General features: G+C 51.5%; 119 protein-coding genes and 2 tRNA genes (2 of these 121 running past the window's edge). 42 read left to right on the top strand and 79 right to left on the bottom strand.

Features of this window, described 5'->3' with window-relative positions:
* Positions 1-621: the final stretch of an aminopeptidase P family protein gene (locus tag FHD02_RS10215; protein ID WP_220393848.1), read on the top strand. The gene continues 1,158 nt to the left of window position 1, outside the view; the window shows 621 of its 1,779 coding nt (coding positions 1,159-1,779); the start codon falls outside the window, past its left edge; it ends in the stop codon at positions 619-621.
* 55 nt (positions 622-676) lie between these two features.
* Here FHD02_RS10215 and ptsG read toward each other — a convergent pair whose 3' ends face one another.
* The 14 genes from ptsG to yceD all read right to left on the bottom strand — a co-directional run bounded on the left by ptsG (position 677) and on the right by yceD (position 13,170).
* A complete protein-coding gene (gene ptsG / locus FHD02_RS10210; RefSeq protein WP_003036277.1) occupies positions 677-2,110 on the bottom strand; it encodes a PTS glucose transporter subunit IIBC in 1,434 nt (477 codons plus the stop codon).
* Between the two features lie 293 nt (positions 2,111-2,403).
* Positions 2,404-3,201, bottom strand: a complete 798-nt coding sequence (locus FHD02_RS10205; RefSeq protein ID WP_061381762.1) for a metal-dependent hydrolase — start codon at positions 3,199-3,201, stop codon at positions 2,404-2,406.
* 10 nt (positions 3,202-3,211) lie between these two features.
* On the bottom strand, positions 3,212-4,216 hold the full coding sequence (gene holB, locus FHD02_RS10200) for a DNA polymerase III subunit delta' (RefSeq protein WP_220393847.1): 1,005 nt from the start codon (positions 4,214-4,216) through the stop codon (positions 3,212-3,214).
* Positions 4,213-4,854: a dTMP kinase gene (tmk, locus tag FHD02_RS10195; RefSeq protein ID WP_042309174.1), complete on the bottom strand. Its 642-nt coding sequence runs from the start codon at positions 4,852-4,854 to the stop codon at positions 4,213-4,215. Before tmk ends, holB begins: the two co-directional genes overlap by 4 nt.
* Positions 4,844-5,866: a cell division protein YceG gene (gene yceG / locus FHD02_RS10190; RefSeq protein ID WP_042309177.1), complete on the bottom strand. Its 1,023-nt coding sequence runs from the start codon at positions 5,864-5,866 to the stop codon at positions 4,844-4,846. Before yceG ends, tmk begins: the two co-directional genes overlap by 11 nt.
* Before the next feature lie 2 nt (positions 5,867-5,868).
* Entirely contained in the window at positions 5,869-6,678 is an 810-nt protein-coding gene (pabC, locus tag FHD02_RS10185) for an aminodeoxychorismate lyase (RefSeq protein ID WP_220393846.1), read from the bottom strand.
* Between the two features lie 136 nt (positions 6,679-6,814).
* Positions 6,815-8,056, bottom strand: a complete 1,242-nt coding sequence (fabF, locus tag FHD02_RS10180; protein WP_003036260.1) for a beta-ketoacyl-ACP synthase II — start codon at positions 8,054-8,056, stop codon at positions 6,815-6,817.
* An 85-nt stretch (positions 8,057-8,141) separates the two neighbouring features.
* Positions 8,142-8,378, bottom strand: a complete 237-nt coding sequence (acpP, locus tag FHD02_RS10175) for an acyl carrier protein (protein WP_000103754.1) — start codon at positions 8,376-8,378, stop codon at positions 8,142-8,144.
* 155 nt (positions 8,379-8,533) lie between these two features.
* Complete coding sequence (gene fabG, locus FHD02_RS10170; protein WP_042309180.1) at positions 8,534-9,268, bottom strand: 3-oxoacyl-ACP reductase FabG; 735 nt, start codon at positions 9,266-9,268, stop codon at positions 8,534-8,536.
* A 12-nt stretch (positions 9,269-9,280) separates the two neighbouring features.
* On the bottom strand, positions 9,281-10,210 hold the full coding sequence (fabD, locus tag FHD02_RS10165; RefSeq protein WP_042309182.1) for an ACP S-malonyltransferase: 930 nt from the start codon (positions 10,208-10,210) through the stop codon (positions 9,281-9,283).
* Positions 10,211-10,225: 15 nt separating this feature from the next.
* A complete protein-coding gene (locus tag FHD02_RS10160; protein WP_006685075.1) occupies positions 10,226-11,179 on the bottom strand; it encodes a beta-ketoacyl-ACP synthase III in 954 nt (317 codons plus the stop codon).
* A 77-nt stretch (positions 11,180-11,256) separates the two neighbouring features.
* Positions 11,257-12,336: a phosphate acyltransferase PlsX gene (gene plsX / locus FHD02_RS10155; protein ID WP_137361028.1), complete on the bottom strand. Its 1,080-nt coding sequence runs from the start codon at positions 12,334-12,336 to the stop codon at positions 11,257-11,259.
* Positions 12,337-12,458: 122 nt separating this feature from the next.
* Positions 12,459-12,632, bottom strand: a complete 174-nt coding sequence (gene rpmF, locus FHD02_RS10150; protein WP_003036242.1) for a 50S ribosomal protein L32 — start codon at positions 12,630-12,632, stop codon at positions 12,459-12,461.
* 16 nt (positions 12,633-12,648) lie between these two features.
* A complete protein-coding gene (yceD, locus tag FHD02_RS10145) occupies positions 12,649-13,170 on the bottom strand; it encodes a 23S rRNA accumulation protein YceD (protein ID WP_003036239.1) in 522 nt (173 codons plus the stop codon).
* A 197-nt stretch (positions 13,171-13,367) separates the two neighbouring features.
* Here yceD and FHD02_RS10140 point away from each other — a divergent pair, with 197 nt between their 5' ends.
* On the top strand, positions 13,368-13,952 hold the full coding sequence (locus FHD02_RS10140) for a nucleoside triphosphate pyrophosphatase (RefSeq protein ID WP_042309189.1): 585 nt from the start codon (positions 13,368-13,370) through the stop codon (positions 13,950-13,952).
* Positions 13,953-14,034: 82 nt separating this feature from the next.
* Here FHD02_RS10140 and rluC read toward each other — a convergent pair whose 3' ends face one another.
* The gene (rluC, locus tag FHD02_RS10135) at positions 14,035-14,988 is read right to left on the bottom strand and encodes a 23S rRNA pseudouridine(955/2504/2580) synthase RluC (protein WP_169742015.1); all 954 of its coding nucleotides are present in this window, start codon (positions 14,986-14,988) and stop codon (positions 14,035-14,037) included.
* A 574-nt stretch (positions 14,989-15,562) separates the two neighbouring features.
* On the opposite strand from rluC, the gene rne reads away from it, so the two are divergent.
* On the top strand, positions 15,563-18,787 hold the full coding sequence (gene rne / locus FHD02_RS10130) for a ribonuclease E (RefSeq protein WP_220393845.1): 3,225 nt from the start codon (positions 15,563-15,565) through the stop codon (positions 18,785-18,787).
* 40 nt (positions 18,788-18,827) lie between these two features.
* Here rne and FHD02_RS10125 read toward each other — a convergent pair whose 3' ends face one another.
* Positions 18,828-19,853, bottom strand: a complete 1,026-nt coding sequence (locus FHD02_RS10125) for a LysR family transcriptional regulator (protein WP_137361026.1) — start codon at positions 19,851-19,853, stop codon at positions 18,828-18,830.
* A gap of 21 nt (positions 19,854-19,874) precedes the next feature.
* Between FHD02_RS10125 and FHD02_RS10120 the strand changes: the two genes are divergently transcribed.
* Positions 19,875-21,074, top strand: coding sequence for an MFS transporter (locus FHD02_RS10120; protein WP_137361025.1), 1,200 nt, complete (start codon positions 19,875-19,877; stop codon positions 21,072-21,074).
* Positions 21,075-21,151: 77 nt separating this feature from the next.
* Here the strand turns inward: FHD02_RS10120 and flgL are convergent, their stop codons facing one another.
* From flgL to flgB, 11 genes are all read right to left on the bottom strand, one after another.
* Complete coding sequence (flgL, locus tag FHD02_RS10115) at positions 21,152-22,105, bottom strand: flagellar hook-associated protein FlgL (RefSeq protein WP_042309196.1); 954 nt, start codon at positions 22,103-22,105, stop codon at positions 21,152-21,154.
* A 14-nt stretch (positions 22,106-22,119) separates the two neighbouring features.
* Positions 22,120-23,772 (bottom strand): flagellar hook-associated protein FlgK, encoded by a 1,653-nt coding sequence (flgK, locus tag FHD02_RS10110; RefSeq protein WP_137361023.1) that lies wholly within the window; start codon positions 23,770-23,772, stop codon positions 22,120-22,122.
* A 64-nt stretch (positions 23,773-23,836) separates the two neighbouring features.
* Positions 23,837-24,787, bottom strand: a complete 951-nt coding sequence (gene flgJ / locus FHD02_RS10105) for a flagellar assembly peptidoglycan hydrolase FlgJ (RefSeq protein WP_137361022.1) — start codon at positions 24,785-24,787, stop codon at positions 23,837-23,839.
* Positions 24,787-25,863: a flagellar basal body P-ring protein FlgI gene (locus FHD02_RS10100; RefSeq protein ID WP_087857787.1), complete on the bottom strand. Its 1,077-nt coding sequence runs from the start codon at positions 25,861-25,863 to the stop codon at positions 24,787-24,789. The genes flgJ and FHD02_RS10100 overlap by 1 nt, the downstream gene beginning before the upstream one ends.
* Positions 25,864-25,896: 33 nt before the next feature.
* Positions 25,897-26,595, bottom strand: a complete 699-nt coding sequence (gene flgH, locus FHD02_RS10095; RefSeq protein ID WP_016152630.1) for a flagellar basal body L-ring protein FlgH — start codon at positions 26,593-26,595, stop codon at positions 25,897-25,899.
* A 57-nt stretch (positions 26,596-26,652) separates the two neighbouring features.
* Complete coding sequence (gene flgG, locus FHD02_RS10090; RefSeq protein ID WP_006685087.1) at positions 26,653-27,435, bottom strand: flagellar basal-body rod protein FlgG; 783 nt, start codon at positions 27,433-27,435, stop codon at positions 26,653-26,655.
* 13 nt (positions 27,436-27,448) lie between these two features.
* Positions 27,449-28,204 (bottom strand): flagellar basal body rod protein FlgF, encoded by a 756-nt coding sequence (locus FHD02_RS10085; protein WP_038639704.1) that lies wholly within the window; start codon positions 28,202-28,204, stop codon positions 27,449-27,451.
* 20 nt (positions 28,205-28,224) lie between these two features.
* Complete coding sequence (gene flgE / locus FHD02_RS10080) at positions 28,225-29,517, bottom strand: flagellar hook protein FlgE (RefSeq protein ID WP_137361021.1); 1,293 nt, start codon at positions 29,515-29,517, stop codon at positions 28,225-28,227.
* Between the two features lie 26 nt (positions 29,518-29,543).
* Positions 29,544-30,242: a flagellar hook assembly protein FlgD gene (gene flgD / locus FHD02_RS10075; RefSeq protein WP_137370535.1), complete on the bottom strand. Its 699-nt coding sequence runs from the start codon at positions 30,240-30,242 to the stop codon at positions 29,544-29,546.
* An 11-nt stretch (positions 30,243-30,253) separates the two neighbouring features.
* Positions 30,254-30,658 carry a flagellar basal body rod protein FlgC gene (gene flgC, locus FHD02_RS10070; protein ID WP_006685091.1) on the bottom strand — a complete coding sequence of 135 codons (405 nt, stop codon included), beginning with the start codon at positions 30,656-30,658 and terminating at the stop codon, positions 30,254-30,256.
* Positions 30,659-30,661: 3 nt separating this feature from the next.
* Entirely contained in the window at positions 30,662-31,078 is a 417-nt protein-coding gene (gene flgB, locus FHD02_RS10065) for a flagellar basal body rod protein FlgB (protein ID WP_038639692.1), read from the bottom strand.
* Between the two features lie 157 nt (positions 31,079-31,235).
* On the opposite strand from flgB, the gene flgA reads away from it, so the two are divergent.
* The 3 genes from flgA to flgN all read left to right on the top strand — a co-directional run bounded on the left by flgA (position 31,236) and on the right by flgN (position 32,708).
* Positions 31,236-31,895, top strand: a complete 660-nt coding sequence (gene flgA, locus FHD02_RS10060) for a flagellar basal body P-ring formation chaperone FlgA (RefSeq protein ID WP_137361019.1) — start codon at positions 31,236-31,238, stop codon at positions 31,893-31,895.
* A gap of 93 nt (positions 31,896-31,988) precedes the next feature.
* The gene (gene flgM / locus FHD02_RS10055; RefSeq protein WP_042309206.1) at positions 31,989-32,282 is read left to right on the top strand and encodes a flagellar biosynthesis anti-sigma factor FlgM; all 294 of its coding nucleotides are present in this window, start codon (positions 31,989-31,991) and stop codon (positions 32,280-32,282) included.
* 3 nt (positions 32,283-32,285) lie between these two features.
* Positions 32,286-32,708 carry a flagella biosynthesis chaperone FlgN gene (gene flgN / locus FHD02_RS10050; protein WP_069323314.1) on the top strand — a complete coding sequence of 141 codons (423 nt, stop codon included), beginning with the start codon at positions 32,286-32,288 and terminating at the stop codon, positions 32,706-32,708.
* 83 nt (positions 32,709-32,791) lie between these two features.
* On the opposite strand, the gene murJ is transcribed toward flgN, so the two are convergent.
* The 4 genes from murJ to rimJ form a co-directional block, all read right to left on the bottom strand.
* Entirely contained in the window at positions 32,792-34,327 is a 1,536-nt protein-coding gene (gene murJ, locus FHD02_RS10045; RefSeq protein ID WP_061381775.1) for a murein biosynthesis integral membrane protein MurJ, read from the bottom strand.
* Positions 34,328-34,533: 206 nt separating this feature from the next.
* On the bottom strand, positions 34,534-35,457 hold the full coding sequence (locus tag FHD02_RS10040) for a Gfo/Idh/MocA family protein (RefSeq protein WP_137365654.1): 924 nt from the start codon (positions 35,455-35,457) through the stop codon (positions 34,534-34,536).
* A 1-nt stretch (position 35,458) separates the two neighbouring features.
* Positions 35,459-36,106: a YceH family protein gene (locus tag FHD02_RS10035; protein WP_042309211.1), complete on the bottom strand. Its 648-nt coding sequence runs from the start codon at positions 36,104-36,106 to the stop codon at positions 35,459-35,461.
* A gap of 32 nt (positions 36,107-36,138) precedes the next feature.
* Entirely contained in the window at positions 36,139-36,723 is a 585-nt protein-coding gene (gene rimJ / locus FHD02_RS10030; RefSeq protein ID WP_006685101.1) for a ribosomal protein S5-alanine N-acetyltransferase, read from the bottom strand.
* 259 nt (positions 36,724-36,982) lie between these two features.
* Between rimJ and mdtH the strand changes: the two genes are divergently transcribed.
* The 9 genes from mdtH to FHD02_RS09985 all read left to right on the top strand — a co-directional run bounded on the left by mdtH (position 36,983) and on the right by FHD02_RS09985 (position 43,729).
* Positions 36,983-38,191: a multidrug efflux MFS transporter MdtH gene (gene mdtH / locus FHD02_RS10025; RefSeq protein ID WP_038639676.1), complete on the top strand. Its 1,209-nt coding sequence runs from the start codon at positions 36,983-36,985 to the stop codon at positions 38,189-38,191.
* A 114-nt stretch (positions 38,192-38,305) separates the two neighbouring features.
* Positions 38,306-38,866 (top strand): lipoprotein, encoded by a 561-nt coding sequence (locus FHD02_RS10020; protein WP_079224678.1) that lies wholly within the window; start codon positions 38,306-38,308, stop codon positions 38,864-38,866.
* A gap of 105 nt (positions 38,867-38,971) precedes the next feature.
* Positions 38,972-40,018: a dihydroorotase gene (pyrC, locus tag FHD02_RS10015; RefSeq protein ID WP_042309218.1), complete on the top strand. Its 1,047-nt coding sequence runs from the start codon at positions 38,972-38,974 to the stop codon at positions 40,016-40,018.
* 65 nt (positions 40,019-40,083) lie between these two features.
* Positions 40,084-40,329, top strand: a complete 246-nt coding sequence (dinI, locus tag FHD02_RS10010; protein ID WP_006685106.1) for a DNA damage-inducible protein I — start codon at positions 40,084-40,086, stop codon at positions 40,327-40,329.
* A 341-nt stretch (positions 40,330-40,670) separates the two neighbouring features.
* Positions 40,671-40,925: a biofilm formation regulator BssS gene (gene bssS, locus FHD02_RS10005; RefSeq protein WP_003036154.1), complete on the top strand. Its 255-nt coding sequence runs from the start codon at positions 40,671-40,673 to the stop codon at positions 40,923-40,925.
* A 114-nt stretch (positions 40,926-41,039) separates the two neighbouring features.
* Positions 41,040-42,155, top strand: a complete 1,116-nt coding sequence (gene solA, locus FHD02_RS10000) for an N-methyl-L-tryptophan oxidase (protein ID WP_220393844.1) — start codon at positions 41,040-41,042, stop codon at positions 42,153-42,155.
* Positions 42,156-42,209: 54 nt separating this feature from the next.
* Positions 42,210-42,323 (top strand): YceO family protein, encoded by a 114-nt coding sequence (locus FHD02_RS09995; protein WP_003036148.1) that lies wholly within the window; start codon positions 42,210-42,212, stop codon positions 42,321-42,323.
* 262 nt (positions 42,324-42,585) lie between these two features.
* A complete protein-coding gene (locus FHD02_RS09990; RefSeq protein WP_061381779.1) occupies positions 42,586-43,152 on the top strand; it encodes a cytochrome b in 567 nt (188 codons plus the stop codon).
* Between the two features lies 1 nt (position 43,153).
* A complete protein-coding gene (locus FHD02_RS09985) occupies positions 43,154-43,729 on the top strand; it encodes a YceI family protein (RefSeq protein WP_042309224.1) in 576 nt (191 codons plus the stop codon).
* Positions 43,730-43,776: 47 nt separating this feature from the next.
* Here the strand turns inward: FHD02_RS09985 and FHD02_RS09980 are convergent, their stop codons facing one another.
* Positions 43,777-44,829 carry a rhodanese-related sulfurtransferase gene (locus FHD02_RS09980; protein ID WP_137361012.1) on the bottom strand — a complete coding sequence of 351 codons (1,053 nt, stop codon included), beginning with the start codon at positions 44,827-44,829 and terminating at the stop codon, positions 43,777-43,779.
* 220 nt (positions 44,830-45,049) lie between these two features.
* Between FHD02_RS09980 and FHD02_RS09975 the strand changes: the two genes are divergently transcribed.
* Together FHD02_RS09975 and mdtG are read left to right on the top strand one after the other, a co-directional pair.
* On the top strand, positions 45,050-45,970 hold the full coding sequence (locus FHD02_RS09975) for a Kdo(2)-lipid IV(A) acyltransferase (RefSeq protein WP_220393843.1): 921 nt from the start codon (positions 45,050-45,052) through the stop codon (positions 45,968-45,970).
* 154 nt (positions 45,971-46,124) lie between these two features.
* A complete protein-coding gene (gene mdtG / locus FHD02_RS09970; protein WP_137361010.1) occupies positions 46,125-47,345 on the top strand; it encodes a multidrug efflux MFS transporter MdtG in 1,221 nt (406 codons plus the stop codon).
* 64 nt (positions 47,346-47,409) lie between these two features.
* Here the strand turns inward: mdtG and FHD02_RS09965 are convergent, their stop codons facing one another.
* Positions 47,410-48,741, bottom strand: coding sequence for a sensor domain-containing diguanylate cyclase (locus tag FHD02_RS09965; RefSeq protein ID WP_220393842.1), 1,332 nt, complete (start codon positions 48,739-48,741; stop codon positions 47,410-47,412).
* A 689-nt stretch (positions 48,742-49,430) separates the two neighbouring features.
* On the opposite strand from FHD02_RS09965, the gene FHD02_RS09960 reads away from it, so the two are divergent.
* The gene (locus tag FHD02_RS09960) at positions 49,431-49,808 is read left to right on the top strand and encodes a MysB family protein (protein WP_137361051.1); all 378 of its coding nucleotides are present in this window, start codon (positions 49,431-49,433) and stop codon (positions 49,806-49,808) included.
* On the opposite strand, the gene FHD02_RS09955 is transcribed toward FHD02_RS09960, so the two are convergent.
* From FHD02_RS09955 to mdoG, 3 genes are all read right to left on the bottom strand, one after another.
* Entirely contained in the window at positions 49,809-50,036 is a 228-nt protein-coding gene (locus FHD02_RS09955) for a YceK/YidQ family lipoprotein (RefSeq protein WP_038639644.1), read from the bottom strand.
* Between the two features lie 76 nt (positions 50,037-50,112).
* Positions 50,113-52,641, bottom strand: a complete 2,529-nt coding sequence (gene mdoH, locus FHD02_RS09950) for a glucans biosynthesis glucosyltransferase MdoH (protein ID WP_042309231.1) — start codon at positions 52,639-52,641, stop codon at positions 50,113-50,115.
* Positions 52,634-54,169 carry a glucans biosynthesis protein MdoG gene (gene mdoG, locus FHD02_RS09945; protein ID WP_087857802.1) on the bottom strand — a complete coding sequence of 512 codons (1,536 nt, stop codon included), beginning with the start codon at positions 54,167-54,169 and terminating at the stop codon, positions 52,634-52,636. The genes mdoH and mdoG overlap by 8 nt, the downstream gene beginning before the upstream one ends.
* Positions 54,170-54,439: 270 nt before the next feature.
* Here mdoG and mdoC point away from each other — a divergent pair, with 270 nt between their 5' ends.
* The gene (gene mdoC / locus FHD02_RS09940; RefSeq protein WP_137361008.1) at positions 54,440-55,600 is read left to right on the top strand and encodes a glucans biosynthesis protein MdoC; all 1,161 of its coding nucleotides are present in this window, start codon (positions 54,440-54,442) and stop codon (positions 55,598-55,600) included.
* A 20-nt stretch (positions 55,601-55,620) separates the two neighbouring features.
* Here the strand turns inward: mdoC and FHD02_RS09935 are convergent, their stop codons facing one another.
* From FHD02_RS09935 to csgB, 5 genes are all read right to left on the bottom strand, one after another.
* On the bottom strand, positions 55,621-57,108 hold the full coding sequence (locus FHD02_RS09935) for a phospholipase D family protein (protein WP_220393841.1): 1,488 nt from the start codon (positions 57,106-57,108) through the stop codon (positions 55,621-55,623).
* Positions 57,044-57,583, bottom strand: coding sequence for an O-acetyl-ADP-ribose deacetylase (gene ymdB / locus FHD02_RS09930; protein ID WP_137361007.1), 540 nt, complete (start codon positions 57,581-57,583; stop codon positions 57,044-57,046). The genes FHD02_RS09935 and ymdB overlap by 65 nt, the downstream gene beginning before the upstream one ends.
* A gap of 569 nt (positions 57,584-58,152) precedes the next feature.
* Positions 58,153-58,485 carry a curli assembly chaperone CsgC gene (csgC, locus tag FHD02_RS09925; protein WP_042309242.1) on the bottom strand — a complete coding sequence of 111 codons (333 nt, stop codon included), beginning with the start codon at positions 58,483-58,485 and terminating at the stop codon, positions 58,153-58,155.
* A gap of 60 nt (positions 58,486-58,545) precedes the next feature.
* The gene (gene csgA, locus FHD02_RS09920) at positions 58,546-58,995 is read right to left on the bottom strand and encodes a curli major subunit CsgA (RefSeq protein WP_042309244.1); all 450 of its coding nucleotides are present in this window, start codon (positions 58,993-58,995) and stop codon (positions 58,546-58,548) included.
* A 40-nt stretch (positions 58,996-59,035) separates the two neighbouring features.
* On the bottom strand, positions 59,036-59,491 hold the full coding sequence (csgB, locus tag FHD02_RS09915; RefSeq protein WP_079224689.1) for a curli minor subunit CsgB: 456 nt from the start codon (positions 59,489-59,491) through the stop codon (positions 59,036-59,038).
* A gap of 762 nt (positions 59,492-60,253) precedes the next feature.
* Between csgB and csgD the strand changes: the two genes are divergently transcribed.
* From csgD to csgG, 4 genes are read left to right on the top strand one after another with little or no spacing between them, the layout of a single operon-like run.
* Positions 60,254-60,904 (top strand): biofilm master transcriptional regulator CsgD, encoded by a 651-nt coding sequence (gene csgD / locus FHD02_RS09910; protein WP_042309248.1) that lies wholly within the window; start codon positions 60,254-60,256, stop codon positions 60,902-60,904.
* Positions 60,905-60,908: 4 nt separating this feature from the next.
* On the top strand, positions 60,909-61,301 hold the full coding sequence (gene csgE, locus FHD02_RS09905; protein ID WP_042309250.1) for a curli production assembly/transport protein CsgE: 393 nt from the start codon (positions 60,909-60,911) through the stop codon (positions 61,299-61,301).
* A 25-nt stretch (positions 61,302-61,326) separates the two neighbouring features.
* Complete coding sequence (csgF, locus tag FHD02_RS09900; RefSeq protein ID WP_042309252.1) at positions 61,327-61,740, top strand: curli production assembly/transport protein CsgF; 414 nt, start codon at positions 61,327-61,329, stop codon at positions 61,738-61,740.
* A 25-nt stretch (positions 61,741-61,765) separates the two neighbouring features.
* Positions 61,766-62,599 carry a curli production assembly/transport protein CsgG gene (gene csgG, locus FHD02_RS09895; protein WP_003036082.1) on the top strand — a complete coding sequence of 278 codons (834 nt, stop codon included), beginning with the start codon at positions 61,766-61,768 and terminating at the stop codon, positions 62,597-62,599.
* A 44-nt stretch (positions 62,600-62,643) separates the two neighbouring features.
* On the opposite strand, the gene FHD02_RS09890 is transcribed toward csgG, so the two are convergent.
* The 4 genes from FHD02_RS09890 to ghrA form a co-directional block, all read right to left on the bottom strand.
* Positions 62,644-63,126 carry a DUF1097 domain-containing protein gene (locus tag FHD02_RS09890; RefSeq protein WP_042309254.1) on the bottom strand — a complete coding sequence of 161 codons (483 nt, stop codon included), beginning with the start codon at positions 63,124-63,126 and terminating at the stop codon, positions 62,644-62,646.
* Between the two features lie 101 nt (positions 63,127-63,227).
* The gene (locus FHD02_RS09885; protein WP_137361006.1) at positions 63,228-63,782 is read right to left on the bottom strand and encodes a molecular chaperone; all 555 of its coding nucleotides are present in this window, start codon (positions 63,780-63,782) and stop codon (positions 63,228-63,230) included.
* 23 nt (positions 63,783-63,805) lie between these two features.
* On the bottom strand, positions 63,806-64,543 hold the full coding sequence (locus tag FHD02_RS09880) for a phosphatase (protein WP_042309259.1): 738 nt from the start codon (positions 64,541-64,543) through the stop codon (positions 63,806-63,808).
* An 86-nt stretch (positions 64,544-64,629) separates the two neighbouring features.
* Positions 64,630-65,568 (bottom strand): glyoxylate/hydroxypyruvate reductase GhrA, encoded by a 939-nt coding sequence (ghrA, locus tag FHD02_RS09875; RefSeq protein ID WP_137361005.1) that lies wholly within the window; start codon positions 65,566-65,568, stop codon positions 64,630-64,632.
* A 235-nt stretch (positions 65,569-65,803) separates the two neighbouring features.
* Between ghrA and FHD02_RS09870 the strand changes: the two genes are divergently transcribed.
* Positions 65,804-65,891: transfer RNA gene (locus tag FHD02_RS09870), tRNA-Ser, on the top strand.
* 184 nt (positions 65,892-66,075) lie between these two features.
* Here the strand turns inward: FHD02_RS09870 and torA are convergent.
* The 11 genes from torA to ccmA form a co-directional block, all read right to left on the bottom strand.
* Positions 66,076-68,595 (bottom strand): trimethylamine-N-oxide reductase TorA, encoded by a 2,520-nt coding sequence (gene torA / locus FHD02_RS09865; protein WP_375336882.1) that lies wholly within the window; start codon positions 68,593-68,595, stop codon positions 66,076-66,078.
* A 9-nt stretch (positions 68,596-68,604) separates the two neighbouring features.
* Positions 68,605-69,768, bottom strand: a complete 1,164-nt coding sequence (locus FHD02_RS09860) for a NapC/NirT family cytochrome c (protein WP_220393840.1) — start codon at positions 69,766-69,768, stop codon at positions 68,605-68,607.
* Between the two features lie 225 nt (positions 69,769-69,993).
* Complete coding sequence (ccmI, locus tag FHD02_RS09855) at positions 69,994-70,860, bottom strand: c-type cytochrome biogenesis protein CcmI (RefSeq protein ID WP_042309383.1); 867 nt, start codon at positions 70,858-70,860, stop codon at positions 69,994-69,996.
* Positions 70,857-71,324: a cytochrome c-type biogenesis protein gene (locus FHD02_RS09850; RefSeq protein ID WP_077949340.1), complete on the bottom strand. Its 468-nt coding sequence runs from the start codon at positions 71,322-71,324 to the stop codon at positions 70,857-70,859. The genes ccmI and FHD02_RS09850 overlap by 4 nt, the downstream gene beginning before the upstream one ends.
* Positions 71,321-71,878, bottom strand: coding sequence for a DsbE family thiol:disulfide interchange protein (locus FHD02_RS09845; protein ID WP_137361055.1), 558 nt, complete (start codon positions 71,876-71,878; stop codon positions 71,321-71,323). The genes FHD02_RS09850 and FHD02_RS09845 overlap by 4 nt, the downstream gene beginning before the upstream one ends.
* Complete coding sequence (locus FHD02_RS09840) at positions 71,878-73,830, bottom strand: heme lyase CcmF/NrfE family subunit (protein WP_220393839.1); 1,953 nt, start codon at positions 73,828-73,830, stop codon at positions 71,878-71,880. The genes FHD02_RS09845 and FHD02_RS09840 overlap by 1 nt, the downstream gene beginning before the upstream one ends.
* Entirely contained in the window at positions 73,827-74,303 is a 477-nt protein-coding gene (gene ccmE / locus FHD02_RS09835; protein WP_042309391.1) for a cytochrome c maturation protein CcmE, read from the bottom strand. Before ccmE ends, FHD02_RS09840 begins: the two co-directional genes overlap by 4 nt.
* Positions 74,300-74,512: a heme exporter protein CcmD gene (ccmD, locus tag FHD02_RS09830; protein ID WP_042309392.1), complete on the bottom strand. Its 213-nt coding sequence runs from the start codon at positions 74,510-74,512 to the stop codon at positions 74,300-74,302. The genes ccmE and ccmD overlap by 4 nt, the downstream gene beginning before the upstream one ends.
* Complete coding sequence (locus tag FHD02_RS09825) at positions 74,509-75,255, bottom strand: heme ABC transporter permease (RefSeq protein ID WP_042309394.1); 747 nt, start codon at positions 75,253-75,255, stop codon at positions 74,509-74,511. Before FHD02_RS09825 ends, ccmD begins: the two co-directional genes overlap by 4 nt.
* A 36-nt stretch (positions 75,256-75,291) precedes the next feature.
* On the bottom strand, positions 75,292-75,951 hold the full coding sequence (ccmB, locus tag FHD02_RS09820; RefSeq protein WP_079224734.1) for a heme exporter protein CcmB: 660 nt from the start codon (positions 75,949-75,951) through the stop codon (positions 75,292-75,294).
* Positions 75,948-76,571 carry a cytochrome c biogenesis heme-transporting ATPase CcmA gene (ccmA, locus tag FHD02_RS09815; RefSeq protein WP_220393838.1) on the bottom strand — a complete coding sequence of 208 codons (624 nt, stop codon included), beginning with the start codon at positions 76,569-76,571 and terminating at the stop codon, positions 75,948-75,950. Before ccmA ends, ccmB begins: the two co-directional genes overlap by 4 nt.
* 373 nt (positions 76,572-76,944) lie before the next feature.
* Here ccmA and FHD02_RS09810 point away from each other — a divergent pair, with 373 nt between their 5' ends.
* Positions 76,945-77,238, top strand: a complete 294-nt coding sequence (locus FHD02_RS09810) for a YciI family protein (protein ID WP_042309397.1) — start codon at positions 76,945-76,947, stop codon at positions 77,236-77,238.
* Between the two features lie 50 nt (positions 77,239-77,288).
* Here the strand turns inward: FHD02_RS09810 and phoH are convergent, their stop codons facing one another.
* The 6 genes from phoH to putP all read right to left on the bottom strand — a co-directional run bounded on the left by phoH (position 77,289) and on the right by putP (position 83,629).
* Entirely contained in the window at positions 77,289-78,077 is a 789-nt protein-coding gene (gene phoH, locus FHD02_RS09805) for a phosphate starvation-inducible protein PhoH (protein ID WP_006685183.1), read from the bottom strand.
* The gene (locus FHD02_RS09800; RefSeq protein WP_042309399.1) at positions 78,056-78,352 is read right to left on the bottom strand and encodes a hypothetical protein; all 297 of its coding nucleotides are present in this window, start codon (positions 78,350-78,352) and stop codon (positions 78,056-78,058) included. The genes phoH and FHD02_RS09800 overlap by 22 nt, the downstream gene beginning before the upstream one ends.
* Before the next feature lie 246 nt (positions 78,353-78,598).
* Positions 78,599-79,882: an iron uptake transporter deferrochelatase/peroxidase subunit gene (gene efeB / locus FHD02_RS09795; protein ID WP_061381821.1), complete on the bottom strand. Its 1,284-nt coding sequence runs from the start codon at positions 79,880-79,882 to the stop codon at positions 78,599-78,601.
* Positions 79,883-79,887: 5 nt separating this feature from the next.
* On the bottom strand, positions 79,888-81,015 hold the full coding sequence (efeO, locus tag FHD02_RS09790; RefSeq protein ID WP_137361058.1) for an iron uptake system protein EfeO: 1,128 nt from the start codon (positions 81,013-81,015) through the stop codon (positions 79,888-79,890).
* Between the two features lie 58 nt (positions 81,016-81,073).
* A complete protein-coding gene (gene efeU / locus FHD02_RS09785) occupies positions 81,074-81,907 on the bottom strand; it encodes an iron uptake transporter permease EfeU (RefSeq protein WP_220393837.1) in 834 nt (277 codons plus the stop codon).
* A 213-nt stretch (positions 81,908-82,120) separates the two neighbouring features.
* Positions 82,121-83,629 carry a sodium/proline symporter PutP gene (putP, locus tag FHD02_RS09780; protein WP_137361060.1) on the bottom strand — a complete coding sequence of 503 codons (1,509 nt, stop codon included), beginning with the start codon at positions 83,627-83,629 and terminating at the stop codon, positions 82,121-82,123.
* 421 nt (positions 83,630-84,050) lie between these two features.
* On the opposite strand from putP, the gene putA reads away from it, so the two are divergent.
* Together putA and FHD02_RS09770 are read left to right on the top strand one after the other, a co-directional pair.
* On the top strand, positions 84,051-88,013 hold the full coding sequence (putA, locus tag FHD02_RS09775; protein WP_220393836.1) for a trifunctional transcriptional regulator/proline dehydrogenase/L-glutamate gamma-semialdehyde dehydrogenase: 3,963 nt from the start codon (positions 84,051-84,053) through the stop codon (positions 88,011-88,013).
* A gap of 58 nt (positions 88,014-88,071) precedes the next feature.
* Positions 88,072-88,467 (top strand): lysozyme inhibitor LprI family protein, encoded by a 396-nt coding sequence (locus FHD02_RS09770; protein WP_220393835.1) that lies wholly within the window; start codon positions 88,072-88,074, stop codon positions 88,465-88,467.
* Here the strand turns inward: FHD02_RS09770 and rutR are convergent.
* The 3 genes from rutR to FHD02_RS09755 all read right to left on the bottom strand — a co-directional run bounded on the left by rutR (position 88,464) and on the right by FHD02_RS09755 (position 90,414).
* Positions 88,464-89,102, bottom strand: coding sequence for an HTH-type transcriptional regulator RutR (gene rutR, locus FHD02_RS09765; protein WP_042314113.1), 639 nt, complete (start codon positions 89,100-89,102; stop codon positions 88,464-88,466). The genes FHD02_RS09770 and rutR overlap by 4 nt on opposite strands.
* A gap of 58 nt (positions 89,103-89,160) precedes the next feature.
* A complete protein-coding gene (locus FHD02_RS09760; RefSeq protein WP_220393834.1) occupies positions 89,161-90,075 on the bottom strand; it encodes a DMT family transporter in 915 nt (304 codons plus the stop codon).
* Positions 90,076-90,240: 165 nt separating this feature from the next.
* Positions 90,241-90,414, bottom strand: a complete 174-nt coding sequence (locus tag FHD02_RS09755) for a general stress protein (protein ID WP_003036022.1) — start codon at positions 90,412-90,414, stop codon at positions 90,241-90,243.
* Positions 90,415-90,800: 386 nt separating this feature from the next.
* Here FHD02_RS09755 and wrbA point away from each other — a divergent pair, with 386 nt between their 5' ends.
* Positions 90,801-91,397, top strand: coding sequence for an NAD(P)H:quinone oxidoreductase (gene wrbA / locus FHD02_RS09750; protein ID WP_003036019.1), 597 nt, complete (start codon positions 90,801-90,803; stop codon positions 91,395-91,397).
* A 20-nt stretch (positions 91,398-91,417) separates the two neighbouring features.
* Positions 91,418-91,645: a YccJ family protein gene (locus tag FHD02_RS09745; protein ID WP_038639537.1), complete on the top strand. Its 228-nt coding sequence runs from the start codon at positions 91,418-91,420 to the stop codon at positions 91,643-91,645.
* A gap of 38 nt (positions 91,646-91,683) precedes the next feature.
* Here FHD02_RS09745 and agp read toward each other — a convergent pair whose 3' ends face one another.
* From agp to FHD02_RS09710, 7 genes are all read right to left on the bottom strand, one after another.
* The gene (gene agp, locus FHD02_RS09740) at positions 91,684-92,925 is read right to left on the bottom strand and encodes a bifunctional glucose-1-phosphatase/inositol phosphatase (RefSeq protein ID WP_042314118.1); all 1,242 of its coding nucleotides are present in this window, start codon (positions 92,923-92,925) and stop codon (positions 91,684-91,686) included.
* Between the two features lie 87 nt (positions 92,926-93,012).
* Positions 93,013-93,720, bottom strand: a complete 708-nt coding sequence (locus FHD02_RS09735) for a helix-turn-helix transcriptional regulator (RefSeq protein WP_220393833.1) — start codon at positions 93,718-93,720, stop codon at positions 93,013-93,015.
* Between the two features lie 68 nt (positions 93,721-93,788).
* Positions 93,789-94,544 carry a sulfite exporter TauE/SafE family protein gene (locus FHD02_RS09730; RefSeq protein WP_137370502.1) on the bottom strand — a complete coding sequence of 252 codons (756 nt, stop codon included), beginning with the start codon at positions 94,542-94,544 and terminating at the stop codon, positions 93,789-93,791.
* Between the two features lie 135 nt (positions 94,545-94,679).
* Positions 94,680-95,186 (bottom strand): protein disulfide oxidoreductase, encoded by a 507-nt coding sequence (locus tag FHD02_RS09725; protein WP_042314123.1) that lies wholly within the window; start codon positions 95,184-95,186, stop codon positions 94,680-94,682.
* Positions 95,176-95,799, bottom strand: coding sequence for a DsbA family protein (locus FHD02_RS09720; RefSeq protein ID WP_137361065.1), 624 nt, complete (start codon positions 95,797-95,799; stop codon positions 95,176-95,178). Before FHD02_RS09720 ends, FHD02_RS09725 begins: the two co-directional genes overlap by 11 nt.
* The gene (locus FHD02_RS09715) at positions 95,796-97,676 is read right to left on the bottom strand and encodes a protein-disulfide reductase DsbD domain-containing protein (RefSeq protein WP_220393832.1); all 1,881 of its coding nucleotides are present in this window, start codon (positions 97,674-97,676) and stop codon (positions 95,796-95,798) included. The genes FHD02_RS09720 and FHD02_RS09715 overlap by 4 nt, the downstream gene beginning before the upstream one ends.
* Positions 97,677-97,724: 48 nt before the next feature.
* A complete protein-coding gene (locus FHD02_RS09710; RefSeq protein WP_137349317.1) occupies positions 97,725-98,087 on the bottom strand; it encodes a copper resistance protein in 363 nt (120 codons plus the stop codon).
* Between the two features lie 419 nt (positions 98,088-98,506).
* On the opposite strand from FHD02_RS09710, the gene dsbA reads away from it, so the two are divergent.
* The 4 genes from dsbA to FHD02_RS09690 all read left to right on the top strand — a co-directional run bounded on the left by dsbA (position 98,507) and on the right by FHD02_RS09690 (position 101,354).
* Entirely contained in the window at positions 98,507-99,130 is a 624-nt protein-coding gene (dsbA, locus tag FHD02_RS09705; protein ID WP_137361067.1) for a thiol:disulfide interchange protein DsbA, read from the top strand.
* A gap of 203 nt (positions 99,131-99,333) precedes the next feature.
* Positions 99,334-100,254, top strand: coding sequence for a curved DNA-binding protein (cbpA, locus tag FHD02_RS09700; RefSeq protein WP_220393831.1), 921 nt, complete (start codon positions 99,334-99,336; stop codon positions 100,252-100,254).
* The gene (gene cbpM, locus FHD02_RS09695) at positions 100,254-100,547 is read left to right on the top strand and encodes a chaperone modulator CbpM (protein ID WP_042314134.1); all 294 of its coding nucleotides are present in this window, start codon (positions 100,254-100,256) and stop codon (positions 100,545-100,547) included. The genes cbpA and cbpM overlap by 1 nt, the downstream gene beginning before the upstream one ends.
* Before the next feature lie 120 nt (positions 100,548-100,667).
* Positions 100,668-101,354 (top strand): Crp/Fnr family transcriptional regulator, encoded by a 687-nt coding sequence (locus tag FHD02_RS09690; protein WP_042314136.1) that lies wholly within the window; start codon positions 100,668-100,670, stop codon positions 101,352-101,354.
* A gap of 42 nt (positions 101,355-101,396) precedes the next feature.
* On the opposite strand, the gene FHD02_RS09685 is transcribed toward FHD02_RS09690, so the two are convergent.
* From FHD02_RS09685 to deoD, 3 genes are all read right to left on the bottom strand, one after another.
* Complete coding sequence (locus FHD02_RS09685) at positions 101,397-102,233, bottom strand: outer membrane protein OmpK (RefSeq protein ID WP_042314138.1); 837 nt, start codon at positions 102,231-102,233, stop codon at positions 101,397-101,399.
* Positions 102,234-102,328: 95 nt separating this feature from the next.
* Positions 102,329-103,483 carry an MFS transporter TsgA gene (gene tsgA, locus FHD02_RS09680; RefSeq protein ID WP_042314140.1) on the bottom strand — a complete coding sequence of 385 codons (1,155 nt, stop codon included), beginning with the start codon at positions 103,481-103,483 and terminating at the stop codon, positions 102,329-102,331.
* 38 nt (positions 103,484-103,521) lie between these two features.
* Entirely contained in the window at positions 103,522-104,229 is a 708-nt protein-coding gene (gene deoD / locus FHD02_RS09675; protein WP_079224765.1) for a purine-nucleoside phosphorylase, read from the bottom strand.
* A gap of 271 nt (positions 104,230-104,500) precedes the next feature.
* On the opposite strand from deoD, the gene FHD02_RS09670 reads away from it, so the two are divergent.
* From FHD02_RS09670 to FHD02_RS09660, 3 genes are read left to right on the top strand one after another with little or no spacing between them, the layout of a single operon-like run.
* On the top strand, positions 104,501-104,863 hold the full coding sequence (locus FHD02_RS09670; RefSeq protein ID WP_137370499.1) for a GtrA family protein: 363 nt from the start codon (positions 104,501-104,503) through the stop codon (positions 104,861-104,863).
* On the top strand, positions 104,860-105,783 hold the full coding sequence (locus FHD02_RS09665) for a glycosyltransferase family 2 protein (RefSeq protein ID WP_079224767.1): 924 nt from the start codon (positions 104,860-104,862) through the stop codon (positions 105,781-105,783). The genes FHD02_RS09670 and FHD02_RS09665 overlap by 4 nt, the downstream gene beginning before the upstream one ends.
* A 1-nt stretch (position 105,784) precedes the next feature.
* Positions 105,785-107,227 (top strand): glucosyltransferase domain-containing protein, encoded by a 1,443-nt coding sequence (locus FHD02_RS09660; RefSeq protein WP_137361068.1) that lies wholly within the window; start codon positions 105,785-105,787, stop codon positions 107,225-107,227.
* Positions 107,228-107,472: 245 nt separating this feature from the next.
* On the opposite strand, the gene FHD02_RS09655 is transcribed toward FHD02_RS09660, so the two are convergent.
* Both FHD02_RS09655 and FHD02_RS09650 read right to left on the bottom strand, forming a co-directional pair.
* Positions 107,473-107,560 (bottom strand) — tRNA-Ser (locus FHD02_RS09655).
* Positions 107,561-107,702: 142 nt separating this feature from the next.
* Positions 107,703-109,331, bottom strand: a complete 1,629-nt coding sequence (locus FHD02_RS09650) for an ABC transporter substrate-binding protein (protein ID WP_137370498.1) — start codon at positions 109,329-109,331, stop codon at positions 107,703-107,705.
* Between the two features lie 269 nt (positions 109,332-109,600).
* On the opposite strand from FHD02_RS09650, the gene yccA reads away from it, so the two are divergent.
* On the top strand, positions 109,601-110,260 hold the full coding sequence (gene yccA / locus FHD02_RS09645) for an FtsH protease modulator YccA (protein ID WP_003035917.1): 660 nt from the start codon (positions 109,601-109,603) through the stop codon (positions 110,258-110,260).
* Between the two features lie 88 nt (positions 110,261-110,348).
* Positions 110,349-110,678, top strand: coding sequence for a sulfurtransferase TusE (gene tusE / locus FHD02_RS09640; protein WP_137361070.1), 330 nt, complete (start codon positions 110,349-110,351; stop codon positions 110,676-110,678).
* On the opposite strand, the gene yccX is transcribed toward tusE, so the two are convergent.
* Positions 110,675-110,956 (bottom strand): acylphosphatase, encoded by a 282-nt coding sequence (yccX, locus tag FHD02_RS09635; RefSeq protein WP_042314167.1) that lies wholly within the window; start codon positions 110,954-110,956, stop codon positions 110,675-110,677. The genes tusE and yccX overlap by 4 nt on opposite strands.
* Before the next feature lie 94 nt (positions 110,957-111,050).
* On the opposite strand from yccX, the gene rlmI reads away from it, so the two are divergent.
* Together rlmI and hspQ are read left to right on the top strand one after the other, a co-directional pair.
* Entirely contained in the window at positions 111,051-112,241 is a 1,191-nt protein-coding gene (gene rlmI, locus FHD02_RS09630) for a 23S rRNA (cytosine(1962)-C(5))-methyltransferase RlmI (RefSeq protein WP_137361071.1), read from the top strand.
* Between the two features lie 57 nt (positions 112,242-112,298).
* Entirely contained in the window at positions 112,299-112,616 is a 318-nt protein-coding gene (hspQ, locus tag FHD02_RS09625; RefSeq protein ID WP_038639447.1) for a heat shock protein HspQ, read from the top strand.
* 104 nt (positions 112,617-112,720) lie between these two features.
* Here the strand turns inward: hspQ and FHD02_RS09620 are convergent, their stop codons facing one another.
* A complete protein-coding gene (locus FHD02_RS09620; RefSeq protein ID WP_006685217.1) occupies positions 112,721-113,134 on the bottom strand; it encodes a CoA-binding protein in 414 nt (137 codons plus the stop codon).
* Positions 113,135-113,306: 172 nt separating this feature from the next.
* Here FHD02_RS09620 and FHD02_RS09615 point away from each other — a divergent pair, with 172 nt between their 5' ends.
* Positions 113,307-113,516 carry the 5' end (the start) of a DUF2057 family protein gene (locus FHD02_RS09615; protein WP_137361072.1) on the top strand. Its footprint extends 453 nt past the window's final position, so only the first 210 of its 663 coding nucleotides appear in the window; the start codon lies at positions 113,307-113,309; the stop codon falls past the right edge of the window.

Genomic DNA, 113,516 nt, shown 5'->3' with positions numbered 1-113,516 from the left:
ACCTCGCAGGCCATGTATCTGAATGATTCCGGTGGTCAGTATCATAATGGTACGACGGATACGACGCGTACCCTCGCATTTGGCCCACAGGATCCGCAGCGACGCTTGCACTACACCGCCGTGTTGAAAGGCTTCTTGTCGCTTATTTCACTGCAGTTCCCCAGCGGTACTCAGGGCCATCAACTGGATGCCTTTAGTCGGCGGGCGTTGTGGGATTTGGGACTGGATTTTGATCATGGAACCGGGCACGGCGTAGGCCATCAGTTGCTTATCCATGAACAACCTCATCGCATTGCCAAAAAAGTTAACCCCTGGCCTCTGGTGGCGGGCAATATCATCACCATCGAACCGGGTTATTATCTGGCCGGGCAATATGGGATCCGCATTGAGAATCAGGTGGAGATTATCAACAGCCGTCCGGGCTTCTGCCGCTTCTCGACGCTGACGCTGGTGCCGATTGATTTGAACCTGGTGGAACTTCATCTGCTGAGCGATGCTGAGAAACAGTGGATTGATGATTACCACCAGCAGGTCAGAGAGACGTTGTCCCCACGCGTAAACGCAGAAGCCCGTCCGTGGCTGTTCGCCGCCACTGCGCCCATTCGCGTTCAGGCCAATTAAGGCATTAAAAAAGGCAGCCCGCAGGCTGCCTTAGTTCTCCCCAACTTCTTACTGCTTAGCTGTTACGGATGTACTCATCCATTTCAGTTTTCAGGTTATCGGACTTAGTACCGAAGATCGCCTGAACACCGGAACCAGCAACCACGACGCCCGCCGCACCCAGTTTCTTCAGGCCAGCCTGATCCACTTTGGCAACGTCAGCCACGCTAACACGCAGACGAGTGATGCACGCATCGAGGTTAGTGATGTTTTCTTTACCACCGAATGCAGCAACCAGAGCCGGAGCCATTTCGCCGGACGCACCCGCTTTGCTGTCTTCGGTAGCATCTTCACGACCAGGCGTTTTCAGGTCCAGCGCTTTGATCAACACACGGAAGATGGTGTAGTAAACAATCGCATAACCGATACCGACAATCGGGAACAGCCACAGTTTGCTGCTGTTACCGGACAGAACGATAAAGTCGATCAGACCGTGAGAGAACGATGTTCCGTCACGCATACCCAGCAGGATACAGATCGGGAATGCCAGACCAGCCAGAATCGCGTGGATGATGTACAGGATCGGCGCCACGAACATGAAGGAGAACTCGATCGGCTCGGTAATACCGGTCAGGAACGAGGTCAGCGCCGCGGAGATCATGATACCGCCCACTTTCGCGCGGTTTTCTGGTTTAGCAGAATGCCAGATAGCGATAGCGGCAGCCGGCAAACCGTACATTTTGAACAGGAAGCCACCGGACAGTTTGCCCGCAGTCGGGTCACCCGCCATATAGCGAGGGATATCGCCGTGGAACACCTGGCCCGCAGCGTTGGTGTACTCACCGATCTGCATCTGGAAAGGAACGTTCCAGATATGGTGCAGACCAAACGGCACCAGGCAGCGTTCAATGAAGCCATAGATACCGAACGCCACTACCGGGTTCTGGTATGCAGCCCACTGGGAGAACGTCTGAATAGCAGTACCGATCGGCGGCCAAATGAAGGACAGAACCACGCCTGTGAAGATAGCAGCCAGACCAGAAATAATAGGAACGAAGCGCTTACCCGCAAAGAAGCCGAGATACTCAGGCAATTTGATACGGTAGAAACGGTTGAACATATACGCTGCGATCGCACCGGAGATAATCCCCCCGAGAACACCCGTATCAGCAAGGTGTTTAGCGGCGATCTCTTCAGCAGGTAAATGCAGAACCAGCGGCGCAACAACAGCCATAGTTTTAACCATGATGCCGTAGGCAACAACGGACGCCAGTGCAGATACGCCGTCATTGTTGGTGAAGCCTAACGCAACACCGATGGCAAAGATCAGCGGCATGTTCGCAAAAACAGAACCGCCTGCTTCTGCCATTACGTGCGATACAACGGCTGGCAGCCAGCTGAAGTTAGCGGAACCGACACCCAGCAGGATACCTGCAATCGGGAGTACGGATACCGGCAGCATCAGCGATTTACCGACCTTTTGCAGGTTAGCAAATGCATTCTTAAACATAATTGAGAGTGCTCCTGAGTATTTGTGCTTTTCTACGTTCTCACGCATTGGCAAGGGGGGAGAGCCTCGCCGTGGACAGAGCATCTAAGTGCTCTTTATTTATTACACAGAGTAAAATAATTCAGTCTGTTTTTGTTTGACGGCTATCACAATTCAGTTGTGAATGGCCGCAAAATTCGCACATTCCGATAAAATGAGTTTCTGAATGTGTCTAACTGGTTATTCACCGCCCATTTTGTGGCGGTGAACTTTACTCGCTTTAGTTATTAATTACGAGCTTTAAAAAAAGTCAGTTAACGGACTGATTGCAGGCGAGAAGCATCGATGTGAAACAGGCGGGCAAAGTTATCAGTAGTTGCCTGCGCCAGTTCTTCCACGGCAACACCTTTCACTACGGCCATATACTCCGCAACGTCACGCGTCATGGCAGGTTGGTTCTCTTTTCCACGATGCGGCACCGGCGCAAGGTACGGAGAATCCGTCTCAACTAACAAACGATCCAGAGGAACATAACGGGCAGCATCACGCAGTTGGTCAGCATTACGGAACGTGACGATGCCGGAAAAGGAGATATAAAAGCCGAGATCCAGCAATTTGCCCGCCGTTTCTCTGTCCTCTGTAAAACAGTGTAGTACGCCGCCACAATCCGTCACCTTTTCTTGGCGCAGAATTGATAATGTATCGGCTCGGGCATCACGGGTATGCACGATAACCGGTTTCTGTAACTCGCGGCCAATCTGAATATGGTGGATGAAAGATTCCTGCTGGCGTACCTTCGTTTCCGGCGTGTAAAAATAATCCAGCCCGGTTTCTCCCATCGCTACTACACCGTCTTCGGCGGCAAAACGACGCAGGTCTTCAACATCATAAGTTTCATCCTGATTTAACGGATGCACACCGCAGGAGAAAACCACGTTGTCACGTTGGCCAACCAGTTCACGCATACTGCGGTATCCCGGCAGGGTTGTCGCGACGGCAAGACAAAATTTCACATCGCGCGCGGCCGCTTTCGCCAACACGTCATCCACGTCCTTATGCAGAGATTGATAATCCAGGCCATCAAGATGGCAGTGTGAGTCGACTAAAAACATAATGTCTCTCTCAAAGATGAGGAACAGGCAGTACAGTGCCTGGTTGCAGGTAATGCTCAATACGAAGGATAAGATCGGTTAACACCAGTTCACGGTTTATACCCGTCACGTTCAGCAACTGCTGACGGCAATGACAAACATCACCGAGTATCGCCTGTATCTGGGCGACGGATAACCGCTCTGCGATAGAAGAGATGAGATCCTGAGCATCAGGATTGGTTAAATGGGAAATCCCATAGGGACGCTTTAAAGCATCCGTCAGCAGCGTTGCCTGCCAGTGTAAACGAGCGGCAGCCTGATCGTGGTTGAGCGCCGTTAACAGGATATACCAGTCGCCTGAATGCAGGGTGTTCGCCAGCGCAGCGAGGAAATCTGTGCGGTGCGTCCAGCTTGCGTCCTGCAGTAACGTTAATGCCGCACCCGGCGATCCCGCGCTCAGACGTAATGCGCTCAACAATGCTTCCGGTGACACCGTCACTTCACGGCTAAGCCAGGAGATAGCGTACGACTCTGCCGGTGGTGCAAGGTGATGTAACCGACAGCGGCTACGTAGCGTGGCCAATAAACGTGCAGGCTCTCGACTGGCGAGGAAGAACCAGGTATGCGCCGGAGGCTCTTCCAGCGTTTTCAGCAACGCATTAGCGGCGGCGTCGGTTAACTGGGCGGCATCCGGGATCCACAACACTTTCGCCCCGCCCAGGCGTGAATGCTCGTACAGTTTCTCACTGACTTCGCGTACCGCATCAACCCCGAGCGTGCTTTTGCCTTTTTCCGGCAGCAGCGAATAGTAGTCCGGATGCGTTCCCGCCTGCATCAGCTGACAGCCGCGGCAGTGTCCGCAGCTTTTATGTCCTTCCGGCTGCTGACACATTAAATAGCGACTGAGCGCGTAAATCAGTGCATCGTCGCCCATGCCGGGTAACGCCTGAATCAGTAACGCATGGTGACCACGACCGGCCTGGTAGCTCGCTACCAGTTTTTCAAAATCAGGTCGTAACCATGGGTACCATTTCATGCGCCCTGCTCCTTCACCCACTGGGTAACGGTATTGCGGATATCAGCCATCACAGCCTCCAGCGGCTGCGTAGCGTCGATAGTACGAATGCTGGCGTCTTTGGCAGCCAGCTCAAGATAGCGCGCTCGGGTACGATTAAAGAAATCGAAAGATTCCTGTTCAATACGGTCCAGTTCACCACGCGCACGCGCACGCTTCAATCCGACTTCTGGAGTGACATCCAGATAGAGCGTCAGGTCCGGGCGAAAATTTCCGAGTACCGCATCACGCAGCGTTGCCAGCATATTTTGATCAATGCCGCGGCCACCGCCCTGATACGCCTGGGTCGACAGGTCGTGACGATCGCCAATGACCCATGCGCCTCTCGCCAGAGCAGGTTTAATAACAGTTTCGACCAACTGTACGCGCGCGGCGTAAAACATCAGGACTTCGGCTTTGTCGGTAATGACCTCGTCACCCACCGACTTAATGTCCAGCACCAGACTTCTTAGTTTCTCAGCGAGCTGCGTTCCACCAGGCTCGCGGGTAAAAACCATGTCACGAATACCGAGTTGCTCAAGTGTCTCTACCACCACATTACGCGCAGTGGTTTTTCCGGCGCCTTCCAGGCCCTCGATGACGATATAGTTACTGCCCATTTTTTTCCTTAAGCACTTTCAGGTAATCCTGTACTGACCGGTTATGGCTGACAAGATTGGTGTTAAATGTGTGGCCGCCTTTACCATCTGCCACGAAATAGAGATACGGCGTTTTTGCCGGATGTGCGGCAGCCTGCAACGAGGCCTCTCCCGGCATGGCAATCGGGCCAGGCGGCAGCCCGGTGATGGTGTAGGTGTTATAGGCGGTTGGCGTTTCTAAATCCACACGCGATAATTTGCCATTATACCGTGTCCCCATCCCGTAAATCACCGTCGGATCGGTTTGTAAACGCATGCCAATACGTAAGCGGTTAATAAAGACCGATGCCACCTGGTCACGCTCGCTAGCAACCGCGGTTTCTTTTTCAATAATCGAGGCCATTGTCACTAGCTGATTTTTATCCTGATAAGGCAAGCCATCAGCGCGCCCTTCCCAGACGGTATCCACCGCTTTAACCATCTTTTGATGCGCACGTTTTAGCAGTGCTACGTCGGTCGTATTAGCGGTATACATCCAGGTATCGGGCCAGAACCAGCCTTCCACCCACTGCGGGTTTTCCAGCTTCAGCGCCTGAGCGACAGTCTCGTAGTTATCGTCACTCAGCGTATGTTTGATATAGGGCGCATCGCGCAGTTGTTTGAGGTAATCACTCAGGCGCATCCCTTCCACCAGACGTAACGGGAACTGCGCCTCTTTACCGCTTTCCAGCAGTAGCAGCATCTCTCGCACCGTCATGTCGGGCGTCAGGCGATAGGTACCCGCCTTAAAATGCGACAGCTCAGGCTCCACACGCAGCAGCCACTGGAACACGCGCGGACGATTGATAACCTTATCCACATACAGCTGTTCACCGAGAGCCAGACGGCCTGTACCCGCTTTCAGCGTAAAAATGGTCTCTTCTTTAATCAATAACTTACTGTCCGCCAGATGGCGAACTTTCCACATTCCCACTCCCGCGGCAATGCCCAGCACAACCAGCAATAACAGGACAACGAGTAACAGTTTTTTCATGACTAATTCGGGTGCTCACAAAGTGGGGCTAAAAAATCGAATAATAAACGTGAAGACAACAACGTGCCGCCACAGGTCCGCACGGGAATAACCGGCATTAATGCGTTACAGACGACGATTTCATCGGCTTGCATAATCTCCTCCAACCCGGCATACACTTCGACAAGACTGAACGGTGATTGTGCCAGCATACGGATACAGAATTGTCGCATAATGCCGTTCACTCCGGCCTGATCCAACCGGGGAGTGTAAACCACGTTCCTGTTACGCCAGAACAAATTAGCCGCACAGCATTCCGTAACCCATCCCTCGCTGTCAAGAACCAGCGCTTCATCGGCATCCGTCTGCTCAAGATGAGAGCGAATCAATACCTGCTCCAGGCGATTCAGATGCTTAAGTCCGGCAAGCAGCGGATTACGGCCCAGACGCACTGGACTCAACGCCAGCGTAATCCCTTCATGGCGCCAACGATCGTAATGTTCGGGCCAGGCTGAAACAGAGAGAATACGGGTGGCATTGTGACAATTTGCGCCGCTGTAGCCCCGACCGCCGCTACCGCGGCTAATAATGACTTTCAATACGCCACGCGCGTGTCCTTGCGCCAGCATTTTCATTTCATCTTGCAGCTCTGACCATTGTTCGAAAGAGATCAGCAACTTTTGGCAAGCGTCTTGTAAACGCGCAAGATGCGCTGCAAAGAGGCAAATTTCACCGTCGATAATTCGCGCGGTAGTAAAACAACCATCACCAAATTGAGTCGCTCGATCGCTTGCGGCCAGCAGATTTTGCTCGCGGCCATTAATTAAGAACATGGAGGCTCCTTATATCTGGTCCGCTAGTTTGGCAGGATGAGTAACACAGGACAAGGGCGAAAAACCGAATAAAAAAAGGCCCGACAAGCGGACCTTTTCAGTTTTATTTCGATGCTAACGCATCACCTGACGGGACTTAAATCTTTTTAAAGATCAAAGAACCGTTGGTACCACCGAAGCCGAAGGAGTTACACAGAGCATATTCCAAACCACTCACCTGACGCGCTTCGTGAGGAACGAAGTCCAGGTCACAACCTTCATCCGGGTTATCCAGGTTGATGGTTGGCGGAATAGCCTGATCGCGCAGCGCCAGGATAGAGAAAATAGACTCTACCGCGCCCGCAGCGCCTAACAGGTGCCCGGTCATGGATTTGGTTGAGCTTACCATCACACGGCTCGCTGCATCGCCAAAGACAGATTTCACTGCCTGGGTTTCAGCTTTATCGCCTGCAGGAGTAGACGTACCATGCGCGTTGACATAGCCGATCTGACCCGCTTCGATAGCCGCATCACGCAGTGCGTTGACCATTGCCAGCGCAGCGCCTGCACCGTTTTCCGGTGGTGACGTCATGTGGTAAGCATCGCTGCTCATACCAAAGCCAACGACTTCAGCATAGATTTTTGCGCCGCGCGCTTTCGCATGCTCGTACTCTTCCAGTACCACCATGCCTGCGCCGTCGCCCAGCACAAAGCCATCACGCTCTTTATCCCATGGGCGGCTTGCCGCTTGCGGGTTATCATTACGCGTAGACAGCGCACGTGCTGCGCCAAAGCCACCCACGCCCAGCGGGGTACTGGCTTTTTCAGCACCACCCGCAACCATCGCGTCTGCATCACCGTATGCAATGATACGTGCGGCATGACCGATGTTATGTACGCCTGAAGTACAGGCAGTCGCGATGGAGATGCTTGGCCCTTGCAGGCCGTACATGATAGTCAGGTGACCTGCCACCATGTTAACAATCGTCGACGGAACGAAGAACGGGCTGATCTTACGTGGTCCACCGTTTACCAAAGAGGTATGGTTTTCTTCGATCAGACCGAGGCCGCCAATACCGGAGCCAATAGCGGCGCCAATACGGTGGGCGTTCTCTTCCGTAATTTCGAGGCCAGAATCCTGCATGGCCTGAACGCCAGCGACAATTCCATATTGAATGAAAGCATCCATCTTGCGCTGTTCTTTGCGCGAGATAATGTCTTCACAGTTAAAATCCTTTACTAAGCCAGCAAATTTCGTTGCATAGGCGCTAGTATCGAAATGGTCGATCAGGCTGATGCCACTCTGACCGGCAAGGAGAGCTTTCCAGGTAGACTCTACGGTATTGCCGACAGGAGACAACATGCCCAGTCCGGTCACAACTACACGACGCTTAGACACGGTTGTCCTCCAGGGAGGGAAAATAATTCAAGTGGGATAAAAAGATAAAACTCAGGCGGTCGAATGACCGCCTGGAGATGTTCACTTACGCCTGGTGGCCGTTGATGTAATCAATGGCAGCCTGAACGGTAGTGATTTTCTCAGCTTCTTCGTCCGGAATCTCAGTATCAAACTCTTCTTCCAGAGCCATTACCAGCTCAACGGTGTCAAGAGAATCTGCGCCCAGGTCTTCAACGAAGGAAGCATTGTTGGTAACTTCTTCCTGCTTAACGCCCAGCTGTTCGCCGATAATTTTCTTAACGCGTTCTTCGATAGTGCTCATACTCTTAAATTTCCTATCAAAACTCGCTTTCGCGATGGTTTTCGTAGTGTATAAAATGTTGAAAAATTTGCAACTAAATCCCGGCAGGTCTTACCACGATTTTACGTTATTTTGAGGCCATTCCCACTAATAACGCAAATATTTTTCAATCGTGGTTAAACCATGTACATCCCGCCGTTGACGTGCAAAGTCTCACCTGTGATGTAACTTGCTTCGTCAGAAGCTAAAAATGCAACCGCACTGGCGATTTCCTGAGCGCCACCAAGGCGACCCGCAGGAACCTGCGCCAGGATACCCGCACGCTGATCGTCAGACAGCGCACGCGTCATGTCCGTTTCAATAAAGCCCGGAGCAACAACGTTTACAGTAATACCACGGGACGCAACTTCGCGCGCCAGTGATTTACTGAAGCCGATCAGACCTGCTTTCGCCGCAGCGTAGTTAGCCTGACCCGCATTTCCCATGGTACCAACCACAGAACCGATAGTGATAATACGCCCATGACGCTTTTTCATCATAGCTCGCATTACCGCTTTTGACAGACGGAAAACAGATGACAGGTTGGTTTCGATGATATCGTTCCACTCGTCATCTTTCATGCGCATTAACAGGTTATCACGAGTAATCCCGGCATTATTGACCAGAATATCGACTTCACCAAATTCTGCGCGAATATTTTCCAGAACAGATTCGATAGATGCCGGATCGGTCACATTCAACATCAGACCTTTACCATTTGCACCTAAGTAATCGCTAATGGCCTGCGCGCCGTTTTCACTGGTTGCAGTACCGATAACTTTCGCGCCACGGGCAACGAGTGTCTCAGCAATTGCGCGGCCAATTCCACGGCTTGCACCGGTTACCAGCGCGATTTTTCCTTCAAAATTCATGGGCTTCCTCTTTTATTGCTCTAGCGCCGCAGACAGCGCTGTCGGCTCATTCAGTGCCGAAGCGGTCAGGGTGTCAACAATACGTTTCGTCAAACCGGTGAGAACTTTACCTGGCCCCACTTCATACAGGTGCTCTACGCCCTGCGATGCCATAAATTCAACGGTTTTGGTCCACTGAACCGGGCTGTACAGTTGACGAACCAGCGCATCGCGAATCGCGTCTGCGGTAGTTTCACACTTCACGTCGACGTTGTTCACAACTGGAACAGTCGGCGCGTTGAAAGTGATTTTTTGCAATTCAACGGCCAGTTTCTCAGCGGCAGGCTTCATCAGCGCGCAGTGAGAAGGCACGCTGACCGGCAACGGCAGCGCACGCTTGGCGCCAGCGGCTTTACAGGCAGCCCCTGCACGTTCTACGGCTTCTTTATGCCCGGCGATAACCACCTGGCCCGGCGAGTTGAAGTTAACCGGAGAAACGACCTGCCCTTCGGCAGACTCTTCACACGCTTTAGCGATAGATGCATCGTCCAGACCAATAATCGCAGACATGCCGCCAGTACCTTCCGGTACGGCTTCCTGCATGAATTTGCCGCGCAGTTCAACCAGACGGACGGCATCGGCAAAACCCATTACGCCCGCACATACCAGCGCAGAGTATTCGCCCAGGCTGTGACCTGCCATCAGCGCAGGTGTTTTACCCCCCTGCTGCTGCCATACGCGATACAGTGCGACAGATGCAGCCAATAGCGCTGGCTGCGTCTGCCAGGTTTTATTCAGTTCTTCTGCCGGACCTTGCTGAGTCAGCGCCCACAGATCATAGCCCAGCGCAGCTGATGCTTCAGCAAAAGTTTCTTCAACAATTGGGTAGCTTGCTGCCATTTCAGACAACATCCCAACGGTCTGGGAACCCTGCCCCGGAAACACAAATGCAAATTGCGTCATGTTAAAATCCTTATACTAGAAACGAACCAGCGCGGAGCCCCAGGTGAATCCACCCCCGAAGGCTTCAAGCAATATCAACTGCCCGGCTTTGATACGCCCGTCGCGGACGGCTTCGTCCAGTGCGCACGGTACGGAAGCCGCGGACGTATTGCCATGTCTGTCCAGTGTAACGACGACATTATCCATCGACATGCCCAGCTTTTTCGCTGTCGCGCTGATAATGCGCAGGTTTGCCTGATGCGGCACCAGCCAGTCCAGCGCAGAACGGTCGAGATTATTGGCTTCCAGCGTTTCATCAACGATGTGGGCAAGCTCGGTCACCGCGACTTTAAATACTTCGTTACCCGCCATCGTCAGATGAATCGGGTTATCCGGATTTACGCGATCGGCGTTAGGCAGCGTCAACAACTCACCGTAGCGACCATCAGCGTGCAGATGCGTGGAGAGAATACCCGGCTCTTCGGATGCGCTCAGCACCACCGCGCCCGCGCCGTCACCAAAGATAATGATCGTTCCACGATCGGTTGGATCACAGGTACGAGCCAGGACATCAGACCCCACGACCAGCGCATGCTTCACTGCGCCAGATTTAACGTACTGGTCAGCAACACTCAGGGCATAGGTAAAACCCGCACAAGCGGCCGCAACGTCAAACGCCGGACAGCCTTTGATCCCCAGCATACTTTGGATCTGGCATGCCGCGCTTGGAAATGCGTGTGTGGATGATGTGGTGGCAACCACAATCAGACCAATTTCTTCTTTGTCGATGCCCGCCATTTCCAGTGCACGGTTTGCGGCGGCAAAGCCCATCGTCGCAACTGTTTCATTTGGCGCTGCAATGTGGCGTTCACGGATACCTGTACGAGTGACGATCCACTCATCAGATGTCTCGACCATTTTTTCCAAATCGGCGTTAGTACGCACTTGTTCAGGCAGATAGCTGCCGGTACCAATAATCTTCGTATACATGTACGCTCAGTCACTTTTTGGTTATATACCGCCACGAGCAAAACGCCGGTACGCTGGCAGCATTCACAAACGCACTGTTATCTGTGCGCCCGTGAGTTTGCGCTTTCGCCATCGTCCAGCAGTTCGAATCCAGCTGGGTATACAGATTCCAGGCGAGCGGCAATTCGCTGAGGAACTTGTCGCTGCACCGCCTGCACTGCCTGTTCAATCGCGACCTCAAATGCTCGCTGATTAGCCGCACCATGACTCTTAATCACCGTGCCGCGCAATCCTAACAGACAGGCGCCATTATACTGGTCGGGGTTGAGGTGACTAAATCGCCTTGTCAGGCTTTTTTGTAACCAACGTTTTAATAAAAGCAGCCACCACGACCGTTTTTTGCTCTCACCCTGAGATTTCAGCAGTGAAAGGAACATTCTGACAACACCTTCCATCGTCTTTAATGTGACATTGCCGGTAAAACCGTCACAGACCAGCACATCGGTTTTGCCAGTCAGTAACTCATTGGCTTCAAGATAGCCTATATAGTTAATGGAAGGGATTGTTTTTAGCACTGCAGAAGCATCCCGAATACTGTCGAGACCTTTAGTTTCTTCTTCGCCGATATTGAGCAACGCAACGCGAGGATTAGCAATCCCAACGACTTCTTCTGCCAGTACGGAGCCCATGACGGCAAATTGCACCAACATCGTACTATCACAATCCACGTTAGCGCCTAAATCCAGCACCACCGTTTTGCCCTTTTGTTGATGCGGTAAAACCGTCACCAGCGCAGGACGCTCAATACCCTCAAGAGGTTTGAGCAATAACTTCGCAAGTCCCATTAGCGCGCCCGTATTACCGGCGCTCACACAGGCTTGCGCTCGACCTTCTTTCACGAGCTCCAGGGCAACACGCATTGAGCTTCCACGACTGGCGCGAACAGCTTGCGAGGGCCGGGCATCACTGGCAATAACTGACTGAGCAGGGATAATCTGCAGACGTGAACGTTGTTCGAAGTCAGCTTTGGCAAGTAATGGCGTGATTGTATCGGGATCCCCGACTAAAAGAAGTGTGAGTTGCGAATTAGAATTCAGTGCCTGCAATGCTGCAGGCACTGTCACGGTAGGGCCAAAATCTCCCCCCATGACATCTAACGCCAGGGTTAGACGTGTCAAGGTATCGTCGCTGCCCGGTTAGGTGTTTCCCCAGTTACCCGGGGAAAGCCTCACTAAGCTTCATCACGCTTGCGCTCTCTGTCTTTCTCACCGAAGCGGGAAATCCATTGAGTCATGCGTGATTACTTAGCGATTACCTTACGGCCACGGTAGAAACCGTCGGCAGTGATGTGGTGACGCAGGTGTTGTTCACCAGAAGTTTTGTCTACAGACAGGCTGGTGACTGCGGTCAGAGCGTCATGAGAACGACGCATGCCACGTTTGGAACGGGTTGGTTTATTCTGTTGTACGGCCATGGACCTTACTCCTCAATTACTTACGCTTTAAGCTGGCTAATACGGCAAATGGGTTTGGTTTTTGCGCTTCATCAGGCAATTCACCAAAGACCATGTCCGCCTCGGACACTTCACAGTGTTCAGAATCATGCACCGGAACTACCGGCAAGGAGAGGATAATCTCATCTTCAACCATTGCAAGCAGATCGATTTCACCGAACTCGTTAACCTCAATCGGCTCATACGCTTCCGGGAGTGCTTCAGCCTGCTCGTCAGAACGGACAGGACTAAAACAATATGTTGTGTGAACATGAAGTGGGAACGGTTTCCCGCAACGCTGACATTCGAGCGTAACCGACACTTTTGCATCGCCGGTTATAACGGCAAGGCGCTGGTTATCGATAGCGAACGACATGGAGCATTCCACATCACTGTCCACACTGACTACAGAATCGGCGACGCGCTCAACCAGATCAGAAGTATAGATACCTTCATAATCGAGGCGTTTTTGAGCCGTACGAACCGGATCAAGAGTCAGGGGTAATTTTACCTTTTGCATAGGGCGCGCATATTAACTTTGTAACGTCATATAGTCAAAGAAAAAGGCAGCCTGAGGTTGCCTTTTGCCAATAATTCGCACACATTGCGGGTCATCGACTTAAAATCGCTCAAGACAAGCCAATACAGCCAGCTTGTAGGACGAAGTCCATAGTTTAAAATGGCTCTCATCAATACGCTATATGCGAGGGGAAAAATATGCCTCAACTTATACTTGCCTCGACCTCTCCCTGGCGTCGCGCTTTACTTGAAAAACTGGCAATTCCGTTCGAATGCGCGGCTCCCGAGGTGGATGAAACGCCGTTACCCGGCGAAGCGCCACGCCATTTAGTCTCGCGACTGGCGCAACAAAAAGCGCAATCTCTCGCTCACCGTTATCCAGCGCATCTGATTATTGGCTCCGATCAAATTTGTGTTCTTGATGGTGAAATAACCGGCAAACCATTAACAGAAGAAAATGCGCGCCAACAATTACTCAAAGCCCGTGGCAATATTGTGACGTTTTACACCGGACTGGCGCTTTATAATTCAGCTACCGGACATTTACAAACTGAGGTCGAGCCGTTCGATGTTCATTTTCGGCATTTAAGCGAAGCGGAAATTGATGATTACCTGCGCAAAGAACGCCCGCTACATTGTGCCGGTAGTTTTAAAAGTGAAGGGTTAGGTATTGCTCTCTTTGAGCGTCTTGAGGGCCGCGATCCAAATACGCTGATCGGCCTGCCGCTGATCGCATTGTGTCAAATGCTGCGCCGGGAAGAGATGAACCCGCTGAACGCCTAGTTAATCTGCCTGATGGCGACGCGATGCGTCTTGTCAGGCCTACAGCGCATAACGCGATTGTAGGCCTGATAAGCAACGCGCATCAGGCTTTGCTGCGTAACACCTCAAGGCAGCGCTTCAACTGCTTATCCAGCGGCGCTTCAACACGCATCACTTCGCCCGTCCCCGGATGGGTGAATTTTAACGCCGCAGCGTGAAGGAACAGCCTGTTCAGTCCAGTATCCGCGAGTTGCTTATCGAACTCGCGGTCGCCATAGCGATCGTCAAAGGCGATCGGATGCCCGGCATATTGGGTATGCACACGAATCTGGTGCGTACGCCCTGTCACCGGACTACAGCGCACGAGCGTGGCAAACGCATAGCGCTCCTCCACCTTAAAGCGTGTTTCCGACGGCTTGCCTTCCTGATTCACCCGCACGATACGCTCGCCGCTTTGCAGAATATTCTTCAACAGCGGCGCCTGCACGGTTTTGACATGCGACTGCCACTGGCCTCTCACCAGCGCCAGATAGTCTTTCTGCATCCCTTTTTCACGCAACTGCTCATGCAACGAACGTAAGGCTGAGCGTTTTTTCGCCACCAGCAGCACACCGGAGGTATCGCGGTCCAGGCGATGCACCAGTTCGAGGAAACGCGCTTCCGGACGTAACGCGCGTAAGCCTTCAATAACACCAAAGCTTAATCCGCTTCCGCCATGTACGGCCGTTCCTGAAGGTTTGTTAAGCACCAGAATATGATCATCTTCATACAAAATGACATCAGTCAGCGCCGCAACCTTCTGCAGATTTGGGGAAATAGCCTCTTCTTCACGTTCGGCGACACGCACAGGTGGAATACGCACGATGTCCCCATCTTCGAGTTTGTACTCGGGTTTAATGCGTTTTTTATTCACCCGCACTTCGCCTTTACGCAAAATGCGATAAATCATACTTTTCGGCACACCCTTGAGTTGAGTACGCAAAAAGTTGTCGATGCGTTGCCCTGCTTCGTCGGCAGTAATGGCAACTGTTTTTACGGCTGGAGTCTCTGTTTTCATGGGGGCCGATTTTAAATAGCCATCAAGATTCGCGCCACACATTTTTCTATGCTTATATTAACTGCTATACCCTATTACTTAAGTTTGACATAGCCGATTTGGTGGTTATTAAACCAATCACTACGCGGAAGTGAAAAAACTGTGAGTAACCGGGTGATAAATGGCAAAAGTCATCTTGCTATAACAAGGTTAGCAGTGGAATAATGAGGTTGTTTCCGTGTTGAATCTTGTTAAAACAAGACCTTTTCCGGAATGACCCAATTTTGCCCGACCGATCATCAACGCAGCAATGGCGTAAGACGTATTGATCTTTCAGGCAGTTAGCGGGCTGCGGGTTGCAGTCCTTACCGGTAATAAGGAAGCTTTTCTGGAGAGTAACACCCAGACTGTTCCCCTGATAATTGCGCTGTGTTTCCGTATGAAATACAGGCAACCGACACTCTGCGCCTCTTTGAGCTGACGATAACCGTGAGGTTGGCGACGCGAATAGACACGAGGCCATCGGTTCACACCCGGAAAGGCATTACTCTGCCCGCAGCTTAGTCGTCAATGTAAGAATAATGAGTAAGTTACGATGAAAAGAATGTTAATTAACGCGACTCAGCAGGAAGAGTTGCGTGTCGCCCTTGTAGATGGGCAACGTCTGTACGATCTGGATATCGAAAGTCCTGGACACGAACAGAAAAAAGCCAACATCTATAAAGGTAAAATTACCCGTATTGAACCGAGTCTGGAAGCTGCTTTTGTTGATTACGGCGCTGAACGTCACGGTTTCCTTCCGTTAAAAGAAATTGCCCGCGAATACTTCCCCGCTAACTACAACTCCCATGGTCGTCCCAACATTAAAGATGTGTTGCGTGAAGGTCAGGAAGTCATCGTTCAGATCGATAAAGAAGAACGCGGCAATAAAGGCGCTGCGCTGACCACCTTTATCAGCCTGGCGGGTAGTTATCTGGTTCTGATGCCGAACAACCCGCGCGCGGGCGGCATCTCCCGTCGTATTGAAGGCGACGATCGTACCGAATTAAAAGAAGCGCTGGCAAGCCTGGAATTGCCTGATGGCATGGGGCTTATCGTGCGTACCGCAGGCGTCGGCAAATCCGCCGAAGCGCTGCAGTGGGACCTGAGCTTCCGCCTGAAACACTGGGAAGCCATCCAAAAAGCCGCTGACAGCCGCCCTGCTCCATTCCTGATCCACCAGGAAAGCAACGTTATCGTTCGCGCATTCCGTGACTATTTACGTCAGGATATCGGCGAAATTCTCATCGATAACCCGAAAGTCATGGAGATGGCGCGTCAGCACATCGCCGCGCTGGGCCGTCCTGATTTCAGCAGCAAAATCAAACTGTACACCGGTGAAATCCCGCTGTTCAGCCACTACCAAATTGAATCTCAAATTGAGTCTGCGTTCCAGCGCGAAGTGCGTCTGCCTTCCGGCGGCTCCATCGTCATCGACAGCACTGAAGCCCTTACCGCTATCGATATCAACTCCGCACGTGCTACGCGCGGCGGCGACATCGAAGAAACCGCATTCAACACCAACCTGGAAGCCGCCGATGAAATTGCTCGTCAGCTGCGTCTGCGCGACCTCGGCGGCCTGATTGTTATCGACTTTATCGATATGACACCGGTTCGCCACCAGCGTGCGGTGGAAAACCGTCTGCGTGAGGCCGTGCGTCAGGACCGAGCGCGTATTCAGATCAGCCATATTTCTCGTTTCGGCCTGCTGGAAATGTCCCGTCAGCGTCTGAGCCCGTCGCTGGGTGAATCCAGCCATCACGTCTGCCCGCGCTGCTCCGGCACCGGTACCGTGCGTGATAACGAATCGCTGTCGCTGTCTATTCTGCGTCTGATCGAAGAAGAAGCACTGAAAGAGAATACCCAGGAAGTTCACGCGATCGTTCCTGTGCCGATTGCCTCTTATCTGCTCAACGAAAAGCGTACTGCGGTCAACGCTATAGAAACGCGTCAGAATGGCGTGCGTTGTGTGATCGTGCCAAACGATCAGATGGAAACCCCGCACTATTCCGTGCTGCGCGTCCGCAAAGGCGAAGAAACGCCAACCCTGAGCTACTTGCTGCCGAAATTGCACGAGGAAGCAATGGAGCTGCCGTCAGAACAAGAGTATGTCGAGCGTAAGCAGCCAGAGCAACCGGCACTCGCGACCTTTGCTATGCCAGACGTGCCGCCAGCACCAACCGTGCAAGAGCCCGCAGCGAAAGCCGCCGCGCCTAAAGCTGCCGCCACCGTAGCAACAACCTCTCAGCCAGGTTTGATTAGCCGTTTCTTCAGCGCACTGAAGTCTATCTTCGGCGGTAACGAAGAAGCGAAGCCGGTTGAACAACCCGCACCGAAAGCTGAAGAGAAGACGGAACGTCAGCAGGACCGCCGTAAACCGCGTCAAAATAATCGCCGCGATCGTAACGATCGTCGTGATAACCGCGATAGCCGTGGCGATCGTGATAACCGTAACGAACGTGCAGAAAACGGCGAAAACCGCGATGATAATCGCCGTAACCGTCGTCAGGCCCAGCAGCAAAATGCGGAAGCACGCGATAATCGCCAGCAGTCCAGTGATGTCGCTGACAAAGTGAAATCAGGTGATGAGCAGCAGACTCCACGTCGTGAGCGCAACCGCCGCCGCAACGATGACAAGCGTCAGGCGCAGCAGGAAGTTAAAGAGCTGAACCTGGCTGAACAGCCAGCGCAGGATACCGAGCAGGAAGAGCGCGTACGTCAGCCTCAGACTCGTCGTAAACAGCGTCAGTTGAACCAAAAAGTTCGTTACACGGACAGCGCGGCGGTTGAAGCCGAAGTGGCAACTGCCGCGGTGGCAACTGAGGTCGTTGTCGCTCAACCCGTTGAGCAGCCCGTACCGGCTCCGCGTACCGAACTGGCGAAAGTTGATCTGCCAGCCGTTGTTGCACCTGAGCAGGAAGACAATAGCGAAGCGCGTGACTCCAACGGTATGCCGCGTCGTTCCCGCCGTTCCCCTCGCCATCTGCGCGTAAGTGGACAGCGTCGTCGTCGTTATCGTGACGAGCGTTATCCGGTTCAGTCTCCAATGCCGCTAACCGTCGCCTGTGCTTCTCCTGAATTAGCGTCCGGTAAAGTATGGATCAGCTACCCTATTGCTCGTCCGCAGGAGCAGCAGGTTGAAGACCAACGCGAGCAGGAAATTCGCCAGGAGCAAACTGCTTCTGTCGCGGTAGAGCCTCAGGTTGCTGCGGCTGCCGTTGAGCACATTGTGGACACTCCTGCGCAGGTTGAAGCCGTGCAGCCAGAGGAAGTTGTAGCGGAACCTCAGATTGCCGTTGTTGAAACCACGCATCCGGAAGTCATTGCGACCCCGGTTGAAGAACAACCGCAAATTATCGCTGAATCTGACGCGCCTGTAGCTGAAGAAATCGCCGCTGAAGCTGAACCTGTAGCTGAAGTCACGGTTGAAGAGCCTGTGGAAATCGTCGTCTCCCAGCCGGAGGTGGTTGAAGAAGTTGCGGAAGTAGCGCCGACTGTGGAAGAAGTCGCTGCGCCGCAGGAAGTTGTTGCCGCGCCGGTTGCAGAAGCTGAGGTCGTTAAGGCTGAAGTGGTCGCAACAAGCGTTGACGCCGAGCACCTTCACAGCCATGCGACTGCGCCGATGACCCGCGCTCCGGCGCCGGAATATGTGCCAGAAGCGCCGCGTCATAGCGACTGGCAGCGCCCGGCGTTCACCTTTGAAGGTAAAGGCGCTGCGGGTGGACACAGCGCCACGCATCAGGCCACTGCGCCAGCAACACGCCCGCAGCCGGTTGAATAAGCCATAATCAACCTCAAAGCCGACCTTAGGGTCGGCTTTTTTATATCGGCTCTACGCGTTTCATCCCGGTTAATTGCGGCATAACATCCTTCATTAACGCTAAAAATTTGCGCAACCGTGTCGGATAGTAACGCGCCCAGGGATAAACCAGATGCACCGGCAACGAGGCTGCCCGCCACTCGGGTAGCAGCATAACTAAACGTCCGTTGGCGATATCTTCTTCAACCATCCAGCTTGAAACAATCGTCACTCCCAGCCCGGCCAGCGCGGCATTTCTTGCCACATAAATACTGTCAGTACTTAATCTGGGTGAAATAGTCAGCGTGACAGGTTCATTGCGCGCCTGGTGTAGCAACGAAACGCTATGCTGAAAAAACGTGTTTACTGCAATCCACGGCAGCACGGATAATTGCTCAGGGTGCGAAATTTCACCATACTGCTCCAGCAATACAGGACTCGCCACCATGCTACGGGGAACTTCAGCCAGTAAAACTGAAACCGTGGCCGGATCGACTTCCGCGCCAACCCGAATCGCGCAATCAATATTATCGCTGAGAAAATCAACGGTTTTGTCGTTAAGCATCCACTCCACCGATAACTGTGGATAGCGCGAAAGAAACTGCAAAAGCGGCTCAAGGAGCTGTTGCTGTCCAAACGCATGCGGCGCTCGTACGCGCAACGTCCCCACCGGTTCATCTTCCGTGACATTAAGTCCATCTTCCAGCGCCAGCCAGGCATCGATGATATTTTTGGCGTGCTGGTAACCACGCTCTCCATCGTCGGTTAATTTCATCGCATGCGTGGTACGCATGATCAGTTTCACTCCAAGCAGAGTTTCCAGGGATTGTAACCGTCGGCTTACGGTCGCTTGCGTTGTTCCCATCTGTTTTGCCGCTGCGGAAAGCGATCCTGCTTCCACGATACGCACAAACGTGCGCATCAGCTCCACCCTATCTATACGTTCAGTTTTTATCATTATCAGTTTCTTCATACGCCCAGCGTATAACTGTTTTACCACTGCGCTCGCTACCGCACCACCCGCAGAAGGATAAAAATAGCCGCACATCCTGTGATTGAGGAATCATTTGTGAACACACACACCGCACTTTCTCGTTGGGTCATTTTCGTTCTGGCATCAGGTGCCGGATTCAGTGTCGCTGCTATCTACTATGCCCAGCCCCTTCTGCCTTTAATGGGTCAGGATCTGAACTTAAGTATCACCGGCATGGGACTGGTTCCAACGCTGACCCAGGCGGGATACGCGCTGGGTATTTTGTTTTTATTGCCATTAGGGGATCGTTATGACCGCCGGACATTAATCCTGCTGAAAAGTATCTCTCTTGCCGTACTGCTTCTGGCATGCAGTTTTACCGGGCAGTTGCATTCACTGCTAATAGTGAGCCTGTTGATGGGCATGGCGGCAACGATGGCGCAGGATATCGTTCCCGCGGCGGCTATTCTGGCGCCGGAAGGCAAACAAGGAAAAACGGTGGGCACGGTGATGACAGGCCTGCTGTTGGGGATTTTACTCTCGCGTACCGTCAGCGGACTGGTGGGTGAAGCGTTTGGCTGGCGTGAGATGTACCAACTTGCCGCCGCCAGTATTGCCATTATTACCGTCATTATGTGGAAGGTGCTGCCTCGTTTTACGGCCCATTCCACGCTGAGCTACCCATCATTGATGCTCTCTATGGCGCAGCTCTGGCAACGGTATCCCGCATTGCGCCGCGCGGCGCTGGCACAGGGCTTTCTGTCCATAGCCTTTAGCGCTTTCTGGTCCACGCTGGCGGTGATGTTAGCTGAACATTACCACATGGGTAGCGCTATGGCGGGCGCATTTGGTATCGCGGGAGCCGCCGGTGCGCTTGCGGCACCGCTGGCGGGTCATCTTGCCGACAAAGTGGGCGCAGCAAAAGTGACGCAGTTAGGTGCTTTGCTGGTAACCGTCTCTTTCGCACTGATGTTCTTGTTACCCGCCCTGCCAGTACAGGGGCAGTGGCTGCTGATTGCTCTTTCGGCGGTTGGTTTTGATCTCGGATTGCAATCCAGCCTCGTTGCCCACCAGAACCTGGTCTATAGCCTGGAGCCTCAGGCCCGGGGTCGTCTGAATGCGCTGCTGTTTACTATGGTGTTCATTGGTATGGCGCTGGGTTCGGTTCTCGGGAGTCAGGTCTATGCGCTGGCAAACTGGGAAGGTGTGGTGACGCTGGCAACCATCAGTGGTGCGCTGGCGCTGGTGATAAGACTGACGGGAAATCTGGCGCTTAGTAAAACAACGGTAGCCTAAAAAAATGCCCGCTCCGGGGTGTTAAGGGAGCGGGCAGACAAACATACCCAGTTTCAAGATATGTTCAAAAAGGGTTATTACCGATTAAGCTGGAACAACGACATTCCCTGCATATCGGTAAATGCTTTATAAGACGCCTGAAGTGCGGCCTGCTGCATGACGTAGGACGAAATCGCCGCATTCCAGTCGACATCCACCAGGTTGCTCATCTGTTGGGTTTGCCCTAACGCACGATCGGCTCCCAATGAATCCAGCGAGCTTAGTTCACTAAGCTGAGTACCTAATTCTGCGCGAACGGAAAGCACGTTATTCAGTGAGTTTTTCAGGCCACGATTGGTTTTATCGATAGCTGCTGCGGCTTTCTCCTTTGCCACATCATCACCCGCAATAGGAATTTTTAGCTCTGCAATCGCGCTATCCAGCATTTTGAACAGGTTCTTTTCCTGAGTGCTACCCGGTGGTTCCGGTACGGCGTTGCTGGTCAGGTTGGCGAAGATTTTGTCGCCCGTGTGACCAATGACCATGGTACGGGAAGCATCAACCTGCTGGGTCACATTTGTGGTACCGCCACTGTAGGAACCATCAGCCTGCGCAAACGGCGCGGATTCTGTTTTGTAGCCGCCAAAAATATAGCGACCATTGCCATCGGTGCTGTTCGCCAGGTTCATCAGTTGATCGCGGATCCCCTGTAAATCAGTGGCCAACGATGCACGGTCATCATCACTTAATGTACCATTCCCGGCATAAACAATTTTCTCCTGCGCAGCCTGAATAGCCGTTGTTACCTGGCTCAGTACGTTCTCTTCCAGCGAGACTTTCTGCGTCGCGAATGTACGCGCCAGCGTATACTGGCTGTTCTGCGCCTGAGCCTGAGAAAGCACGACGGCCTGCGAGGCAGCAATCGGATCGTCAGACGGGCTGATCACACGTTTACCAGTCGACATCTGCTCGCCGAACTTCATCCATTCAGCCTGAGAGTTAGTGATGCCACGCATATTCTGCTGGTACATCATCTGGGTGCTGATACGCATTGTGTCCCTCTCCCTTAGCGAATATTAATCAATGCATCAAACAGCGCATTCGCAGTTTGCAATACCTGTGCATTGGCCAGGTAATACTGCTGATAACGCTGCAAATTACCGTACTCTTCGTCGAGGTTTACCCCGGAAATCGACTGCTGCTGGTTATAAAGTTGCTTGACCACATTGTTTTGCGTGGTACTGCTGGTCTTCAGCGTCGCCGTTTTGTTGCCCACGTCGCTCACCAGGGTGGCGTAAGCGTCGTTAAAGGTTTTATTACCAACAGTTTCTTTGGTTTGCAGATCCAGCAGTTTCTGACCGTTACGGTTATCGCTTGCACCTGTATCCGCAGCAGGATCCGTATTTTTCTCTGACGCCATGGCGATTTTCGACTCGTCTGTCACCTTGACTTTCATTTCTATAATGGCGTCGCTCACCGGTTTCACGGTGAAACTGTCATTCGCTTTCGCACCAGCATTAACGGTGATCTCCATCCCGTCAAAAGACATCTTCCCACCGGTGACGGTGGCTTTAAAACTGGTGTTGTCGGCAAGTCGAGTCACCTGCCAGTCTTTGCCATCAAACACAATTTTATAATCTGTTGCCTGCACGGCAGAGCTGTCCGTCATTTTGACATCAAGCGAACCTGTCCCTTTATTCTTCGTGTTGCTGAGCACAACCGGGCTGCCGATATCGAAGAAATTCTCGCCCTTATCGCCGTTGGCATCAAAACCTGCTTTATGCTGGGTGTTAAACGCATCGGCAAATGCCAGCGCCAGTTGGCCCAGCGTGTTACGCGTTTGATCCAGCTCCTGCGAACGGAAGGTGAGCAGTCCACCCAATGAACCGGTATTCAGCAATTTCTCAGGGATCTCAACCGCTCCGGCAACACCATCTACATACGCAACGGTGGTACGCGAAGGATCGTCACTGGAGGGCACTGCCGCCAGTTGGCGCGCATTGCTGCCCTGTACCAGTGAATAACCATTCGCCATGGTTACGTTGTAAGTGCCGCCGTCCTGAACGCTGACTTCCACGCCGACAATCTGGTTCAGTTCACTGACCAGTTGGTCGCGCTGATCGAGCAAATCATTAGGGGATGCGCCAGCCCCGACACCAGTCATACGAGAAATCTGGTCGTTAAGGCTGGCGATTTGTTTCGCGTAGTTGTTGATCTGATCGACGCTGGCTTTGATAGCGGTATTAACCTGCTTATCCTGATCGCGTAGATACTGATCGGTCGTTTTAAACTGATTCACCAAACCATCAGCTTTACCAATCAGCGCCTGGCGTGCCGCCGGGTCTTCAGCATTACTGACCAGAGTTTGCAGACTGGTAAAAAAATCCTGCATTGAGGTTGAAATCGAACTGGTTTTGCTGGACAGCAGGTTGTCGATTTTCGACATTTGCTCATAACGCGTCGTCAGACCGCTGCTCTGGTTTTGCGCTGCCCGCAGCTGATTGGTGATAAACGAGTCATACTCGCGCTGTACGCCAGAAACATAGACGCCATTGCCTACCCAGCCCCCCGCACCCAGCGTGCTGTTCGCTTGCGCCATAATTGTCGTTTGCCGTGTATATCCGGCGACGTTATAGCTGGAGATGTTATTACTGGCAGTGTTCAACGCGGCCTGCGCTGCGCTGAGTCCACTCATCGCGTTATTAATCAAGCTGGACATGGAGGTTCCTTGTAATCCTTCAATACTCGTTATTATCGGCAGCAGATCGGTAGACTTGAGCTATTTAAAAGAGATTATCGATGTTCGTGCTGTAGGTTTTGCTCACCTTTTCACTCATCGATTTCAACTGCTGGATCATGCTGGTTAATTTCCGCGCATAGTTAGGATCGGTTGCGTAGCCAGCACTTTGCAGGGCCTGCGCGCCCTGCTCAGCGGTTGCAGCGGCGGTCACCGCCGCATAGCGCGGGTTACGGGAAATCAGCCCGACATAATCCGACAGCGCCTCAAGGTAAGAGCTATAGACGCGGAATTTGGCTTTCACCTTTTTCGCTTCGCCGTTTTCATATTCGGTGGTGGTGATTTCGGTCGTTGGTCCCTTCCAGCTTCCCGAAGCTTTCACGCCAAAAATGTTGAAACTCGGTTCGCCGTTTTCCCGGCGAATTTGCCGCTGGCCCCAACCGGACTCCAGCGCCGCCTGCGCCAGAATCAGATGATGCGGAACGCCGCTTTGCTGACTCGCCAGTTTTGCCGGCAGCGACAGCTGGGCGAGGAAGTCTTTACTGTCGCCCGACAGCGGCTCATCATTACTTTCCGTCGCCCTGGGGATGGCTTTGCGCACCAGTTGCGTCAGCGCCTGGTTTTGATAGCTGGTCACCGTTTCCAGCGGGAACTTCATCGGCACCTGTGGCGCATCATCAGCAGGTTGCGCTTGCCCTTGCGTCATCTGCTTAACCATCATTTCAGCCAGTCCCAGACCTTTACCTGCGGTCATCTGCTGCGCAATTTGTTGGTCATACATGCTGGTATACAAACGCGTTGAATCGCTGCTAAACATCCCATCTTTCGGCAACGCTTCACGCATGCTTTTCAGCATCATCTGCACGAACATCCCTTCAACCTGACGGGCCACGGGGCGAATATTCGCCGCCGGATCCTGACCCGCTTTCGCTTTCAGTTCGTTCAGTGCTTGCGCATCCCAGGCGGCGCTGGTCAGCAGTTTGCTGTCACCAATCATCAGATGATTTCCAGTTTGGCGCGTAAGCAACCCGCGCTCTGCATCGATTGCAGAATGGACATCAGATCCATCGGCGTCGCCCCGAGCGCATTCAACGCGCGCACGACGTTGTTCAGATTGGCGCTGGAACGTACGCTTTGCAGCGAGCCGCCGCTCTGGCGCAGATCGATCTGCGTTTGTGGCGTCACCACGGTCTGTCCGCCGCCAAACGGCGTATCCGGCTGGCTGACGTTTGCCTGGCGGTTTACCGTAATCGACAAGTTACCCTGCGCCACGGCACAGCTATCCAGCGTGACTTCACGGTTCATGACCACAGATCCCGTACGCGAGTTGATAATGACTTTCGCGTCCTGCGGCGTGACGTTCACCTCCATATTCTGGATGTCGGCAAGGAAACGTACCTGCGAACTGTTGCCGCTTGGCACACGCACTTGTATAGTCCGGGCATCCAGCGCCGTTGCGCTACCAAAGCCACGCGAGCGGTTGATTGTGTCGGTGATCTGCTGCGCCATAGTAAAATCTTCATTATTGAGCTGCAGATTAATGGTGTTGCCACCGCCGAACTGGCTGGGCAACTCACGCTCGATGGTCGCGCCGTTGGTAATGCGTCCACCATTAAGCTGGTTAACCTGCACGCTACTGCCACCCGCAGCCGCGCCCGCACCGCCAACCAGAATATTCCCCTGCGCCAAGGCATATACCTGGCTATCGACCCCTTTCAGCGGGGTCATCAGCAGCGTTCCGCCGCGCAGACTTTTGGCGTTACCCATGGAAGAGACCACCACGTCAATGGTTTGCCCCTGGCGTCCAAAGGCTGGGAACTGTGCGGTGACCATCACCGCCGCCACGTTTTTCAACTGCATATTGGTGCCGGTTGGTACGGTGATCCCCAACTGCGACAGCATGTTATTGAGCGTCTGCGTCGTAAACGGCGTCTGTGTGGTCTGGTCACCAGTACCATCCAGCCCGACCACCAGCCCGTAACCTATCAACGAGTTTTCCCGCACGCCCTGCACGCTGGTCAGGTCACGAATACGGTCGGCATGCGCAAAGGCGGTTGCCAGTACCAGTACCATTCCAACAAGAGATTTAAACACCGGGTACCTCGCTTACATCGGCGACAAGTTAAGGAAGAAACGCTGCAACCAGCCCATATTTTGCGCTTCATTGATGTAGCCGTTGCCGACGTACTCAATACGCGCATCCGCAACCTGAGTTGACGGTACGGAGTTGCTGCCACTGATGGTGCGCGGGTTAACGACTCCGGAGAAGCGAATAAACTCAGTGCCCTGATTAATGGCGATCTGTTTTTCACCCACGACATGTAAATTGCCATTCACCAGGACCTGATCGACCGTTACGGTCAACGTACCGCTGAAGGTATTGCTGGCGTTCGCGCCGCCTTTACCGTTAAAGGTGTTGCCGCCGGAGGCTTCTACGTCGGCACGTTCGTTACCAAACAGCCCTTGCAGGTAGCGCGGTACGGTATCAAAACCAAAGTTGGTCTTGCCGTCGCGGCTGGCGTTTGCCGAGGAACTTTTGCTCGCGCTGACGTTTTCCTGCAATACGATGGTCAGCGTATCGCCAATATTGCGCGGACGGCGGTCTTCGAAGAGCGGCTGATAACCGTAGTTAATCGGCTGCGCCGACTGGAAGATTGAGCCATTCGCCACCGGTGTCGGGCCTGGAACGGGTTGAGCAGACGTCGCGCCCTGCACGAGTGGCGTGGCTGGGATCCAGGCGCACCCTGTCAGTGAAACCACCAGCAGGGCTAAAATTGGGTATGGGTGAAGCGCGTATTTTCGCATTGCGGTCATCTTCAAAATCCGTGTGCCGGTGAGGCTCTCACCTCACCGGGCCCCACTTTAGAGTTGCGTCAGTTTTTGCAGCATCTGATCGGTAGTCGATACCGCTTTACTGTTGATTTCGTAAGCGCGCTGAACCTGGATCATGTTTACCAGCTCTTCCGCCACGTTGACGTTAGAGGTTTCAACATACCCCTGGTACAGCAGACCCGCGCCGTTCAGCCCCGGCGTGCTCTCATTCGGCGCGCCGGATGACTGCGTTTCGGTGTACAGATTCTCACCAATACTTTCCAGGCCGGTGTCGTTCATAAAGGTGGTCAGGTTAAGCTGCCCGACCTGAACAGGCGCAGCCTGGCCCTGTTGGGTCACGCTGACAATGCCGTCACGTCCAATGGTGATGCTGAGCGCGTTAGCCGGGATGGTGATGGCCGGCTGAACCTGAAAACCACCCGCGGTCACCAGTTGACCGTTCTGATCCACCTGGAAAGAACCGTCACGGGTATAGGCGGACGTACCATCAGGCAGCATGACCTGGAAAAAGCCCTGCCCCTTAATCGCCACATCTTTACTGTTATTGGTTTGCGACAGGTTACCCTGGCTGTGTAAACGCTCGGTTGCCACCGGACGCACACCGGTACCAATCTGCAAACCGGAAGGCAGTGTGGTTTGTTCAGAAGACTGGGCGCCAGGCTGGCGAATCGTCTGATACAACAGATCTTCAAACACCGCACGTTGGCGCTTAAATCCGTTGGTGCTGACGTTTGCCAGGTTGTTGGCAATCACATCCATGTTGGTTTGCTGCGCATCCAGGCCGGTTTTGGCGATCCATAATGAACTGATCATAAAATGTCCTGTGTTAACTCATCGACAGCAGTTGGTTAGCGCGGCCCGCGTTATCATCCACGCTACTGATAATCTTCATTTGCATTTCGAAACGGCGAGCGTTGGCGATCATGTCGCTCATCGCGGCAACCGGCTTAACGTTACTGCCTTCCAGCACGCCCGACATAACGCGAATGCTGGGGTCGGCCTGTAACGTCGCACCACGGGTAGCCTGCGCGGCCTGGGTCAGACGAAACATACCGTCATCACCACGTTGCACTTCATTCCCCGTCGCCTTGACCAGTTTCAAACGCCCAACAGGCGCAACCGTATTGGCCGGATCGCCAGGGTTAAGCGCCGAGATCGTCCCGTCAGCCGCAATGGTGACTTCGGAACCTTCCGGTACGGCTATCGGCCCGGCTTCACCGATTACCGGATGCCCCTGAATAGTCAGTTCACCCGTAGGACTTACCTGAATGGCACCATTACGGGTATACCCTTCGCTACCGTCCGCGGTTTGCACAGCCAACCAGCCATCTTGTTGCAGCGCCACGTCCAGCGGGCGGGAGGTATAGTCCATCTGGCCCGGCGTCATGTCGGCCCCTGGCGTGGAGGCCACTACCAGCGTACGCGTCGGTAAAGACAATCCTTCTACAGGAACCGCACGCAGCGCATTGAGCTGCGCACGAAACCCTGGCGTGGAGGCGTTTGCCAGGTTGCTGGCCGTCACCGCCTGTTGATTCAGCGTCTGACTGGCCGCGCCCATAGCGGTATAAATTGCGTGATCCATTAAGCCATCCCGTCAGGCGCTTAGCGCAGGTTGACCAGCGTGTTGAGGATCTGATCCTGGGTTTTGATGGTCTGCGCGTTCGACTGATAGTTACGCTGAGCGACGATCATATTCACCAGTTCTTTACTCAAATCCACGTTTGATGCTTCCAGCGCACCGTTGGTCAGTTTGCCGAAGTTACCTTCGCCTGCGGTACCCAGCAGCGCCACGCCAGAAGCCTGTGTAGCAGCCCAGACGTTGTCGCCCTGAGACGCCAGCCCTTCGTTGTTGGCAAAGTTTGCCAGCACGATCTGCCCCAGTACCTGTTGCTGTTCGTTGGAGTAATTACCGACCACGGTACCGTCATTGTTAATCTGATAGCTGACCAGATCGCCCGGCTTGTAGCCGTTCTGATTCGTGGCGACGATGTTGTTGGCGCCAGTGTTCTGCTGCATGGAGTTCAGGAAGCTCAAGGAGAAGTTCGCAGGAACTGCGCCATTGATCGTACCGGTGGAGATCTGAATTTGCGGTTGGGCATTAGCTGGACCTTCAACGGGGATTTTTGGTCCATCCGGCTTTGCTGGATCGACTGGCACCGTCCCTGCAACATAATTATTCACAGATGTCAGCGTACCGTTAGCACTAAAGTTCATCACCGCATTCTTGCTGGCAACTGAACCCGTAACGCTGGCGTCCTGGGTGTAGACATCCCATTTGTTAGGGCCTGTTTTGACATAAAAAATATTCATGTCATGGGCGTTACCCTGGCTATCGAAAACGGTAACGGTGCCTTTTTTGTTGTAGGAGTCCGCGTCGCTTGGACTAAACGGAGTTTTGGTTGGCACCTTGTCAGTGGAATTCAGGTTGATCTGCATTGACGCTGTAGTCGTGGTTTTCGCCGCCATCAGCGTATTCGGAATAGTGATCGGTGCCGGGTTAGCACCTTGCTGTATTGTCGGCGGTGTACCGCTAGCAGGATAACCTGTCAGTTGCAGCCCCTGCATGTTGACGATATTGCGGTTTTCATCGAGTTTGAACTGACCGTTACGGCTGTAGAATACAGAGCCATTGCTGTCTACCATGCGGAAAAATCCGTTCTGGCTGATAGCCACATCCAGTCCGCGTCCGGTGTTGGTGGTAGTACCATCGGTAAAATCCTGGGTAATACCCGCAACTTTAACCCCCAGTCCCACTTTAGAACCGGCGAACATATCGGCAAAAGAAGCCGTACCAGATTTAAAACCGTAGGTAGCGGAGTTGGCGATGTTATTACCAATGACATCGAGGTTGGTCGCTGCAGCGTTCAGACCGCTGACCGCTTGAGAAAAGGCCATGACTTACTCCTGATAAGTGTGTGGGCTTAGATTATTTGCCGTACTTCGTCGAGGGTGGTGGTTCCATAGGTGCCCAGGTCCAGCGTATTACCGCCGTTACTGCGAATAACACCCTGCACCAGCGCAAACTGAAGCGGCTGCGCCACCAGTTGCGTTCCGCCATTGCTGGCAGCAATTGAGACGTTATAAGAACCGCCTGGCGCATCCGTGCCATCGGTCATGGTGCCGTCCCAGGTAAAGGTATGAACACCGGCTTTCAAGCCGCCGATATCAATAGTGCGTATCACTTTGCCGTCTTTATCGGTAATCGTTGCGGTGACCTTATCTGCCGGCTGTTGCAGCTCAACGCCAAACGGCGTCGTGGTCGTTTTCGCACCCTCTTCCGTACCTTTACCGGTCAGGATGGTGGTGCCGGGGATCATTACGCCGTGACCAATCAGCGTACTGGCCTGCAGCGACTGACTGTTATCGATCTGCCCGGAAATAGACCCCAGCGTGGTGTTCAGTTTCTCAATCCCACTTACGGTACTGATTTGCGCCAGTTGGGTGGTCAGTTCGTTGTTTTGCAGCGGATTGGTTGGGTCCTGGTTTTTCAACTGTGCGACCAGCAGCGTCAGAAAACTGCTTTGCAGGTCAGCAGCATTGCTGCCCGTCAGGGAGCTATTCCCGGTAGCGGCTTTAACGCCTGCATTGCTCGGGTCATTCATGGTTACAGCAACAGACATGTGCGTCTCCTTTACTGGCCTAACGTAAGCGTTTTGAGCATCAAGCTTTTCACGGTGTTGAGCACTTCGACGTTTGCCTGGTAGCTACGCGAGGCTGACATGGTGTTAACCATCTCGCCGACGACGTCCACATTCGGCATTTTTACGTAGCCGTTCGCATCGGCCAGCGGGTTACCCGGCTCATAGACCAGCTTATCCGGCGCCTGGCTTTCAATAACGTCAGCCACTTTTACGCCGCCTGTAGCTGCACCTGGCGCGGCATCAACCTGAAAAACAACCTGCTTGGCGCGATACGGCTGACCGTCGGGTCCGGTAACGCTATCCGCATTCGCCATGTTGCTGGCCGCCACGTTCAGGCGCTTAGACTGCGCCGTCAGCGCAGAGCCTGCGATATCAAAAATATTTAACAGCGCCACGAATTAGTTCCCTCCTTGCAGCACATTCATCATGCCTTTGATTTGTCCACCCAGCGCGGTCAGCCCCATTTGATATTTGAGACTGTTGTCTGCAAATTGCGTACGCTCCCGGTCCATATCCACCGTATTGCCATCCAGAGACGGCTGGTCAGGAATGCGATAGAGCAATTCCGTAGCGGGAGCAGAAGCGGTTTGGGCCGGAATATGTTGTGCAGAGGTCAGCGTCAACGAGACGCCGCCGGTTTGTTCCCGTCCACGCACCATGACTTTTTTCAATTCACTGGCGAAATCCAGGTCGCGCGCCTGATACCCCGGCGTGTCGGCATTGGCAATGTTGGCGGCCAATATTTCCTGGCGCTGGGCGCGCAAATTCAGCGCTTCCTGTTGAAAACGTAAGGCGGCGTCGAGCTTATCGAGCATATCTCCTCCGCAAATGACAAAATTCAGCCGACAGCTTAAATCCCATTACGCGCGCGTTATCGCCGGAATAAACGCAAAATGCGTCGCTATTTGTTGCGTTGATGACTGCGTCACACAGGTAAAATCCTGTCACTACCTGAAAAAGCGCGAGGTTTTGATGCAAACGTTTAAACGTGGAATAGTTGTGGCAGCACTGCTGTTCAGCCCTATGACGCTGGCGCAAGACCTGAATTCACAGCTAACGGCATGGTTTTCCCAACGTCTGGCCGGATTTAGCGATGAGGTGGTCGTCTCTATCCGTACGTCGCCTAATCTGCTGCCCAGTTGCGAACAACCCGCATTCAGCGTGTCAGGCAACGCGAAACTGTGGGGCAATGTGAACGTGCTGGCCCGCTGCGCCAACGAGAAACGTTATCTGCAGGTGAATGTCCAGGCCACGGGAAACTATGTGGTTGCCGCTGCGCCCGTCGCTCGGGGCAGCGCGCTAACCTCGGCCAGCGTGACGTTAAAGCGAGGTCGGCTGGACCAACTGCCGCCGCGCGCCGTGTTAGATTTGAATCAGGTGCAGGACGCGGTGAGTCTACGCGATCTGGTTCCAGGTCAGCCGATACAGCTTTCAATGTTGCGCCAGGCCTGGCGGATCAAAGCCGGTCAACGCGTACTGGTTATCGCCAACGGCGATGGTTTTCGGGTGAATGCCGAAGGTAAAGCACTGAACAATGCCGCCGTCGCACAGAATGCGCGAGTGCGGATGATTTCAGGCCAGGTGGTGAGCGGCATCGTCGATTCTGATGGGAATATTCTTATTAACCTATAATAGGTTAAAGATTTTTTAGCGTGTGCCGATAGATAAACAACCAATGATTACAGCGGGCCGCTATAGCGTAACCCCTCGATGAGGATAAACAAAATGAGCATTGATCGTACCTCACCATTGAAGCCAGTCAGTACCGTTCAGCCACGTGAAACCAGCGATGCGCCGGTACAAAAAGCGCGGAAGGAAAAAACCACCGCGACAAACAGCACCAGCGTCATGCTGAGCGACGCCCAGGCCAAACTGATGCAGCCCGGCACCAATGACATCAATATGGAACGCGTCGAAGCATTGAAAACTGCGATCCGTAACGGTGAGTTGAAAATGGATACCGGAAAAATTGCCGACTCGCTTATTCGCGAGGCACAGAGCTACTTACAGAGTAAATAAAGTATGACTCGTTTGTCAGAAATACTTGATCAGATGACAACCGTCCTCAATGACCTGAAAACGGTAATGGATGCTGAGCAGCAGCAGCTCTCCGCAGGATATATCAACGGTAGCCAGCTACAGCGTATTACAGAAGAAAAAAGCTCTTTGCTGGCAACCCTTGATTATCTGGAGCAGCAACGCCGTCTGGAGCATGACGCCACGCGTAGCGCCAACGATGAGATTGCTGAACGCTGGCAGACGATCACCCAAAAAACGCAGCATTTGCGTGACCTCAACCAGCACAACGGTTGGCTGCTGGAAGGGCAGATTGAGCGTAATCAGCAAGCGATTCAAGTGCTGAAACCGCACCAGGAACCGGCGCTGTATGGCGCAAACGGTCAAACCTCTGCTGCGCACCGCGGCGGGAAAAAATTCTCTATTTAATGCCAGCCTGATCGCTCACAGTTTTCAGGCCAGCGCGTTCTGCAGGCCGGATACGGCGTAACGCCGCCATCCGGCAATGTCTGTTACGCCGTCCGGCGCACAAACTCTTTCACTTTAAAGCCCAGCACAGCAAGTGCGGCGAAGTAAGCTGCAATCCCAGCCACCACGACGGCCATCAGACGCAGTAAACGCCACAACATCGTTCCCTGCGACCAGTCCGGCATGATATTGAGCATCCCAAACAGCACCGCTGACATCACCAGTACGGAAATCACCAGACGCGCCAGGAACCAGGCCCAGCCCGGTTGCGGGGTAAAGATTTTCTGTTTACGCAGTTGCCAGTAAAGCAGTGAAGCGTTCAGACATGCCGCCAGACCAATCGACAGCGACAGCCCGGCATGCTTCAGCGGCCCGATAAACGCCAGGTTCATCACCTGAGTCATAATCAGCGTCACTATCGCAATTTTCACCGGCGTTTTAATATCCTGGCGCGAGTAAAAGCCAGGGGCCAGAACTTTCACCACGATCAAACCAATCAAACCGACCGAGTATGCCACCAGCGCGCGCTGGGTCATGGCGGCATCAAAGGCGGTAAATTTACCGTACTGGAACAGAGAAACCGTCAGTGGTTTAGCCAAAATGCCCAACGCCACGGCGCTGGGTAATGCCAGCAGAAAACACAGACGCAGCCCCCAGTCCATCAGACGACAATACTCATCATGATTCCCGCTGGAAAAGCTTTTGGACAGCGATGGCAGCAGAATGGTCCCCAGCGCCACGCCAAGCACACCGGACGGAAACTCCATCAGACGGTCGGCATAGTACATCCATGAAACCGAGCCGGAGGCCAGAAACGAGGCGAATATGGTATTGATGATCAGTGAAATCTGGCTGACGGATACCCCGAGTATCGCCGGCCCCATTTGTTTGACGACGCGCATCGCCCCCGCATCGCGGAAGTTCACGCGGGGCAGCACCAGCATGCCAATTTTCTTCAGATGTGGCAGTTGATAAACCAGCTGCAGCACGCCACCGACGGTCACGGCCCACGCCAGCGCCAGCACTGGAGGATTAAAATAAGGCGCGGCAAACAGCGCAAAACCGATCATGCTGATATTCAAAAAGGTCGGCGCAAACGCCGGAATAGAAAAGCGGTTCCAGGTGTTAAGGATTGCGCCGACCAGCGAGGCCAGTGAAATCAGCAGGATATAAGGAAAGGTGATCCGCAGCAGTTGGGTAGTCAACGCAAATTTGTCAGCGGTGTCGGCAAACCCAGGTGCAGTGACTAAAATCACCCACGGCGCAGCCAGCATCCCGGCAACCGTCACCACGGCCAGCGCCAGCGTCAGCAGCCCGGATACATAGGCAACAAACACGCGGGTAGCATCTTCACCCTGCTTACTTTTGTATTCAGCCAGAATAGGCACAAACGCCTGAGAAAATGCGCCTTCAGCAAAAATTCGGCGCAGCAGGTTTGGAAGTTTGAAGGCCACAAAAAAGGCATCGGTCGCCATCCCTGCGCCAAAGATTCTGGCGACAATCGCATCACGCGCAAAACCCAGCACACGTGAAAACATCGTCATCGAGCTGACGGCTGCCAGCGACTTTAATAAATTCATCTATGTTGTATTCCAGACCCTGAGGCAAATCCCCGTATAACCAACATCGCCATCCGGCAATGTCACTATGTCACTGTGCCTGATGGCGACGCCGCAGCGTCTTATCAGGCCTACAAGCCAGCCTATGGTTGAAAAGAGGTGTTATTTTGAGTTGGCATATAGTACCTGGATTACAATGAATTACTACCGCCAGTTGTTACAGGGGGTTATTCAGCCATCGCCTCCCGCCATAGCTTTTCGACAACACGCTGGGCCAGTAGCGCCTGCTCGCCTGCCGTCTGAGGAACCGTCTGATTTTGCACACACTCAATGAAATGCCGCGCACATCCGGCAAAACCTCGCTGTTCTAAGGTCGTTTGCCAGCCTGCTATCGGCTTGTGTACAACACCTTGCCCGCGTTCTTCCCGCCATTCCCGCATATCCGTGACGTCAATCAGGCCCCCATCGGTCACCGCCTGAACGCTCTCACGCTGGCTACCGGCCCGGCGATGCATGCTGGTTGTAATCTGTAGCTGATCGACAGAAAAATGGTGCTCGGCATAAAGCATTGCGCCAGAGTCATTAGTCAGCAGAGTGCCACTATTTAACTGCGCGTTCCCGCCCGCCAGCCACAGCGCGGTATCGACCACGTGCAGATAATCGTCCAGCAGGGTGAAACGCAGGTCATGCGGTCCCACGCTGTCCGAACGATGCTTATCCATACGTACAGACGCTGCATTGCCCAGATGCGCCTTAAGATCCTGATACAGTGGCGCAAATCGGCGGTTAAAGCCGACCATCAACGTCAGTTTTTTCCGCGCGGCCAGCTCGACCAGTTGTTCAGCCTCACGCAGGTTTTCCGCCAGCGGTTTATCCACACACACATGGACCCCGGCATTCAGGAGTTCACTGACTACCGCAAAGTGCGTCGCGGTGCTGGAATGGACGAAAACCGCGTCGCAGGTTTTCGCCAGATTCACCAGGGAGTCAACGTAGGGTATGCGCCAGGTCTCACAGACACGCAGCGCTTTTTCCTGCGAAGGCGAAAACGCGCCTTGCAGCGTCCAGTCAGCGGAACTGCCCAGTACGGGCAGCCAGGCTTTTTGTGCAATGCCACCCAGACCGACAACGCCGATACGTAATTTATTCACGTTAGTCTCCCAGGTGCGCCAACAAAGAATCCAGCCGCTGCTTAAGTTCCGCGACTTCTGTTTCCAGGGCTTCAACGCGCGCCTGCAGATCGCCAGACGCAACCGGGAGTTCATCTGCCGCAGCGATGGGCTCATCAACATCACCGCAAAACAGGTGCATATAGCGACTTTCACGTTTACCCGGCTCGCGCGCCAGACGGATCACATAAGGACCATCTTCACGGGTCGCCAGTTTTTCCAGCGTCGACTCCACTTCAGCCATATCGCTGAATTCGTACATTCGCGATGCACGGCTTCGCAGTTCGCCCGGCGTTTGCGCGCCACGCAGCAACAGCGTGGTAACCAGCGCCACCTCGCCCGCACTGAGTTTCAGATTGCCAAATTCAGAGTTGCAGAAACGCTGCTCATATTTCGTGACGCGATTTCCAAAGCCGCTCACCGTACGCAGAAAATGCCGCTTCACCAGGTTATCAAGCTGATCCTGCACTTCCGATTCCGATAGATTCATCACCGGTTCACGATTCGTTTTTTGATTGCAGGCGGTGACGACGCCATTGACAGAAAGCGGGTATTGTTCCGGCGTGGTGACCTGTTTCTCTAACAAACAGCCAATCACGCGTGCTTCGGTGGCGGTTAATTCGTATTTCATCGTTTTCTCCATTACTCAGGCTAACCTGAAACTTAGCGGCCAGGGGTCCATTCTGATGTGGTCAACGCCGTCAGCACGTGATCGCGCCACTGCCCGTCAATCAGCAGGTAATCTTTGGCATACCCTTCTTTTTCAAAACCCAGTCGGGCCAGCAAGTCACCACTACGTTTATTGTGTGGCATATAGTTCGCCATAATGCGGTGAATATGCTGCGTGCGCTGCATATAACGAATGGCCGAGGTTAAGGCTTCGTACATCAGCCCCTGCCCCTGCCACTTTTGCGCAATGGAATAGCCGAGATAACAGGCGTGGAAAGATCCCCGCACTACGTTCGAGAAATTCGCGACGCCGATAATCTCTTTTTCTTCCGGATCGAGCAGCGCAAAATAATACGCGGTGCCTTGTTTATGAAACTCAGAGATCATACTCAGACGCGCCTGCCAGCCGGAGGGATAACAGTGGCTTTCATCGCGAATAGGTTCCCAGGGTTTTAAGAAATGACGATTTTCTGCGTAATAATCTGCCAGACGCCAGGCATCACGCTCGTGCACCAAACGCACGACCAGGCGGTCCGTGGTTAAGCGCACTTTTGGCACGTTACTGCGATAGCCAAACATTCTATACCTACTCCTTCCCGTAACGTCTTCAATACGCTATTCGCGATACTATACCTGTGCAAATATGCCCTTTGAAAAGAGCAAATTGCCATTTTTTGAATTATTCACACATTTTGATGAAAACTCTCTATCAAGACGGACTTTTGATAAAAAAATATTGTCCCGCCAAGGGTGGGAAAAGCGATGACGACACCGCAGAATAGGAGGTGCTTATCTTTTAAACTCTAACCAGAGTGACGAGTTTTTCCCGGGAGGGGAAATGTCGCAAGTCTCGCAGGCAAGGAACCTGGGTAAATACTTCCTTCTCATCGATAATATGCTGGTCGTGCTGGGTTTCTTCGTCGTTTTCCCGCTGATCTCAATTCGCTTCGTCGACCAAATGGGCTGGGCTGCCGTTATGGTCGGGATCGCGTTAGGATTGCGTCAATTTATTCAGCAGGGTCTGGGTATTTTTGGCGGCGCTATTGCTGACCGTTTCGGCGCAAAACCAATGATCGTCACCGGTATGCTGATGCGCGCCGCCGGGTTCGCCACCATGGGTATTGCCCACGAGCCGTGGCTGCTATGGTTTTCCTGTTTTCTCTCCGGATTGGGCGGCACGCTGTTCGACCCTCCCCGCTCGGCGCTAGTGGTCAAACTGATCCGCCCGGAAAAGCGCGGGCGTTTTTTCTCTATCCTGATGATGCAGGATAGCGCAGGCGCCGTGGTTGGCGCGTTACTTGGCAGTTGGCTGTTACAGTACGATTTTCGCCTGGTCTGCGCGACAGGAGCCATTTTGTTTGTTCTGTGCGCGGCGTTTAACGCCTGGCTACTCCCGGCATGGAAATTGTCGACGGTGAAAATTCCGGTGCGTGAAGGGATGGGCCACGTGATGCATGACAAACGTTTTGTCACCTATGTTCTGACGCTGGCGGGTTATTACATGCTGGCGGTACAGGTGATGTTAATGCTGCCAATCATGGTGAACGACATCGCTGGCTCGCCTGCCGCGGTGAAATGGATGTATGCCATCGAAGCATGCCTCTCGTTAACGCTGCTCTACCCGATTGCCCGCTGGAGTGAAAAACGTTTTCGCCTTGAACATCGCCTGATGGCCGGTCTGCTGGTAATGTCTCTCAGCATGATGCCCATCGGTCTGGTCGGCAATCTACAGCAGCTATTCACGCTGATCTGCACCTTCTATATTGGCTCGATCATCGCCGAACCGGCGCGTGAGACCCTGAGCGCCTCGCTGGCCAATGCACGGGCTCGAGGAAGTTACATGGGCTTCAGCCGACTGGGCCTCGCCATCGGCGGCGCAATTGGTTATGTCGGCGGCGGCTGGCTGTTTGATATGGGCAAAGCCCTGGCGCAGCCTGAATTGCCATGGATGATGCTCGGTATTATCGGCTTCATCACCTTCCTGGCTTTGGGCTGGCAATTCAGCCATAAACGCCCAACGCGCGGCATGCTGGAACCCGATGCCTGATAGCTAATCCGACGCTCGGGCACTTTTCAGTTTTTTCTGCTGGTGCCCGGGGCGCTGGTACTCGATGATGCTTTGTGTCACGATTACGCCACAAGCATCATGTTGAGGAACCCCATGAAAAAGCTTTTTTTTGCCGCTGCACTGATTGTCGGCGGCCTGTTGGTTGGTTGTAATCAACTCACGCAATATACGGTTAGCGAGCAAGAGATTAATCAGGCGCTGGCGAAGCATAACAACTTTTCTAAAGATATCGGTTTACCCGGCGTCGCTGAGGCACACATCGTGCTGAGCAACCTCGCCAGTCAGATAGGGCGTGAAGAGCCTAATAAAGTGACTCTGACGGGTGATGCCAACCTGGACATGAATTCCCTGTTTGGCAGTCAGAAAGCCACCATGAAGCTGAAGCTCAAAGCCTTACCGGTCTTCAATAAAGAGAAAGGCGCGATTTATTTGCAAGAGATGGAAGTCGTGGACGCGACCGTGACACCAGAAAAAATGCAGTCGGTACTGCAAACGCTGATGCCGTATTTAAACCAATCGCTGCGTAATTACTTTAACCAACAACCTGCCTACATTCTGCAGGATGACAGCAGCCAGGGTGAAGCGCTGGCGAAAAAACTGGCGAAAGGTATAGAAGTGAAACCGGGTGAAATCATTATCCCCTTCACCGACTAATATACCAGAGGGCGCTGATGCGCCCTTTTTTTTCGTGCAAACGAAAACGTTTCCGCTTATCCTTTGTTTCCGGCAAAAAAGACAATCCTCAGCCGGAGCATATTGATGACTGCACCATCCCAGGTTTTAAAGATCCGCCGCCCAGACGACTGGCATCTTCACTTTCGCGATGGCGACATGTTAAAAACTGTCGTGCCCTATACCAGTGAAATTTACGGCCGCGCCATTGTCATGCCGAACCTGGCACCGCCCGTCACCACAGTAGATGCAGCTATCGCTTATCGCCAACGCATTCTTGACGCGGTACCTGCCGGACACGACTTCACACCTTTAATGACCTGCTACTTAACGGATACGCTGGATCCCAATGAGCTGGAGCGTGGTTTCAACGAAGGCGTGTTCACCGCCGCGAAACTCTACCCGGCTAATGCCACCACCAACTCAACGCATGGCGTAACCTCCATTGACGCCATCATGCCGGTGCTGGAACGGATGGAAAAATTGGGTATGCCGCTGTTGGTGCATGGTGAAGTGACGCATGCGGATATCGATATTTTCGATCGCGAAGCACGCTTTATTGAGACAGTGATGGAACCGCTGCGTCAGCGTTTGACTGCGCTGAAAGTGGTGTTTGAACATATCACCACTAAAGATGCTGCCGAATATGTGCGCGACGGTAACGAGCTTCTCGCCGCTACTATTACGCCACAGCATTTAATGTTTAACCGCAACCACATGCTGGTCGGCGGCATTCGCCCGCACCTGTATTGTCTGCCAATCCTTAAACGTAACGTCCACCAACAGGCGCTGCGTGAACTGGTCGCCAGCGGATTTAGCCGTGCATTCCTTGGTACTGACTCAGCGCCACATGCGCGTCATCGCAAAGAATCCAGTTGCGGCTGTGCCGGGTGTTTTAACGCCCCGACCGCGCTGGGCAGCTATGCCACCGTATTTGAAGAGATGAATGCGCTGAGCCATTTTGAAGCCTTCTGCTCACTCAATGGTCCGCAATTCTATGGTCTGCCGGTGAATGAGACTTTTATTGAGCTTGAACGCGTGGAGCACCATGTCCCGGAGAGCATTGCGCTGGCAGATGACACACTGGTGCCTTTCCTGGGTGGCGAAACGGTACACTGGTCAGTAAAAAGCTAAAAAAAGTGTAGCCAATTGATTTGAATAACTGTATAAATAAACAGTATATTCAACAAGGGGCTATTATGCGTATTGAAGTCACTATTGCCAAAACTTCACCTTTGCCTGCCGGTGCGATTGACGCACTGGCAGGTGAACTCTCCCGTCGTATTCATCATCATTTTCCGGATAACGAAGGTAACGTTACTGTCCGTTATGCCGGGGCTAACAATCTGTCGGTAATTGGCGCGACCAAAGAGGATAAAGAACGCATCAGCGAGATCCTGCAGGAGACCTGGGAAAGCGCGGATGACTGGTTTATCAACGAATAAATAATGATATGCAGTGATGTTTGTTTGCCGGGTCGCCCCGGCTTTTTTATACGCACAGTTTTTAAAACAAATGCAGATTCAACCTTGCCGGCATTTAATTTAATATTAATTTCCTGGTCATCTTTTAACCAGAACAACAAAATAATTGTGCAACTTGCTAAAAAAAAATGAATGACATGTTGTTTTATTAGTCAGATAACGCTGAAAACCAAAAATTTATGCGCAGCCCTCTTTAAATTTTCAATGAATACCCTTATTTATTGATATACTGAAGTTGCTTCAGAAAAAAAATGCATTGAACCTCGAAAACCGTTGTCTAGTAACACGAATTAGGGGGCATGATGGAAAAGAATAATGAAGTCATTCAGACTCATCCGCTTGTAGGATGGGACATCAGCACCGTTGATAGCTACGATGCGCTGATGCTGCGTTTGCACTACCAGACCCCGAATCGACCGGACCCGGATGGGACTGAAGTTGGACAAACGCTCTGGTTAACCACTGATGTTGCCAGGCAATTTATTTCGATATTAGAAGCAGGAATCGCCAAAATTGAATCCGGCGATTACCAGGTAAATGAGTATCAGCGCCATTAAATCTGATACATCCAACCATCAAAAGGCACCTTAACGGTGCCTTTCTTATTTCCAGGTTGAATATTCCGGGTCAGTTATTTACCCTGCTACTATCGCGATTGCAGAGAGAAGCGGATGAAATACGACTTAATCATTATTGGCAGCGGTTCCGTGGGTGCCGCAGCCGGATACTATGCCACTCGCGCCGGTCTGAACGTTCTGATGATCGATGCGCATATGCCACCGCATCAACAGGGGAGCCACCACGGCGACACACGATTAATTCGTCATGCATATGGCGAAGGTGAAAAATACGTTCCGCTGGTACTGCGTGCGCAGACATTGTGGAATGAACTTTCGACCCAAAATGAAGAACCGATTTTTGTTCGCTCCGGTGTGATCAACCTAGGTCCGGCTGATTCAACCTTCTTAGCCACCGCAGCGCAAAGCGCGAAACAGTGGCAACTCAACGTCGAACATCTTGATGCCGCCGCCATCATGGCTCGCTGGCCCGAGATTCGTGTACCTGAAAATTATATTGGTCTGTTTGAAGCTGAGTCGGGCTTTTTGCGTAGTGAGTTAGCGATTAAAACCTGGATCCGCCTGGCTGAAGAAGCGGGCTGCGCACAGCTGTTTAAATGCCCGGTCACGGCCATTCATCATAGTGATGATGGCGTCACGGTAGAAACCGCCGACGGTGACTACCACGCCAAAAAAGCCCTGGTCAGTGCCGGGACATGGGTGCAGGCATTAGTACCGGAACTGCCGATACAGCCAGTGCGCAAAGTGTTCGCATGGTATCAGGCCGATGGCCGCTATAGCGGTAAAAATAACTTCCCGGCCTTTACCGGCGAGTTGCCAAATGGCGATCAGTACTACGGTTTTCCGGCAGAAAACGACGAACTGAAAATTGGTAAGCACAATGGCGGACAGGTAATTCACGCTGCCGAAGAGCGCAAACCGTTTGCCGCTGTGGCCAGCGATGGCTCCGAAGCTTTCCCATTCCTGCGTACAGTTCTGCCAGGCATTGGCTGTTGTCTACACGGCGCATCCTGCACTTACGATAATTCGCCGGATGAAGACTTTATCATTGATACGCTACCTGAGCATGACAATACCCTGATCATCACCGGTCTGAGCGGGCATGGTTTTAAGTTTACCTCCGTACTGGGGGAAATCGCAGCAGATTTTGCGCAGGACAAAGCGCCAGCCTTTGACCTGACACCATTCAGGTTGAGTCGCTTTAAGTAATAATGCATTAATGGCCTCATGGTGAGGCCATTTTTAATGACAGGAATAACATTGATGCGGCGCATCTTTCATTATCTGGTAAATAATATTCGTGAGCATCTTATGCTCTACATTATTTTATGGTCGCTGCTGGCAATTATGGATGTGATATATATTATGTTTTTCTGATCGTATCTCGCTGACATTAATTGACAAAAACTGATGCTTACTTAATTTTCATTGCAATAAACTGAACAAGAAAAACCCCATTCGCACCGTGTAATAAAGCCATCCCCTCGCACATTCTCTCTAATCATTTGATGATTATGTTCATACTCAATCAATTTAATTGATTTAAAAATAAATATCATCACCATTGTTATTTATTAGTTGCATTAATGTCTTTTACACGCCATTTTTATTCACTCCTGAAATATCTCGCGGTGTTCTTATGCAATACACTAATAGTCCACAGCGCTATGGCGTGGTGTCAGTCGCGTTACATTGGCTGGTTGCGATTGCTGTATATGGCATGTTTGCGTTGGGTTTATGGATGGTCACGCTCAGCTATTACGATGGCTGGTATCACCAGGCCCCTGAACTGCATAAAAGCATCGGAATCCTGCTCATGATGGGGCTGGTCATCCGCGTTGTCTGGCGGTTGTTCTCCCCTCCTCCTGCTGCGCTGACAAGCTATTCCCGTTTAACCCGCATCGCAGCGGCAATGGGCCACCTTACACTCTACGCCCTGCTCTTTTCGATTGTTATCAGCGGTTATCTGATCTCGACCGCAGATGGCAAAGCGATAAGCGTATTTGGTTGGTTCGATATTCCCGCCACTCTTGCCAACGCGGGCGCTCAGGCCGACCTTGCCGGCAGCTTGCACCTGTGGCTTGCATGGAGCGTGGTGGTTTTATCGCTTCTTCATGGGCTTATGGCCCTGAAACATCACTTTATCGATCACGACGATACCCTGAAGCGCATGTTGGGAAAATCGTCATCTGACTATGGAGCTTAAAATGAAAAAAAACCTGCTGGGATTGACACTCGCCTCTCTGTTATTCACGACCGGCTCAGCCATGGCGGCAGATTACAAAATTGACAAAGAGGGACAGCATGCCTTTGTTAATTTCCGTATTCAGCACCTGGGTTACAGCTGGTTGTATGGCACGTTTAAAGATTTCGACGGTACATTCACCTTTGATGAAAAAAATCCTGCTGCCGATAAGGTCAACGTCACCATCAACACCAACAGTGTTGACACCAATCACGCCGAACGTGACAAACACCTGCGCAGCGCAGAGTTCCTTAACGTGGCCAAATTCCCGCAGGCGACCTTTAGTTCCACCAGCGTGAAGAAAGAGGGGAACGACCTCGATATCACCGGTAATCTGACCCTGAACGGCGTCACCAAACCGGTTACACTGGATGCGAAACTGATTGGTCAGGGTGGCGACCCATGGGGTGGCACGCGCGCCGGTTTTGAAGCGCAAGGCAAAATTAAGCTGAAGGACTTCAACATCACCACCGATCTCGGCCCTGCTTCGCAGGAAGTCGATTTAATCATCTCAGTGGAAGGTGTGCAGCAGAAGTAACGTATGCGTGTTGCCGGATGAGGTGACAGCCATCATCCGGCAAAATTTTATTGCGCGGGATCCGGAATACCCAGTTTGGTATTCAGACGACCGCGGGATTTATTAAAGATTTTGTTGCCATTTTCACGCCCGGCGCGACGACGTCGTTGCTCTTCTTCTGGCAACTCACTCTCTTCGCAACACAGCTCACTGCAGCAGCCTTTATACTTCTGCGCGCAAGCCGGGCACTGAATAAATAGCAAATGGCAGCCATCATTTTTACAATTAGTGTGGCTGTCGCATGCGGTTCCGCACTGGTGACAATGCGCGATAATATCCTCAGAGATCCTTTCTCCCATACGCTCATCAAAAACGAAATTCTTGCCGATGAAACGTACCGGAAGCCCCTGTTCACGCGCCTTGCGGGCATATTCAATAATACCCCCCTCAATGTGCCAGACTTTGCTAAATCCGTTGTGTTTCATCCAGGCGCTGGCCTTCTCACAGCGGATCCCGCCCGTGCAGTACATAACGATCTTTTTATCTTTATGCTCCTGCATCATTTCAACCGCTTTCGGCAACTGGTCACGGAATGTGTCTGCCGGGATCTCAAGCGCGTTCTCGAAATGCCCCACCTCATATTCATAGTGGTTGCGCATATCGATGAATACCGCGTCAGGATCGTCCAACATGGCGTTCACTTCAGCCGCCTTCAGGTAGTCACCCACGTCGCTGGCGTTAAAGTCAGGATCATCAATCCCGTCCGCCACAATGCGTTCGCGGACTTTCATGCGCAGCACCCAGAACGATTTTCCGTCATCGTCCAGGGCGATATTAAGACGTAATCCATCCAGGGCAGGATTGAATGCATACAGCTGTTGGCGAAATGCATCCACGTTGCTTTGCGGCACGCTAATTTGCGCGTTAATGCCTTCATGGGCAAGATATACACGCCCGAACACATTCAACGCAGTGAACAGTTGGTACAGCGCATCACGCGTATGCTGCGGGTCATCGATGGTGAAATATTTATAAAACGAGATCGTCGTGCGCGGCTCAGTCTCGGCCAGCATTTTGGCTTTGAGCGCGTCGTTCGAAATGCGGTTGTGTAACACTGGCATGGTGTACGTATCCTGCAAATAGGGAGTAAATGAAAATCGGCGGCATCATAAAGCAAACATCGCCAATTTACATCCACACATTTTACGCTACATTTCATACTTCACGATAAAAACACAACAACAATTGCCGATTTAATCACCGTTCTCCCGTCACAAATTTTTGATACGCGCGAAAAAATGCGACAATACAGGGAATTGGTCGTTTGAAGACAGGATAGACATGACGAATTTACCCAAGTTTTCGGCTGCACTACTGCATCCACGTTATTGGTTAACCTGGCTGGGTATTGGCATCCTTTGGTTAATCGTGCAGTTACCCTACCCGGTACTTTACAAGTTGGGCTGTGCGTTAGGTCGTCTGGCGTTACGTTTGATGAAACGCCGGGCAAAAATCGTTTCACGTAATCTGGAGCTGTGCTTCCCGCAGATGAGTGAGCAGGAACGCCAGCAGATGGTCGTCAGGAACTTCGAGTCCGTCGGCATGGGCGTGATGGAAACCGGGATGGCCTGGTTTTGGTCCGATAAGCGCATTTCACGCTGGACAGAAGTGATTGGGATGGAACATATCCGTGACGTTCAGGCGCAAAAGCGGGGGATCCTGTTAGTCGGCCTACACTTTCTGACCCTGGAACTGGGTGCACGTCAGTTTGGTTTGCAGGAGCCAGGTATCGGTGTGTATCGTCCTAATGACAACCCACTGCTCGACTGGTTACAGACCTGGGGCCGCATGCGCTCTAATAAATCAATGCTTGATCGTAAAGACCTGAAAGGAATGATTAAAGCGTTGAAAAAAGGCGAAGTGGTCTGGTACGCACCGGATCATGACTACGGCCCTCGCGCCAGCGTGTTTGTACCGCTGTTTGCCGTTGAACAGGCCGCTACGACCTCCGGGACCTGGATGCTTTCACGCATGTCGAATGCCTGCCTGGTCCCATTTGTTCCTCGCCGTAAGCCCGACGGTAAAGGGTATCAACTGATTATGCTACCGTCAGAGTGTTCACCGCCGTTAGACGATGCGGAAACCACGGCTGCATGGATGAATAAGATCGTTGAACAATGCATCATGATGGCCCCAGAACAGTATATGTGGCTGCATCGTCGCTTCAAGACTCGTCCTGAAGGCGCCCCTTCCCTGTACTAACACGCGGTTGCAGTCCAGTGGGCTGCAACCCCTCCTTACTCGCTTTAGGTTTAACTGCTATCCGCATTGCAGCAACTATCAACCGGGCGCATAATTAGTCTGCTTACTTATATTCAATCGATAGCGTATACAGCGCCTCACACTGCGGATCGTTATGTCACCCTCAGATGCCCCCATAAACTGGAAACGCAACCTCACCGTTGCCTGGTTGGGTTGTTTTTTAACCGGCGCAGCATTTAGCCTGGTCATGCCCTTTTTGCCCTTGTACGTTGAGAGTCTCGGCGTCACGGGCCATAGCGCCCTGAACATGTGGTCAGGTCTGGTGTTCAGCATCACCTTTTTGTTTTCAGCTATCGCCTCCCCTTTCTGGGGTGGCCTTGCCGACCGCAAAGGGCGAAAAATCATGCTGCTGCGTTCCGCGTTGGGTATGGCTATTGTGATGCTGCTGATGGGGCTGGCGCAAAATATCTGGCAGTTCCTGGTTCTGCGCGCGCTGTTGGGTCTGCTCGGCGGTTTCATTCCCAACGCCAATGCGTTGATCGCCACCCAGGTTCCACGCAATAAAAGCGGCTGGGCGCTGGGAACGCTCTCTACCGGCGGCGTCAGTGGCGCACTGCTCGGGCCGCTGGCAGGTGGACTACTCGCTGACCAGTATGGATTGCGTCCCGTATTCTTCATTACCGCCAGCGTACTGCTGGTCTGTTTTATCCTAACGCTATTTTTTATCCGCGAGCGTTTTCAGCCGGTAAGCAAGAAAGAGATGCTGCACATACGTGAAGTCGTGGCCTCGTTAAAAAATCCCAAACTGGTGCTGAGCCTGTTTGTCACCACCTTAATCATTCAGGTGGCGACCGGTTCCATTGCGCCAATCCTGACGTTATACGTGCGGGAATTAGCCGGAAACGTCAGTAATATCGCGTTCATTAGTGGGATGATTGCCTCCGTACCCGGCGTAGCGGCGTTAATCAGTGCCCCAAGGCTTGGCAAACTCGGTGACCGGATTGGCCCGGAGAAGATCCTGATCGTCGCACTGATTATTTCCGTGCTATTGCTGATTCCGATGTCATTTGTACATACGCCCTGGCAATTGGGCGTTCTGCGTTTTTTATTGGGTGCTGCCGACGGCGCTCTGCTCCCGGCGGTGCAAACGCTGCTGGTCTATAACTCAACCAATCAAGTTGCCGGGCGTATTTTCAGTTACAACCAGTCATTTCGCGACATCGGCAACGTAACGGGACCATTAATGGGGGCGGCAATATCCGCCAATTACGGCTTTCGCGCGGTTTTCTGCGTGACCGCGGGGGTTGTACTATTTAACGCGATCTATTCGTGGAATAGCCTGCGCCGTCGCCGGAGCGCTGAGCTCGCTGGATGATTTGTCTATATTGCCTGAATCCGAAGAGTAAACTTTGCGTTTTCAGGCAGTATTCATTTTACTTTTAATGATAATAGTAACACACCTTATTCCTGCCAGAGTTTTTGGCGTCATACAATGCAGCATCGGCATAAGAAACAACTTTATCCGCCGAATCATCATCAGCTTTGCTACAATATACACCGATGCTGATCGTCATCTTTTCTTTTAAATCATAGGCATTGGGTATGGTCGTTCCATGCTCAACATTTCTTCTGATTCGTTCTGCAACGACAAGAACTTCATCTTTATCCTTGCACTTAAGAAGAATAGCAAACTCTTCACCACCGATGCGTGCAAAGATATCCGAGTCTCTAATTGAATTGTTGATTATATCAACAATACTTATTATTACCCGATCCCCCTCCTGATGCCCATAGGTATCGTTAATTCGTTTAAATTTGTCGATATCGAGGACCATTACGCAAACCACGCCTTTCGCTAGCGATGTTTTTAACGATCTATAGAACAGCTTTCGGTTGTATATTTTGGTCATGGCATCTTTGATAGCCGAATCCGTTTCTTTTTTTAGAATAATAAAAGTGTTATACATTAATATCGATATTATACAAAGGGTACTGATCACCTCAATCCCTCTGCTGATATACCAAATATACATACTATATTCATCTAAGCTTAATAGCAGTACATTAGTTAATATTCCTGAGCAACACAGTAAGCCGATACTTTTCCATAAAATATTATGTGTTTTAGTTTTAATAACCAAATATAGCAGAACCATCCCCCAGGCAACAATCAGTGAATAAATGTAGCCAATATGCCAGTGAACGGTTACGTTGTCGGGTTTTAAGCTCGTAATCTCAAGGGTCATGCCCGGATTATAACTGGCCAGGCTATGCGCCAGTACAGCGATAGCCAACATGATTAAAAACGCCACCGCTATATAGCATGGTTCTCTTTCTTTAGTTTCAATTACTGTCGAAGATGCTTTATAAGATTTCAAGGATACAAATAACAAGGCAATAAAACTAAGTTGGCGAAAATAATAGAATATAGCGATATCGTTAGTTCTTTTTTCTATCGAAGTGTGATCATTAATTAAATCCTGAACGATATAAATAGTTTCCACAAAGAAAATATTATTGCTAAGAAACGCCATACCTAAGATCATAAGACACGTTAGATCTTTCCTGCATAAATACTGAAACAACATAAAAAGGAAAATAATTCCATATAAAAAGAACAAGCCTACTATGATAATCAAATATATTGTTTGCGGAACGCTCTGTATTGTTAATTTAAACTGCGTAAGACATAACCCCCCAAGAATATAGCTGATTAAGCAAGTTATATAGAACGCCATCAACTTCCTGTTATTTGAATTACTGTTTTCCATAACATCCTTAGGAGTATTCTTGAGTTGGCATTTTATATAATAAAGCATAAGCATTTGCAATCTATATAGCCGTACAACTTCATTGATATTTATTCATTTATTATTTAATGATTTTTTCTCCATTTATAACACCTGGTATTAATCATCTATTATTAAGTATCTTTTTTTAAAACGCCTCACACCATTAACAGATGTTGCACATGGCGGATACTTAGTCATTACTTTTACGCTTCTTTAGTTCAGTACCTCTCAATAATTACCTCTGTGATTTTTTCACATTAATAAATATTTTTTCCTTTATTTTAATAAGGTTAGACATCCTCTCATCAGAACAATGGGCATTGGCACAATCAAAAACTCGAATAAATACGTATTAAATCTGAAGATTCATTTATATAACAGTATCGTTTATTTATTTGATTTTCATTACGTCACAGCTAACCACACACATTACCTTTTTTTCTCAAATTCGCGGTCGTCCATTACGCCAACTTCAGTATCTCGCATTGTAAATTTTTCCATACCAATCGAAGACGTCATCATAAAACCTTGTCGTCGCTACCAACGGCTGGCATTCATTTAGGTTAGCTCTGCAGTCAATGGGTTTGACGCTCCGCGGATCGAGGTCTATAGATTGAATCATCACCATTTATTGTTCACCTTAGGAGAAGATTATGGCAAAGAATGACATGTATTTTTATGCCACGCTGGAAGAGGCTATTGATGCTGCTCGTGAAGTGTTTCTGGCAGATAACCCGGGTCTGGAGGCTGACGATGCCAGTGTTCAGCAGCTAAGCGTACAAAAATACGTGCTACAGGATGGCGACATTATGTGGCAAGCAGAATTCTTTGCCGATGAGGATGATGTCGATGGTGAATGTCTGCCAATACTAAGCGGTGAAGCGGCGCAAAGCGTTTTTGATGGTGATTATGATGAGATTGAAATTCGCCAGGAATGGCTGGAGGAAAACACCCTCCACGAATGGGATGAAGGCGAATTCCAGCTTGAGCCGCCTCTGGATACCGAAGAAGGTCAGACGGCCGCCGACGAGTGGGATGAACGATAATTACTCATAAGGCCCATGGTGGATGTCCAGAGGGAGCAGCAACGTATCAAACACCAGCGAAAAAGGCAGATCGAGGATAGTAACGTAGCGCCATGCTGAATCGCGGACATCCCATTGTACGCCTGGATAGTATTGGTTGCCGTGCCCTTGTCCTGGGATGGTCCGGCTAATAATGCTGCCGCATCCGCTCAGGAACAAGACCATTATCGCCACTGCCACTATTCGCATCTGGTACCCCATGACTCTTTTTATTAAGTATAAAAAAATACCGGCACCAGGCCGGTATTTTCACATTACAGAACGCTTATTTTTTCCTGAGCGCTAACGGATTCAGGGTCAGACCCTGATAGTAATTCACCCACGAAGAATACTTATCAGGTGAATTCCAGACGCGATAATGTAAACGCGCCATGGTCACCGGATCGCTTAACAGCACAAGGCGACGATCGCGATTCAGTTTCTCCGGCGTTTCGTTCAGCGCCTGCTCCACATGACGGTCGCGTGCAATCTCAAGAACGTTACTGGCGCGGTGGCGCGCAGTCGCCATTGCCGTCGCCAGCGCGTTAAACGACGGGTTAAACACCGCATGCATAAAACCGTCGTCCAGCGTACGATTACGGTTCATCACCAGGTAGTTATCTGTATCCACCAACACCTGTGGCGGAGAGTACTCTTCCGGGATCAGGAACAGCTTCCAACGTTTGGTTCGTAACCCAACCGTAGAACGACTGGAAATTACGGAAACAAACGGCGAGAGGATCAGCGAGAAGACAATCGGCGCCAGCCAGAACAGAAAACGCAGATCCAGCCAGGCCATACCCACAGCCCACACCAGCCCCAGCAGTAGCTGAGAACCGTGACGCATAAACGCTTCCCCCCACGGGGTTGAATCGTCATCACGCTGCGGCGAATTCCACACCACTTCCCAACCGAGGAATGCGCTCACCACGAAAACGGTATGGAACAGCATACGCACCGGCGCCAGCAGCACAGAGAACAGAACCTCCAGCAGCAGCGACAGCGTGACGCGAATAAATCCACCGTACTCTTTCGTCCCTTTACACCAGATAAGCAAAATGCTCAGCAGCTTCGGCAGGAACAGCAGCACCATGGTGGAGGCAAACAGCGCGATCGCCAGTTCAGGACGCCACTGCGGCCAGACCGGGAATAGCTGCCGCGGTTGCAGGAAATACTGCGGCTCCGTCAACGCATGGACTACCTGCAAGGCGGTAGACAGCGCGAGGAACATGAACCACAACGGCGCTGACAGATAGGACATAACACCGGTCAGGAACACCGCGCGGTGAACCGGGTGCATCCCCTTGACCAGGAACAGACGGAAGTTCATCAGGTTACCGTGGCACCAGCGACGGTCACGCTTGAGTTCATCCAACAGGTTTGGCGGCAGCTCTTCATAAGAACCCGGCAGATCGTAAGCGATCCACACGCCCCAGCCGGCACGACGCATTAATGCCGCTTCCACGAAGTCATGGGAGAGGATCGAACCGGCAAATGAGCCTTCACCTGGTAACGGCGCCAGCGCACAGTGTTCAATAAACGGCTTCACGCGAATGATGGCGTTATGACCCCAGTAGTGCGATTCACCCAACTGCCAGAAGTGAAGTCCGGCGGTAAACAACGGGCCATAAACACGGGTCGCGAACTGCTGGCAACGCGCATACAGCGTATCCATACCGGAAGCCTTCGGCGAAGACTGGATAATCCCGGCGTTCGGATTTGCTTCCATCAGACGTACCAGACCGCTGAGACAGTCTCCGCTCATCACGGAGTCAGCGTCGAGCACTACCATATAGCTGTACTGATTCCCCCAACGGCGGCAGAAGTCATCGATGTTGCCGCTTTTGCGCTTCACACGACGACGACGACGACGGTAGAAAATCTGCCCTTCGCCCTGCACTTCAGCAATCAGTTCCATCCACGCTTTTTGTTCCGCTACGCAGATATCTGGGTTGTAGCTGTCGCTCAGGATGTAAACATCAAAATGCTCAGCGTTGCCCGTTGCTTTAACCGACTCCCACGTGGCGCGCAGCCCCGCGAATACGCGGTCAACGTCCTCGTTACAGATAGGCATAATCAGTGCGGTACGGTGTTCAGGATTCAGTGGTTCATCCCCTACCGTTGAGGCGGAGATACTGTACTTATCTCGCCCAATCAGCAGTTGCAGGAAGCCCATCAGCGCGGTCCAGAACCCCGCAGAGACCCAACAGAAAAGTACGGCAAACAAAATCAGAATGCCGGTCTGTAGCATGTAGGGCAGCAGTTGCATAAAGGACACCCACAGGTCCTGCCCCATCATGTCGACCGGATTTATGAATGCCCAACCCTGGTACGGAAGGATCGTCTTCATATACCAGGTTGCTACGACCGTTTGCGCCAGCGTTAAGATCAACAGCGTATAGCGGCGGATTGTGCCAACGGTACGCCATTTTTGCTCGCTCTCTTGTTCTTCTTTCGTCAAACGCGAAAGATAACGCGGAGTCACATCACGTCCACGCAGACGATCCCAAAAACGACCAACCGGGTTGGTACGCCAGGGATCGGGGAACATCGAAGTACGCGTTGCTTTTGGCATCGCCTGAAGCTGATCGCGTCCTTCATCGTCCTTAACCAACTGCTCTTTCGCCAGAGAATCTGGCCATGCTTGCTCAAGGCGAGCTTTCACTGAACCCTGCGGTGAATCATCTTCGCGCGAGTAAGTACGATGCTCGGCATCCAGCGCCTGATGAACGGCGCGGATGTCAGTTTTCGGCAGTGCCGCTTTTTCGATATCCGAAAGCGGCATTGCGTCAATATACTCAGTTGTCTTATTCATTGGCAGGTAACTGGTAGCTCCAGGTTTCACTCAACGTCTGATCGGCATTGACCAGAGCTGCTCGCATTTCAGTGGTTTTCTTCACGTCTTTCACCTTCACGCGCAGCATCAAACGCCAACCTTTAGTGACCGGGTTGTAACGCACGGTGTTTTCAACGATCTCGCCGTTGTCGCCAATGCTGGTTTGTGCGGTAACCGGGGTATCCTGCGGCAGCTTTTTCATGTCTGCGCCGGTAAAATCCACCACAAACGCGATAGTACCGTCTGGCTGACGAATCAGATTGGATTGTTTAACATCACCCGTAGAACGACGAGTCTGCTGTACCCAGGCATTTTCCGGCGCATGAAGCTTGTCTTCATCACGCGTGAACGTCAGGGAGTACTTGAAGTTCATCTCTTTGCCCGCTTCAGGCAGTTGATCCGGCGTCCAGTACGCGACGATATTATCGTTCGTTTCATCGTTAGTCGGAATTTCAACTAACTCAATCTTACCTTTGCCCCAGTCACCTTTTGGCGTGATCCAGGCGCTCGGACGCAGGTCGTAACGATCGTCAATATCTTCAAAACGCGAGAACTGACGACCACGCTGCAACAGACCGAAACCTTGCGGGTTTTCCATGGCAAAGCTGCTCACCGCGAGATGTTTCGGGTTGTTCAGCGGACGCCAAATCCACTCGCCGTTGCCAGCGTGGATAGACAAACCGTTAGAGTCATGCAGTTCCGGACGATAGTTCGTTGCCGGAGATGGCTGGTTTGGGCCGAACAGGAACATACTGGTTAACGGCGCCACGCCCAGCTTGCCCACTTTGTCGCGCAGGTAAACTTTGGACTGAACATCAACAACCGTGTCACGCCCCGGAATAATGACAAAGCGATACGCTCCGGTTGCGCGCGGAGAATCCAGCAAGGCGTAGATGGTTAAACGTTTGTCAGTCGGTTTCGGACGTTCGATCCAAAACTCACGGAAGCGGGGAAATTCTTCACCAGAAGGCAGAGCGGTATCGATCGCGAGACCGCGCGCAGAAAGACCGTAGACCTGGCCTGCGCCGAGAACACGGAAATAGCTGGCACCGAGCATGCTGACGATTTCATCGTTTTTATCTTTGCTGTTGATCGGATACAGCACCTTGAACCCGGCGAAACCGAGATCTTTTACCGTGTCTTTATCATGCTGAACATCGCCAAAATTAAAGTAATCCGGGCTATATTTGATTCTTTTCACCGCAGTGGCGGTAACTTCGTTGATTTTGACCGGCGTGTCGAAGTACATACCCTGGTGGTAGAACTCGAGCTTAAATGGGGTCTTGAGATTGCTCCAGTAAGCTTTATCGCGATTAAACTGGATCTGCTGATAATCCGCATATTTCATGTCGCGGAAAACGGAGGGCAAGTTACTTTTTGGCGCCTCATAGCCTTTACCGGCTAAGGATTGAGCTTGTTTTGCAACATCATCAATGCTGAACGCCCAGCTCGATGATGTGTACAGCGTTAACATGACTGCTGCACCCAACCAACGCATTTTCATCATTTGTAGTTTATGTTTCATAATTAGTAAGCACTTCCCCCTTTGTGTGCTTATATTGATCCGATCCATTTTAATGGATAATCGGGCATTCCGACAACTGAATCCCTGTATTGTTCGCGCGCTGGCTCATGCTTTAAGCAGCTTTGTCTGCTGTTTTCACTTTGCGTGCTTATCCTGGAGACAGGTTGTTGGACTTCGTGTAGGGTTGGCCTCGAATGTAACCATTATTCGTCTTAGGGATAAGACGAAAAGTCTGAGAATACGTAACTGTCTATGAGCTCTGTATCACCACCACGTGAATATTTTCTTGACTCCATCCGTGCCTGGCTAATGTTGTTAGGGATCCCCTTCCATATTTCTCTGATCTATTCCACCCATACCTGGCACGTGAACAGCGCAGAGCCGTCGTGGTGGTTGACCCTTTTTAACGATTTTATCCATGCGTTTCGCATGCAGGTCTTCTTTGTTATTTCGGGTTACTTTTCGTACATGTTATTTTTGCGCTATCCGCTAAAGCGGTGGTGGAAAGTACGTGTAGAACGCGTGGGAATCCCCATGCTGACGGCGATTCCATTGCTGACGCTGCCGCAATTTATCATGCTGCAATACGTGAAGGGCAAAGCAGACAGCTGGCATACTCTCAGCGGGTACGAAAAGTACAACACGCTGGCCTGGGAGCTTATTTCTCATCTGTGGTTTTTACTGGTTCTGGTGGTTTTAACGACCGTAAGCATGTGGGTATTTACCCAGATGAAAAATAAGACAATGCGTAGAGAAGGTGCTAACCCCTCTTCTGTGTCGATGAGCAAATTAACGCTGATTTTTATTTTATTGGGTGTCGGTTATGCCGCCGTCAGGAGGGCGATTTTCATCCTCTACCCTTCAATTCTCAGCGATGGCATGTTTAATTTTATTGTTATGCAGACGCTGTTCTATGTGCCTTTCTTTATGCTCGGCGCACTGGCGTTTATCAATCCTAATCTGAAAGCGCTGTTCACCACGCCATCGCGCGGCTGTACGATAGGCGCCGCATTGGCGTTTGTCGCCTACCTGCTCAATCAACGTTATGGCAGTGGCGACGCGTGGATGTATGAAACCGAATATGTCATCACCATGGTCATGGGACTGTGGATGGTGAACGTCGTCTTTTCACTTGGCCACCGTTTGCTGAATTTCCAGTCGGCCCGCGTAACCTATTTTGTCAACGCGTCGCTGTTTATCTATTTAGTGCACCACCCTTTGACGCTGTTTTTTGGCGCGTATATCACACCGCATATCTCATCGAATCTGCTGGGCTTTTTCTGCGGCCTGCTGTTTGTGGTGGGGATTGCGGTGATACTGTACGAAATCCATTTACGCATACCGGTGCTGAAGTTTCTCTTCTCGGGTAAACCGCTCGTTAAGCAAGATAAAAATAAAGCTGTGGCTGGCTAATTTTTCTCTCATTGTGTGGTTCAGAGCAGCCACTCAATGGGTAACACGGATGCAAGCTTCACCAGAACCCGCTTCCAGAATCCTGTGGCGGGTTCTTTTTTTAGTACCTGTTCGCTGCCGGAAGCGCGATCCACCCAATTAATTCTGCCCCAGCGGTCGAGGCGTAGTTGCCAGGCCATGTCACGCTGGCTCTGCATAAAACGTTTATGGATCACTTCAGCCAGCACTTCACTCTCAATCACAAACCCCATTTCCGTATTAAGCAGCGTTGAACGGGGATCAAAATTAAGCGAGCCGATAAATACTTTTCGGCCGTCAATACTGAAGGTTTTTGCATGCAGGCTGGACCCTGAATTACCGGTTAATCCGCGGTCGTGGACCACTGAAACGTGTTCGCGGGTAGGTTTAAGTTCGTATAATTCTACGCCGTAGCGCAGCAGTTTCTTTCGCCATCGCGCATAGCCCGCATGAACAATAGCCACATCATTCGCCGCCAGCGAATTGGTTAAAATAGCAATCTTGACGCCTTTCCTTACCATTCTCAAAAGCTGTGCTACCCCGGCGCGAGTTGGCACAAAGTAGGCGGAAATAATATCAATTCGCTCGCCAGGCGACCCCATCACATCAAACAAACGCTGTGGTAATAACGAATGGCGCGGCGCTTTCCCTTCACCTTTGGCAGGATCATCACTCAGCAAACGCGTTTTCGCCCAAATCAGCGGCAGCGACTGTTGATCAAGACTGGTCATAAACTGGCTGGTCTCCAGCTTGTGCAGATAGCGGCGAGTAATATCATCGTTATACCAGGATTCAGGCAGTTCGATACGCTGCAAGGAATCTGACTCCGACATCTCAAGTACGTTTTGTAACGTTGAAACAGAACGGCAGTGCCAGTAACGCTCAAAATCATCCGCAACATCTTTGACAACTGGCCCAATAGCCATGACGTCCAGATCGGAAAACAGCGGTTGCTCACCCGCCCCAAAATAGGCATCACCAATATTACGCCCGCCCACGATGGTCACCACACCGTCAGCGGTATAACTTTTATTGTGCATACGCCGATTAAGCCGGGCAAAATCGCTCAAATAGCCGAGGGCGCGCAGGATACGAAAGGAAAAGGGATTAAACAGACGAACTTGTATATTAGGATGGCTGTCCAGTAGCCGCAGCGTGTCATCAAGACCCGGCGTGTTGTTGTCATCCAACAGCAAGCGGACCTTCACTCCACGTTTCGCCGCCGCCAACAGGACAGAAAACAACAATAGCCCGGACATATCGTTCTCCCAGATGTAGTACTGCACATCCAGTGTACGTTCCGCCATTTCTGTTAGCCGATAACGAGCAGCAAAGGCATCCAGGCTGTCATCCAACGTAAGAATGCCACAGTCTCCAGAGTGGTTAGCGCAAAGTGGCGTGATAGCCCGCTCAAGTCGTGTCATATCAGTCGTTATTGTCACCTTGCTGGGCAAGTAGTCTCTTGTAGAGTTGAGCGTTTTCTTCGTCAAAACAAACAAAGTATATTTGATCAGGAAGCGTACGACGGGTAATAAATTTCAACACCGTGTTTACCGCTATTTCTGCCGCTGCTGCGCGGGGATATCCGTAGGCTCCGGTACTGATTGCCGGAAATGCAATGGATTGATACCCATTGGCCAGGGCCAGTTGCAGCGTATTCAGATAGGCCTCTTCGAGACGTTCAGCCTCATGATGCTCTCCACCTTGCCAGACGGGTCCTACGGTATGAATAACCGCTTTTGCAGGAAGTGCCCCCGCCAGCGTGATAACGGCATGCCCGGTCGGGCATTGTCCCTGTTGCTGAATAACCTGTTTACAGGCCTCCAACAATGCAGGTCCGGCAGCGCGGTGGATCGCGCCATCAACACCACCGCCTCCCAGTAGCGTTGAATTCGCCGCGTTGACAATCACATCAACTGCGATCGTCGTAATATCGCCGTGTAACACATGCACGCGAGATTGCATAAATTCCCCCTGACAAAACACGATTCGTTAAGTGTACAGCAGGGTTTTCCTTGAAATCTCACTTTTTAACCACAAGTTTGCATGTCTAAGCCAGAATGGTTCATTTATATTCAATGTTCAGAATCGCCATGTTTTTCTGTTCATTGAGGTAATGCATTTTCACAGTGGCAATTTGCTGCACATTCTGAGGGGCTGTCGTGACCTGTTGATGATTGTAGAGGGTATTACGGGTAGAGCCATTACGTATACAAGACAATTCGATCTGTTGTTGTCGAGTGCTAACGTCGCAGGGCGCTTCAACTATTGCACCGCGAAAATGAATAACCCCGCCAGACGAGATTTGCTGTGCCACTGCGGGGAGAGTAAAAAAAGATAACGTACAAAAACTGGCGCTAAAAATACGTTTAAAAAATGTACACATAAGGGTTCCTCAATGATTAGTCATCCTTGAGGGATCTGAATGATCCTTCACCGCTGCGAGCTACGATCAAATAAAACGTTGTACGTTTCTATATTCATAGAACAGCACCGCATTCCCAGCCACACCCTTAATGCAAATACGGCAAAAATTATGGCTGACTGGTTGAGTCAGGCCATTGTTGTGACAGATGCAGAGACTGCCCATCCGAAACGGTAACGATAATTTTGACCGAATCCCCAGGTGAAATATTAAAGCTCAGTTTGGTTAGTTCAATCGGCCGATTAGCGGGGACCGAAAGGCTTGTTTTCTGCTGCGATTGGCTTTGTCCCCCCTCCCCCTTACGAACGGCAAGAACTTGTACCTCACATACGCAAGGTTGAGTTAACGTCACCTGTGGAATAATGGTGTACATATCGCCTTGCTGGGTCGTATTGAATGTTATTTGATTTGCCAGCGCGGCAATGAGTAATAACGTATGCATCATATTCTCCCGAAAAAAAACAGGGCTCACGCCCTGTTTATTATCAGTCAGAAAACTGAATTAGTGTTGGTTAGCTGTGGCGTTGTTGCCAAAGCCAACTTGACGAATCAGCACATTGGAATCAGAAGCGGTCTGATTAACCAACGCACCGTTACGGCCACCGAACTGGGTCACGCTAATATCAGCATTTTTTGCATTCCACTGATCGATAGTGGCGCTGTTCTGGAAGCCGGTCTGTTTCAGGTTAATGGTACTGTCATCAGCACCTTGACCTACAACAGCCCCGTTTCCACGCCCGTGTTGTGTGATGGTGACATCTGATTTACGCGCATCACTTTGCAGAGCATTCGCTACGTTGCCTGTCCCATATTGGTAGATGCTCATTGAAGAATCAGGGCCATAGTTATTACCGCCGCCATGATGATTGCCGCCCCATTGCGGAACAACACCAGCCAGAGCACTGCCAGAAACTACGATTGCTGCGAATGCTGCCACTTTTAAAAGTTTCATGGTAAACCCCCATCGGATTGATTTAAAAGTCGTTAATGGATTAGCGTTGAGTTACGCGAATTGCCATATGCGACTGTCTCTGCACCACAACTGCTGTTTTTTGTGTACCATACTGGGTAATATTTGCTTTATTACCAGAGCCTTTCTGGATAATTACCGCTGTATTACCATAAGAACCTTGTTTAATACTCGCGTCATTGGAACTACCCACCTGATCAATATATGCAAAGTTATATGATCCCGTCTGGTCCGTTTTCGCCCGGTTACCAGAACCTTCTTGCGAAATGACCGACAGTAGCTTCGAGCCGCCCTGACGAATATTTGCACTGTTCGCAGTGCCGACCTGACCAATAATGGCTGCCTGATTAAATGAAGACTTACTTAATTCATTTACCGCAAAGTTATATTCTGAATTAGCTAAATCATAACTTGCTGCGGATGCAATCCCAGGCACACCCAGTATTGTAAACATCATAAATAACAACTTGTTTTTCATGTTGTCACCCTGGACCTGGTCGTACATGAAGTTAAATTAGTTACCACTCAAATTGTTGTTAACATGACTTACATTTGTTAACGCCACGTTACGATGAAGAGTATGTCCGCTGAAACATTTTAAATAACTCACCCGCCAGTGGTATTTTTATATTTGGATTCACCCCAAAGTATTAATTAACAACAAACAATACCGTTACCACCTTGAACTTAATTTCTTTTAAAGCCTTAAGAGTGAATTTCTATGCAGTGGCAGAAAAAGCGCATCCCCCTCCATTTCCGGGCTTCGTAGCATAGTGCTGCGATAGACATCGATACAAGTCGTGACAAGCGTCATTTTTTTCAATCTAAAATTGTCCAACTTAAATTCAGGCGAGACAACCTGAATTCATCAGGAATTCAAAGCCGAAAAATTTTAATTTTTTTTATTTTAAATCAATGGGATATTATAATTTGTATGATTTTTTAAATCTATGCAATAAACCTAAAATGTACAACTTTACTATCAAATCTAAACTCAATTAAAACCCCAAAATCACATTTTAATATATAAATTTACATTATGTAACATGTTTAACACTTGCTTTAAGATTTGTAATGGCTAGATTGAAAACAGTTGAAGTCCATTTATTTTGATATTTTCACCCCGTTGGGTCGATATTTTATTTCTACACAGCAGTGCAACATCTGTCAGTACTTCTGGTGCCTCTATTTTAGTAGAGACAGCTGTCAGGTGTGCGACTAAAAAAAGTGGAGTTTCATCATGTTTAATGAAGTCCATAGTATTCATGGTCATACATTATTGTTGATCACTAAACCTTCGCTGCAGGCAACTGCGTTATTACAGCACTTAAAGCAATCACTGGCGCTAACCGGAAAATTGCATAATATTCAACGATCTCTGGATGATATTTCCTCCAGCTGCATTGTTTTAATGGATATGATGGAGGCAGATAAAAAACTGATCCATTACTGGCAAGATAATTTGAGCAGAAAAAACAACAATATAAAGACTTTATTGTTGAATACCCCAGATGATTATCCCTATCGGGATATTGAAAACTGGCCGCATATCAATGGTGTATTTTACGCAACCGAAGATGAACAACGTGTAGTCAGCGGCTTGCAAGGTGTGTTGCGCGGCGAATGCTACTTTTCGCAAAAGCTCGCCAGCTACCTGATCACACATTCCGGTAACTATCGTTACAACAGCACGGAGTCGGCATTACTGACTCACCGTGAAAAAGAGATCCTTAATAAATTACGTATCGGTGCCTCAAATATTGAAATCGCGCGCTCACTATTTATCAGTGAAAATACGGTGAAAACACATCTTTATAACCTTTTCAAAAAGATAGCTGTCAAAAATCGTACGCAGGCGGTTTCGTGGGCCAATGATAACCTCAGGCGATAAAGCCATGAAACGCTATTTGACCTGGATTGTGGCAGCAAATTTAGTCCTTGCTGCCGGGAATCTACACGCGGCTGTAGAAGTGGAGGTTCCCGGACTATTGACTGACCACACGGTCTCTTCCATTGGCCATGATTTTTATAGGGCCTTTAGTGACAAGTGGGAAAGCGAGTACACAGGAAACTTAACCATTAATGAAAGGCCCAGTGCACGTTGGGGAAGTTGGATTACTATAACGGTCAATCAGGACGTTATCTTCCAGACCTTTTTATTCCCGACGAAAAGAGACTTCGACAAAATAGTGGTCTTCGCATTGGCAGAAACTGAGGAAGCATTAAATCGCCGGCAAATAGATCAAACACTATTAAGCACAAGCGATTTAGCGCGTGATGAATTCTAAAACATGATTTTGTCCGGAGGCTTTCATGCGTGTCAAACATGCAGTGGTTTTGCTCATGCTAATTTCACCATTAAGTTGGGCCGGAAACATGACGTTCCAGTTCCGCAACCCAAACTTTGGTGGCAATCCAAACAACGGTTCTTTTTTATTAAATAGCGCCCAGGCGCAGAACTCGTATAAAGATCCGAGCGGTGATGATTTCGGGGTTGAAGTCCCATCAGCACTGGATAATTTTACTCAAGCTATTCAGTCGCAAATACTCGGTGGTTTACTCACTAATATCAATACCGGTAAACCGGGGAGGATGGTAACCAATGATTTTATCATTGATATCGCCAACCGGGATGGGCAACTGCAATTGAATGTCACGGACAGGAAAACAGGGAAAACGTCGACTATTGAAGTTTCGGGTTTGCAAAATCAATCAACCGATTTCTAAATTATAGCCACGAAAGGAAAAAATCATGCAGCGCTTACTTATCATGGTGGCAGTAATTTTACTCAGCGGATGCTTAACCGCCCCGCCTCAAGAGGCCGCTAAGCCGACGTTAATGCCCCGAGCCCAAAGCTATAAAGATTTGACGCATCTGCCTATGCCTACAGGTAAGATATTTGTGTCGGTATACAACATTCAGGATGAGACTGGCCAGTTTAAACCTTACCCGGCAAGTAACTTCTCTACCGCCGTTCCGCAAAGCGCCACGGCTATGCTCGTCACCGCATTGAAAGATTCTCGTTGGTTCGTCCCGCTGGAACGTCAGGGGTTACAGAACTTGCTTAACGAACGAAAAATCATTCGCGCGGCTCAGGAAAACGGTACAGTTGCCATTAATAACCGGATCCCACTCCAGTCCCTGACCGCTGCAAACGTCATGGTGGAAGGGTCAATTATCGGTTATGAAAGCAACGTTAAATCAGGGGGGGTCGGCGCGCGCTATTTCGGTATTGGCGCCGATACGCAATACCAGCTTGACCAGATAGCGGTAAACCTGCGCGTGGTTAACGTCAGCACCGGTGAGATCCTCTCATCGGTGAATACCAGCAAAACCATTCTGTCTTATGAAGTGCAGGCTGGGGTGTTCCGCTTCATTGACTACCAGCGTCTGTTGGAGGGTGAAATTGGTTATACCTCCAACGAACCGGTTATGCTTTGCCTGATGTCAGCAATTGAAACCGGCGTTATCTTCCTGATTAATGACGGGATAGATCGCGGATTGTGGGATTTGCAGGATAAGAAACAAGTTGATAATGACATCCTGGTTAAATACCGCCATATGTCGGTACCGCCAGAATCCTGATAGATCGTTACGGCATAAAAAGCGTGAGAGGATCCTCACGCTTTTTATTTATTGGTCAACGTCGGCGATATCCGACTTTCACGGCGTGACGCCAGCCACAATCCGCTATTTTTCATCGCATAGCCGAATACCAGGCCCAACGCCAAAGATGGCACGACCAGTCGCCAGTCTCCCTGCCCTGCAAACGTTGCACAAGCACCAATAAATGTGCCCGGCACAAATGAAAGCAACCATTGCTTTGCCTGTATACACATCATAAACGCGACAATTCCCGTCATGACATAGCCAACAATATCCATATGTGGGGCAAGCGCACTGCCGTTAATAATCACCAACGCCCACACAACACCGCTTAGCAGCGTACACGCCGAGATCCACAGCCCTTTCAACCCACCTTGCGGACAGGCAAAGTAGGCTGTGCAGCCCAGAAAACCAGCCCAGCTGAGTAAACCGAGAGAAACGGCCACCCATCCCCAGATCCCGGAGAGAATGCCCGTTGTGATTGCAATTGAGAGAAGTATATTCATGCCGCGCATCTTAGCAGAAAAACGGCATGGGAATGCGATCGCGCACACAATTTATGCAAGTTGATAAATTGAGTTGCAGTTTAATGTGATTAAAATCACATTTATTCGTCTGTATCTTCCTGCAATTCGTCCCACATCGCACCAATCGCATCGCGCGTCAGAGGCGCAATAGTACGCCAGAATGGGGTATTCGCATGCGCTTCAACTTTGCCTAGAAACGTGCCGCACCAGGGTAACAGGTAGTCCACAAACAAGGTTTCAAGCGCTTCGCTTTCATCTTCCGCAGACTGATCTTCAAGCCATGAAGCCGCCAGCAACAGCGTGCCTATATGATCTGCCGGCGTATCTGCCAGCGGCATTCCCCGGGCAGAAAGGAATGCACGCACATCCGATTCATTCGCCCCTTCTACCCAGGCGCTACGATAAGGCGGCACCGCACAATCGTCTCCCACAAACAACGCGTTGTAATCCGCAGCCAACTGAGGCATATCGCAACTCTTCTGCAGACGAGCCAACAGTTCGTCCTGTTCCAGCGGCCAGTTGGCGGAAAGTTTACCTTCGCTAATCAGGGTAAACAGAGGAACCAGTATAGGGTCCTGAGGTTGGCGGTAAAACAGCGAGCCCAGTACACGACACAGGATAGAAAACTCGTTCATTGATATATTCCAGTTAGTAACAATTACAGTTCAGCAAATTCCGCGATCGGCTCCATGCCTCGCGATTCCAGAAACGTCAGCAGGCGTTTTGGCGTAACGTTTAAAATTCGGTCTTCCGGGAAATTCACATCATCCAGAATTTTACGGCATTCACCGAAATCTCCTAATGTGAAAGCGGTATGTGAATCTGACCCTAACGCGACCCAGCCGCCAGCATCACGCACAGCCGCAGCAACCGCGCGGCAATTGTCCTCACTGCCCTTACGCGAATGCAAAAACGAAGAGTTGTTGATTTCCAACGCAACCTGATATTTTGCCGCGGCCTGAGCAATCGCAGTGATATCGACGGGATATTTCGGATTCCCGGGATGGCTGATAATGTGTACGTTGCCACTGGCCATGGTGGCTATCATCGCCTGCGTATTCGTGTCTTTATCGTGTGGAGCGAAAACCGGCTCATGAAAGCCTGCGATAATCAAATCCAGGGAAGTAAACATCGGACCTGAGCAGTCAATTTCGCCTTCAATATTTTTAATATTCGCTTCAATTCCGCGCAGAATCCCTACGCCGTCCACGATTCGAGGCCAAATGCGCATATTAATAAAGTGCCAGTGGTGAGGCGCATCCGCCATGTCCGGTCCATGATCGGTAATGGCAAACAGCTTGATGCCTTTGCGACGGGCTTCAGCGATGTAATCACTTAAGGTGCTGTAGGCGTGGGTGCTGGCGACGGTATGCATATGCAGGTCAACGGGATACATAACTCTCTCCTGTAGTCATTTTCCGTCAAGGATAGCAGGTATCGCCGCCATTTATTAGCGGAAACCCGGCACTTGCCGGGTTGGCATTAGTATCCCCGTACGCGATCGACCTGACCCGTAACGGCTTTGCCACTTTCCAGACTCAAAATCGTACGGGAGATATAATCCACCGCTTCCGCCGGACGGGTAACAGCAGCAATGTGCGGCGTCATCGCCACTCGCGGATGTTTCCATAGCGGGCTGGTTTCCGGCAGCGGTTCACGGCTATAGACATCCAGCATGGCGCCTTTCACCTTTCCGCTGTCCAGCGATGCCAGAAGATCGTCTTCATTGAGATGAACGCCGCGCGCCAGGTTCAGCACATAAGCGCCATCCTGTAACTGGCTGAGTAAACCTGCGTTAATGATGCCCACGGTTTCTGCCGTATTGGGTAGAAGGTTGATAAGCACGCGAGTTTGGCTCAAAAACGCGCCCAGCTCTTCGGTACCAGCAAAGCTTTCCACGCCAGGCCAGGATTTACGCGTGCGACTCCAGCAGCGCAGCGGGAACCCCCATGACTGTAAACTCTCGGCAACTTTCGCACCTAAAACCCCAGCCCCCATAATCCCGATGGTGAACTCATCGCGGGTATACTCTGGTAAAGGTTGCCATTTCGCCTGATTTTTTAATGCCTGGTAATCATCAAAGCGACGAAACCAGTGCAGCACCTGACTTACCGCATATTCCTGCATTTGCAGGCCCATACCCGTATCTTCCAGACGAAAAAGCGGGATCGAGGTATCCAACATTTCCGGGTGAGCCTTTAGTTTACTGAGAATAGAATCGACGCCCGCACCCAGCGCAAAGACGGCTTTTAATTTTCGCCCCGCGAGCATTTCAACCGGCGGATGCCAAACCAGCGCATAGTCAGCATGCGCATTATCACCCGCTTTCCACTCACGAACGTTCGCGCCAGGTATTGCTTTTGCCAGCGCATTAATCCACCAGGTTGTATCGAATGTTGGGTGATAAAAAATTATATCCATTTTGCCTCCTGAGCATTGCTATGCGGAACTTTCTCGCACTTATTATCATCATTTTCCGAGGGAACCTCAGAGTAGCAAATTTTAGGATGCTGGCAAAAAAAACAATTCCCGCTTATTTTAGCTGCAGATTGTTTGAAGTTTGTGTAAATGCACGTTTTTTTCAAAAAGTTGATTGACGCCGGGGCGGTATTTCCCTAAATTAGCGCCCGTTCCAGCAGCACTGGAACAACAATATGGTGAGGTGTCCGAGTGGCTGAAGGAGCACGCCTGGAAAGTGTGTATACGGCAACGTATCCGGGGTTCGAATCCCCGCCTCACCGCCATATTTTAAGAAGAGCTCGTACGCAAGTACGGGCTTTTTTTTGCATATTGCACGCCAGCGGGGGGGATGAGAAGCCCCGACCGGGGTTCAGCAACTGTATACAGCCAGGATTAAACGCAGCACGGTAAAGAAACGGCCCCTCTCACCACTGGCAAGAGGGGCCGTTCGTTATGACCGGCTGTCGATTATGCGCCTACAGGCACATTATGCGCGGTGTTTTGCAGCACCGGTCCGGTATATTTCTCGATCTGCAACTGTGACATCTGCCCGCAGTTCCCCTGCGCCAGGCTGGAGGAACCGACGTCAAAGGTCAGACAGTTAACGTTACCGTTCTTACACAGCGAACCAGGCTGTGACGGATCGGCCGGGTCAAACCACGCCCCTTCGCTGATTCGCACTACACCTTCACGGACGTTATCAGTGATCACCGCCCCTACCAGGATCTGCCCGCGATCGTTAAAGGCACGAACCAGATCGCCCGCACTAATACCGCGAGCGACCGCATCCTTCGGATGGATCCAGATAGCCTCACGGTCGGCTACTGCATACTTCTTACGCAGCGGCGTGTTGTCGAGCTGAGAGTGTAGACGGTTAATCGGGTGACCAGTATTCAGCGACAGTGGGTATTTCGCTGCTTCCGGCCCGCGATACCATTCGTGAGGGGGCATCCAGGTCGGGATCGCTTTACAGTCCTCGTAGCCCATTTTGGCAATGGCATCAGAATAGATTTCGATTTTGCCGGACGGCGTACCCAGCGGATTAAGCAGCGGATTCTCGCGGAAATCAGCAAAGCGTACCCACTGTTTATTCTCTTCCGGAATCGGGAAGCGAATGTAGTTGTTGGAGGCCCAGAACATATCAAACGGTGGCAGCGCCACGCGTGCGTTACGCGCCTGGGCTTTCATGTCGTCATACATGCCTTTTAACCATAACATCTCATCTTTACCTTCGGTAAAGGCGTCGTGTACGCCGAGGATCTCGGCAATACCGGCAAAGACGTCAAAGTCATTTTTCGCTTCATGCTGTGGCGGCACACACTGGCGTAACGGGAAGACGTAAAGCTGCGAGTAGTCGCCGCCCATGTCCAAATCGTTACGTTCATAGGTCGTGGTGACCGGCAGCACGATGTCGGCATGTTTGGCCGTTGCCGTCCAGTAAGGTTCGTTGACGACCACGGTCTCCGGGTGCTGCCAGGCTTTGACCAGGTTATTGGTATCCTGATGCTGGTGGAAGGTATTCCCCCCCGCCACGTAGACCATTTTAATATCCGGGTAGGTCACTTTCGTGCCGTTATAATCAATGGTCTTGCCAGGGTTCGCCAGCGCATCGGCAATACGCGCTACCGGGAACGGTGTAATGTCTTTTGCCGCCGGAGAGGTTGGGCTACCCGCCGAGATCCCGGCGAGAATGCCGCCGCGCGCGGTCGGGCTACCGCCAGAAGAGTAGTGATAGCTAAATCCGAAGCCGCCGCCAGGCAGACCAATCTGCCCCAGCATCGACGCCAGGGTCACCATCATCCAGTGCGCCTGCTCGCCGTGATGTTGCCGCTGAATGCCCCAGCCGCCCATGATCATGGTGCGGTGTTTTGCCATATCGCGCGCCAGCTGTTTGATCACCTCGGCGTCAACACCGCTGATGTCCGCCGCCCAATTGGCGTCTTTCACAATACCGTCGTCCTGACCGGTCAGATACGCTTCAAACTTATCGAAGCCGACGGTATAGGTTTTCAGGAAGTCAGCGTTATGCAGTTTTTCCACCAACAGCGTATGGGCAATCCCCGCCATCAGCGCACAGTCGGTATAGCTGTGCGGGCCAATCCACTCGGCACCCAGCATGCGGGCGCTGTCGCTGTGCACCGGATCGATACAGATCATCCGGGTGCCTTTTTTCTTCAGCGCTTCAAAACCAGTCTGGCTGACGTGATCCGGCAGGTTCCAGCTGTTTTTAAGCGTGATCATAGGGTTACAGCCAATCATCACCACCAGTTCTGTGTTTTCAATGACGTTCGGCCATGCGGTCTGCTGCTCATAAACCTCAACAGAGCCCACTACATGCGGCATTATTACCTGTGCGGCACCGGTCGAGTAGTCGCCGGAGTAGCCGACAAAACCGCCCGCCAGGTTCATCATGCGCTGCAGTAGCGTTCTTGGGTTGTGGAACATCCCCACGCTTTTCCAGCCATAAGAGCCCGCATAGATAGAGGACGGTCCGTGCTCTTTCTGCAGACGGCTGATTTCACCGGCCACCAGATGCAGCGCCTTATCCCAGCTCACGCGCACCCACTCATCGCGGCCACGCAGCTCAGGTTTACAGTCTTTCGCGCCGCCTTCCAGCCAGCTTTTACGCACCATCGGGTACTTAATGCGGTTTTCGGCATACACCTGATAGGGTGCCATAGTAATCAGTTCGTTCGGATACGGATCGTCTTTCACCGGACGAACGTCAACCATTTTGCCATCGCGGACGATCGCTTCAAACGCGCCCCAGTGGGCACCGGTCAGAATACCGCTCTCCGCCTGGCGCAGCGCGACAAACTGCGGCAGCGCCTGGCTTATCGCTTCGGCCAGCGCCGAGCGTGGCCACATTCCCGCCAGCAGCGGTGCCGCCATTAAAGCTCCGGCACCGGCCAGAAAACGGCGACGAGTCAGATTCATACCTGCTTCCTGGCTCTGCTCCGCCATGTCATGGTCACTATTCTTTTTCATCATGGCTCCTTATTTTTTGTCCTGATCGGCTGCTGCGGGCATGTCGCTCGCGTGTTTTTGTACGTACTGGGTCAGAAGACGAACCTGTTCCTGCGTTAGCGACGTACGACCGGACATGCCTTTAACCACCCCAATCCACTGGTTGGCATTAAAGCGATTCAACTCGGTAAGACCGTGGCAACCGGTACAGTTGTTAGCCATGAGTTCGGAAGCGTAGCTCCAGATTTTTTGTTGATCGCCAATCAGACTTTTCGCCGGCAGCCAGACCTGCAGATCGACTTCGTGCCAGACCTGTTTCGTCTCTTCATCGGTTACCGTACTGTTCACTTTCAGCGCTTTACGCGCTTCCTCGCCCAGCAGGGCGCTCATGATGCGTTTACCGCGCGCGGCGTAGAACGCCTCAGTGACGCCATCCTGCTGCCAGCCTTTGACATCAGCCAGGACCATATCACCGTCACGTTTCACTACCTGCACTTCGGTGGAAGCCATCAGGTTACCGTCGTTATGATCGGCGGTTTTCTCACTGAGCCAGAACGGTTGGGTTTGAATGGTGTACAGCGTGGTCGCCGTTGCCGGCGTTTTCGCTGCCGCATTCGCCAGTTCGCTCGCCCCGGCTGCCGCCAGGCCACTCATGTTCGGCAGAATGTGCGCGACGCCTTTATGACAATCGATACAGGTTTGGCCCTCTTTGATCGCCACCGGGTGCTGCTTACGGGCTTCAGGGGTTTGCGCCAGAATATCCATCGCTTTGTAGTCGTGGCAGGAACGACAGGTTGCCGAGTCGTTCTTCTTCAACCCATCCCACACGCTCTGGGCCATCGCGAGCTTATGCGCCTCGTATTTTTCTGGGGTATCGATTTTACCGGTCATTTCACCCCAAACATCTTTCAGGGCGCCAATTTTGGTCAGCATGTAATCGATCGGCTGGTGGGGAACGTGGCAATCGGCACACTCGGCGCGAATACCTTTATCGTTCTGGAAATGCACACTGCCCTGATATTCCGCCAGAGGTTGTTGCATGGTATGACACGACACGCAGAATTCGGTATCGCTGGTTTTATGCATGATAGTTGCCGTACCCGCCAGCAGCACGACACCAATAATGATCCCAACCAGCAGGGCGATAAATATAATTTTTCGCCTACCCGAACGTTCCAGTGAAAGTTTTCTCATCTTATTATTTAACCCTTTTCCTAAAATAAAGACGCAATAGTCCTTGCCACATGACAATCGCTATATAAAAATATTTATAGCGATTACCGTCATCTTCTAATCCAACAATGCTTATGGAAGTTTGATTCTGCGGGCTAATCATCAGAGGTTGATTAGCCGATAATTTCAGCGTGGTATCACATTGCAAATCGAGCAAACCTTCGTGCAAATGTTGATATATTTTGATTATTTCAGTGTAGCGATTTGTTCTTTTTTCGCGCGGTCGATACTACGAATAATGATCTCTCGTTGGCTATCGTCCGGCGGTAACAGTTTCAGCATCAGTTGCCATGCCGCAATCGCTTTATCATATTGTTGATGCTCAAAGGCGTTAAACGCCACAAGGCTGAGCACCCGTACATCGTTATGGTTATTTTTGAGCAACGTATCAAGCAACTGCTGGGCTTCACGGCTATCATTCGGATCCGTAGAGTGCAGCAATGCTTCGGTGTAGCCCAGCTGCGCATCCGCATTTCCCGGCGCCAACTGTCGCGCTTTATCAAACGCCTGTAACGCAGCCCCAGGGTTATTCAGCACCAGTTGTAGCCTGCCGAGCATCGTCCAGCTTAGCTGGTCTGCCGGATATTGTTGCAGACGGGTACGTAGCCCCAGCGCCAGGCGAAACAGCTCTTCTTCCGACAGCGGTTTCCCCTGGGGATCCATCACGCGCTGCATCAGTTGCGGCGTTTGTTGCACGACCTGCTGCCACTCAATTACACGGGGGACGTAACTCGTTCGGACGAATACCCCTACGCATAAAGAGGTTAGTATAATAACCCCGAGAATATACACCCAATAGCTACTATTTTTGTTATCCGTTTTTGGCGACTCAGGCAAATCTTCCAATAAATTCAAGCGTAAATCGTCAACCAACTGCTGTTGCTGAGCCGCATTTACCGGAGAAATGTCTTCATCAAGCTCCTGAAGACGCGCACGAAAAATCATATGATTCATCGTGTTACGATCAACGCGCTGTCTGCCAGACCAGGGAATGAACAGCAATGCCGCCGTCCCCAGCAGTAAAATTATCATGATGAGAAAAGCGACGATCATTTCAGGGTCCTTTTGTTTTCATCGAGAAGCGCTTGCAAACGCGCCTGCTCATGCGGACTGAGTTCCGTTTCCTGCGCGGCCCGCGGGCGACGGCTTAAACGGAAAATGACCAGCGCGCCGCCCAGAACAAAACAGGCAGGGAGCAGCCAGAGGATCAGCGTAGCCAACGTTACCGGCGGTTCATAGGTGACGAAGTTACCGTAGCGCGCCACCATATAATCGGTAATTTGCTGATTGCTTTGCCCCTCCTCCATCAGTTGCCAGACTTTTTTACGCATATCGGCGGCAATCATCGAATTGGAGTCGGCAATGCTGTTGTTTTGGCATTTCGGGCAGCGCAGCTGCGCGGTCAGTTGGCGGAACTGCTGCTCCTGAGCCTCATTTTTAAACGGATAAGTGTCAATCGCCGCCAGCGCCTGAAACGATAGCAACGCTGTCAGCAACGTCATTAGCAAAAATCTCACGCGCTGCCCTCCCGACTGTATTTATTCCACAATGGCAGGATTTCCTGCTGCCATACCTGTTCGTTCAGATCGCCCGCATGGCGGTAGCGAATAATGCCTTTGCCGTCGATAAGGAAGGTTTCCGGCGCACCGTAGACACCGAGATCCAACCCCAGCATACCGTCACCATCAAACACCCCCTGCGCGTACGGATTACCCAGCTCGTGCAGCCAGTCCAGCGCCTTCTGGCGATCGTCTTTATAGTTAATGCCCACAATGCGAATGCCCTGCGCCGCAAGGGAACGCAGGTATTGGTGCTCCGCGCGGCAGGTTGGACACCAGGTCGCCCAGACGTTAAGCAGCACCGGCTTCCCGTTGATAATACTGGACGCGTCCAGCATCACGTCGGGTTTCTCCAGCGATGTCAGGCGGAACTCCGGTAACGGTTTTCCAACCAGCGCCGACTCCAGCGCCGTTGGGTCATCGCCGTCGCTATTGCGCAGCAGTTGCCACATCAGCGCCGCCACAAGAACCAGAAAGATAACCAGCGGCAGATAAAGGACTTTGCGGTTCATTATGCGTTCTCCGGCAGCGATTTACGTAAGCGGTAGCGCGGGTCCAGAATGCATAATACGCCGCCAAGCGCCATTAACATTCCGCCAAACCAGATCCAGCGAACAAACGGTTTGTAGTACAGGCGCACCGCCCAACTGCCATCATCCAGTTCTTCACCCAGCGCGGCATACAGATCGCGCACCAGCCCGCCGTCGATGGCGGCCTCGGTCATCTCCATCCGGCTGCTGCTGTAGACGCGTTTTTCTGCCCGCAGGGTGCTGATGTGTTGTCCGTCCTGCGAGACGTCAATCACCGCTTCGCCGCCAAAATAGTTCGGGCCGGTAATGTCCTGAACGTCGCGGAAGACAAAGTGATATTGATGAATATCGGCGCTATCACCCGGCTTCATACGCACATCGCGCTCAATGCTATAGTTCTGGCTAAAGGCGATGCCAATCACCGTCACCACCAGCCCGACATGCCCAGCCACCATCCCCCAGTGGCTGCGTCCCAGGCGAGTTAGCCCACGCCAGAAGGTATGGCGATCGGTAGCGCGTTCCACGACCTCCATCACTGTCAGAACCAACGCCCACAGCGACATCAGCAGACCAAGCACGGTCATCGCCTTAATACGGTCCTGCATCAGCCACGGCAGCACCACGGCCAGCACAATCGACACCAGCGCCGCAATCAGCAGCCGCTTACGCAGCTTATGCAATTCATCGCGCCGCCAGCGCACCAGTGGCCCAATGCCCAGCAGTAGCGAGAAGGGAATCATCAGCACGATAAACAGCGAATTAAAGAATGGTTCACCGATTGAGATACTACCCAGCCCCAATAATTTATGAATCAGCGGCAGTAGTGTGCCCAACAGCACCACCAGCATCGCGGCGATCAGCAGGACGTTATTACCCAGCAGCAGCGACTCGCGCGACCACAGCTCATGCCGTACCCGAGAGCGCACCTTCCCGCCTTTAATGGCAAACAGCAGCAGCGAACCGCCGATGGTGATCACCAGCAGCGCCAAAATAAACAGGCCGCGCGTCGGATCAGAGGCGAATGAGTGCACAGAAATGAGTACCCCGGAACGCACCAGGAAGGTGCCAAGCAGGCAGAGCGAGAAGGCGAGGATTGCCAGCAGCACGGTCCAGGATTTGAAGCTACCCCGCTTCTCCGTTACAGACAGTGAGTGAATCAGTGCCGTTCCGGCCAGCCACGGCATCAGAGAGGCATTTTCGACGGGATCCCAGAACCACCAACCGCCCCAGCCCAGCTCGTAGTATGCCCAGGCAGAACCCAACACGATGCCCACCGTCAGGAAGCTCCACGCCGCCAGTGTCCACGGACGCGACCAGCGCGCCCAGGCGCTGTCCAGACGCCCGGTCATGAGCGAAGCGATGGCAAAAGCAAAGGCGACGGAAAAGCCCACGTAACCCATGTACAACATCGGTGGATGAAAAATCAGTCCAATATCCTGCAGCATCGGATTCAGGTCGCGGCCCTCGATCGGAAAGTCCGGCAGCGTGCGTACAAACGGGTTCGAGGTCAGCAGGATGAACACCAGAAAGCAAAAGGAGATCATCCCCATCACCGCCAGCACGCGGGATGATGCTTCCAGGGGAATGTTGCGGCTCAGCGCCGCCACTGCAAAGGTCCAGCCGCTCATCAGGAGCACCCACAACAGCAGCGACCCTTCGTGCGCCCCCCAGGTAGCCGCCACGCGATACCATACCGGCAGCAGCGTATTCGAGTTGCTGGCGACATACTGAACGGTGAAATCATTCACCACAAAAGCGTAAACCAGTATCAGGAATGACCCGAGGATCGCCGAAAACATGGCGAATGACAGCGGTTTCGCCAGTGCCATCATCCGCGTATCCTGGCGCATCGCACCCCAGGTCGGATACAGCCCGAGCAGGCAGGAAATACCCAGCGCCAGGCACAGCAGAAAATGCCCAATTTCAGGGATCATTGCGCGGCTCCTTGTTGATTTCCGGCAGGGTGATGATTTTCGTCCATCGCCTCTTTAATCTCCGGAGGGGTATAGTTTTCATCGTGTTTCGCCAACACCTCTTTGGCACGGATATGGGTGCCGTCTTGCAGCGTTCCCTGTGCCACCACACCCTGCCCTTCTCTGAACAGCGCTGGCAGGATCCCCGTATAGCTCACCTCTACCACGCCGCGCGCATCGTAGAGCTTAAAGGTCACGTCCAGCGTTTTATCGTCACGCTTCACGCTGCCGGGCATCACCATGCCGCCAATGCGCAGGCGCTGTCCCGGCTCCGGCTTCTGACCATTTTCCCGCTTGCCGTAAATGATTTCCCCCGGCGTATAGAAGAGATCGATATTGGCGCTGAGCGCATACATCACCAGTCCGACCGTCAGCGCCAGTCCTCCCAACACGCTACAGGCAAGCCAGAGTCGTACCTTACGCCGCGGATTCACAACGCCTCTCCTTTTTTACGCGCCGCCTGCATCCGGCGCTCGCGCGCCATCTGACGCTGAACGTCAGCCAGCAGCGCCCTGCGCTGCCAGCATGCATGCCAGACCACAATCAGCAGCGAGAACGCCGTCACGGCAACTGCCAGCCAGACATAAAAGGCGTAGCCGCCCATCTGCCAGAAATCACTCCAGGAGTGGAAAGCGCTCGTCATGAATTAACCTCGTTTTTGCGCCCGGAAACCAGCTGCGCCACCCATGGGCGGCGACGTTCCTGTAGCAGAATCAAATTACGCATACGCATTAATGTCAGAGTAATAAAAAGGAATAAGAAGCCGAAAATCGTTAAACGCAACGGCATACGCATAGATGGGTCGATGGTTTTCTGCATATTGGTCGACCCCTGATGCAGGGTGTTCCACCATTCAACGGAAAAATGAATAATCGGCAAATTGACCACCCCGACCAGAACGAGGATCCCGGCGGCGCGCCCGGCCAGGCGGCGGTCATCAAAGGCGTGATACAAGCCAATCACGCCGACATATAAGAACAGCAGCACCAGCTCGGAGGTCAGACGCGCATCCCACACCCACCAGGTGCCCCACATTGGTTTGCCCCAGGCAGAACCAGTGACCAGCGCGATGAAGGTATAGACAGCGCCGGGAAGCGCCATCGCCATCACCGCGTTGTCCGCCATTTTCATTTGCCAAATCAGCCCCACAAAGGCAGTCACCGCCATCGAGCCATAAATCCCCATCGACCAGATAGCCGCGGGCACATGCAGATACATGATGCGATAGCTTTCGCCCTGCTGATAATCCGCTGGGGCGTAGACAAAGCCCCAGATACAGCCCACCACCAGAAACAGCGCGCTCAGGATAGCCATTGCCGGAATAAACCGCCCGCAGACCTTATACAACCGCTCTGGAATGGCGAGTTGGTGTAACGCTTTCCACATTTTTTCTTTGCCTCATATTCCCGCAGATGACGGGAGTTATTGCACGCTGATTCGTAACGCTGCTGCAGTGGCGAACGGACTTAAGGTGGCGCTTCCTGCCAGGAAGGCCCCGAGGATCGCCAGATAGCCGTCAACCGGCAGCAGCATCTGCGCCGCGCCCACGGCGGCGGTCGCAAAAATTAATAAAGGGATCATCAACGGCAGCACCAGCAGGCTGAGCAATACGCCGCCGCGCCGCAATCCGACGGTCAGCCCGACGCCAATCGCACCAATAAAACTGAGCGTGGGCGTACCCAACAATAGCGTAAGCGCCAGCACTTGCCACTCCGCAACGGAGAGGCCAAACAGCGTGGCGATAAGCGGCGAGATGATTAACAGCGGTAGCCCGGAAACCACCCAGTGCGCGGCGACTTTCGCCAGCACCACCAGCGAAAGCGGGACTGGCATCAGCATCATCTGCTGCAACGAACCGTCCAGCCAGTCATCACGAAACAGCCGATCCATTGCCAGCAGTGAGGAGAGTAGCGCCGCTACCCAGACGATGCCGGGGGCAATTTGCCGCAGCAGCTGTGGCTCAGGGCCAATACTGAGTGGAAACAGCGTGACGATAATCAGGAAGAACCACAGCGGGTTGATAATTTCGGCAAAGTTACGAAAGGCAAGGCGCAGGTCGCGCCAGAAAATCTGCGCGATCATGCCACAGCCACCTCATACTCATTGAGCGTAATGGTGCGCAACGGGACGCACAGAGGCCGTAAAGGTTGATGGGTTGTCAGAATGACCGTGCCGCCCTGGACGACATGCTGTTCCAGTCGTGAGGTCAGTTTTTGCACACCGGCCACGTCCAGCGCAGTAAAGGGTTCATCTAAAATCCAGAACGTTGTGCGGCTTAGCCACAGTCTGGCCAGCGCCACGCGCCGCTGCTGCCCGACCGAAAGCTGTGCCACTACAACATCTTCAAAACCGACGAGTCCGACCTGCTCCAGCGCTTGCCAGCGCGTCTCAAGTGACGCCTGCGGGTGATAAAAACGCAGATTTTCCTCCGCCGTCAGCCCTCCTTTTACGCCAACCTGATGGCCAAGCCACAACAGTTGACGATGCCAGTCGTCACGCATCCGATGCAGCGGTTTACCCTGCCACAAAATCTGCCCTTCACTCGGCGTTGATAATCCGGTTAGTATCTGTAATAAAGAGGTTTTTCCTGCCCCATTAGGTCCCGATATTTGGACAACTTCGCCGGGCTGAATAGAACATGACAGGCGGCAAAAGAGTTGACGTTCATCCCGCAGGCACGCAATATTTTTTAATTCAAGCATTAGAAGGCGGATCCAGTTCGGGAGCGCAGAATATTCAAGGATCTACAGTATAGCGAAAGTATGCGTTTCAGTTTGCCAAATATGTTAAAAAATATAAAACGCTTATGATCTGGAACATTATCGTAATATTTATCGCATCACGCATGTTTCATTATTATTAATAAAACCCGCCGATAAAGTGATTCCCGCCATTTTTTCGCCAGCCATCAACCACGTCAACTCATCCGCGCCCTACAAGTGTTCAATTAACATACATAAATGCGGCATATGAAGTTTTAATATTAAAACTTAGGAAGGACAGTGCTGATATTAATCTTTTCTCTCCCTGGTTATATGCTACGTTAATACACTTTCAAAAAACAGGGATAATAAAATGAGTGTTACTTATGTTGTTGTTTTAACCTATATTAAACCGTTAAATGAAGTCGATAGCCTACTTCCCGCCCACGTAGAATGGCTGAAAAAAGGCTATGCGGAAGGTTTATTCCTGGCATCAGGCCGCAAAATCCCACGTTCCGGTGGTGTGATATTGGCAAAATGTGATGATGCTGAAAAACTACAACACTATCTGAGCCTGGATCCCTTCCAGCAGGCTGGCGTCGCGAAAGTTGAGTTGATTCCATTTGAAGCGACCATGACGACTGCCGCCCTAAAAGATATTCTGTAATACCGCTAAAACAAAGCCCGGTTTCCCGGGCCTTGAAGACGGCATACTCATCAATTATAAGCGTTGAGCGTCCGCTGACAGAGGGCCGAGCGAACGCAATCATCTTTATTGAAACGAACGATCCCAACCATTTCATCTTCTTCGAAACGGGCCAGCGCGTCGCTTAGCCCTGAGCGAACGTGCGCAGGTAGATCGCACTGGGTTACATCCCCATTCACAATCACCGTCACATTCTCCCCGAGGCGAGTCAAAAACATCTTCATTTGCGCAGCAGTGACATTCTGAGCCTCGTCAAGAATGACCACGGCATTTTCAAATGTACGTCCACGCATATAGGCGAACGGCGCGATTTCCACCTTACCAATCTCAGGTCGCAGGCAATATTGCATAAAGGAGGCTCCCAGACGTTTCACCAGCACGTCATACACCGGGCGGAAATAGGGAGCGAACTTCTCGGAAACATCTCCAGGTAAGAAGCCGAGATCTTCATCAGCTTGCAGAACCGGACGGGTTACAATAATCCTGTCCACGTCTTTATGGATCAGAGCCTCTGCTGCTTTTGCTGCGCTGATCCAGGTTTTACCACACCCGGCTTCACCGGTGGCGAAGATCAGCTGTTTACTCTCGATAGCATTCAGGTAGTGCGCCTGAGCCTCATTTCGCGCCGTGATTGGCGTGGCATCGCGACTATCACGCGCCATTCCGATCGCTTCTACGCCGCCCATCTGCACAAGCGAGGTGACCGATTCATCTTCACGTTGCTTATGGCTACGCGAGTCCCGCCTCAGCACCCGTTTTGCTTCGCGACGAGCTTTGATCACTGCTTTTTGTCTTCCCATGGATAGCACCTTGAGTTGTAGGTATACATCACACGCGCCGTTGGCGGCACGATTATGCGCACGAACATCTGAGGGTTGGCTTCCTTGTAAGCCATTGCTTGCTTTTGGATAAGACGCCACCCACGGCTACGCGCACCGTACAGGGCGTCAGTTACAAGGATAAAAAGTGAAAGGGGGAGATATTTAGCGGTGACGAAGTGGCTACCGGAAGAGAAACGTCCGCGTAAGGTACTGCTGTTACTGTGAAAAACGTGTCCAGTACAGGACTTTTCCATTCGCGATCTCCATAGTGAACAACTATCACCGCCGGGAACTACCGCTGTTACTTATAAGTACATCATAATCTTTCGCTAATGCAACAATATTTTTACTTGCCATTAACTTGATTTTGACTTGTCGCCACAGACAGTCTCTTGCAGAGAGATGACAAAATTATTTCATTCACAGACCGATCATAAAAAATAATTCGTTCATTCATGAAGATGTCAGTAAATGCCCCGCCGCGCTGCGGGGCATAGGTATCAAGCTTCGAGCAGGGTCTGTCCGAGATAATGATCTGCGGTTTTAACTCCCGGCAACGCAAAGAAGTAACCGCCACCAATTGGTTTGACATACTCCTCAAGCGCTTCACCGTTCAGGCGTTTCTGCACCGTCAGAAAACCTTTTTCCAGATCGTGCTGATAGCAGACGAACAACAGTCCCATATCAAGTTGACCGGAATTGGTCACGCCGAGCGAATAACTGTAACCGCGACGCATCATCAGGCTGGACTCAGTCTCTTTCGTACGCGGGTTTGCCAGACGGATATGGCTGTCGAGTGCAATCACCTCACCTTCTGGATCGCTGGCATAGTCAGGCACATCGTGCTCATGCTGCATACCCAGCGGCGCACCGGTGTGTTTATCGCGACCAAAAATCGTTTGCTGCTCTTTCAGCGGCGTGCGATCCCAAAACTCCACGCGGAACTGAATGAGCCGCACGGCCTGATAGCTGCCACCTTGCGCCCACGCAGGTTCGCCCTGCCCGTCCGTAACCCACACCACGTTTTGCATCAGCTTCACATCTGTAGCGTCCGGGTTCGCGGTACCGTCCTTAAAGCCAAGCAAGTTGACCGGGGTCTCTTTCCCTTTACTGCGCGCGGCGTGATCGGAAATAAATCCTTCACGTTTCCAGCGAACGCTGAGCAGATCGGGCGTATGTTTGATGATATCGCGCAGCGCATGGATGACTGTATCCTGCGTGTTGGCGCAAATCTGCAACAGCAGATCGCCATGGCACAGCGCTGCATCCAAAGAATCATTCGGGAAGCGCGTCATTTTTTGCAGCTTTTTCGGCATCTGCGGTTTCAGGCCAAAACGCTCATCAAACAGCGAGGAGCCGACCGACATCGTGATCGTCAGATTGTCTGGTGCAATGTATGCGCCAAGGATACCGGAATCCATCGGCGGTAACCGCGGATTCGGCGTATCCGGCGCGGGTCCACCGGTAGTCAGAAACGCAAATCGCCGGGTTAGCAGCCGGAACAGACGTTCAAGATCGGCCTTATCGCTGGCGAGAACATCGAACGCCACCAGCATCATAGATGCCTGTTGCGGCGTCAGGATCCCCGCCTGATGTTGACCATAAAACGGCTGCACTTCACTGCGAGCATCAGGAGACAACGTTCCCGGCGCGCTTTGCGGTTTTTGCGCATGGGCAACCGGGCATCCACCTGCCAACGCCAGCGCGCCACCCAAGGCGCCCATTCCTTTCAACAAACGTCGGCGTGACGGTTCACTCACGCCGTTTTCATTTTCTTGCTGCATAGTGCTTAATCCAGACCCAGAACACCGCGTAATTGTGACAAGTCTTCCGCCAGCGTCGTGATTGGCCCTTTCAGCGCATTGCGATCGGCATCGGTCAGTTTGTCATAGGTTTCAAAACCGTCTTTGGTACGGTACTTGCTCAGAATGGTATCGACTTTTTTGAAGTTCGCATCCACCTTCGCCAGCAGTTCAGCATTGGATTTTTGTAACTGCGGACGCAGGAGGTTGACAATTTTCTGCGCGCCATCGACGTTGGCCTGGAAATCCCACAGATCGGTATGGCTGTAGCGATCTTCTTCCCCACTGATTTTGCTGGCTGCGACTTCTTCGATCAGCCCAGCCGCGCCACCCACCACTTTAGACGGTGGGAAGGCCAGCTCGCTAATACGCGTTTGCAGCTCAAGGACATCACGGTTTAACTGGTCGGCGTACTTCTCCATACCTTTAGTGGAATTGTCACCAAACAGCGCCTTTTCCAGACGATGGAAGCCGGTAAATTTCGGATCGGCGGCTTTTTGTTCGTAATCATCTTCCCGCGCATCGATGCTGCCATCGAGATCGGAGAACAGTTCAGCAATCGGTTCAATACGCTCGTAGTGCTGACGCGTTGGCGCATACAGGGATTTTGCTTTTTCCACATCGCCGGCTTTAATCGCATCGGTGAAGGCTTTAGTACCCGCTACCAGTTGCGCGGTTTCAGCCGTCACGTAGGCTTTGTACTCGGTAATCGCACCGCCCAGGCTCAACAGAGCATCACTGTGCGCGGCATCCGCTGTAGCGCTTCCTTTTACGATCAATTTGCCTTTCGGGTTGGTCAACAGACCGCAGGTCATATCATATTCGCCAGGCTGCAGGTTGGCCGTCATTTTCTGGCTAAAGCCCGGCGCAATGTTTTCGCGCTCTTCAACCACCATAACGCCTTTGAGGATCTCCCACTCCAGCGCTTTCTGGCTGTGGTTCTGGATGATGAACTGCGTTTTCCCGGCGTTAACCGTGATCGTCATCGGCTCACACTGTTTATCGTTAACCGTGACTTTCACCTGCGGAATATCGGCGGCTTGTGCAGAAAAAACGGATGCAAACAGCGCGGCAATCCCTAACTGCAGCGCACTACGGCGAAAATGAAGCGTCATAACCTGGCCCTTTAAATAAGTATGTTGTAACTAAAAAGTATTCTGCATCGCGTTTTTTTTAAGGTGCGGTACGCGATGCCGTAGTGCCTGAACGCGGCGGTAGTGCAAATATAATTAATGCCGGAATCAGGTAGATAAACCAGACAGCCACTTCACTCACGCTTGGCGCCTCCTGATAGCCGAAGATTCCTTCCATCAACGTGCCAAACAGCGAGTGCGTCGAAAGCACGCTGCTGATGTCAAATGCCACATCCTGAAAATGATTCCATAATCCGGCTTCGTGGAATGCGCGGATAGCCCCAGCAGCGAGTCCGGCGGCCACCAACAAAATGAACAGACTGGTCCACTTGAAGAATGCCCCGAGATTGAGACGAATACCGCCGAGGTAAATCAGATAACCCAATACCACCGCGGTTGCCAGCCCCAGCATCGCGCCCAGCGGCGGCCAGATGCCGACATCCTGCTGAAACGCCGCCAGCAGAAAGAACACCGACTCCAGCCCCTCGCGGGCGACGGCAAAAAAGACCATCATCACCAGAGCCCAGCCGTGATGGTTGCCGCGCTGTAACGCGTTATCGATAGCCTGTTCAAGCTGGACTTTGACGTTGCGTGAAACTTTACGCATCCAGAACACCATCCAGGTGAGGATCACTACAGCAATGACCGCCACGATGCCTTCGAACAGCTCCTGCTCTTTTTGCGGAAATTCCCCAGTGGTTTCGTTGATGAAAATCCCTAACGCCAGGCATAACGCCGCCGCCAGCAAAACACCAATCCACATCACACCAATCCAACGACCACGCTGAGTCCGTTTCAGGTAGCTGGCAATCAGGCTGACAATCAGCGCGGCCTCTAACCCTTCGCGCAACATAATTAGAAATGGAACAAACATGCGAAGAACCCTTAAACGTTATTCTCAGTCAACTGATGCAAAGAAAAGTAAATTACAGTGATAGTGATTATCATTACAGGAAAGAAAAACTCAAGCAGAATGTTTTGAGAATGATGACTTAATGTAAACAGTTAGTCTGGTAATGGTTAGTGTGAGTTTGAGACGGGAGCAATAAAAAAGCCCGCACGCGGCGGGCCTGAGGACAAAGGTAGATTATTCTGCCTGTAAACGCGACGGCGGCGCGGAGTGATAATGCGCGTCAGCCTCGGCAAAACGTTGCTGCATTGCGGTTGATGGCGCTTTACCCAACAGACTAAAGACGACAATACCGATGCTGCCGAAAATAAAGCCAGGGATGATTTCATACAGACCCAGCCAGGCAAACTGCTTCCAGACGATTACCGTCACCGCGCCGATGATCATCCCTGCCAGCGCGCCGTTGCGGGTCATGCGCGACCACATTACCGAGAACAGAACCACCGGACCAAACGCCGCGCCAAAGCCTGCCCAAGCGTAGCTAACCAGACCCAGCACACGGTTCTCCGGGTTGGCCGCCAGCGCGATGGACACCAGGGCCACAACCAGCACCATGATACGACCAATCCACACCAGCTCTTTCTGGCTGGCATTTTTACGCAGGAACGCTTTGTACAAATCTTCGGTGATTGCGCTGGAACACACCAGCAACTGGCAGCTCAGGGTCGACATCACCGCCGCGAGGATCGCAGACAGCAGAATACCGGCAATCCACGGGTTGAACAGGATTTGCGCCAGTTCAATAAACACACGCTCAGCGTTCTGATTAACGGCACCTGCCAGCGACGGGTTGTTATTAAAGTAAGCGATACCGAAGAAACCAACGGCAACTGCGCCGCCCAAACACAGGATCATCCAGGTCATGCTAATGCGACGTGCATGCACAATGCTATGGTGAGAATCTGCCGCCATAAAGCGCGCCAGAATATGCGGCTGGCCAAAGTAGCCCAGGCCCCAACCCATCAGAGAAATGATGGCAACAAAATTCAGCCCTTTGAACATGTCTACGTTCTCAATGCTCTTTTGTTTAATCACTTCCAGCGAATCATCGAATCCACCCACGCCGATAATGACCATGATCGGCGTCAGAATCAGAGCAAAGATCATCAGGCTGGCCTGAACGGTATCGGTCCAGCTTACCGCCAGGAAACCACCAATAAAGGTGTAAATGATCGTCGCGGCCGCTCCCGCCCACAGCGCTGTTTCATAGCTCATGCCAAAGGTGCTTTCAAACAGACGCGCCCCTGCCACAATTCCTGAAGCACAATAGATGGTGAAAAACAGCAAAATAACCAGCGCGGAGATAATCCGCAGAATGCGGCTTTTATCTTCAAAACGACCGGTAAAGTAATCCGGTAACGTCAGGGCATTATTATTGTATTCGGTGTGTACGCGTAAACGTCCGGCCACCAGCTTCCAGTTGATCCATGCGCCCAAAATAAGGCCGATGGCGATCCAGCTTTCTGAAATCCCCGACAGGAAAATCGCGCCAGGCAGACCCATCAGCAACCAGCCACTCATATCGGATGCGCCAGCAGATAACGCGGTCACGAATGGACCCAGGCTGCGTCCACCCAGAATGTAATCGTCAAAGTTTTTGGTTGAACGCCATGCAATAAACCCTATCAATATCATGCCGAAAATATAGACACAGAATGTCACTAACATCGGTGTGCTAATAGCCATCAAAACTCTCCAAAATTATGTATCAGCAATGCCGTGGCTTGCCGTTTTATTACCCTGCCGGAACGTGGCAAAGATATCTATGTTTACCAGGCGACCGTATCCTGCCGGAAGCGATGGTCATTCACAATCGATTTAACACACCATTTACATCAAAATTGTTCCAGAGTAGATAGCATTTTTCTGTAGGTTGCACTCTCTCACATTTTTTTTGGTTGCACCTTTGAAAAGTGTTAACTACCGCAGAGAAAAAGATTCCATAATTTTTATTCTCCCTGTCACGAACCCCAACTTTATTAACATTTCATTCATTTTCAAGCTTGCAAACCACGTCACATTTAACACGGTTGCACAAAGTTGCAACATAGTGGATATTTCTCGGTAACTATCAGACCCGTATTTCAGTACAACAGGAGTAAACGGCATGGGAACCACCACGATGGGGGTTAAGCTGGATGACGCCACTCGCGAGCGTATTAAAACAGCCGCATCACGAATCGATCGCACACCGCATTGGCTGATCAAGCAAGCCATCTTTAATTATCTCGAAAGACTGGAAAATGACGATGCGCTTCCTGAACTGCCGGCCCTGCTGGCGGGCGCGGCGAATGAGGGTGAGGAGTCAACCACGCCGCAGAATGAAACGCATCAGCCTTTCCTGGAATTTGCCGAACAAATTCTGCCGCAGTCTGTTTCCCGTGCGGCAATCACCGCCGCGTACCGCCGCGCCGAAACCGACGCCGTGCCGATGCTGATGGAGCAGGCACGTCTGCCGCAACCCATCGCCGAGCAGGCGCATAAGCTGGCGTACGATCTGGCCGATAAACTGCGTAACCAGAAGACCGCCAGCGGTCGCGCCGGAATGGTACAAGGTTTATTGCAGGAGTTCTCCCTTTCTTCGCAGGAAGGCGTGGCGCTGATGTGTCTGGCGGAAGCCCTGCTGCGTATTCCCGATAAGGCAACCCGCGATGCGTTGATCCGCGACAAAATCAGCAACGGTAACTGGCAGTCGCACATTGGGCGTAGCCCGTCTCTGTTCGTTAACGCGGCGACCTGGGGACTGTTGTTTACCGGTCGTCTGGTTTCTACGCATAACGAAGCCAGCCTCTCCCGCTCGCTCAACCGTATTATCGGCAAGAGCGGCGAACCTTTAGTGCGTAAAGGCGTCGACATGGCGATGCGCTTGATGGGCGAACAGTTCGTCACCGGGGAAACCATCGCCGAAGCGCTGGCTAACGCACGTAAACTGGAAGAAAAAGGTTTCCGCTACTCCTACGACATGCTAGGCGAAGCGGCGCTAACCGCCGCCGATGCCCAGGCTTATCTGGTTTCTTACCAGCAGGCGATCCACGCCATTGGTAAAGCGTCTAACGGACGCGGCATTTATGAAGGGCCTGGCATTTCGATCAAGCTGTCGGCGCTGCACCCGCGCTATAGCCGCGCGCAATATGACCGCGTGATGGATGAACTCTATCCGCGCCTGAAATCGTTGACACTGCTGGCCCGTCAGTACGACATCGGTATTAATATCGACGCCGAAGAGGCTGACCGACTGGAGATCTCCCTCGATCTGTTGGAAAAACTGTGCTTCGAACCCGAACTGGCGGGCTGGAACGGTATCGGCTTTGTTATCCAGGCCTACCAGAAGCGCTGCCCATTTGTTATCGACTATCTGATCGATCTCGCCACCCGCAGTCGCCGCCGCCTGATGATCCGTCTGGTTAAGGGCGCATACTGGGATAGCGAAATCAAACGTGCGCAAATGGACGGTCTGGAAGGCTATCCGGTTTATACCCGTAAGGTGTATACCGACGTTTCCTATCTGGCCTGTGCGAAAAAACTGCTGGCCGTACCGAATCTGATCTACCCGCAGTTCGCCACCCATAACGCCCACACGCTGGCGGCGATTTATCAGTTAGCAGGGCAAAACTATTATCCTGGTCAGTATGAGTTCCAGTGCCTGCACGGCATGGGTGAACCCCTGTACGAGCAGGTTACAGGCAAAGTCGCGGATGGCAAACTGAACCGTCCATGCCGTATTTATGCGCCAGTAGGTACGCACGAAACCCTGCTGGCGTACCTGGTGCGTCGTCTGCTGGAAAACGGTGCCAACACCTCGTTCGTCAACCGCATTGCTGACAACACTTTGCCGCTGGACGAACTGGTTGCTGATCCGGTCGAAGCCGTGGAAAAACTGGCGCAACAGGAAGGCCAGACAGGTTTACCGCATCCGAAGATTCCCCTGCCGCGCGACCTGTACGGTAAAGGCCGGGAAAACTCAGGCGGACTGGATTTGGCTAACGAACATCGTCTGGCCTCGCTGTCCTCTGCCCTGCTCAATAGCGCGCTGCAAAAATGGCATGCCAAACCGATTCTCGAGCAGCCGGTTGCTGACGGTGAAATGACCCCGGTGGTTAACCCGGCCGAGCCAAAAGACATTGTCGGCTACGTGCGTGAAGCGACTCACAGCGAAGTGGAACAGGCATTACAAAACGCCGTCAATAATGCGCCAATCTGGTTTGCGACGCCGCCACAAGAGCGCGCCGCTATTTTGCATCGCGCCGCCGTTCTGATGGAAGGCCAGATGCAGCAATTGATTGGCATTCTGGTGCGCGAAGCGGGTAAAACCTTCAGCAACGCCATTGCAGAAGTGCGCGAAGCGGTAGATTTCCTGCACTATTATGCAGGCCAGGTGCGCGATGATTTCGATAATGAAACCCATCGTCCGTTAGGCCCGGTGGTGTGTATCAGCCCGTGGAACTTCCCGCTGGCCATTTTCAGCGGACAGATTGCTGCCGCGCTGGCCGCAGGCAACAGCGTACTGGCAAAACCAGCGGAACAAACCCCGCTGATTGCCGCCCAGGGTATCGCGATTTTACTCGAAGCGGGCGTACCGCCGGGCGTGGTACAACTGTTGCCGGGCCAGGGCGAAACCGTCGGAGCGCAGCTCACTTCCGATGAGCGCGTACGCGGCGTGATGTTTACTGGCTCAACGGAAGTCGCCACGCTGTTGCAACGCAATATTGCGACCCGCCTTGATGCTCAGGGCCGTCCAATTCCGCTTATCGCCGAAACCGGTGGTATGAACGCGATGATCGTCGACTCCTCCGCGCTGACGGAACAGGTTGTAGTGGACGTGCTGGCCTCTGCGTTTGACAGTGCCGGACAGCGCTGCTCCGCGCTGCGCGTCCTGTGTCTGCAGGATGATATTGCCGACCACACGCTGAAAATGCTGCGCGGGGCGATGGCGGAATGCCGCATGGGTAACCCGGGTCGCCTGACTACCGATATTGGGCCGGTTATCGATGAAGAAGCCAAAGCCAATATTGAGCGCCATATTCAGGCCATGCGCGCCAAAGGACGTCCGGTGTTCCAGGCCGTGCGCGAAAATAGCGACGATGCGCGGGAATGGCAAACCGGTACCTTTATCGCCCCGACGCTTATTGAGCTGGAAAGCTTCGATGAATTACAAAAAGAGGTGTTCGGTCCGGTACTGCACGTCGTGCGTTACACCCGTAACAATCTCGGTAGCCTGATTGAACAAATTAATGCCTCCGGCTACGGCCTGACGCTGGGCGTCCACACCCGTATCGATGAAACCATCGCTCAGGTCACGGGATCTGCACATGTGGGGAACCTGTACGTTAACCGTAATATGGTTGGCGCCGTCGTCGGGGTGCAGCCATTCGGTGGCGAAGGCTTGTCAGGAACCGGACCAAAAGCAGGTGGACCGCTGTACCTGTACCGCCTGCTGGCTAACCGTCCGGAGAATGCGCTGGGCATTACACTTGCCCGTCAGGATGCAGACTATCCGGTCGATGCGCAGCTTAAAGCGGCACTCGTTCAACCGTTGGAAGCGCTCACCGAATGGGCCGCCGATCGCCCGTCGCTGCGTGCGCTTTGCCAGCAGTTTGGCGAACTGGCGCAGGCCGGAACGCAACGTCTGCTGCCAGGGCCAACCGGCGAGCGCAATACCTGGACGCTGTTACCGCGCGAGCGCGTACTGTGTATCGCTGATGACGAGCAGGATGCGCTGGTACAGGTTGCCGCCGTGACTTCGGTGGGAAGCTTGATCCTGTGGCCGGATGATGCGTTCCATCGCGAGCTGGCTAAACGTCTGCCTGGCGCGGTCTCCGGACGCATCCAATTTGCCAAAGCGGATAGCATCACCACGCAACCGTTCGATGCCGTTATTTTCCATGGCGATTCCGATCAGCTTCGCGCGTTGTGTGAAGCGGTGGCGGCCCGTGAAGGTGCGATTGTGTCGGTTCAGGGATTTGCCCGCGGCGAAAGCAATATTCTGCTTGAGAGGCTGTATATTGAACGTTCCCTGAGCGTCAATACTGCCGCTGCCGGAGGGAACGCCAGCCTGATGACAATCGGCTAAGGTTGTGCTTAATTAAGGCTCCGGTAACGGGGCCTTTTTTATAAAGCCAGAGGGAAACATGAAAAGAATTTTACTGACATGTGCAGCGCTGCTGCTGAGCGGACAGGCGCTGGCAGATGACTGCGCCAACGCGAATAATCAAGCTGAAATGAACACCTGTGCGGCAGAGCAGCTTAAAGCAGCCGACGCCAAACTTAATGAAACGTATCAAAATGCGCTGAAGCGCGCCGCCCCAACCCAGCGCGATTTACTGAAAAAAGCGCAAACTTCGTGGATAACCCTGCGCGATGCAGACTGTGCGTTAATCAGTTCTGGTACCGAAGGCGGTAGCGCCCAGGCGATGATTTCCAGCCAGTGTTTAACGGATAAGACCAACGAGCGCGAAGCGTTTCTCGCCTCGCTTTTACAGTGTGAAGAAGGCGATTTAAGCTGTCCGCTACCGCCAGCCAGCTAACGCACGCGGATCCCTTCGATAATCATCCGCTGTACGCTCTCAACGGTCTGGTTAAAAAAGGCTTCATCACGCAGCGTTGCGCCCGTTACCGCCTCTACCTGTGGGGCAAAGTCTGCATAATGTTGTGTTGAAGCCCAAATCATGAAAATCAGATGGTGCGGATCGACAGGAGCTAGTTTCCCACTGCTTACCCATCCGGCAATCAACGCCGATTTATCATCAATCAGCGTTTTAAGATCACCCGTTAATTCAGCCATCAACAATGGCGCGCCCGCCAGCATCTCCATGCAGAATAACCGGGAAGCCTGCGGGTAATCGCGCGACACTTCCAGCTTAAGGCGAATGTATTCTTTAATGGCCACCAGCGGCGCAAAGTCTTCGCGAAACGCCTTCAGCGGTGCCAGCCAGATATCAAGAATTTGCCGTAAAACGGCAATATAAAGCACCTCTTTTGACGGGTAATAATAGAGCAGATTAGTTTTTGACACCCCCGCCTGCTCTGCCACCTGTTCCAGACGCGTACCGTGGATCCCATATTGGGAGAAGATATTTAATGCCGCGGTTAAAATAGCCTGACGTTTAGCATTGACGGCCTGCGAGCGTTTACCGTTTTTTTTCTCTGCGCGTTGGACCATGCGCCCTCTCCTTCTTGTGAGGGCGTCAGCATACCAAATCACACGGTGAATGGTTAAATTAAAGCGATTCAGGAGGCGCCGTCTGCGGCTGCGATTTTTTCTTCTTGAACTTCAGTTCGCTGACCAGCACGCCAACAATAATGAATGCTGCGCCTAACAAAGCCAGTAGCGGTAGGCGTTCACCCGCCAGACGACCAAAGATCCCCGCCCACACCGGCTCTCCGGTATAGATGACCGTCGCCCGCGTCGGCGAAACGCTGCGCTGCGCCCAGTTCATGGTGACCTGAATAATCGCGCTAAAAATGCCTAATCCCAGCGCGACAACCAGCAATCCTGTCGACATCGGCGGTACAGACTCGCCTGCCGGGGCCATGGCAATAAACGCCACCACAGAAGCGGTTGCCAGTTGCACCACCGTTACCCGACGCACATCTACTTTTCCCGCCCATGCGCTAATCAGAATAATTTCTGCCGCAATTGCCACCGCGCCCGCAAGCGTGATCCACTCACCTTCACCCAGCGCCAGTAAATTTCCCCCCGGCCCGGCAAGAAAAATCAACCCGATAAAGGCCAGTACAATCCCGACACACGGCATTAAACCTGGCATACGCCCCAGACACAGCCATTGCAACAGCGGCACCAGCGGTACATACATCGCGGTAATAAACGCCGATTTACTGCTGGGAATAAACTGCAAGCCCCAGGTTTGCAGACTGTAACCCAGCGCTATCGCAATGCCGATCGCCACGCCGGCATTAACCTCCAGCCAGGTCAGCTTATGCAACGTTCGCCACGACAGAAGCGCCACGGCCAGCGCAGCAGTCGCAAAACGCACACCGACAAAGAAAAAGGGCCCGCTCAGAGTAACGGCATATTGCACCGCCAAAAACGTTCCACCCCAGAACATGGTGATCACAATGAGGATCGCCTCCTGAGGTTTAACAGAAAAGGAATAACGAGAAAGTAAAGACATGAGACACCCGATTAACAGAATGTCATTAGTCTGCGTTGCGTTTTGTTACAGTTCAACCTTGCAGACAAAAAAAACCGCCGGAAGATCCCGGCGGCGGTGGCTTCGTGGCGGCTAATAAGATGAAACACGAGACCGTCACGACATAACTATCAGGCAATACAGTAATTACGATTTATTATTGCCATGGCTATTTTTGCCCCCTTTCTTGCCTGCTTCTGAAGCGCGTTGCGGGTCATTCTTGAAGTTGCCCCCGCTGTGCTGGCCACCTTTTCGACCTGCTTCTGATGCTCTTTCGCGGTCTTCCGCAAAGTTACCGGAACCGCCTCGATGGTTTGCCATTACTGACCTCCGTCATTGATTAGACATCATATTGCATAGGTACTGAGGAGTGATACCTCAACGCAGCGTCTGGGCGATGCCCTTGTTTTCGCTACGTGGAATTAAGCTTAGTGAAGACCGGCCTGTTGACCAGCAAACTGTAATATCCTGCAACAGGATCCGCCGCATAACCAAAATAATAACATCAAGAAATCAATAAGCCTTTCTTATGACTACCGAATTTCTCCCGGTTAAATATGTATCATTTTGCAACAAAAGAGGATGTTATAAAAATTGTTATAAATCAAAGAAGTGTTTGTGAAATTTGCACTCCTGACAGTACGTCATATCTTTATAGGTAGGTAGCGAATCGCTACGAACACGGTTAACTCGAGGAGTAGTGTAAAATGGCAAAAGTTCTGGTGCTTTATTATTCCATGTACGGACACATTGAAACTATGGCCCATGCAGTTGCAGAAGGCGCGAATAAGGTAGACGGCGCGGAAGTCATCATTAAGCGTGTACCAGAAACCATGCAGCCTGAGATTTTCCTCAAGGCGGGCGGTAAAACACAAAATGCACCAGTCGCCACCCCGCAAGAACTGGCTGATTACGACGCCATCATTTTTGGTACCCCGACACGCTTTGGCAATATGTCCGGCCAGATGCGTACCTTCCTTGATCAGACTGGCGGGCTGTGGGCTTCCGGCGCGCTGTACGGCAAACTCGCCAGCGTATTCAGCTCAACGGGGACCGGCGGCGGTCAGGAACAAACCATTACCTCAACCTGGACGACGCTTGCCCACCATGGGATGGTGATTGTGCCTATCGGCTACGCAGCGCAAGAGCTGTTTGATGTCTCACAGGTTCGCGGCGGTACGCCTTACGGCGCAACCACTATCGCCGGAGGCGACGGCTCCCGTCAGCCAAGTCAGGAAGAGTTGTCTATCGCCCGCTATCAGGGTGAATATGTCGCAGGTCTGGCAGTAAAACTCAACGGCTAATCTTCAACAGGAGGATTCGAATGCCAACTCAAGAAGCGAAAGCCCATCACGTCGGTGAATGGGCAAGTCTGCGCAATACATCGCCGGAAATAGCCGAAGCCATTTTTGAAGTCGCGCATTATGACGAGAAACTGGCGGAAAAAATTTGGGAAGAAGGTAGCGATGAGGTGCTCATCAAAGCCTTTGAGAAAACAGACAAAGATTCGCTCTTTTGGGGTGAACAGACTATCGAACGCAAAAACGTCTAGCGCTCTGACTCCCCCGCTCGCACGGGGGAGTTTTTCTTTTACTTCGCCGCCTCATTCAACACGCTATCGAACTTATCGATCGGGCAAAAGCCGTTCGCATCTATCGGACACCCTTTCAGCTCCAGGGTCACGCGCTGCGCCGGGGATTTCAGCGTCAGGACATCCGCATTACGCAGTTGCTGCGAGCTTTGATAGACGTATTCGATTTTCATCAGATCACGATTCGCCTTGCTGTCATGCCAGCGCTGGAAGACAATCTTCCCGCCGATCGGCGTACGCTCGTTCTGATCGTGAAGCTGGTACGGTTTGAAATCCAGCGCGGTGAGCAGCGAAGCAATGTTTGAGTCATGCCCCACCAGCACGGTTATTTTCGGCGCTTTCGCGCGTTCGGTAACCAGCGCATTATCAATATATTTCACCAGCGGTTTGGCGACGTTCTGCGCAACTTCCGGCGAGGTGAACAGGCTGTCCTGATAGCCATTTTTCAGCTTCGACAGCACCTTCCACTGTTGATCGGACTTAATTTCCCCCCAGGCGACCTGGTCCATCGGGAAACCTTCGTAATATTGCAGCGTAAAAGCATCGACCAGCGAGTTCCCCACCTTTAATGGTCCTGACACCCCCGGCTCCTGCTGGTATTTGGCGCTGAACGTATCTTTGGCGTCGGTCAGGGAACACTGCTGTTTTTCTTTGCAGGACGGCGAGTCTTTGTAGTCGGTCATTTGCTCAAGCAATTGATAGCTGTCGCTGAGCTGCATTTTGCTGCGCTCTTTTTCCATCGCCTGGACGGCCTGCTGGCTGAAGGCGGCAGAATCATCGGTGATCACCGGGTTAAAAGTGGGATCCATGGTACCCATTTTTTCCTGATGATGAACTGGAACGTCACACCCCGGGAATGCGCCAGTGACAAAGAACTGCGCCGTAGCAACCGTACGCTGCAGGCTATTCGCATAGGTATAGACCGTGTCCGGAGCCGGACATTCGCCCGTTTTCACCATCCCTTGCTCTGCCAGCCACTCACGCATGTAGTGACCCATATAGACTTCCAGCACGCCGCCTTTGGTGGTGAGTTGCCCGCCAGGAACATCCCATTCCGGCCATTGTTTAGGCGTGGACTGCTCAAGAACGCTGCCGTTATTGGCTAAAGGTGCACGTAAGTTATGCCGACTCATCATCAATACTTGCTGAAGCTGATAGCCTTCCGGCGCGGTCTGCGCGTACGCGGCGCCTGACACTAATACAGCCCCTGCCACGGCTGCGGCGATTAACGATTTATTCATCCCTACGACCTCTTGTTGTTATCAATCACAACAGAGTGTGACAGAAACAGGACATTTTTCCGGGAACGCTTTCGCAAAACAGGGCATCTACCGTGTTGTTTTAATACCGAACTCGCTATTGAGTTTGCGGATCCCTGGTGGAGTAAAGGTGACATGGCGACTACCGGTCTGCGTTTTAATCCACTTTTGTTCGGTAAACCAACGTAGCAGCGTTGCGCCAAGCACGCCGCCAGGATGGTAACGTCGCTCACTCCAGTCCAGACAACCGCAGGCTAATTTTCGCCGTGACGAGCCGGTAAAGAGGACGATCCCCATTTCCGTCAGCTTTTCCTGCCCGAGTTCAGTTAGCGTTTCACCATCCGGCGTTAACCACTGGCGGGAAACGAACGTATCAAACAGTCTCACCGCCACTTCTCCGGCGAGATGGTCGTAGCAGGTGCGGGCATGCCGCAAACTCAGGGGCGTGGTGATTTTTCGAGGGGTAGATGTCGCCCACGCCCCCCCCATCAGTCGTTCCAGCAGCTCAGCAATCTCTGCGCCTGCGAGGCGAAAATAACGATGCCTTCCCTGAGCGAGCGCCACCACAAAATATTGCTCGCACAAACGCGCCAGATGCGCGCTGGCGGTTGAAGCGGATACATCCGCGACAGCGCTGAGTTCGGTCGCGGTCCAGGCGCGGCCATCCATCAGCGCGCACAGCATACGCGAGCGCGATTTATCGGCCATGACTGCTGCAGTGAGCGCCATGCGCGACTCCAGTTCGCCCTCTTCTTCCTTTAACATCACCGATGCCATAGTGACCTCGTTGGCCCTGAATATCTGAATTAACGATGCCATGAAAGCGCGCTAAAGTCACCGAAGGGTCACACCGCACGTAACATCATCTCCACACCCAGTCCGAGCAGACACAACAGAAAACAGCGTTTAAACACCAGCGGTGAAATAACCCGACGTACGTGGGTTCCCATCCACTGACCAATCAGCGCGGGAACAATGGCCAACGCCGATAAGCTCAGCGACTGTGCAGGCAGCGCGTTGTGCCACCACAGTCCAAGCGCCAGTGCCAGCGTTGAAAATGTGAAAGAGATCCCCAGCGCCTGCACCAGTTCATCTTTCTCAAAACCCAGAGATTGGATCCAGGGCACCGCAGGCATCACAAATACGCCGGTTCCGCCGGTCAGCAAGCCGGTAACGAATCCAATAACGAGGGAGTACGGTTTTTCACGGTGCGCGGCCACCGCGATCTTCTTACCCGCCAACGTCCAGATGGCGTAAGCCACCAGCGCTACGCCGAGCGCAAACTGGGTGCGGGCCGTGTCGCCGCCGGTAATCCAGGCACTGGCAAGCAGGGTCGCTACCACCACCATCAACAGCATTGGCCACAGCCGTTTGAGTAATCTGCGCGTATTACCACCGCCGCCAAACTGGAATAAATTACTTATAAGTGAGGGTAATAGCAGCATTGCCGCTGCGGCAACCGGCGAAATAAGCGATCCGAGGATCCCCATCGCCACGGTGGGTAACCCCATACCGGTGACGCCTTTCACCATGCCTGCGAGGACAAATGTCGCGGCAATCATCATTACCAGAGAAGGTCCAAACGCTACAGAACTCGTCATGTTGCATTTTCCTGCAAAGAGAAGGTGACCTATTCTGAACACCAATCACCCTGCTTGCTTCGCCAGACAACGAAATATGTCCTCCCGTTTTAGCGACGACAGCATAAAAAATGCCGGGTTTCCCCGGCACGATTATCAGAACGTTTTCGCCCACCACAGCCGAAGCTTCATGCCCCAGTAGCTGGTCCAGCCGCTGGTTGTAGACATCACCCGGCCTTGCGACATCACCACCAGCGTGGGCGTGACGCTGACTGCCCAACTGTGGGAAATGGCCCCGTTTGCATCATTGATGACCGGAAAGTCCACGCCTTTTCGCGACAGCCAGCGGGATACCTCGGCTTCATTACCGGAGCGTAGCGCAATGGTCATCACGTTTTCCCCTTCCGAACGTAGCCTGGCGACTTCCGGCGTCGTGAAGCGACACACGCCGCACCAGCTTGCCCAGAAATAGAGCAATACCGGCTCGTTTTGACTCAGCGCCGCCAGCGTGACGGTTTCACCATCCAGCGTTTGTAAAGGCGTACTGTCAAACGAGGCGGGGAGCTGTGGCGCACGCCAGGCATCCATCAGCAGCATCACACCGGCTAACAACGCCAGTAAGATCACCCCTTCGCGCAGCCAGCGGCGCAGCTTACTGACCATTGGCTGCCGCCAGTTTTTCTTTTACGACTTCCTCAAGCGTTTCCCACGGTACCGCGCCGGGAATGAGTTCATCGCCAATAATCGTTGCAGGAGTACCTTGCACCCCGACCAGTCGCGCCAGTTGCAGATTCGTACTCAGCGTTTCAGCACTTTGCGCGTCCAGCGTCACCGGAGTGGCGCCCGCTTTTTCCTGGGCCTGCTTGATACTCACGTCAGTATGATAGCTCTTCTTCTGCATCAGCTTTTCATGCAGCGCCAGAAACTGCTGCGGATACTGATGCCAGGTGGTCAGCACGGTCCGCGCCGCCAGTTCCGAACTTTCCCCTTTAAATGGCAGGGGTTTAATGACCACCGCCACATCAGGATATTTCTGCACAATTTTCTCCAGCATCGGATCGAGCTGTTTACAGTATGGACAGTTGTAATCGGTAAAGTTTATCAGCGTCAGTTTCGCCTGCTTTGCACCAATACGTGGACTGCTGGGATCGTTAAACAGGGCTTCCTGGATAAGCGCTTCGATTTGCTTTTCCTGTTCCGGGGTAAATGGCGCAGGCTCTTTCGCCACGCTGACGGCGGAAAACAAGGTTAACAGCAGAACAATCATCATCTTCATGGGGTGACTCCTTTGGCATCATTCAACGTTTGCAGTACCGCATCGCGGGTTAACAACGTTGGCAACGCCTGACCTTCCGGCAGACCGGGGCCATAAATTTGGTTATACGGCACAGCAACCTGGCCGCGTTTTTTCAGAAATTCGGTGATGGCTTCAGAAGGGAGCGTCCAGTCGCCGCGCAGCGCCACCACATCCGGCTGTTGCAACGCGGTCTGGACGTCATCTTTATGCAAGACGTTGTATTTATTTACCTTACAGGTAATGCACCAGTCTGCCGTGACGTCAATAAATACACGTTTGTGTTGCGCCAACGCCTCTTCAATTGCCTGCTCGCTAAGCGGCTGCCAGTTGACGCTCTCTTTAGCGTTACTTTGCCCTGCCAGCCCTAAATGCGGGAGCAGCAATGTCGCAAGCCAGATAGCCGAACCCAGCATCATCACGCCGAGAAGACGCCGCAGGATATTCATCCAGCGCCCCGGCCGCGGCAGGCGCAGCGCCAGACCGGGACGCAGGGCCACCAGCAGCCACGGCAGGCTCATCCCCAAACCCAGCGCGATAAACAGCCCCCACAGCGTCGGTAATGAGGCCGTCAGCGCCACCGCCACCGCCGTTCCCAGAAACGGGGCACTGCACGGCGTGGCGAGCAGGGTCGCAAATGCGCCTTGCCAGAAATGCCCCGACAGACCGTTGCCGCCGTGAGTCGCCAGCGTGGTGGTCATCACCGAAGGCAAGCGGAATTCAAACCACCCGAACAGGCTGGCGCTAAACGTCAGCATCACCAACACCATAACGCCAATGAACCACGGATTCTGGAACTGGATCCCCCAGCCAAGCGCCTGATTGGTTAACCGCAGTACCGTCATCAATAGCGCCAGAGCCATAAAGGAGACCAGTATTCCGGCTACCGATGCGAGGAACTGACGACGAATCTGGCGGCGGCTTTTTTCCTCGACCAGTAAAATCGAACCCAGCTTCATGCCCAGCACCGGTAACACGCAGGGCATCAGGTTGAGAATCAACCCGCCCAATAGCGCCATTAGCGCCACCTGCCACAGCGGGAGTGAGGCGTTATCACTGGCTGGCGCTTCACCAATAGCAAGACGGCTTTCCTGTGCCACGCCGTTATCAGCCAGCACCAGCGTGACCGACTTACCGCGCAGATCCGGCGCGCCTTCCCCCCAGCCATCATGTACAGGTACCGTGGCGCGTAGCGTTTCCCCGTCAACCTGGATTTGCGGCATACCAAAATCCGCATCATCTACGGCATCCAGATACAGCCCAGGCGCAGTCCAGCCTGCGGCGCGCTGCGCCTCAACGACCAGCTCTCCGGCACGCGCTCCGGCATGAAGAGAATCAGTCAGGCCACTGGCGAGCGGGATCTGCCCCATCGCCTGAGCGTAGTCATGCGCAAAAGTCGGATCCTCGGCGGTGGGCGTTACGGAAAAAGGGAAATCCGTCAACAGGCAAACGTTGCTACAGGTGGATAGCGTCAACACGCCGCTAAGCGTGGCAGGCGATCTGCCGCGCACCATCATCGGGAACGTCACCCGATCGTGATACCCCTGGGTGGTGATATTGGCGACCTCAAAACGCGCAGGGGTTGGCCAGAACCAGTCAACCGTGGGCATTTCGCCCTTCCAGGCGATAGACGGCGCGACGCCCCCCTCCCCCGGCGAACGCCAGTAGGTTTTCCAGCCATCTTCCAGTTTAACATCCAGCAGCAGACGGGTTTCACCAGCGACTGACGTATCGGCGCGTAATCGCACACTGGCGTGATCGTTATCGGGTGAACGTAGCCAGCCGGGTTCAGCCGCCCAGGATACGGGCAGCCAGAGTAATAACAGACAGAGCAGCGCCTGCCTGAAAACAGTCATCATAGTTTTTCTCCGTGAATAATTATCTAACAGTCAGCAACGGCTGTTCTGTCATTCACGGAAGACGCAAAATCGGAGATGTACCCTAAGAGTGGGCGGCGAGATGGCTCGCGGTGGGAAAAAAGGTAAACGAAACGCCCGCACAGGTGCCAGCAGCGACAGCAGCAGACACAGCGCCAGAATAATGCCCTCAAACAGTACCGGTGGCGCAGCCAGTAACGACTTCGCACTCAGTTCACATGGCGTAACCGGGGTAGCCTCATCAGGTTGCGCTTGTTCGCTTGTGACAACGTTTGGAGCAACGGTGTTCATCTGCAACGCATGCAGGCCCGCCATGCGCTGCGCGGTGCAAACCATCACCACAACACATGCCAGACAGAGGAACCACCATCCCAGCCGTTGACGTTTCGCCATTCTACCCTCACTGATTGATGCGGGTTATCTTAACCACTCGCCAGGTTTTAGCAACCTTTGCGCTGTAAAGTTATGTCCTGCTATTTGAAGGTTATACACGCCTTCGCGCAATAAATACGCTATACGTGAAATGATTACCAATCATATTTTCAGCATTATTTATTACAGTATAACATTGCGAATTAAATAACTCTTAAAAGGTTACGCCAGTTATTATTCATGCCTTACGAAAGATTCCGCATAATATTTCACGCTGGTTTAAAAAAGACACTTCTAACGCACTGCCATGTATTGATGCGTAAATGAAAGTAAGGGTCAGCACATTTTCAATGTGAGTATCGTATTATAGCGAAACGCAATGGACACCCGTTCATTTCAAGAACAACTTGTTTAATAAATGTTATTTAGAGTATATGGAAATGAAAAAATATTTATTACCCCTGATTGGATTACTTTTCACAGTTAGCGCTCAGGCAGCAACATTTACCGACGGTAAACAATTTATCTCACTTGAGAAACCTGTCGCTACAGCACCGGCGGCGCTGAAGTTTTTCTCGTTTTACTGCCCTTCATGCTATCAATACGATGAAGTGTTTAAAGTGACTGATAACGTGAAAAAAGTTCTGCCTGCTGATGTCAAACTCACCGAGTATCACGTCGACTTTTTAGGCCCTTTGGGGCAAGACATGACGCATGCCTGGTCCGTCGCCATTCTCCTGAACGTGCAGGACAAAGTGAAACCATTGTTGTTTGATGCCGTGCAGAAAAAACAAACGATTAAGACAGCAGACGATATTCGTAACGTATTTATCAACGCCGGTGTTAGCGCCAGCGATTATGATGCCGCGTGGAATAGCTTTGCTGTGAAATCGCTCACCGCTAAACAACAGGAAATGGCTAAAGCTGTAGATTTAAAAGGTGTGCCTGCCATTTTTATTAACGGTAAATATATGATCAATCCGAAGGGGCTAAAATCAGATGACCTTAATTCTTTCGTACAGAACTATGCAGATACGGTCCGCTTCCTGATCACCAAATCCTGATATTTCGCTAACCCGACTATTCGCACCACACAACAGACGCCACAAGCTTGTAAAGCGCTGTTGGTGGTGCGACTCCATTGTTTATAACGATATCCTTTCTTCCCGGTTGGCATTCGCCGTTATCAGGATTACCCTAAACTTAGCGGTGACACCTTTTGTCAGGGTTCACCTTCTGCAAGTGTTGATTTACACGAGAGAACGCTATGGAATTAAAGGATTATTACGCCATTATGGGCGTGAAACCGACAGACGATCTCAAGACAATCAAGACCGCCTATCGTCGACTCGCCCGTAAATACCATCCTGATGTCAGCAAAGAGCCTGACGCAGAAGCCCGGTTCAAAGAGGTCGCTGAAGCCTGGGAAGTACTGAGTGATGAACAGCGACGCGCCGAGTACGACCAGTTGTGGCAGCACCGCAACGATCCCCAGTTCAACCGTCAATTCCAGCAAGGAGAGAATCAAAACTATAGCGCCGAAGATTTCGACGATATTTTCTCCTCCATTTTCGGTCAGCATGCTCACCACATGCGACAGCGCCATGCCAGCCGCGGACACGATATTGAAATTGAAGTTGCCGTATTCCTCGAAGAAACGCTCACTGAGCATAGCCGCACTATCAGTTACAACCTGCCGGTTTACAATGCCTTCGGTATGGTTGAACGGGAAATTCCCAAAACGCTGAACGTTAAAATCCCGGCAGGCGTGGGCAACGGTCAGCGTATCCGTTTGAAAGGCCAGGGTACCCCTGGTGAAAACGGAGGACCGAACGGTGATTTGTGGTTGGTGATTCATATCGCACCGCACCCACTGTTTGATATCGTCAATCAGGATCTGGAAGTTGTCGTTCCCGTAGCACCGTGGGAAGCCGCTTTGGGCGCGAAAGTGACCGTACCTACGCTGAAAGAAAGCATCCTGTTAACCATCCCTGCGGGCAGTCAGGCCGGGCAGCGGTTACGCATTAAGGGCAAAGGTCTGGTGAGTAAAAAACATACCGGCGATTTGTACGCGGTGATCAAAATCGTGATGCCGCCGAAACCTGACGACGCCAGCGCCGCTCTGTGGCAACAGCTGGCAGATGCACAAAAGACCTTTGATCCGCGCAAAGAGTGGGGGAAAGCATAATGGCTAATGTCACCGTCACCTTTACCATTACCGAATTTTGCCTGTACACCGGTGTATCAGAAGAGGAACTGCATGAGATTGTCGGCTTAGGGGTGATTGAACCCCATGAAGACGAGACCTTTGACGATCATGCCCTGACCGTAATGCGACGCGCAATGCGTCTGCGCCAGGAGCTGGAGCTTGACTGGCCGGGAATCGCCGTTGCGCTGACGTTGTTAGAAGAGAACGCGCAGTTGCGTCAGGAAAACCGCGTGTTGCGCCAGCGCCTGTCTCGCTTTATCAGCCATCCGTAGTACGTTGGGGTCAGCATCGCGCTGGCCCTTTTATGATCCAGTGTCCGCGCTTAATGACATTGCTCAGCGAATGGCATACAGTCAGAATAAGAAATATCTCAAACCATAAGACGTTAGGCCATGCAGCTTAAACCCCTCACTAAAGGTCGTTTTCACAATATCTGGCAGCAGGATGATGCCTTAATCGAGAAAATATTCCAGGAGTTGCTCTCTGAAACTCAGATTATCCTGGAAGATGAATATCTCTATCGCCAGGGACAAATTGTTGATCGACTGATTATGGTGCAGTCGGGCAGAATTTCTTTGCGCTACAGCGCTGAGAATGGGCGTCGTTTTCAACTGGGCGCAATGGAATGTGATGAACAACTGTTTGGAGAAATGGAATTTTTTACCGGTTACCGCTGCCAACTGGATATTGTAGCCGAAGAGCCGCTGACCGTAGCAGTGTGCAGCTGTGAACGCCTGGAAGAGGCGCTGAACCAACACCCCAGACTGGCGATATTTTTCGCCAGCGCGATGGCCGTTGACTATCAGGATATGTTAGAAATTTTCCTGCACCGGATGCTCTACCCAATCGTACACAACGTAGCGTACGACCTGTATCGCCAGCATCAGAACAAACAACCGATGGATGGTTTTCATAAAAAATATCAGGAAGCGGAGCGATTCGGCACGACCGACAGGGTATATCGACGGGCGGTAAAAGCGTTGACGGATGCCGGGCTGGTAACGCGTACGAAACAAGGTCTGGAAATTAAGGATCTGGAAGGTTTACGCCAATTTCTCGGTAACGACATCATTGACTGACACACCAACCATTCTGAGTGTTGGTGTGCCGTCGGGTCGCTATCAGAACTTATAGGTGAGGTTGAAGTAGTGACCAAGACCGGTGGTGCGCCCTGCTCCACCGTGATTTTCCATCAATGCCATATTGCGGAAATACTTCAATCCATAACCTACCGCATAGTGTTCTGAATGCCAGTAAATTCCGTTATACCATTCAATCGCGTTATTGCTATACAGCGGCTGGTTAGCAATCTTGTTAGCGGCAAACTGATAGTCAAAGTATCCCTGATAGTTGAGATAGCTGCCGTTAGCGAAGGTATAGAACGGCGTCGACCAGTTGGTCGAGAACATGTAGCCATCCCACTTACCTTCGTTATCCGCGCCATAGTTTTCACGAACATAGTGGGCATAGATGTTCATTCCCACCATACCAAACCATGGGACCTTAACATCCGTACCTAAACCGACATAATGTTCAAACAATTCCCGATCGCCGATGTTATTCACCGTCGCGATATAAAATTCGTTAAATGGGCCAACGGATAAATCTTTATTGAAAATAGCATCCAGGGAAAACCGCGGAGATATCTTGGCGAAGAAGTTATCACCACCGTGACGATCGTCCTGCTTGCTGTCTAAAATATCGAAGAAATCGACATAACCATACAAATCGATAATTCCGGAACGTGCACCGAACTCCAGTTCCAGATAGGTGTCATTACGAATACCATACGGTACTTTCGCATCCACGCTTTGCATTAAATTCAATTGCATCCAGTTAAAATCATTCTTACGAATATTGCCATCAGTATAATCAGCCGCAAGTGCTTGCGTACAGCTGATAGCAATTACAGTGCCCAGAACTGTTTTTTTAAGCATTGATATTTTTTTCTTCAGCATTTTCAATTCCTTTGAGTAAGGTTGTGTGTCGCCCCACCCGATAAAGGGTGTGGCGGCTGGCTATCTAATTAAGGAGGTAAGCGTTATTACTGTATTTATTTACGTTTGAGTTTGAGTGTCCCCATCAGCATGACGAAGATAATTAAATACAACACCGGTATTGCATACATTATTTTCTGCAATCCCATCGTTTTTTCCATCAGAGCACTGATCGCAGGACTAAACATAGCCCCGGCGCTACCACTAATTAAAATATAAGAAACGTTCTGACTACTCGCACGCTTAACAAACGAAACGCCATAAGCAATAAAGGAGTTATACAACGCCGCACAGACAAACCCATAACTGTAAGCGAGATAATCAAGCCCAGAGATCTGTTCTTTCGTAACGATAATGGTAGTAATCACACACGCCAGAAGAATAATACTGAGCAGGAAATAATGGATCTTCACCCGGGAAACAATCACGGTAGATACTAACGCCCCGACCAGCGCAGCCCCCCAGTATTGGGTAATAATATTCCCGGCCTCTTCAAATGGGATACCAAACTTGTTCTTCACAAATAACGGTGCCCAGGTGAGGAAGGTATACAGCGCCAGCATACCTAAAAACAGACCTATACCGCCGCTGATAATCCCAGGATTCCACTCTGATTTCACTGCATCTGTGCGATCCGCCGCAGGAGCCGTTTCACAGGCATTGAAGCGGGTTAGTATCACAACTCCCAGCGTGAGTAAGGCCACTATGCCAACGCTAAGGTAGCTATAACTCCACGACATATTATGCGTCAGGGCAAAGGTAGTGATCAGCGGAAAAACCACGCCCGCAACGTTAAAGGTGGCATCTTGCACCACCAGCATCGTGCTCTGTATGCGATCCTGCCAAACCGAAACCACGATTGTTCCCGCCACGCACAGACCAATACCGCCGCAGAATCCCACTAAGGTCATGGCGACCATCACCGGCCATAAGCCGGGGCTTAAGTGCATTGCCAGCGCGCAGAGGAACACTATCGAATAGATAATCAGCGTCATACGCTTCACACCGATTTTTTCTATCAGGAAAAAGGCGGCGATGGTCCCAGCCAGTGCTCCGCCATTGAGTAACGAAAATATTGAGGCGACAGTATTTACATCGGCACTGTAGCGTACTGCAATCGGTTCAATCAGCATGCCGAATTGGCTGGCAAACCCTGCCATAATAAAATTTGCCAGAAAACTAATCAGCGTAAGTGCTATTTTATTCTTCATATAATGCCATCTCTGATTGGTTCAATTAAAAGACGGGGCTAAGCCGTAACGGCCGTATTTAGCGCCAGCTCTATCATATTTTTAAAGGTTAACTGTCGTTCCTCTGCCGTCGTTTCTTCTCCTGTCAGGCAATGATCGGATACGGTTAAAATAGCCAGTGCTTCAATACTAAACTGATGCGCTAGTGCATACAGTCCAGCTACTTCCATATCCACCCCCAGCACACCGAATTTTTCCAGTGCCGGAATTAAATTTTCGTCAGGGTCGTAATAAAGGTCGCCACTGAAGACGTTACCGACCTTAATATCGATTCCGGCCTTTTGTGCCAACGTCCACGCCTGCTGTAATAATGGAAAATGCGCAGACGTCGCCATTGCGTAGCCCGCGCTACGTTTTAAATTAGTAACGGAATCCGTTCCGGCAGCGACGGCAAGGATAATATCGCGCATTTTGACATGGTGTTGGGTTGCCCCCAGGCTACCGACGCGAATAATTCTCTGCACGCCAAAATCATGTACCAGCTCATGGGCATAAAGCGTCATTGAAGGAATGCCCATGCCGTGTCCCATTACCGAAACAGGTTGTCCAAAATAAAGACCGGTATAGCCCAACATATTGCGCACATTGGTAACTTCGCGGTAATCCATTAAATAGTTTTCGGCAATAAACTTCGCGCGTAGAGGATCGCCCGGCATAATTACAGTTGGCGCAAAATCACCCGGTTTAGCATTAATATGTGCAGTCATAACAATTCCTGAATTATGGGTATTGAAGATATGCAGGGATTGTAACCAGACGTTTGCAGGGGATTGAGGACAAAAGTCCTGCTCAGAGGATCGGCCTCTCATTTCTGAGAGTTAGTGTTGCAGTCTTGTGGCTCAGCGGAAAACCGCGCCCCCGGCACAGTCGCTCGGAGGTATCGCAAAACAAGCCTCTGCGAAAGGTCAAAGTCGAGGTGTCGATCTCGTTTTGCATCAATGTTAAACTCGCACACTTTCTATTAGACCTTTCTTAATTATGATAAAGCTACTTTCACGCTACATTTCCGTAGGGATTGTAAACACGGCATTACATTGGACGGTGTTCGGCATCATGGTCTACATCATGAAAAATGACCAGGCCGTGAGCAACGTGGTGGCGTTTTTGATAGCTGTGACATTTTCATTTTTTGCCAACGCAAAATTTACATTTAGTGCAAAAGCCACCAGCCGGGGGTATGTGCTATTTGTTGGATTTATGGGGCTACTGAGCTTTATCTCTGGTCAGGTATCCGATCACTACAACATTTCCCCTCTCATAACGTTGATAGAGTTCTCCTCTATCAGCTTGGTATGTGGCTTCTTATACTCAAGGTTCATTGTTTTTAGGGATCCGAAATGAAAATTTCTCTGATTGTTCCGGTGTTCAATGAAGAAGATACAATACCTATTTTCTACAACACGGTGCGTAGGCATGAAGAACTAAAAAAATATGATGTCGAAATTGTGTTTATCAACGACGGTAGCAAAGACGCTACAGAATCAATCATTAATGCTCTCGCCGTATCTGATAAGCTCGTCGTCCCCATTTCATTTACACGCAATTTTGGAAAAGAACCAGCAATTTTTGCAGGCCTTGAGCGTTCCTCTGGTGAGGCAGTTATTCCTATCGATGTTGACCTACAGGATCCAATCGACATAATTCCATTGATGGTCGAAAAGTGGCTTGCGGGTGCAGATATTGTGCTGGCAAAGCGTGCAGACCGCTCAACGGATGGAAAACTGAAGCGCAAAACCGCTGAATGGTTCTATAAATTACACAATAAAATAAGCGATCCGAAGATCGAAGAAAACGTTGGTGACTTTAGACTTATGTCCCGCGATGTAGTTGATAACATCAAACTCATGCCGGAACGTAATCTCTTTATGAAAGGTGTGCTTAGCTGGGTAGGTGGTAGTACTGATGTTGTTGAGTACACACGAGCAGGACGCATTGCGGGTAAATCAAAATTTAATGGCTGGAAATTGTGGAATCTTGCTCTGGAGGGTATTACCAGTTTTTCAACGTTCCCATTGCGAATATGGACCTACATTGGTTTTTTTGTAGCCGCTGTATCCTTCTTGTTCGGTGCATGGATGATTATAGACAAGATTTTTTGGGGAAATCCGGTTGCGGGATATCCATCTATCATTGTCTCAATCCTTTTCCTTGGTGGGATTCAGTTAATTGGTATCGGTGTGCTTGGTGAGTACATAGGTAGAATCTACATCGAAACCAAACAACGACCGCGCTATATAGTTAAAAAACAAGATGGGATTTAACATGTTCTCTAGATACGATAAAAAAGCATTGTTTATTTACTCAGGATTAGCCCTGTTGTTTATTTATCCCTTAATCCAGGCGGGCATATATTACAGGGATGATTTAGACAGATCCATAACAGGAGTTTACGGCTGGCGTGGTCTGGGTCGCCCTTTTGCAGATATTTTAGCAAGATTTTTTTCTGCCAGCGGACACTATAACCTGGACCTATTTCCTTATACAATGCTCGCATCATGTATTTTCTTAGGCGCATCTGCGCTTGCGCTCAGTAAGCACCTGATTAGATCAGACATTCCGAACGCAAATATGGTGGCAGCACTTTTAATATTCAATCCATTCATTTTGCAGAATATTGCGTACAGGTATGATAGTCTCGGCATGTCGATAGCCTTTTTCCTTGCGGTGATTGCATATACCTATAAAAATAAAAATCTGACGATAGAAATTGCGACAAAATTAATCGTTGGCGTATTATCTTTAACCTTATATCAACCATGTGCCAATATTTTTATTGGCTTGCTTGCAATTGATATGATCATCATCGCAACAAAAAATAATATAAAATTTCAGGAGTCAATAACTTTCTTATTCAAAAGAACGATTTTATTCGTATCGTTTTTTCTTATCTACATGCTTTTCTTCTCGCCAAAAAATAACTCTCGAGCAGAATTGATACATTTAGATCAAGGGGGGTTAGAGCATCTGGCCAAAACATTAATTGCCCTAAAAAAAATGGTTCTTTCTTATCTATACCACCCAGTTTATATTTACTTCGCAATCCCAATACTAATAAATTGCGTGTTTATGCTCATTGCTTACCGTACTAATATAAAGCAAATAGCATCATTTATTTTGTATGGAGCCATCTCCTTTTTAATATTCATTATTTCACTTATGGGGCCAACATTATTACTTCAGGACGCACCAGTCCTTCCCCGTACTTTAGTCTCGTTTTCAGTTATACTGGTTATAATTGCTATACCGGTTATGCGTTTCGCTCCTCGTTTTAAATACGCGGCACTGATTCCAGTCATTGCCTCGCTTGCTTTTAGTGCTCAACTAAGCAACGCTATGAAGTCACAACAACAATATGAAGATTTTGTTTTTAGCATGATTGCGCAGGACATTGCCACTCATAAAGACATCACATCCATTGGTACTGTAGGTCAATTGAATAAAAATGAAAGAGCAAAATTATTAATAGATAATAAACCACTTATAGGCTATTTCGTTTATCCGGCCACCCAATTCTTAGCATCCTTTCAATTAGTTAATAAAGGATTACCTCAAACCAGGCATGGTTATACTGATGTGGATGAAAGCAAAAACCAACTTGCTAACATGATTAATAAAGGAATTCAACCCGTATCATCTAATGAATATTATTCATTATTCATCGAGAACAACGCGGCTATAATCTATTTAGGTAAATTTAACAATTAATTATTAACAGCCCTCACACTTAATGTTGAGGGCTTTATTTTTGAAGAGTCAGAACCAATTATATCCAGCGAAAAAGAAGTTACCTATAGCCCGCCCGGGTTGAAGTGGGGAGTATGATGGTTGCTCGATTATGCCTTCACTTACCAATTTTAGGCAACGTAACACCACCAACTCTTACAGTGACAGGTTTCGAATTTTCCCTATAAGCAAAAAGGGGTTACCTTTCGGTAACCCCTTTTCATGTTTGGCGGAAGCGTAGAGATTCGAACTCTAGAACCCTTTCGGGTCGCCGGTTTTCAAGACCGGTGCCTTCAACCGCTCGGCCACGCTTCCAATGAGGCGCACTATAAACATCCCGAACGGACCTGTAAAGTACCAATGTGTTCGTTTGCCTGAAAAACAGCCAAAATAGTGTTAATCGACTGAAATAAAAACAAATTGGCCATTTATTCAGCACAAATAGCGGCTGCCACGCTTAATGTTTTTTGATGTACATATCTTTGGTGTAGTAATTTCCGCGGTTATCCGGCGCAAATCCTCCTACCCACGGCTTCACCAGATGAGTGCGAACATAGTGATAAATCGGAATAGCAGGTACATCCTCACCTAACAGATCTTCAGCCTGCTGGTAGTCTTTACCTCGCTCTTCCAGTGAACTTGCTTTCGCTGCCTTATGCATCGCTTCATCAAAGGCAGGGTTACTGTACCCGGTGGTATTCTCACTGTCGCCGGTGCGGAAAATATTGAGGAAACTTGAGGCATCGTCATAGTCGGCTATCCACGCATAGCGCACAACGTCAAAATTACCGGTGTGCATGGTATCCAGCATGGTTTTCCATTCCTGATTTTGCAGCTTCGCCTCAACACCAAGATTTTTCTTCCACATCGACGATGCGGCAATCGCAATACGCTGATGCGTTTCGAAGGTGTTGTAGAGCAGATTTAAGCTCAGTGGATGTTCCGGACCATATCCGGCCTCCGTGAGCAGTTTTTTGGCTTCAGCAATACGTTTGTCGAGTGGCCACGACGCATACTCTGGCGCATGCAGTTGTACCCCACCTATTTCAGGCTGGCTGATAACCCACGCCGCACGTTGCCCCTGCCCCATCACCTTTTGCGCAATGATGTCTTTATCCAACGCCATATTCAGCGCCCGACGCACGCGCGGGTCATTAAAGGGCGCTCTGGTCGTATTGAACTGATAGTAATATGTTGAAAGCTGAGGCGAGACATGGAGTTCATCGCCCATGGTCTTTTTCAACTGCGCAAACTGATTGACCGGTACGCTATACACAATGTCAATTTCCCCCGCCTTATAGCGGTTCACGTCAGCAGACTCTGAACTAATGGGCAGGTAAATGACTTTATTAATGACCGTGTGCCGATCGTCCCAGTAATGCGGGTTACGCTCGGCAACGATGCGCTCATTGACCACCCACTGCGATAATTTGTACGCCCCGCTGCTGACAAAGTGCTCCGGGCGGGTCCACTTATCGCCAAAACGGCCAATCAGCACTTTATCGAGCGGGACCAACGACGGGTGCGCCAGCATCGCCAGAAATGCCGCCGTCGGTTGCGTTAAGGTAATTTCCAGCGTGGCATCATCCAGGGCCTTGACCCCCAGCGTGGCGGGATCTTTGTTACCCTGAGCAATATCGACCGCGTTCACCACGTGCATATTGCCCAGATACGAGGCATATGGTGAAGCCGTTTGCGGTGAGACCAGCCGCTGCCAGCTCCAGACGACATCCTGTGCGGTGATAGCCGATCCATCTGACCAGGTTATGCCTGGACGTAAATGAAAGGCCCAGACGGTATTACCTTTATTCTCCCAGGATGCGGCAAGACGGGGTTCAATAGACCCATCCGGCTTAACTGCCACCAGTCCGTCGAACATATCGCTGATTAAATTAAACTCCACGTTGCTTTCGACTTTATGCGGATCCAACGACGCTGGCTCGCTACCGTTGTTTCTCACCAGCTCCTGTTTTTCTGCAAGTACTGTTCCTGCCGGAACATTTGCCGCCCTCGTAGCGCCGTTTACCGACATCAAACAGGCAGCCAGCAACGCAAATGTAAATACCTTCGATTTATCTTGAGTCATTCCCTTTACCTTATTGCTCTGTTTATGATGGCACCACTGTCACTGTCAGAGAGAAACGGGAATAAGGCAATATTTTTCAGTTACCTGGCTGATATCTGACAGGCATTTTTGCACATACAGTGCTAACATCTGATTCGGGAGCTTTTGCTGAAATAATATGCTTAAGCCTGGCGGCTTAAAATGCGTAAAGATGGGTAAAACCGCTGTGTCATTCCCCTTGATTTCATTATCCTTCATCATTAATTACATCTGTCATAAGAGAGTGACTCATGGATCGTATTATTAGTTCTTCACGCGATCGTACATCGCTACTCAGCACACATAAGGTGCTGCGCAACACCTATTTCCTGCTCAGCCTGACGCTGGCGTTTTCGGCGATCACCGCAACGGCGAGTACTGTGCTGATGCTGCCTTCACCGGGACTTATCCTGACGCTGGTGGGTATGTATGGTCTGATGTTCCTGACCTATAAAACGGCGGATAAACCGGTTGGCATTTTGTCAGCGTTCGCCTTTACCGGTTTCCTGGGCTACATTCTGGGGCCAATTCTGAATACCTACCTGTCTGCGGGCATGGGTGATGTTATCGGCATGGCGCTGGGCGGTACAGCACTGGTCTTCTTCAGCTGCTCTGCGTATGTGCTGACCACGCGTAAAGATATGTCCTTCCTCGGCGGTATGCTGATGGCAGGTATCGTGGTTGTGCTTATCGGTATGGTTGCGAATATCTTCCTGCAACTGCCGGCACTGCATCTGGCGATCAGCGCGGTGTTTATTCTGATTTCTTCAGGCGCAATCCTGTTTGAAACCAGCAATATCATCCGTGGCGGTGAAACCAACTACATCCGCGCCACTGTTAGCCTGTACGTTTCGTTGTACAACATCTTCGTCAGCCTGCTGAGCATTCTGGGCTTCGCCAGCCGCGATTAAGATGTCCACACGCATTATCCAGCCCCGCTTATGCGGGGCTTTCTTTTTTGGTAAACTGCCGCCAGTTTGACTAACGCTGTGACGAATTATGTTGATCTTTGAAGGTAAAGAAATCAGTACCGATAGCGAAGGCTATCTGAAAGATACCACGCTGTGGAACGAGCCGCTGGCGGAGAAAATCGCCGAAAACGAAGGTATCGACCTCTCCCCCGAACACTGGGAAGTGGTGCGTTTCGTACGCGAGTTTTATCTGGAGTTTAATACTTCCCCCGCTATCCGCATGCTGGTAAAAGCGATGGCCAACAAGTTTGGCGAAGAGAAAGGCAACAGCCGTTATCTTTACCGTCTGTTCCCAAAAGGTCCGGCCAAGCAGGCGACTAAAATTGCCGGCCTGCCGAAACCGGTCAAATGTATTTAATAGCGGATACTAAATCCCTTTAGCTCGTCGCCAGGGCGGTGTGGTTCACTGAGAACCCGTTCTACCCTGGCGCTGCTCGGCCCTCCGGCTTTTAACCACTTCATTAGCTGTTCCACCCGCTCGCTTTCACCGCAGGCGACAACCTCTACGCTGCCATCATCCATATTTTTAGCGTATCCGGTCAATCCCAGACGTTGCGCTTCATGCTGAGTGGTGTAGCGAAATCCTACCCCCTGAACCCGACCATAGACCCAGGCGATTATGCAGACTTGTGACATTGCGGTTCTCCTTATCATCACGGCGCGCGTTGCAAATACACGTAAAACTCAGGACAATGGCGCCCATTTCTTTGAATTGACAGAATAGTAAATTATGAGTGTACGTTTAGTGTTAGCCAAAGGGCGCGATAAATCATTACTACGCCGCCATCCGTGGGTATTTTCCGGTGCTGTCGCACGTATGGAAGGCAAAGCCAACCTCGGTGAAACCATCGATATTGTTGACCATCAGGGTAAATGGTTAGCACGCGGCGCGTACTCGCCTGCGTCGCAGATCCGTGCCCGCGTCTGGACATTCGACAAGTCAGAATCCATCGATATTGATTTCTTCACCCGTCGTCTGCAACAGGCGCAAACATGGCGCGACTGGCTGGCGAAAAAAGATGGGCTGGACAGCTATCGTCTGATCGCAGGAGAATCCGATGGTCTGCCGGGCATCACCATTGACCGCTTCGGCAACTTTCTGGTATTGCAACTGCTCAGCGCTGGTGCTGAATATCAACGCGCCGCGCTGATTAGCGCCCTGCAAATTGTGTTCCCGGACTGCGCTATTTATGACCGCAGCGACGTGGCCGTGCGTAAAAAAGAAGGAATGGAGCTGACCCAAGGGCCGGTAACGGGCGAAGTGCCGCCAGCCCTGCTGCCTATCGAAGAGCACGGGATGAAGCTGCTGGTTGATATTCAGCACGGTCACAAAACCGGTTATTACCTCGATCAACGCGACAGCCGTCTGGCCACGCGTCGTTATGTAGAAAATCAACGGGTTCTGAACTGTTTCTCTTATACCGGCGGCTTTGCGGTCTCAGCATTAATGGGCGGATGCCGCCAGGTGGTCAGCGTCGATACTTCTCAGGAAGCGCTCGATATTGCCCGCCAGAACGTGGAACTGAACAAGCTGGATCTGAGCAAAGCTGAATTTGTGCGTGATGACGTATTCAAACTGCTGCGCGCTTACCGCGATCGCGGTGAGAAATTTGATGTCATTGTGATGGATCCACCGAAGTTCGTCGAAAACAAAAGCCAGTTGATGGGGGCCTGCCGCGGCTATAAGGACATCAATATGCTGGCTATTCAGTTGCTCAACCCCGGCGGCGTATTGCTGACCTTCTCCTGCTCCGGACTGATGACCACCGATTTATTTCAGAAAATCATCGCTGATGCCGCAATAGATGCTGGTCGTGATGTACAATTTATAGAGCAGTTCCGTCAGGCCGCCGATCACCCGGTGATCGCTACCTACCCGGAAGGGCTGTATCTGAAAGGGTTTGCCTGTCGCATCATGTAACTTGAAAAGTGGAATATTACCCTTACATAGAGGGTATCTATTTCCCGGGAGGTGACTATGATTGCCAGCAAATTCGGTATCGGCCAGCAGGTCCGCCATTCCCTGTTAGGTTACCTCGGAGTGGTCGTGGATATCGACCCGGAATATTCGCTTGATGAACCGTCAGCCGACGAGCTGGCGGTTAACGACGAACTTCGCGCCGCTCCCTGGTATCACGTGGTGATGGAAGACGATAATGGTCTGCCGGTGCATACGTATCTGGCCGAAGCACAGCTGAGTGGCGAGCTACAGGAAGAACATCCGGAGCAACCGTCGATGGATGAACTGGCGCGAACAATCCGTAAACAGCTTCAGGCTCCGCGTCTGCGTAATTGATGCGAACACAAGCCCGATGGCAATTCGCTTATCGGGTTTATGCTGCTAATCCGGCCAGCAACGCGGGCCGGATTATCGACGTGCCTTAAGGCAACAACACAACCTTACTTCGCCAGTCCCAGGCGCGGGATCTCAATCGCTGGGCAGCGATCCATGACCACCGCCAGCCCCGCGTCACGCGCCAGTACTGCTGCCTGCTCGTTAATCACACCAAGCTGCATCCATAAGGTCTTCGCACCGATGGCGATAGCCTCCTGAGCAACGCCCCACGCCGCTTCTGAATTGCGGAAGACATCCACCATATCCACTTTCTCCGGCACATCCGCCAGCGTCGCGTACCCCTGTTGCCCCAACAGCGTTTTCCCGGCAACTTTTGGCGAAACGGGAATAACGTGATAGCCCTGATCGAGTAAATACTTCATTACCCGATAGCTTGGACGATCGGGTTTATCGCTTGCACCAACCAGTGCAATCGTACGGGTAGATGTCAAAATGCCAGCAATATCGGTCTCTTTCATCGTCTTCCTCCAGGCTGTTTAACAAAGTGTACGACAAACCTGGCCTTGCAACCATTCATCCCATACTGGCGCATGAGAGCTAAACTCAAAAATATGTCTATATGTTAGTAAACATGATCATCGAAAAATTTAGATACATCTGATGCAGATATTTTCTGGACAGGAGAGACCTATGAAAGCCGGCATTGTGACAGCCTTGATTGCTCTGTGTTTGCCGGTAACCGTTTTTGCTACCTCTTTACGTCTGTCGAGTGAAATTGACCTTCTGGTGCTGGACGGAAAAAAAGTCTCCAGCTCATTACTGCGTGGTGCCGACAGTATTGAGCTGGAAAATGGTCGGCACCAGCTTGTATTTCGCGTAGAAAAAACCCTTCGCTTGTCC

Source organism: Citrobacter sp. EC_71 (assembly GCF_019584005.1).
GTDB lineage: Bacteria > Pseudomonadota > Gammaproteobacteria > Enterobacterales > Enterobacteriaceae > Citrobacter > Citrobacter werkmanii.
The sequence above is the reverse complement of the archived record's forward strand: the minus strand, read 5'-3'. Positions and strand labels throughout refer to the sequence as shown.

Bases quoted from the DNA above. Each gene is read 5' to 3' on its own strand.
- ptsG (WP_003036277.1), bottom strand. From the start codon at position 2,110: ATGTTTAAGAATGCATTTGCTAACCTGCAAAAGGTCGGTAAATCGCTG.
- FHD02_RS10205 (WP_061381762.1), bottom strand. From the start codon at position 3,201: ATGTTTTTAGTCGACTCACACTGCCATCTTGATGGCCTGGATTATCAA.
- holB (WP_220393847.1), bottom strand. From the start codon at position 4,216: ATGAAATGGTACCCATGGTTACGACCTGATTTTGAAAAACTGGTAGCG.
- tmk (WP_042309174.1), bottom strand. From the start codon at position 4,854: ATGGGCAGTAACTATATCGTCATCGAGGGCCTGGAAGGCGCCGGAAAA.
- yceG (WP_042309177.1), bottom strand. From the start codon at position 5,866: ATGAAAAAACTGTTACTCGTTGTCCTGTTATTGCTGGTTGTGCTGGGC.
- pabC (WP_220393846.1), bottom strand. From the start codon at position 6,678: ATGTTCTTAATTAATGGCCGCGAGCAAAATCTGCTGGCCGCAAGCGAT.
- acpP (WP_000103754.1), bottom strand. From the start codon at position 8,378: ATGAGCACTATCGAAGAACGCGTTAAGAAAATTATCGGCGAACAGCTG.
- fabG (WP_042309180.1), bottom strand. From the start codon at position 9,268: ATGAATTTTGAAGGAAAAATCGCGCTGGTAACCGGTGCAAGCCGTGGA.
- fabD (WP_042309182.1), bottom strand. From the start codon at position 10,210: ATGACGCAATTTGCATTTGTGTTTCCGGGGCAGGGTTCCCAGACCGTT.
- FHD02_RS10160 (WP_006685075.1), bottom strand. From the start codon at position 11,179: ATGTATACGAAGATTATTGGTACCGGCAGCTATCTGCCTGAACAAGTG.
- rpmF (WP_003036242.1), bottom strand. From the start codon at position 12,632: ATGGCCGTACAACAGAATAAACCAACCCGTTCCAAACGTGGCATGCGT.
- yceD (WP_003036239.1), bottom strand. From the start codon at position 13,170: ATGCAAAAGGTAAAATTACCCCTGACTCTTGATCCGGTTCGTACGGCT.
- FHD02_RS10140 (WP_042309189.1), top strand. From the start codon at position 13,368: ATGCCTCAACTTATACTTGCCTCGACCTCTCCCTGGCGTCGCGCTTTA.
- rluC (WP_169742015.1), bottom strand. From the start codon at position 14,988: ATGAAAACAGAGACTCCAGCCGTAAAAACAGTTGCCATTACTGCCGAC.
- rne (WP_220393845.1), top strand. From the start codon at position 15,563: ATGAAAAGAATGTTAATTAACGCGACTCAGCAGGAAGAGTTGCGTGTC.
- FHD02_RS10125 (WP_137361026.1), bottom strand. From the start codon at position 19,853: ATGTGCGGCTATTTTTATCCTTCTGCGGGTGGTGCGGTAGCGAGCGCA.
- flgL (WP_042309196.1), bottom strand. From the start codon at position 22,105: ATGCGTATCAGCACCCAGATGATGTACCAGCAGAATATGCGTGGCATC.
- flgK (WP_137361023.1), bottom strand. From the start codon at position 23,772: ATGTCCAGCTTGATTAATAACGCGATGAGTGGACTCAGCGCAGCGCAG.
- flgJ (WP_137361022.1), bottom strand. From the start codon at position 24,787: ATGATTGGTGACAGCAAACTGCTGACCAGCGCCGCCTGGGATGCGCAA.
- FHD02_RS10100 (WP_087857787.1), bottom strand. From the start codon at position 25,863: ATGGTACTGGTACTGGCAACCGCCTTTGCGCATGCCGACCGTATTCGT.
- flgH (WP_016152630.1), bottom strand. From the start codon at position 26,595: ATGCGAAAATACGCGCTTCACCCATACCCAATTTTAGCCCTGCTGGTG.
- flgG (WP_006685087.1), bottom strand. From the start codon at position 27,435: ATGATCAGTTCATTATGGATCGCCAAAACCGGCCTGGATGCGCAGCAA.
- FHD02_RS10085 (WP_038639704.1), bottom strand. From the start codon at position 28,204: ATGGATCACGCAATTTATACCGCTATGGGCGCGGCCAGTCAGACGCTG.
- flgE (WP_137361021.1), bottom strand. From the start codon at position 29,517: ATGGCCTTTTCTCAAGCGGTCAGCGGTCTGAACGCTGCAGCGACCAAC.
- flgD (WP_137370535.1), bottom strand. From the start codon at position 30,242: ATGTCTGTTGCTGTAACCATGAATGACCCGAGCAATGCAGGCGTTAAA.
- flgB (WP_038639692.1), bottom strand. From the start codon at position 31,078: ATGCTCGATAAGCTCGACGCCGCCTTACGTTTTCAACAGGAAGCGCTG.
- flgA (WP_137361019.1), top strand. From the start codon at position 31,236: ATGCAAACGTTTAAACGTGGAATAGTTGTGGCAGCACTGCTGTTCAGC.
- flgM (WP_042309206.1), top strand. From the start codon at position 31,989: ATGAGCATTGATCGTACCTCACCATTGAAGCCAGTCAGTACCGTTCAG.
- flgN (WP_069323314.1), top strand. From the start codon at position 32,286: ATGACTCGTTTGTCAGAAATACTTGATCAGATGACAACCGTCCTCAAT.
- murJ (WP_061381775.1), bottom strand. From the start codon at position 34,327: ATGAATTTATTAAAGTCGCTGGCAGCCGTCAGCTCGATGACGATGTTT.
- FHD02_RS10035 (WP_042309211.1), bottom strand. From the start codon at position 36,106: ATGAAATACGAATTAACCGCCACCGAAGCACGCGTGATTGGCTGTTTG.
- rimJ (WP_006685101.1), bottom strand. From the start codon at position 36,723: ATGTTTGGCTATCGCAGTAACGTGCCAAAAGTGCGCTTAACCACGGAC.
- mdtH (WP_038639676.1), top strand. From the start codon at position 36,983: ATGTCGCAAGTCTCGCAGGCAAGGAACCTGGGTAAATACTTCCTTCTC.
- FHD02_RS10020 (WP_079224678.1), top strand. From the start codon at position 38,306: ATGAAAAAGCTTTTTTTTGCCGCTGCACTGATTGTCGGCGGCCTGTTG.
- pyrC (WP_042309218.1), top strand. From the start codon at position 38,972: ATGACTGCACCATCCCAGGTTTTAAAGATCCGCCGCCCAGACGACTGG.
- dinI (WP_006685106.1), top strand. From the start codon at position 40,084: ATGCGTATTGAAGTCACTATTGCCAAAACTTCACCTTTGCCTGCCGGT.
- bssS (WP_003036154.1), top strand. From the start codon at position 40,671: ATGGAAAAGAATAATGAAGTCATTCAGACTCATCCGCTTGTAGGATGG.
- solA (WP_220393844.1), top strand. From the start codon at position 41,040: ATGAAATACGACTTAATCATTATTGGCAGCGGTTCCGTGGGTGCCGCA.
- FHD02_RS09995 (WP_003036148.1), top strand. From the start codon at position 42,210: ATGCGGCGCATCTTTCATTATCTGGTAAATAATATTCGTGAGCATCTT.
- FHD02_RS09990 (WP_061381779.1), top strand. From the start codon at position 42,586: ATGCAATACACTAATAGTCCACAGCGCTATGGCGTGGTGTCAGTCGCG.
- FHD02_RS09985 (WP_042309224.1), top strand. From the start codon at position 43,154: ATGAAAAAAAACCTGCTGGGATTGACACTCGCCTCTCTGTTATTCACG.
- FHD02_RS09980 (WP_137361012.1), bottom strand. From the start codon at position 44,829: ATGCCAGTGTTACACAACCGCATTTCGAACGACGCGCTCAAAGCCAAA.
- FHD02_RS09975 (WP_220393843.1), top strand. From the start codon at position 45,050: ATGACGAATTTACCCAAGTTTTCGGCTGCACTACTGCATCCACGTTAT.
- mdtG (WP_137361010.1), top strand. From the start codon at position 46,125: ATGTCACCCTCAGATGCCCCCATAAACTGGAAACGCAACCTCACCGTT.
- FHD02_RS09965 (WP_220393842.1), bottom strand. From the start codon at position 48,741: ATGGAAAACAGTAATTCAAATAACAGGAAGTTGATGGCGTTCTATATA.
- FHD02_RS09960 (WP_137361051.1), top strand. From the start codon at position 49,431: ATGTATTTTTATGCCACGCTGGAAGAGGCTATTGATGCTGCTCGTGAA.
- FHD02_RS09955 (WP_038639644.1), bottom strand. From the start codon at position 50,036: ATGCGAATAGTGGCAGTGGCGATAATGGTCTTGTTCCTGAGCGGATGC.
- mdoH (WP_042309231.1), bottom strand. From the start codon at position 52,641: ATGAATAAGACAACTGAGTATATTGACGCAATGCCGCTTTCGGATATC.
- mdoG (WP_087857802.1), bottom strand. From the start codon at position 54,169: ATGATGAAAATGCGTTGGTTGGGTGCAGCAGTCATGTTAACGCTGTAC.
- mdoC (WP_137361008.1), top strand. From the start codon at position 54,440: ATGAGCTCTGTATCACCACCACGTGAATATTTTCTTGACTCCATCCGT.
- ymdB (WP_137361007.1), bottom strand. From the start codon at position 57,583: ATGCAATCTCGCGTGCATGTGTTACACGGCGATATTACGACGATCGCA.
- csgC (WP_042309242.1), bottom strand. From the start codon at position 58,485: ATGCATACGTTATTACTCATTGCCGCGCTGGCAAATCAAATAACATTC.
- csgA (WP_042309244.1), bottom strand. From the start codon at position 58,995: ATGAAACTTTTAAAAGTGGCAGCATTCGCAGCAATCGTAGTTTCTGGC.
- csgB (WP_079224689.1), bottom strand. From the start codon at position 59,491: ATGAAAAACAAGTTGTTATTTATGATGTTTACAATACTGGGTGTGCCT.
- csgD (WP_042309248.1), top strand. From the start codon at position 60,254: ATGTTTAATGAAGTCCATAGTATTCATGGTCATACATTATTGTTGATC.
- csgE (WP_042309250.1), top strand. From the start codon at position 60,909: ATGAAACGCTATTTGACCTGGATTGTGGCAGCAAATTTAGTCCTTGCT.
- csgF (WP_042309252.1), top strand. From the start codon at position 61,327: ATGCGTGTCAAACATGCAGTGGTTTTGCTCATGCTAATTTCACCATTA.
- csgG (WP_003036082.1), top strand. From the start codon at position 61,766: ATGCAGCGCTTACTTATCATGGTGGCAGTAATTTTACTCAGCGGATGC.
- FHD02_RS09890 (WP_042309254.1), bottom strand. From the start codon at position 63,126: ATGAATATACTTCTCTCAATTGCAATCACAACGGGCATTCTCTCCGGG.
- FHD02_RS09885 (WP_137361006.1), bottom strand. From the start codon at position 63,782: ATGAACGAGTTTTCTATCCTGTGTCGTGTACTGGGCTCGCTGTTTTAC.
- FHD02_RS09880 (WP_042309259.1), bottom strand. From the start codon at position 64,543: ATGTATCCCGTTGACCTGCATATGCATACCGTCGCCAGCACCCACGCC.
- ghrA (WP_137361005.1), bottom strand. From the start codon at position 65,568: ATGGATATAATTTTTTATCACCCAACATTCGATACAACCTGGTGGATT.
- torA (WP_375336882.1), bottom strand. From the start codon at position 68,595: ATGAAAAAGAATAGTGACCATGACATGGCGGAGCAGAGCCAGGAAGCA.
- FHD02_RS09860 (WP_220393840.1), bottom strand. From the start codon at position 69,768: ATGAGAAAACTTTCACTGGAACGTTCGGGTAGGCGAAAAATTATATTT.
- ccmI (WP_042309383.1), bottom strand. From the start codon at position 70,860: ATGATCGTCGCTTTTCTCATCATGATAATTTTACTGCTGGGGACGGCG.
- FHD02_RS09845 (WP_137361055.1), bottom strand. From the start codon at position 71,878: ATGAACCGCAAAGTCCTTTATCTGCCGCTGGTTATCTTTCTGGTTCTT.
- FHD02_RS09840 (WP_220393839.1), bottom strand. From the start codon at position 73,830: ATGATCCCTGAAATTGGGCATTTTCTGCTGTGCCTGGCGCTGGGTATT.
- ccmD (WP_042309392.1), bottom strand. From the start codon at position 74,512: ATGACGAGCGCTTTCCACTCCTGGAGTGATTTCTGGCAGATGGGCGGC.
- FHD02_RS09825 (WP_042309394.1), bottom strand. From the start codon at position 75,255: ATGTGGAAAGCGTTACACCAACTCGCCATTCCAGAGCGGTTGTATAAG.
- ccmB (WP_079224734.1), bottom strand. From the start codon at position 75,951: ATGATCGCGCAGATTTTCTGGCGCGACCTGCGCCTTGCCTTTCGTAAC.
- ccmA (WP_220393838.1), bottom strand. From the start codon at position 76,571: ATGCTTGAATTAAAAAATATTGCGTGCCTGCGGGATGAACGTCAACTC.
- FHD02_RS09810 (WP_042309397.1), top strand. From the start codon at position 76,945: ATGAGTGTTACTTATGTTGTTGTTTTAACCTATATTAAACCGTTAAAT.
- phoH (WP_006685183.1), bottom strand. From the start codon at position 78,077: ATGGGAAGACAAAAAGCAGTGATCAAAGCTCGTCGCGAAGCAAAACGG.
- FHD02_RS09800 (WP_042309399.1), bottom strand. From the start codon at position 78,352: ATGGAAAAGTCCTGTACTGGACACGTTTTTCACAGTAACAGCAGTACC.
- efeB (WP_061381821.1), bottom strand. From the start codon at position 79,882: ATGCAGCAAGAAAATGAAAACGGCGTGAGTGAACCGTCACGCCGACGT.
- efeO (WP_137361058.1), bottom strand. From the start codon at position 81,015: ATGACGCTTCATTTTCGCCGTAGTGCGCTGCAGTTAGGGATTGCCGCG.
- efeU (WP_220393837.1), bottom strand. From the start codon at position 81,907: ATGTTTGTTCCATTTCTAATTATGTTGCGCGAAGGGTTAGAGGCCGCG.
- putP (WP_137361060.1), bottom strand. From the start codon at position 83,629: ATGGCTATTAGCACACCGATGTTAGTGACATTCTGTGTCTATATTTTC.
- putA (WP_220393836.1), top strand. From the start codon at position 84,051: ATGGGAACCACCACGATGGGGGTTAAGCTGGATGACGCCACTCGCGAG.
- FHD02_RS09770 (WP_220393835.1), top strand. From the start codon at position 88,072: ATGAAAAGAATTTTACTGACATGTGCAGCGCTGCTGCTGAGCGGACAG.
- rutR (WP_042314113.1), bottom strand. From the start codon at position 89,102: ATGGTCCAACGCGCAGAGAAAAAAAACGGTAAACGCTCGCAGGCCGTC.
- FHD02_RS09760 (WP_220393834.1), bottom strand. From the start codon at position 90,075: ATGTCTTTACTTTCTCGTTATTCCTTTTCTGTTAAACCTCAGGAGGCG.
- FHD02_RS09755 (WP_003036022.1), bottom strand. From the start codon at position 90,414: ATGGCAAACCATCGAGGCGGTTCCGGTAACTTTGCGGAAGACCGCGAA.
- wrbA (WP_003036019.1), top strand. From the start codon at position 90,801: ATGGCAAAAGTTCTGGTGCTTTATTATTCCATGTACGGACACATTGAA.
- FHD02_RS09745 (WP_038639537.1), top strand. From the start codon at position 91,418: ATGCCAACTCAAGAAGCGAAAGCCCATCACGTCGGTGAATGGGCAAGT.
- agp (WP_042314118.1), bottom strand. From the start codon at position 92,925: ATGAATAAATCGTTAATCGCCGCAGCCGTGGCAGGGGCTGTATTAGTG.
- FHD02_RS09735 (WP_220393833.1), bottom strand. From the start codon at position 93,720: ATGGCATCGGTGATGTTAAAGGAAGAAGAGGGCGAACTGGAGTCGCGC.
- FHD02_RS09730 (WP_137370502.1), bottom strand. From the start codon at position 94,544: ATGACGAGTTCTGTAGCGTTTGGACCTTCTCTGGTAATGATGATTGCC.
- FHD02_RS09725 (WP_042314123.1), bottom strand. From the start codon at position 95,186: ATGGTCAGTAAGCTGCGCCGCTGGCTGCGCGAAGGGGTGATCTTACTG.
- FHD02_RS09720 (WP_137361065.1), bottom strand. From the start codon at position 95,799: ATGAAGATGATGATTGTTCTGCTGTTAACCTTGTTTTCCGCCGTCAGC.
- FHD02_RS09715 (WP_220393832.1), bottom strand. From the start codon at position 97,676: ATGATGACTGTTTTCAGGCAGGCGCTGCTCTGTCTGTTATTACTCTGG.
- FHD02_RS09710 (WP_137349317.1), bottom strand. From the start codon at position 98,087: ATGGCGAAACGTCAACGGCTGGGATGGTGGTTCCTCTGTCTGGCATGT.
- dsbA (WP_137361067.1), top strand. From the start codon at position 98,507: ATGAAAAAATATTTATTACCCCTGATTGGATTACTTTTCACAGTTAGC.
- cbpA (WP_220393831.1), top strand. From the start codon at position 99,334: ATGGAATTAAAGGATTATTACGCCATTATGGGCGTGAAACCGACAGAC.
- cbpM (WP_042314134.1), top strand. From the start codon at position 100,254: ATGGCTAATGTCACCGTCACCTTTACCATTACCGAATTTTGCCTGTAC.
- FHD02_RS09690 (WP_042314136.1), top strand. From the start codon at position 100,668: ATGCAGCTTAAACCCCTCACTAAAGGTCGTTTTCACAATATCTGGCAG.
- FHD02_RS09685 (WP_042314138.1), bottom strand. From the start codon at position 102,233: ATGCTGAAGAAAAAAATATCAATGCTTAAAAAAACAGTTCTGGGCACT.
- tsgA (WP_042314140.1), bottom strand. From the start codon at position 103,483: ATGAAGAATAAAATAGCACTTACGCTGATTAGTTTTCTGGCAAATTTT.
- deoD (WP_079224765.1), bottom strand. From the start codon at position 104,229: ATGACTGCACATATTAATGCTAAACCGGGTGATTTTGCGCCAACTGTA.
- FHD02_RS09670 (WP_137370499.1), top strand. From the start codon at position 104,501: ATGATAAAGCTACTTTCACGCTACATTTCCGTAGGGATTGTAAACACG.
- FHD02_RS09665 (WP_079224767.1), top strand. From the start codon at position 104,860: ATGAAAATTTCTCTGATTGTTCCGGTGTTCAATGAAGAAGATACAATA.
- FHD02_RS09660 (WP_137361068.1), top strand. From the start codon at position 105,785: ATGTTCTCTAGATACGATAAAAAAGCATTGTTTATTTACTCAGGATTA.
- FHD02_RS09650 (WP_137370498.1), bottom strand. From the start codon at position 109,331: ATGACTCAAGATAAATCGAAGGTATTTACATTTGCGTTGCTGGCTGCC.
- yccA (WP_003035917.1), top strand. From the start codon at position 109,601: ATGGATCGTATTATTAGTTCTTCACGCGATCGTACATCGCTACTCAGC.
- tusE (WP_137361070.1), top strand. From the start codon at position 110,349: ATGTTGATCTTTGAAGGTAAAGAAATCAGTACCGATAGCGAAGGCTAT.
- yccX (WP_042314167.1), bottom strand. From the start codon at position 110,956: ATGTCACAAGTCTGCATAATCGCCTGGGTCTATGGTCGGGTTCAGGGG.
- rlmI (WP_137361071.1), top strand. From the start codon at position 111,051: ATGAGTGTACGTTTAGTGTTAGCCAAAGGGCGCGATAAATCATTACTA.
- hspQ (WP_038639447.1), top strand. From the start codon at position 112,299: ATGATTGCCAGCAAATTCGGTATCGGCCAGCAGGTCCGCCATTCCCTG.
- FHD02_RS09620 (WP_006685217.1), bottom strand. From the start codon at position 113,134: ATGAAAGAGACCGATATTGCTGGCATTTTGACATCTACCCGTACGATT.